Origin of the sequence: Rheinheimera sp. (assembly GCF_030824435.1) — a bacterium.
GTDB lineage: Bacteria > Pseudomonadota > Gammaproteobacteria > Enterobacterales > Alteromonadaceae > Pararheinheimera.
Window position 1 is genome coordinate 1 of record NZ_JAVBXS010000016.1, and the last position, 115,343, is coordinate 115,343.

Sequence of the window (115,343 nt, forward strand, 5' to 3'; positions counted from 1 at the left end):
TTTTCTTTACGATCAGTTCTTTTTCCGCCTGAAGTTTTTTTGCCTCTTGCCGTTTTATTTCCGGATCTTCTTTTGGCTGTTCTTTTTCAGGTTCAGGTTCTTTTTTGGGTGGCTCTTTTTTCGGCTCAGGTTTCTTTTTGGTTGCTTTGTCCGCTTCTTTTAACTTCGGATTATCAACCACACTGGCTTGCAAAGGTGCATTACTTGCCGAATACAGTGGCACTACAATCACTTCATTTTTATTAAAAAAATTAAAATTGATAAACAGCGCCAGAAACATCAGCAGATGCACACCTGCTGATATCTGCAGCGCCTTCTTAAACGACGGATCCATGTTATTTGGACTCCACGTCTTCTGTCATCAATCCTACCGCCGGCGCTCCGGCTTCTTTTAACAGGTTTAATAAATGAATCACCGAACTATATGTTACCCGGCCATCACCTTTAATGATCACTTGAGTACCAGGTTCAATGCTCAGACTGTCGGTTACTTCGGCCTGCAATTGTTCAGCATTCATCGGCCCTTTATTCACACCATCTTTTTCAAAATAATACAAACCGGCTTCATCAACAGTGGCCACTATCGGTGTTTTGCCATCTTTCATCTGCTCAATAGGTTCAGCTTTTGATTTAGGCAATTCCACTTTGACACCCTGAGTGATGATAGGTGTGGTTACCATAAAGATGATCAGCAGTACCAACATGACGTCGATATAAGGTACTACGTTGATCTCAGCCACCATGCGGCGTTTTTTGCGCACGTACATTATTGACCGTCTCCACCGCTGACAGCCTGACGATGCAGGATATTGGCAAATTCTTCGACAAAGTTTGCGTAGGAGTTTTCCAGTTGTTCAACACGATGGGAAAATCTGTTGTAGGCAATAACAGCAGGAATAGCCGCAAATAAACCTATGGCAGTAGCAATCAGCGCTTCGGCAATACCAGGTGCTACCATCGCCAGCGTTGCCTGCTGCACTGCACCTAATGCAATAAAGGAGTTCATAATACCCCAGACAGTACCGAACAGACCGATATAAGGACTGATAGAACCAACAGTTGCTAAGAACGGCAAATGCATTTCCAGTCGTTCAACTTCGCGTGATAAACCAACACGCATAGCACGCTGGGTTCCTTCCATCACAGCGCTTGGCTGACGGGCATTGGTTTTATGCAAACGGGCAAACTCTTTAAAACCAGCTTTAAATAAAGATTCCATACCACTGACATTAGCCCTGGCACTTACTTCATTGTAAAGTTTGGATAAATCGATACCAGACCAAAAACGGTCTTCAAATTTACGGGTGTCTTCGATGGCGGAATTTAACGCTTTATTACGTTGAATAATCATCGCCCAGGACACAATTGAGGCGGTTAACAGAATAGCCATCACACATTGCACTATAAAACTTGCATGAAGGATCAGATCGAGAATTGAAAGTTGACCGGCCACCAGAAATTACCTCTAAAAAACACTAAAACAAAGTCACAAATTTGGGCGCTATGATAGGTGACACAGCGTGCTAACTCAACAGCGCAGCCCCCGCTATCTCGAAAAATAATTCGCATTCACCACAGACGGTACCACTTTGCCGTTCAGTTGAGACAAATGTCGGGTAAAAGTTCATTTTTTACGTTGAATTGAGCAATTTCAGCGATAGAACAGCAAAAAGCGATAGCAATGTCGACAATCGATGAAAAAAGTAATCTTAAGTATTCATTTCGGGTTCAGCTTTAGAATGTCAAATACAGACAATATAAGCCTTCCGCAACAATAGCGACCATTATTCAGTATTTCTGAATTTCTATTCGCATTATTTTTTCTAATGTAAAATGGCAATTTTTCTCGTTTGAAGTAAATATTCTAAATCTTTAAGATACGCAGGTGTTCTGAGCTAGCGCAACGGTGTAATACGAGGGTGTTTCACTGTAGTTGAGATCACAGAGTGGTTGGATTGATCGCAAGATAAATCGGATCGCTCAGCATGTTCCCTGGATTTTTGAAGTTCTACTTCAACTTGTTGCATTCGCCCGCTGTTTAGCGGGCTTTTTTTTGCCTGAAAATCAAAGCATTGCTGATACATCACCTGCCATTTTGCATCTGCAACTCATCCATAACCCAAATCCCAATCATTCAGGCTGGCTGGCGTTATTCCTGATCTGAGCCTGGCAAATCAAAACCAAAATGTTTATAAGCGTGCGGTGATGCAATACGGCCACGGGGTGTGCGCTGAATAAAACCCTGCTGAATTAAAAAAGGCTCTATCACATCTTCAATAGTGTCTTTTTCTTCACCTATAGCTGCCGCCAGATTATCAAGACCTACAGGACCGCCCATAAATTTTTCTATGATGGCCAGCAACAACTTACGATCCATATAATCAAAACCCTGAGCGTCAACGTCCACCATCAACAGCGCCTGATTGGCAATATCCATGCTCACTTCACCATTGGATTTTACCTGAGCAAAATCCCGCACCCTTCTGAGCAACCTGTTCGCGATACGAGGTGTACCGCGCGAACGACGGGCAATTTCTGTGGCGGCTGGCAAATCGAGTTGTAAATTCAGAAAATGGGCCGAACGCAAAATAATCTGCGCCAGCTCTTCGACTTTATAAAACTCCAAACGCTGCACTATGCCAAAACGGTCACGCAAAGGCGAGGTTAAAGCACCGGCTCTGGTGGTAGCGCCAACCAGGGTAAAAGGTGGTAAATCGAGTTTAATAGAGCGGGCTGCAGGACCTTCACCAATCATAATGTCGAGCTGATAGTCTTCCATTGCCGGATATAAAATTTCTTCAACAACCGGGCTTAACCGATGAATTTCATCAATAAAAAGCACATCATTTGGTTCAAGATTGGTTAACAGCGCAGCTAAATCACCGGCTTTTTCCAGTACCGGGCCTGAGGTTTGTTTAATATTCACGCCCATTTCATTGGCAACTATCATCGCCAACGTCGTTTTACCTAAGCCTGGTGGGCCAAAAATCAATAAGTGATCCAGTGGCTCTCCCCTGCCTCGTGCAGCTTCAATAAAAATAGCCATTTGCTGACGTACATGCGTCTGACCAGTGTAATCGGCCAACGTCTTAGGTCTAATCGCCCTGTCTATCACTTCATCTTCGCGGGTCGCTGAAGGTGCTATTAAACGATCTGCTTCTATCATGGCTTTACTCAGTGGCACTCTGTGGTTGCCCAACAGAAAACCTTGTTAAATCACTATTAAATCATTGATTTTAACGCAGCCTTGATCAGCTGTTCGCTGCTAAAATCTGCCTTAAATACTTTTTTCACGGCCAATGCCGCCTGTGCCTGACTATAACCCAGTGAAATTAACGCACTGATGGCGTCTGCTTCCGGGCTTTCTTTCAGTTCAAAGTTTTGCACTTCGTCATCACCTAACACCAGATGATCAGTGACAGGGGTTGCGATAGACAAACCCCAATCTTTGAGTTTATCGCGCATTTCCACCAATAATCGTTCGGCGGTTTTTTTACCAACGCCGGGCAATTTCACTAAGGTGCTGATGTCGTCATGTTGTACACAACGCACAAACTGACTGGCGGTTAAACCCGATAAAATAGTCAGCGCCATTTTAGGGCCTATGCCGTTGGCTTTAATTAACTGGCGGAACAAACTGCGTTCTGTGGGATTGGCAAAACCATATAACAGCTGGGCATCTTCGCGCACAACAAAATGGGTATAAATAACGGCTTCCTGGCCAACAGCAGGCAAAGTGTAAAAACTGGTCAGCGGTAACTGCACTTCATAACCCACACCACCCACCTCAATCAGTAAGTCCGGCGCTTGTTTTTCGGCAATAATGCCCCTTAATCGGCCAATCATAAAAAATCCTGCTGCATAAAAATGCGAATTATTGTTATCTGTGCACTGACATGCCGCGGCTGCACGCGTTTTATCTTAAGCGGCCACGTACTGTTTTACTGGCTTGCCCTGCCATGCTAATCAGGCTTTGCTGGGTATGTCCATGACAAAGTGCAACGGCTAAAGCATCAGCGGCATCAGCCTGTGGGCTGGCCGGCAACTTCAGCAAAGTTTTTACCATATGCTGCACCTGGGTTTTATCGGCAGCACCAGTGCCCACCACAGATTGTTTCACCTGACGGGCCGAATATTCAAACACTTGTAGCCCTGCCACTTTGGCCGCCACTATAGCAGCACCACGGGCTTGCCCCAGTTTTAACGCAGAATCAGGGTTGCGCGCCATAAACACCTGTTCTATTGCAAAAACAGTCGGCTGGGTTTGTTCGATGATTTGGCTGACGCCATCAAAAATTTGTTTTAGCCGGTCCGGCATTTCGCCAAGCGTCATCCGGATACAACCGCTGGCAATATATTCAAATTTGGAACCTTGCTGGCGAATGACGCCATAACCCGTTAACCGGCTGCCTGGGTCAATGCCTAAAATAATATTCAAAGGTTATTCAACCAAAGCTAAAACATCATCCGCTATGTCTGCATTATGATAAACGTTTTGCACGTCATCAAAATCTTCTAACATATCAATGAGTTTAAAGAATTTCACCACAGTATCAGCGTCAATTTCCGCTTTAGTGGCCGGCACTAAACTGATATCAGCATGTTCTGCGTGCAAGCCTACGCGCTCTAAAGCTTCTTTTACATCAACAAAAAGCTCAGGGGTCGTGACCACTTCAAAAGAACCGTCATCGTGGGCAACTACATCATCAGCACCGGCTTCCAGCGCTTGTTCCATCAGTTGGTCTTCGTTGACACCAGCGGCAAAACTTAATAAACCCTGACGCGAGAACAAATAAGAAACAGAACCGTTAGTACCCAGGTTGCCACCGTATTTGGTAAAAGCACTGCGCACATCCTGCACTGTACGTTTATGGTTGTCAGTCAGGGTTTCGACAATAATAGCGACGCCGTTCGGGCCATAACCTTCGTACACCAGCTCTTCAAAATTCTCGCCGCCGTTTTCACCTGCGCCGCGTTTTACCGCCCGCTCTATCACGTCACGCGACAAATTGTTTAAAAGTGCTTTAGCAATAGCGGTTCTTAACCTTGGGTTACCATCCGGATCCGGTCCTTGTTTAGCGGACACTGTCAGCTCGCGGATCAGTTTGGTAAATATTTTTACCTTTTTGGCATCCTGACGCGCCTTGCGGTGCTTCATATTGGCCCATTTACTATGACCTGCCATTTTTATACTCCATCAAGATATGCGCTTTGGCTTGATATGCTCAATCAACACAGATAAAAACGGCGACTATCTGTCGCCGCCTCAATTTATTTTATTGTGCTCTTCACAATAAAGCTGAACCAATAAAACACGGCCTTATTTGGCAACTTCTGCTTTGGCAACTACAGCAATACCTAAATCGGCTAACTGTTGCGGATTGGCAAAACCAGGAGCATCTGTCAGCGGACAAGCGGCAGTGGCTGTTTTTGGGAACGCCATTACATCACGGATTGAAGTTGCCCCCGTCATCAGCATCACTAACCGGTCCAGACCAAAAGCCAAACCTGCATGTGGTGGCGCACCATAACGTAAGGCTTCTAACAGGAAACCAAATTTTTCAGCGGCTTCTTCATCGCTGATACCCAATAACTGGAACACTTTCGCCTGCACTTCAGGTGTGTGGATACGCACAGAACCACCACCTAACTCAGTGCCGTTCAGCACCATGTCGTAGGCGTTGGATAATAAAGTGCCAAGCTCCAGCTTGTCGGTGTCGGTTGACAGGAAAGCTGCAGTGTCCAAAGGTGAGGTAAAAGGATGGTGTACGGCGGAATAACTGCCGTCATCATTTTCTTCAAACATTGGGAAATCAACAACCCAGAGTGGTTTCCAGCCAGGTTGGGTAATACCCAAATCTTCACCCAGTTTTAAGCGCAAAGCGCCCATGGCTTCACAGACGACTTTGGCACGGTCCGCACCAAAGAAGATCAAGTCGCCGTTTTGTGCAGCTGTGCGTGCTAAAATTTCAGCAACAATATCTGCCGTTAAAAACTTGGCAACAGGTGACTGAATACCTTCCAGGCTCTGAGTCAAATCGTTAACTTTTAACCAGGCCAAACCTTTGGCACCATAAATACCAACAAAAGCGGTGTAAGTGTCGATGTCTTTGCGTGATACTTTTTCAGCAGCGCCTGGTACTTTTAATGCAACCACACGGCCTTTCGGGTCATTGGCCGGACCTGAGAACACTTTAAAATCAACGTCTTTGAGTAAATCAGCCACGTCAACAAACTGCATCGGATTGCGTAAATCCGGTTTGTCTGAACCATATAAACGCATGGCTTCAAAATAGGTCATCTGTGGCAATTTGCCTAAATCCACATCCAGCATCGATTTAAACATCGACACCACCATTTCTTCGGTCACAGCCATCACTTGTTCGGCTGTCATAAAGCTGGTTTCGATATCAATCTGGGTGAATTCCGGCTGACGGTCAGCACGTAAGTCTTCGTCACGGAAACATTTGACGATCTGATAATACCTGTCCATACCGCCCATCATCAGCAGCTGTTTAAACAGCTGTGGTGATTGTGGTAACGCAAAAAACTGGCCTTTATGAGTGCGGCTTGGTACTAAATAATCGCGGGCACCTTCAGGTGTTGCTTTGGTCAGAATGGGCGTTTCAATATCTAAAAAGCCGTTACTGTCCATAAAGTTACGGACAAAGCTTGTGACCTTGGCGCGAAATTTTAATCTGTCGCTCATCAAAGGGCGGCGGATATCTAAATAACGGTATTTTAAGCGCTGCTCTTCGCTGTTGTTCTGGTTAAAGTCCAGTGGCAGCGCCGGTGCTTTATTCAGAATGGTTAAGGCTGAAGCGTAAACTTCCACTTCACCTGTTGCCATGTCTTTATTCACTTGTGAGTCAGGACGAGCGCGCACTGTGCCGGTAATTTGCACACAGAATTCGTTACGAAGCTCAGCAGCCTGAGCAAACATTTGTGTTAAATCCGGATCAAAAAACACCTGCACCAGACCTTCACGGTCACGCAGATCGACAAAAATCAGACCACCGAGGTCACGACGACGGTTGATCCAACCGCACAGAGAAACTTGTTGCCCGACATGTTGTGCGTTCAACAGACCGCAATAATGACTACGCATGCACTGATCCTTTCTACCGGTACTTAAGCTTTACGCTGAAAAATGAGCGCCAATTATATAGAAAAGAAAGCCAAAGTCACTGCCCTTGATGACTAAAACGATAACAGCCTTTACCACTCTGTTTAGCACGGTACATCAGGCCATCGGCGGCCTTCAGCATCTGCTGGCTGTCAATGCCGTTATCGGGGTATAAAGCAATGCCAATACTGGCCCCCACTCTGGCGGCACAGGCCGACAATTGCAGCGGGTTGGATAAATGCAGCAGAATTTTTTCCGCCACTATGGCGGCATCATCTTTGTCCAGTAATCCAGTCAGCAGAATGACAAACTCATCACCGCCAAAACGGGCAACAGTGTCACTTTTACGTACACAATGTTGCAGTACTTCCGCCACTTTCACCAAGAGTTCATCCCCAACATGGTGGCCATGTTGGTCGTTCACTTCTTTAAAACCATCTAAATCCAGAAACAACAATGCCAGTTTTTCATGATGACGGGCATGTTGCATCAAAGCTTGGTTCAGCCGCTCTTCCAGCAGATTGCGGTTGGCCAGTTTGGTTAAGTCGTCATGGGTGGCCATAAAACGCATTTTTTCTTCCATCTCGCGGCGCAGGCCTATTTCGCGGCGCAGGGAAATATTCCAGAAAAACACCACCACCAAAAGTACAACACCGATACCGACAATTTGCAGCACCAGCGTTATCACACGATCTTCGTCAAAACCCTGATGAATTTCGACCGAAAACCAACGATCGAGAATTTCCCTTCTGTCGGTTTCGTTCAACGTTTTTAAGCCTTTATCCAGAATTTGTAACAACTCAGGCCAGTCTTTGCGCACTGCAAATAATGAAGGGTAAGTGGGCATATCCACCGGCAGGTGCATACGCAGATTGCTGTTTTCACCCTGACGCAAGGCCCGGCCTGACGAAATGACAGTGTCGACCACAAATTCAACTTCGCCACTTTGCAGCATGGCCAAACCCTGTGCCAAATCTTTGGTAAAACTCAACTGAATATCAGGGTAATTGGCCTGAAAAAACTTCACTATCTGGTAGTCCTCTAACACAGCCACTTTTTTATTGTTGAGCTGACTAAGTGCCGTCACTTCCATCACGGCGTTATGACTGATTAAAGTCCACTGAAAAGGCCAGAAATTATGGCTAAAAGATGCAAACTTACGCCTATGTGGCAGATCTGACATATTGGCCACCACATCCAGTTTGCCGGCGGCAAAATCAGCTTCTAACTCAGACCAATGCTGATAAGGCACTGCGCTAAAACTGGTGCCCAGACGCTGATTCAGTTTTTGCAGAATATCCTGTGTCACTCCGCTGAACTGACCATTCTGGTCAACAAACTCCATTGGCGCCCAATCGGCCATCACGCCCACTTTGAGCACCCTGTGTTCAGCCAGCCAATCCTGTTCATGCTGCCCAAGCGGAACCTGCTGCCGGAAACGGGCAAAATAGGCCAGCTCGGGGGAAGCAATCCAGCGTTGTTCAATTTGTTCCAGCTGATCCTGAGTCAGGGCTTCAAAACCCAAACGGATTTTGTCGGCCAGCACGCTGTTTCCTTCCCGCACCAGCACCTGCAGACTGGTCTGGTATTTGGGATAGTCCAGTACCCGGTAAGCATCTGTTTGTTGCAACATCAGACGTTGTTGCATAATAAGATCAGCGCCAAAAAATCCGGCTATTTCTTTACGTTCCAGCGCTTGTTGCATTTCTTCCAGTTTGTCAAAAGCCACCAGCTGCAGCGTCGGATAATCCTGACGCAACTCTTTTAAATAAGCAGCAGATAAAAACACCCCAACCGGGCTTTTTAACTCGTTCAGATTGCTGATGTTTTGGTTTTTTGGATAATAAAATGAGGAACTCAGATTATAAATGGGGTAAGCATTTTGCACACCGCTGCCAAGGCCCGGATGGTAGGGGTAACCCATATGCACATCAACCCGCCCCTGGCTTAAACTTTTTAACCCCGAAGGTGTGGTATCCGGCACTATCGCCACTGGAATTGCCGTGGTTTCAGACCAGAGCCGCCACAAATCAACCAGCAGCCCTTGTGGCTGACCATTGTTGGCCACACTCATCAGCGGCTGATTGCCTACAGACAATGACAACACTATGGTGTCGTCGCTGCTGATACCACTGAGCCAGCGCCGTTGCAGCTTGTCTGGCACAGCAGCAGGCAACTTAGACGCCAATACCGCTATTTCTTGCGCCAATACAGTCGATGTTTTTGGAAAAGCATAAGTTAACTGCATCTTTTCCAGAGGGATTTTTTTAAACAACGGATAAAGTTCACTTAGCAACTGAATTCTGGCATAACGGGGTGTTAACCGGTCCAGACTAATAAAAGCTTTGATCCGTCCTTCAATAGCGGCATCAAACATCGCACTGGTGTGATCAAATTGCTGTAAAACCAAATCGGGTTGTTTTTGCTGAATGGTTGCCAGATGGCCTGAATTACGCACAACCCCAACCAGATGAGGTAACAAAGCCGGCAGGTTATTCACCAGATTTAAGTCCCGGTGGATAAACACATTACTGTGCACTTCTGCCACAGGTTCACCTAACAGGTAGTTGGCGGCACGTTCAGGCGTCACAGCCAGGCCACCAATCACATCCGCTTTGCCATCATGAAGGGTTTGATAAATATCGGTCCAGTCGACAGCCACAAATTCGATGGCTCTGCCATCAATGGCCGCAACAGCGCGCCACCAGTCCACCACCAAACCACCAGGTTGATCCTGACTGTCCAGATACATATAAGGAAAACTATCATTGCTGATAGCAATACGCAGCGGTTTTGGCGGCTCAACAGCCTGTACATCAGGCGCAGCAAACAGGCCACACCACAGAATCAACAACACAAGGCATAACTTCATTATGTTACTCTTCTATGATTCACAGTGCCGGCGCATGCCCGACCGGCATCGCGCTTTTACAGGTGAGAGCTATGTATTATTTGGGTTGCCCGGTTTGGGCTCACGCACCATGGCAAGGCAGCCTCTATGCCAAAGATAGCCGATCAGCAGATTTTTTAGCGCAATATTGTCGTTTTTTCAATGCTGTAGAAGGCAACACCACTTTTTATGCCAACCCTGCTGTTGATACCATAACACGCTGGCTGGAGCAGAGCACAAGCGATTTCCGCTTTAACCTGAAGGTACCCAAAGCCATCAGCCACCAGCAAGGTGGTCCGCAATTATTGGCACAATGGCTTTTGCTGATAAGCCCGCTACGTGAACGTATTGGTTTTATTCATCTGCAATTGCCAGAGCGTTTTGGCCCCTGGCAACTTGCTGAATTGGCACCCTTGCTGGAGCTTATCCGGGCACAACATGCCTGCGCTGTTGAAATCCGTCACCCTGGTTTTTTTGACAAAGCCGACAACGAAAAGGCTTTGCATCAGCTGTTACGTTTTTATCAGTGTGAACGCCTGAGTTTTGACAGCCGCAGTTTATTTTCAGTACCGGCTGATACGCCGGCGCTACAAGATGCTCAGCGCAAAAAACCACATTTGCCCGTGCATGCGGTGGCGTTAACAGCTGCACCGGTGTTTCGTTTTGTCGGTCAGGACAACATTGCCGCTAACAGGCCTTTTTACCAACCCTGGCTGAAAAAAATGTTGTTGTGGCTGAGCGACGGCAAAACGCCTTATGCGTTTTTTCACACCCCAGACAACACACAAGCCCCTGCCCTTGCGCGGCAATTTGCCGCTGACTTACAACAATTGGGTGGCCCGGCCCATGCCATTTTACAACCCTGGCCGGGTGAGCTTGCCAAAGAAGCAGAAAGCCAGCTGGCACTCTTTAGTGAATAGCTTCATCACAGAGCCGCGTTTTTCTACCGTCGGCAACTTACGGTGGCAGCGGCAAATCGGGTAAACTAATGGCATTTGGCTTTGTCAGCTGTGGATTTGTATGCAAAAAGATTTTATTTACGCCGAGCCGCTGGCTCAGATTCAGGACTTCTGTTTTGACGCAACAGTCGCTGAAGTTTTCCCAGATATGATCCAGCGATCTGTGCCTGGTTATCAGACCATTATTCAGACCATTGGCAAATTAACGGCTAAGTATCAACAAGATAACAGCAATTATTACGACCTTGGCTGCTCTTTGGGCGCAGCCAGTTTAGCGATGCGCCGTCAGCTTCAAGATAACCAAAGCAAAATTATTGCCATCGACAACAGCCCGGCCATGGTAGAACGTTGCCAGCGTCATTTGTTGTCGTTTCGCTCTGATGTACCTGTTGAAGTGTTATTGGCCGATATCCGTGATGTCGCCATCGATAATGCCGCCATAGTTGTCAGCAATTTTACTTTGCAGTTTTTACCCAAACAGCACAGAGACGAGCTGGTACAACGTATTTATCAGGGTTTAAAACCAGGTGGTATTTTTATTCTGTCGGAAAAGTTTGTACAGGATGACCCACACACCCATGAGCTGCTCATTGACCTGCACCACGACTTTAAAAGAGCCAATGGTTACAGTGAGTTAGAAATCAGCCAAAAACGTACAGCACTTGAGAACGTGATGCGCCCTGACACTATTGCAGAGCACCAACAGCGTTTTGCCAACGCAGGTTTTAGCAGCAGCACTGTCTGGTTCCAGTGTTTTAATTTCTGCTCTATGGTTGCTATTAAAACTCCGGTTGCTACCAACACTGAGGCTGCTGATGCTTAATTTTAATGCTTTTTATGCCGCCATAGCGCAAAACAAATTGTCAGCCTGGCTGGAAGTATTACCGGCGCAACTTGCCGCCTGGCAAAAAGAAGCTTTGCATGGTGACTTTAAACAGTGGCAAAAAGTGTTGGCCAATTTACCGGCCAGCCAAAGCGCCGTTAAAAACATCAGCACTGAAGTGAGTTTTGGCGCGCCGGATGAACTGAGTGAAGGCGCTAAACAACGGCTTGAAGTGCTGCTGAAACAACTGATGCCATGGCGCAAAGGGCCTTTTACCTTACATGGTTTGCATATCGACACTGAATGGCGTTCCGACTGGAAATGGGACAGAGTGCTGCCACATCTGGCGCCGCTTAATCACAGAACAGTGCTGGATGTGGGTTGTGGCAGCGGTTATCACTTATGGCGTATGCGTGGCGCCGGTGCAGAATTTGTGGTGGGCATAGACCCAAGCCAGCTATTTTACAGCCAGTTTTCTGCCATTAAACATTTTAACCCGGACCCCAATGTGCATCTGCTGCCAATTGGCATTGACGATATGCCAAAACTGCAGGCTTTTGACACTGTGTTTTCAATGGGCGTGTTGTATCACCGCAAATCACCAATAGATTTTTTGCAGCAGCTGAAAAACCAGTTGCGCCCTGGTGGTCAGCTGGTGTTGGAAACTTTAGTAGTGGAAGGTGATGCAACCACAGTACTGGTGCCTGGAGAGCGTTACGCCAAAATGCGTAATGTCTGGTTTATTCCAAGCACAGCGGCGCTGCTTGGCTGGCTGGCGCGGGTGGGTTTTCAGGACGCCAAAGTGGTGGATTTAAATCTGACGTCGCTGGACGAACAACGCAAAACCGCCTGGATGGAAAACGAAAGTCTGGTTGATTTTCTGGATGCGAATGATCATAGTAAAACCATTGAAGGATATCCGGCACCACTACGTGCTGTAGTTATTGCAACAGCCTGATTGGCAATAGGAAAATTATGCCGTACCGCCCCAAGTCAACCCTGGAACAATGGCGCATTCTGCAAGCCGTGGTTGACGCCGGCGGTTATGCCCAGGCGGCGGATTTACTGAATAAAAGCCAGTCCAGCCTCAATCATGCGGTGGCCAAATTACAGTCCCAGCTGGGTGTTGAGCTATTACAAGTAATTGGCCGCAAAGCATTTTTAACTGAAGCCGGCGAAGTAATGCTGCGCCGCTCCCGCATTCTGACAGCGCAAATTGAAGATTTGGAATTATTGGCCGCCAGCATTGATATGGGCTGGGAGCCGGAAATTCGTATTGCCGTTGAGCTGGTTTACCCCAAAAAGTATTTGTATCAGGCCTTAGCCCAGTTTCACCCACACAGCCGTGGCACCCGCATTCAGATCATCGACACTGTGATCACCGGCACCACAGAAGTGATCCTCGAAGGCAAAGCCGATTTAGTGATAGCCGCCAGTGGTGTGATCCCTAAAGGTTATCTTGGCGAACCTATTTGTGTTGCCCATATGATCCCTGTGGTTGGCAGCGAACATCCGCTGGCCGGGCATCAAAAACTGGATTTGGATGAACTTAGCCAGCATTTGCAAATTGTCATTCGCGACACGGCCAGCAAACCTATGGACACTATTGGCGGCTGGCTTAAAGCTGAACAACGCTGGACCGTCAGTAACTTCTACGAAGCCATTGAAATTCTGAAAAGTGGCATTGGCTTTTGCTGGTTGCCGGATCATTTAGTGCAACATTTAATAGACTCTGGCGTGCTGAAAAGACTGCCGCTGAGTCAAAGTTCAGAGCGGCTGGCACCTATGTCACTGCTGACTCCCAAAGAAGAAAAACTCGGGCCAGGCAGCCGACAACTCCGTCAGTTGCTGTTGGCAGTGCATGGCAAAAGCGGAACATCACAATGATCAACAAAAATGACCTGCAACAACTGATGACAGAAAGCGCCAGCGAAGCTGTGCAATATGCGGCAGAACATCATCAGCAGAACCTTGATTTCAGCAAAAAGAGTGTTCCTCATCTGGATACTTTGCTGGTGAAATTGCACCTGCAACACAAACGTCAGGCCATCAGCAAAGAACATTTATTTACGTTAAGCCATTTGTTTGGTGCTTATCTGGGTCAGATCTTCCAACAAACAGTGGGCGGCGAATGGACTCAGCTCCAGCTGGGTGACGACAATCCGGTAATTTGTTTGTGCCACAATGGCAAGGAATTTCCTTTTGCTTCGGTGTGTTACAACAAAATTGTCAATGATGTTGCGATCAGCGTCGACGCCTATCTGACTCAGGCGTTAAACAACGCCACACAATAACAACACAAAGGAAAAGTCGGCTGTCATTGCCATAATCCTTTTGTCTGAACGCAGAACAGGGTAAAATGCGCCGGATTTTTTACCCTGACTTTATTTCAGCCATCGAGGATTACCGTGAGCGAGCAAAAAACTTCATTAAGTTACAAAGACGCAGGCGTAGACATTGATGCCGGTGAGGCTTTGGTCGATAGGATCAAAGGCGCCGTCAAACGCACGACCCGCAAAGAAGTGATTGGTGGTCTCGGTGGTTTTGGTGCCATGTGCCAAATCCCGGCTGGTTATAAAGAGCCGGTGTTGGTATCGGGCACTGATGGTGTAGGCACTAAATTGCGCCTGGCGATAGATTTAAACCGCCACGACAGCGTGGGTATTGATTTAGTGGCCATGTGTGTGAACGACATCGTGGTACAAGGTGCTGAGCCGCTGTTTTTCCTCGATTATTATGCTACCGGCAAACTGGACGTTGATGTAGCTGCAAGCGTGGTGAACGGTATTGCCAACGGTTGTGAGCTGTCAGGTTGTGCGCTGGTGGGTGGTGAAACCGCTGAAATGCCAGGCATGTACCACGCCGGCGACTATGACATCGCAGGTTTTTGTGTAGGTGTAGTGGAAAAAGCCGACATTATTGACGGTTCTAAAGTAAAAGCCGGTGATCAAATTATCGCCCTCGCCTCTTCTGGCCCACACTCCAATGGTTTTTCGTTGATCCGCAAAATTATTGAAGTCAGCGGTCAAACGCCGGATACGCTGCTGGAAGGCAAAACATTGGCCGACCATTTAATGGCACCAACCCGTATTTATGTGAAAAACCTGCTGAGCCTGATTAAAACTGTGCCGGTACATGCTTTGTGCCATATCACCGGCGGTGGTTTTTGGGAAAATATTCCGCGGGTGCTGCCAGCCAACACTAAAGCTATCTGTAACGAACAAAGTTACCAGTGGCCAGCGGTATTTGACTGGTTACAACAACAAGGCAATGTCACCCGTCACGAAATGTACCGCACCTTTAACTGTGGTGTCGGCATGATAGTAGTGGTCAGCCCGGACAACCTGAATGCTGCACTGAAATTCCTGCAAGACGCCGGCGAAACAGCCTGGCACTTAGGTGAAATTCAAACGGCAGCCGAAGGTGAAGCTCAGGTGATTATCCCTGGTGTGAACGCTTAAGCCTTATGAAATCAATTGTTGTCTTGATTTCCGGCAGCGGCTCTAACCTGCAAGCCATTTTAGATGCCTGCGAGACCGGCTTTATTGCCGGTCGTGTCAGCGCCGTTATTTCCAATAAAGCCGGGGTCTATGGTCTGGAACGTGCCGCTTTGGCCGGTGTAAAAGCTTTAGTGCTTGACCATAAAGCTTATGCCGACAGAGCCAGTTATGACCAGGCACTGATGGCAACCATTGACGCCCACAAAGCGGATTTGGTGGTGCTGGCCGGTTTTATGCGGATTTTAACGCCTGAATTTGTCAGTCATTATCAGGGGCGTCTGCTGAATATTCACCCTTCGTTATTGCCCAAATATCAGGGCCTGAATACCCATCAGCGTGCTATTGAAGCTGGCGATACCGAACATGGCTGCAGTGTGCATTTTGTCACAGCTGAACTGGACGGCGGCCCTGTGGTTTTACAGGCCAAGGTACCGGTATTTGCAGATGATGACGCTGCTGTTGTTGCTGCGCGTGTACATGAACAGGAACACCGGATTTATCCGTTGGTGGTGCGTTGGTTCTGTCAGGAGCGTTTACAACACCTTGCAGATAAGGCATTGTTAGACGGCCAGATTTTATCAGCTCACGGATATGCCGACGATGATGATGACAATGAATAAAAAATGGCGCCTGTGGGCGTCTTTTTTTTGCCTGACCACTGTTAGCCTGAGTACTTTTTGCAGTTCAGGCTTAGCTGCGGCTATGGAAGAACAAGTGGCGCCGGCCGCTCAGGCTGCGGTACTGCAGCCTTTTGAGGCCAAATATTTAATTTATCGTTCCGGCAAAAAACACGGGGAAGCCAGTCGCTACCTGAAAAGCGAGGGTAGCAGTTATGAGCTGGGTTATCACAGTAAAATCAGTTGGCTGATTTTCAGCGATGAACGCAATGAACGGTCCCGTTTTTATCTGCAGGACGGCCGTATTAAACCCACCCAATACCTGATGCAACGTTCAGGCACAGGGCCAAGCCGCCATTACGAACTGAACCTCGATTGGGCAGATAAAAGCCTGAAAGTGGATAAAAGCAAAAAACTGAAAAAAGTAGCCTGGAACGACAACTGGCTGGACTTACTTAGTTTTCATAGTCAGATTGTGCTGGATTTACAGGCTGGCAAAACAGATTTTGTTTATGACGTATTAAACCGTCATGGTGAAAGCCGCAACTACAAATATAAAGTAGCAACCGAAGAGTGGTTGTCGTTGCCTTTTGGCAAAATTAAAGCCATCCGCATCGAACGTTATGGCCAAAGCCCGGATAAACAGGTGTATGCCTGGGTGGCACCAGAACTGGGTTATTTGCTGGTGCGGCTGTGGCAATCTGAAGACAATGTTGAGCAGTTTGATGTACAGCTGGAAAGTTACCAGCCGCAATAATCAGCCAGAATCTTTAGGCTATTCACCAGAGATTTCAACCAGAATAATCATCGGCCATTTGCGTCAATCTCTGATGCAAATGGCAAATTTTGCGCTGTCCTGTCATCAGAGCTTAAAACACAACCTGCTCTCCCGCTTTAAATAAACAAGCCTGCCCTGCTGCCATCGCCTGCCAGCTTTCATTGGATGTTAGCGGCAAAGTCGCCACTATGGTCACCACATCATTAGGGGTGGTTTCACGGCTGAAATCAATATCCACATCAACATCAGATAAACAGGCTTTACCAAAAGGTGCACGCCGGGTGATCCAGTGCAATTTAGTGCTGCAATAACAAAACAGATAATCGCCGTCAGACAACAACAGGTTAAAGACTCCCAGCTTACGCAGGCCATGACTTAATTTCAGCAGATAACGAAACAGCTGCTTTTTGCTGGCAGGACCATTAGGGTATTTGTCGGCAAGGGCGGAAAGCAGATAACAAAAAGCCTGTTCACTGTCGGTGGTGCCTACAGGTTTAAAGCGGCCAAGTGGCAGTGTTTTATAGTCTTTGAGCTGGCCATTGTGGGCATAAGTCCAATACCGTCCCCATAATTCGCGGCTAAAAGGATGGGTGTTTTCCAGTGCCACCCGGCCACGGTTGGCCTGACGCACATGACCCACCACTACATTACTTTTTATCGGGTAATCGCTGACCAGCCTCGCCACTTCGGATTGATGACTTGCCTGCGCGTCTTTAAAAGTCGACACGCCTTTGCCCTGATAAAAAGCAATGCCCCAACCGTCTTTATGCGGTCCGGTATTACCACCTCGTTCTTTTAAGCCTTTAAAACTAAAACAAATATCTGTTGGCACATTGGCCGACATTCCAAGCAGTTCACACATATATTCAATTGATTGGTATAGAAGCTTTGTTATAGCCCGAGGTTAGCAGCAGTAAGGCCGAATAAACAGCGCAAAATGGCACAAAACAACGCTGTCGCAGCTATGCATGGTGCTATCCGCATAAGTTGACAGCAGATCGACTAGACTGACAAAGGAATCACTTGCATCTTAAGCCGAACCACTTTACCCTAAGCCAGTTAGTGGTCAGACCTCTTATCTGGAGACAAATATGGATTTATTACTCTTTATCATCGGCTTGCTGTTAGCAATCGGTGTACTGGCTTATCACAGAGCCAGCTTAACTCTGTTTACGGCAGCTATTGCGGTTATTCTGGCTATAGGCACTGTCAGCAATACTGTGGGCTTGATCAGCTGGGTTATTTTTGTAGCCATAGCGCTGCCACTGAATATCGCAGGCATTCGTCAGCAACATATCACCAAACCTTTGCTGAAACTGTATCGCAAAATTATGCCTGAAATGTCGACAACGGAAAAAGAAGCCATTGATGCCGGTACTACCTGGTGGGAAGGCGATTTATTCCGTGGCAACCCGGATTGGCACAAACTGCATAACTTCCCAAAACCACGGTTAAGTGCGGAAGAGCAGGCGTTTTTAGATGGTCCTGTTGAAACCGTATTACGGATGGTTGACGACTGGCACACCACCCACGAGCGTGCAGATTTATCACCGGAAGTGTACCAATATTTAAAAGATCACGGCTTTTTTGCCATGATCATCAAAAAACAATATGGTGGTTTAGAGTTTTCTGCTTTTGCCCAGTCTTGTGTACTGCAAAAATTAACCAGTAAAAGCATGGTGTTATCCAGCATCGTGGGTGTACCTAACTCGTTAGGCCCTGGCGAATTGTTGCAGCACTATGGCACCAAAGAGCAGCAGGATCATTATCTGCCGCGCCTGGCCAAAGGTCTGGAAGTGCCTTGTTTTGCGTTAACTTCACCGGAAGCTGGCTCAGACGCCGGCGCTATTCCGGATTTTGGTATTGTCTGTAAAGGCGAGTGGGAAGGCAAAGAAGTACTGGGTATGCGTTTAACCTGGGACAAACGTTATATCACGCTGGCCCCTATCGCCACTGTACTTGGCCTTGCCTTTAAGTTGCAGGATCCGGACAAACTGCTGGGTGACAAAGAAGATTTAGGCATTACCTGTGCTTTGATCCCAACAGACACCCCAGGGGTAAAAATTGGCCGTCGCCACTTCCCGCTGAACGTACCATTCCAGAATGGTCCAACGCAGGGCAAAGACATTTTTGTGCCGCTTGATTTTATTATCGGTGGTCCAAAAATGGCAGGTCAGGGCTGGCGTATGCTGGTTGAATGTCTGTCGGTAGGCCGTGCTATTACCCTGCCTTCAAACAGCACCGGTGGTATTAAAGCTGTTGCCATGGCAACAGGTGCTTATGCCCGTATTCGCCGTCAGTTCAAACTGCCTATCGGTAAAATGGAAGGTGTGGAAGAAGCAATGGCGCGTATTGGCGGTTATGCCTATATGGCCGATGCATCGACCACTATGTCGGTAGGTTCTATCGACCTCGGTGAAAAACCTTCGGTTATTTCTGCTATTACCAAATACCATATGACTGAACGTATGCGTCAGGCCATTATCGATGCCATGGATATTCATGGTGGTAAAGGCATCTGTATGGGCCCGAACAACTATTTAGCCCGTGGTTATCAGGGTGCTCCTGTTGCTATTACCGTAGAAGGCGCCAATATTCTGACCCGCAATATGATTATTTACGGTCAGGGTGCTATTCGTTGTCATCCTTATGTGCTGGCTGAATTACAGGCGGCGCAACTGGACGACGAACGTGCAGCAGTGACTGCTTTTGATCGTGCCCTCTTTGGCCATATTGGTTTTAGTATCAGTAACTTCTTCCGTACTTTCTGGTTGTCTTTAACCAACGCTGCGTTCTCACATGCACCGGTAAAAGATGAAACAGCCCGTTATTACCGTCAGATGAACCGCTTCAGCGCTTCACTGGCACTGATGTCTGATATTGCGATGGCAACCCTGGGTGGTGATTTAAAACGTCGTGAACGTATTTCTGCCCGTTTAGGCGACATTCTGTCGATGCTTTATATCACTTCCACAATTTTGAAAAAATACAATGACGAAGGTCGTCAGGTGCAGGATTTACCGCTGGTGCAATGGGGTTGTGAAGACAACCTGGCCAAAGCCCAACTGGCACTGGATGAGTTATTTGATAACTTCCCAAGCCGCGCAGTTGCGGTGGTGTTAAAGCGAGTGGTATTCCCATGGGGCCGTACTTTACGCCGCCCAAGTGATACGCTGGATCACAAAGTTGCCCGCATTATGCAAACACCTTGTGAAGCCCGCTCACGCCTTGGCAGCCACTTGTATCTGACACAAGAGCCAAACAATCAGTTAGGTCTGATTGAAAAAGCACTGACCGATATTCTGGCTGCTGAGCCGCTGTTTGATAAAGTAGTGCATGCCGCCAACAAACGTCTGCCATTCTACCGTTTAGGTGAAGTGGCTGATTTAGGTCTGGAGCTGGGTGTGTTAAGTCAGGCCGAAGCAGAAAAACTGCGGGTTGCTGAAGCCGGTCGTTTGCATGTAATTAATGTGGATGACTTTGATCCACTGGATCTGGCTGCTGATAAGTCGCTGTTTAATACCAAAACGGCGAAACCAGAGCAGGCTGCTTAAACGAAAAGTCAAAGGTGAAAGTTCTTAGAATTTTGGACTGAACCAAACGCGTGAAAAACAAAATAAACAACGCCGGCCACTGTGCCGGCGTTGTTGTTTTTAGTGCCGGCAAACAAGCTGTTTTGCTCTGCTGCCAAATCAATCTCCACCACCAGCCTGAAACCTTGCGAGCGGCTTGCCCTGCCCTGTAATCGCCATCTATGCTGTAACTTCTATGCGGTTAAAGCAAAGTCACGACAAGGAGCGTCCTGTTATGTGGTTTTCATGGCTGAAAAAAACACCTGTGTACCAAATGCACCTTAACGGCATTAACATTCCGGTAAGCGAAGGGCAAAGCCTGTTGCAGGCTGCCCTTGAGCACAATGTCGACATCCAGTCCGGCTGCAAGGTCGGCAACTGTGGTTTGTGCAAATGCCGGCTGATTGCAGGCAATGTGCAGCCTCTACCAAACGCAGACAATGCCGCACTGGATGCAACAGAGCTGCACTCAAGCATGATTCTGGCCTGCCAGAACACGGCACAAAGTAACTTATGGTTAGAAGTTGCGGAAACAAAAAGACAAAAACGAAACAGAGACCAGCAGCTGGCTTAGTGAAAAAACAGATAAAGTTGAGTTAACAGCTAAATAATTTGTTGAACTGGTGTTTTTGACAAAATTCAGAAAAAAACTGAGGTATAACAGAAGAAAAACAGGGAGTTGGGAAATGGTCGGTGATGCAAGATTCGAACTTGCGACCCCTTGGACCCAAACCAAGTGCGCTACCAAGCTGCGCTAATCACCGACGACAGTTCCGATATTTACACAACTTGCTTCTGAACTGATTGGGGTGGCTGATGGGGCTCGAACCCACGACAACCGGAATCACAATCCGGGGCTCTACCAACTGAGCTACAGCCACCACGGTATCAATTCACAACACAAGTCTTTAAGCGAGTGGCGCGTCCGATAGGACTCGAACCTATGACCCACGGCTTAGAAGGCCGTTGCTCTATCCAGCTGAGCTACGGACGCATCAAGTGCAGTCACAGAGCGCATACCGCTTAAAGATGGTCGGTGATGCAAGATTCGAACTTGCGACCCCTTGGACCCAAACCAAGTGCGCTACCAAGCTGCGCTAATCACCGACAACGTTACACTAGTGCAACGGGGCGCAATATTACAACCCGACCCCGTATGCGTCAAACGTTTTTTTTGCCAATAAATTCGTTTGCTTATATTTTGAACCTTTCGTGACTTTTTTGCTGATAAAGCCAGCAATTTCACTGATTTCACGCAAATAACCGACAAAAAAATCTTTGCGCTTGGCGCATCTGACGCTGCTGTGAGAAAATACGGCAACTTTTAAAATCTGGATCAGAGGCGCGTAATGGCAGCACAAATTATTGATGGCAAAGCCGTCGCTCAGGCGACACGGGGACAAGTAGCAATCCGGGTACAACAACGGTTGGCGGCAGGTAAACGTGCACCAGGTTTGGCCGTGGTATTAGTGGGTGCTGATCCGGCTTCTCAGGTGTATGTGGGCAGTAAACGTAAAGCCTGTGAAGAAGTAGGTTTTGTGTCTTTTTCTTATGACTTGCCTGCCGACACTAAACAACAACAATTAATGGACCTGATTGACCAGCTGAATGCCGACACCGCAGTAGACGGTATTCTGGTGCAGCTGCCTCTGCCTGCCGGTTTAGATTCTTCCGCCATTCTGGAACGCATTAATCCACTGAAAGACGTCGATGGCTTTCATCCTTACAATATCGGCCGTTTAGCGCAGCGTATGCCTGCCCTTCGCCCTTGCACCCCTAAAGGCATTATTAAGCTGCTGCAAAGCACTGGCGTGCAAATTCGGGGCATGGACGCTGTAGTGGTTGGCGCTTCCAATATTGTTGGCCGCCCAATGGCGCTGGAACTGCTGCTGGCTGGCTGCACCACCACAGTTTGTCATAAGTTCACCAAAAACCTGGAGCAACAGGTGCGCCGTGCTGATTTATTGGTAGTTGCTGTTGGTAAACCTGAGTTTATTCCGGGCGACTGGGTAAAACCTGGTGCGCTGGTAATAGACGTGGGCATTAACCGTCTGGATTCAGGCAAGCTGGTGGGCGACGTTGAATTTGCCAAAGCGGCAGAACATGCCCGTTTTATTACCCCAGTGCCTGGTGGTGTTGGCCCTATGACAGTGGCCTGTTTAATTGAAAACACCCTGGAAGCTTGTGAGCAGTTCCACGATTTAGTTTAAGGGTTGACACTGAAGGTTCGGACAACAGCTGAGCAGCGGATTTGCTGCTGTCCGAGTTTCTGGTTTCTGGTTTCTGGTTTCTGGTTTCTGGTTTCTGGAAAACAATAATTAAATCAAAGATCAAGATTCTCCCAGCACATAAAAAACGCGACCTTAGTCGCGTTTTTTATTATTCAGAACCTTCGGTTTTAGCGGCGCTGTTTAACCACGGCGCCAGCTGGTCACACCGTTTTTATCTTCAACAATAATACCTTTGGCCGTTAAAGCTGCCCGCGCTTCATCAGCGGCGGCCCAGTCTTTATTGGCACGGGCTTCATTACGTTTGGCAATCAGCGCTTCAATTTCAGCCACATCATCATCAGAGCCGCCGGCCTGCAGGAAAGCTTCAGCATCCCCTTGCAAAATGCCGAGCACTTCACCCAATTTCACCAGCACAGCAGCAAGCTCTGCGGCACGCTGTGGGTTCTGCTCTTTTTCTTTGTTAATGTCACGCGCCAGTTCAAATAACACCGGCAGCGCCAGCGCTGTATTAAAGTCGTCATCCATCGCCTGATTAAACTGCAACACATAACTGTTATCCAGTGACACTGCTGTCGCTGGCGTGACACCCCGCAGCGCCGTATATAAACGACCCAAAGCAGCATGCGCCTGTTGCAGGTTTTCTGCTGAATAGTTCAGCTGACTGCGGTAATGGCTGGAGATCAGGAAATAACGCACTGACTCACGGTTGTATTCGTTTAACACGTCTTTTACCGTGAAAAAGTTGCCAAGAGATTTGGACATTTTTTCTTTATCAACCTGCACCATACCGGTGTGGATCCAGGTATTAACGTATTGAGTGCCGTGCGCGCAGCACGACTGGGCAATTTCGTTTTCATGGTGTGGGAACTGTAAATCTGAACCACCACCATGAATATCAAAATGATTGCCCAGATGCTTAGCGCTCATCGCTGAACATTCAATATGCCAGCCCGGACGACCTTCGCCCCATGGTGACTGCCAGCTTGGCTCACCTGGTTTGGCCATTTTCCAGAGTACAAAATCCAGTGGATCGTCTTTGGCCTGGTCAATTTCTACCCTTGCACCGGCTTGCAGCATGTCAAGATTCTGTTGGCTGAGCTGGCCATATTGTGGGTAAGTGCTGACATCAAACAACACATCGCCGTCAGCCGCTATATAAGCGTGTTTTTTCGCCAGCAAAGTCTGAATTAATTCAATAATTTCCGCCATGTGTGTTGTCACACGGGGCTCAATATCAGCTGGCAACAGGTTTAAGGCTTTAAAATCTGCATGCATAGCTTCAGTGTAACGAGCCGTAAGCGCGTCACAACTTTCGCCATTTTCATTGGCACGTCTGATAATTTTGTCGTCAACATCGGTGATATTGCGGACATAAGTGACGTCATAACCGGAAAAACGTAAATAACGGTTCATCACGTCAAAGGCAACATAAGTACGGGCATGACCCACGTGACAGAAATCATAAATGGTAATACCGCAGACATAGAGGCCGACTTTGCCTGGTTGCATTGGCACAAAAGTCTCTTTTTGACGGCTCAGGGTATTATAAATCTGTAACATGGTGTCCTCTGATAAAAACGCTTGCGGCGAAAAGGCGATAGTGTAACACCGGTTCCACAGCTCGGCTATGGCATGCAAGGCCGATAACACCGCCTTTGGCTTTGTGTTCAGCCACTTCTGCGCTAAACTAGCGCCACTTTTTACTCTCTTGATTCAGAGGACATCCCATGGTCAGCTTACACACCAATTACGGCGTGATTAAATTACAGTTATTTGCCGACAAAGCACCTGCTACCGTTGAAAACTTTAAAAGTTATGTCAGCGAAGGTTTTTACGATGGCACTATTTTTCACCGTGTGATCAATGACTTTATGATCCAGGGTGGTGGTTTTACTGCCGATATGGAACAAAAAGAAACCAAAGACCAGATCAAAAACGAAGCAAACAACAAAGTGCCAAACAAAAAAGGCACTATTGCCATGGCCCGTACCAACGATCCACATTCAGCAACTTGCCAGTTTTTTATTAACGTGGCCGACAACAGCTTCCTGAATTTCAGCTCAGAAACTTCTTCTGGCTGGGGTTATTGTGTATTTGGTGAAGTGGTTGAAGGTATGGACGTCATCGACAAAATTAAAGCTGTGGCAACAGGCCGCAAATTTGGTCATGCCGACGTGCCGGTAGAGTCAGTCATTATCGAAAAAGCAGAGCTGCATGGCTAAGGGTTTAACCCTCGTTATTGCAGATTTGCATTTAAGCCAGGAACGCCCGGATATTACCGCGGCGTTTTTGCTTTTTTTACAGCAAAAAGCCGTTCATGCCGATGCACTTTATATTCTTGGTGACTTGTTTGAAGTCTGGATTGGCGACGATAACCCCTCGCCTTTGCTCACTCAGGTGGCGAATGCACTTCAACTGTTAGCTGCTCAAGGTGTGCAGTTATATTTTTGCCACGGCAACCGCGACTTTTTACTTGGCAAGCGTTTTGCCAAAAGAGCTGGTTTTCAGTTGTTACCCCCTGCCACTGTGGTGGATTTATACGGCACCAAAACCCTGCTGATGCACGGTGACAGCCTCTGTACCCTTGATTTGCAATATCAAAAGTTTCGCAGTTGGTGGGACCAACCCTGGTGGCAATGGCTGATTTTGTCGACGCCACTTTGGTATCGCCAGCATCTGGCGCGAAAAGCACGGCGCATCAGCAAAGCCGATAAATCTGTCAAAACCGCCATGATTATGGATGTCACACCGGATGAAGTGCCCAGGGTGATGGCTTTGCATCAGGTGCAGCATTTAATTCACGGCCACACCCACAGGCCTGCGGTGCATAAGCTGGATTTGCCAGACGGCAGCACGGCTTATCGTTATGTGGTTGGTGACTGGTATCAGCAAAGTTCTTATCTGGAAATTACCAAAACGCACTGGCAGCTGCATTTTGCTGCTTTGCCTGAGGTCATTGCTAAGCCTGAAGCTGAAGTCAGGGTGTGATGGGGTTGGAACAACAAAGCTGACAGCACTTTTAAAAATTTAAAGGAGCTATACTCAGCTCCTTTTTTATTATTGACCTGCCTTGAATAAAGTTACTAAGCCATTTACAACAAAGAAAAATTTATTGTTGTCAGACTGGCACACCACTATGGAAACGAAACTCGGTGTCTGGCGAGAGAATTAAATCCCGCTCCACTTGCGCAAAAAAAGCCACCCGCTCTTCGATAGGTTTTTTGCTGTAACTTTGCGCCAGCTCCAGATAATCGCTGTAGTGCCGCGCTTCAGAGCGTAACAACGAAATATAAAATTTCGCCAGTTCATCATCAAGCAAAGGTGCCAGTGCAGCAAAACGCTCGCAGGAACGCGCTTCAATAAAAGCACCAATAATCAGCTTGTCTATTAAAGCTTCAGGTTCGTAAGTACGCACATGAGTCAGCATAGCTTTGGCATAACGCCCCGCTGGCATTGGTGTATAAGGAATGTCGCGGCTTTTCATCAGTTCAATCACCTGTTCAAAATGGTGAATTTCTTCCCTTGCCAGCCGTGCCATTTTCGCCAGAATATCGTCGTTCTGTGTGATATCGCTGATAGAGTTCAAAGCTGCTGTTAAAGCGCGTTTTTCCAGAAAATCCTGTTCGTGTAAACCGCCCTCTTCCACATCAATACACTGATAAAAATCCAGATTCGGGATCAGTTGTTTTTTGCCTTTGGGCAAACAATAACGGCGGATCATGCTGTGTGCCGTCATGGCAGCCTTTACTTCGCAGTTAGCGTGGTCAATTAACAAAGCACTGAGCTGTTCTGGTTCAGCCGCTTTTTGCAGCCAGGCATCCGGCGTACGGCAAGCCAAAAAACCGGTAACAGGCGCCACCAATAATGCAATTTCTTCAGAAAGGACCACTGCCACTACTTATACCCCACAAAAAAGAGCCATCATTATAACGACAGCCCAAGGTGTCACCAAGTTGGATTTGCGGCAAAAATTGGCTTTTAACTGCTAAATGTTCAGCTTAATCCGGGCAAACTTGACGGGATCCAGTCTGTTAGCCATAACTTAACTATGAGTGTTGGCTAGTCACTCAGATACCATTAGTTCAGCAGTCGACAAGGATAACAAAAAATGATTCTAAACCACTTATGGGGGCTGTATGCCCACCCGAAAGAAGAATGGCATACTATAGACGCTCGTCACGAGAGTCTGCGTTACAGTTTGATCCATATTTTACTCGTTGCGTTGATCCCATCGGTTTGTGCTTATTTTTCAGCAGTGCATATTGGCTGGAGTATCGGCGTTGGTGAGCCCATTAGCTTAACGTCAGAAAGTGCGTTGATGCTGGCTGTTGCTATGTATATCGCTCTTATTCTCGGTGTGTTTGCGCTGGCGTATCTGGCCCATTGGATGGCGCATACCTTTGGCTCAGAGCCAACCTATACCCAAACGCTTGAGCTTGCCTCTTACACTTCCACCCCACTTTTTATGGTAGGTATTGCTGCACTTTATCCTGAACTCTGGTTTGTGATGCTGGTGGGGCTGGCAGGTTTATCTTATTCGGTTTATCTGCTTTATGTTGGTGTGCCTATTCTGATGCACATCCCGGAAGAACGTGGGTTTATTTATGCAAGTTCGGTTGTGACCTGCGGCCTGGTATTGCTGGTTTGTGTATTAACGGCAACGGCCATTTTATGGAGTTCGGGTTTCCAGCCGGTGTTTACCCATTAGCGAGGTTAAATTCAGCATAAAACACAAAGGGAGCTTAAGCTCCCTTTGTTATTTCTCAAACTCTTGCTGAAAAGGCATCAGCGAAACAGTAACAACAAGTCATCTGCCAGGCTATGGTCAACAAGTGCGATCAGTTGCCTTCGTTATAAGTTTCCAGATTGCCGGCCATTAACGCTGCTTTACCACCTTTTTGGGCATCACTACGGGCAGCATCTAATTTATTCAGATATTCCTGTGTAATGTCATTGGTGACGTACACACCATCAAAAACCGAAGTTTCAAACTTTTTGATATCCGGGTTCTGGCTGCGAACTGCTTCTACCAAATCAGGCAAAGACTGGAAAATAAGGCCGTCGGCACCAATGATTTTACAGACACTTTCAGCGTCATGACCATGGGCAATCAGCTCGTTGGCCGAAGGCATATCAATACCATACACATTCGGAAAACGGATTTCCGGCGCAGCTGAGGCAAAATACACTTTGTTGGCACCGGCTTCACGTGCCATATCAATGATTTGCTCTGAAGTGGTGCCACGCACAATAGAGTCATCCACCAGCAAGACGTTTTTGCCTTTAAACTCCTGCCAGATGGCATTCAGTTTACGTTTCACTGACTTTTTACGCTGGCCCTGGCCTGGCATAATAAAAGTACGGCCGATATAACGGTTTTTCACAAAACCCTGACGGTAAGGTAAACCAAGTTCGGTGGCAATTTGCAAAGCCGCATCGTTACTCGTTTCCGGAATGGGAATAACCACATCAATATCCAGATGCGCCCACTCTTTTTTGATTTTTTCGCCGAGCTTTTTACCCATAGCAACACGGGACGCATACACAGAAACATTGTCGATGGTAGAGTCCGGACGGGCGAAATACACATATTCAAAAATACAGGGGGTATAGGTTGGGTTTTCAGCACATTGCTGGCTGTAAAGTTGACCATCTTCAGTGATATATACAGCTTCACCCGGCGACACGTCACGCAATACGGTAAAACCATCGGCATCCAGCGCTACACTCTCAGAAGCCACCATATATTCGGTGCCCTTGTCGGTTTCACGTTTGCCCATGACCAGCGGACGAATGCCGTGCGGGTCGCGAAACGCCACTAAACCATGACCGATAATCAAAGCCACCACAGCATAACCACCGCGCACTTTACGGTGCAGATTAGCAACAGCACGGAAAATAGCTTCCGGCATCAGTTGCATGGCACCATCGCCCTGCAGCTCATGAGCCAGAGCATTCAGCAGTACCTCAGAATCCGAGCTGGTGTTGACGTGACGACGTGCCACTTTAAACAGCTCGTTTTTTACTTCTTCAGCGTTGGTCAGATTGCCATTGTGTGCCAAGGCTAATCCAAAAGGACTGTTGACATAAAAAGGTTGGGCTTCTGCTGTGCTGGAAGACCCGGCGGTAGGGTAACGCACATGACCAATACCGATATTACCGGCAAGACGTTCCATATGACGCTCTTCAAAAACGTCTTTGACCAGACCATTGGCTTTGCGTAAACGCAGTCTGCTTTGATCAACAGTGACAATACCGGCAGCATCCTGACCACGATGTTGTAACACAGTTAAGCCGTCGTATAAGGCCTGATTGACCGGATATTTACCTACGATACCAACAATACCACACATGGAACCTTACCTCGTCAGCGCTGATGTCTGTTGCATAAAACTGGAATTGTCTTTCAGATAACTGAAAAACCATTCAATAATAAAATCAAATTCTGGGATCAGGACTGAGGCTTTCCACCAGTCGGATCCGGCTGAAGGCGTAAAAGCATCCAGAAAAAACAACAGCGCACTGACCACCAGCACACCACGCAGAGCACCGAATAACAGGCCAAGCAAACGATCGGTACCACTCAGCCCGGTCGAATGTACCAATTTACCAACAAGGTAGTTCAATAGGCCGCCCAGCAACAGACAACAGATAAACAACACGGCAATAGCCACTGCGTTGCGGATCAACAAATTGTCGATGTTGGAGAAAAAAGGCGATAGATAAGGATAATAATGACTGGCGACAAAAAATGCCGCGATCCAGACGATCAGAGAAATGGCTTCTTTTACAAAACCGCGGATCAGACTGATAACAGTCGATAATCCGATAATTGCCAGAATGGCATAATCAACCCAGACCATGTGCTTCCAAAGGCTGCTCGATGACGGCGCGCATTCTACCAAAAGGCGCGCCGCTTAGGCTAATTATTTTCAACGGGCTGGAAGGGAACCACCTTCAGTTTTGGTACATCGGCCAGACTTTGCAGTTGTGTCAGACTGTTTTCCAGTTTTTCTTTTTTTAAATCAGGACCAACCAACACACTGACCATGGTTTGACCCTGCGCATTCACCACTTTACGGCTAAAAGTGGCAAAACCAGCGGCACGCAGTTTAGTGATCAAGGCATTGGCATTGGCTTCTTTACCAAAAGACCCTACCCGTACTACCCAGGCCGCTTTACTAAGTGTTTGAGAAGTTTCGGTATTTTGAGTAACAACTTTTTCGGTTTTGTTGTTATCGGACACTGCTGGTACTGCATCTGCCGTCATGGGCGCTGGTTCAGTTTTGACGCTTTCCACAGTTGCTGCTTTTGGGGTATTAGTTTCAGCTGGTTTGAGCTCTGTTGGCGTGGCAGCTGTACTGTCGGTGCTCACTGAGGCATAAGTTTGATCAGGCAGGGTTTCGCCCTTTTGCTCTGCACCGGCATCACCAGGTTGTGGATCAGTGCCATCCGCCTGCTCTGTTGGCAATGCCATGGCTTCTGCCCTGCTGGCATCATGCTGATCCTGTGCAAACACTTGTTGCTGCGCAACTGAAGCAAATTCCGGACGCTCCGGAATAGCTTTAAAGTCGTCTTTATTCACTTGCTTCTGACCGTCGAGTAAATCAGGCAAAAATACAATGGCAGCAACAATTAAAATGGCACTGCCAATCAGACGGTTTCTAAATACAGCTGTCATACATTTCCCTGCGGCCAGAGTGTCAGAAACTGTGACACTGTGATAAATGAACCAAAAATCAAGACTAAATCGTCAGCAGCCAAAGTTGGCGCAAGTGCTGACCACGCATTTTGCATATTTTCATAACATTGTGAAACTGCAATTGCAGGCAATTGCTGCGAAAGCTGCTCTGCACTGGCGCCACGGGGGCCTGGCAAAGTCACCAGATGCCAATGTTGCACTAAAGGCACAAAATCACCAAGGCTCTGGCGCATATCTTTGTCCTTAAGCATGCCAACCAGCGCATGCACACAACGATAACGCGGCGCAAGCTTTGAGAGCTGCGCTGCCAGATAAGCCGCCGATTGTGGATTATGTGCTACATCAAGAATAACCGCCGGGCTTTTACTGAGCCACTGCATACGCCCTGCCAAAGTTAAAGCTTCCAGCACAGCAACAATCTTGTTTAAAGGTGGCAATAAAGAAAGGGCTTCAAGGCACGCCAGACAGGTTGCCATATTCTGTACCGGCAATGCCGGCACCGGCAAAGCGTTAAACTCCTGGCTTTTGCCCTGAAATGACCAGCTGTTGCCATCCGGGGCCAGCTGATAACGGTAATCTTGATTCACCAGATGCAGTTGAACATCAAGCTCGCTGGCCTTGTCCAGTACCGATTGCGGCACCGCTAAATCACCAACCACAGCAATTTTACCGGCGCGGAAAATACCGGCTTTTTCCCGGCCTATCGTTTCTCTGTCGTTACCCAGCCAATCCTGATGGTCCAAATCTATAGTGGTCAGAATACTGGCATCGGGTGCAATAATATTGGTGGCATCCAGCCGGCCGCCTAAACCTACTTCAATAATACAAACATCAACATTGGCCTCTTTTAACAAGGCAAAAGCAGCCAGAGTAGTAAATTCAAAATAAGTTAACGCGGTTTCGCCCCTGAGTTCATTGACTTTTGCCAGGGCTTCTGCCCAGCTCTGATCGCTGGCATCGATATTATTGATACGTAAACGTTCATTAAATTTCAGCAAATGTGGCGAAGTATAAACACCCACCGAATAACCCTGCGCCAGCAGCAGTTGTTCCAGGCAACGGGCACTGCTGCCTTTACCATTGGTGCCGCCAAGCAAAATTTTAATACCGGGAAGTTGTTGCAGCTGACCACGTTCTGCCACCTGCAGCACACGCTCCAGGCCCAGCTCAATACGATCAATAGGATGGCTTTGTTCAATAAATGAAAGCCAATCGGCCAGAGTCTGGCACGATTGGCTGGAAGATACCGCTTGAGAGTTCATAACGCCTTAGGCGACGCGATTCTCCGATACCGGAGCTGGCAGCCGCATGAATTTTGCTACTAATCGCGCAATTGTATCGCGCATTTGGCGGCGGTCAACAATCATATCGATAGCACCATGATCCAGCAGGAACTCACTGCGCTGGAAACCTTCAGGTAATTTTTCCCGCACTGTCTGTTCAATAACCCTTGGGCCGGCAAAACCAATCAGCGCTTTTGGCTCACCAATATTCACATCACCGAGCATGGCTAAACTGGCAGACACACCACCCATAGTCGGGTCTGTTAATACTGAAATATAAGGCAAACCTGCTTCACTAAGCTTGGCAAGAGCGGCCGAGGTTTTGGCCATTTGCATCAGCGAGAACAAAGCTTCTTGCATCCGCGCACCACCTGAAGCGGAAAAACAAACAAATGGCACTTTATGCTCAAGGGCAAATTCAACACCTTTCACAAACTTGGCACCGACCACAGAGGCCATAGAACCGCCCATAAAGCTAAATTCAAAGCTGGCAACCACTACAGGCATGCCCTTGAGCGAACCACGCATCACCACCATGGCATCTTTTTCGCCGGTTTCTTTTTGCGCTGCAACTATACGGTCTTTGTATCTTTTGGAATCTTTAAACTTCAGCACATCTTGTGGCTCTAACTCGGCCGCCATTTCCACACCAGTGTTGGTGTCTAAAAAACTGGCCAGGCGCTCGCGGGCGCCAATACGCATGTGGTTGTCACATTTAGGGCAAACGCCCAGCTGGCGATCCAGATCGGCCTTATACAACACTGCGTCACAAGCGGTACATTTGGTCCACACCCCTTCCGGAATGTTGCGACGTGCCGACGACGAGGTTCTGGGCAGGATTTTTTCTAACCAACTCATAAATATTCCTTTGTTCTCACTGTGCGATTTTCGCGCACAGATTTAGTGAATTTATGCAAAATTCAGCGAAAATACGGCAAACGGCGGTTATTAAAACACAAAGGTTGAAGAAGCAACATAAAAAACTGGTCGTAGCTGTCAGGCGCCAACAGGTCTGTCCAGATTGGCTGCAGTGCCTGTTAGCTCTGTGTTTTTGTGTTTTGCTACCAAAAAGGTTTGCTGTTTCTCTGACGCTTAATCCGGTAAAAACAGCGGACCCAATGCGCCTTGTGGAATGTCAAACTCTGCCGGGTAATCCACAGCCACCAGATACAAACCTTCGGCCTTGGCCGTTGCTGCTGCCAAAGTGCGGTCTTTCGCCGCCAGCAACTCTGCAATCCACTCTGGTGGTCGTTTTTTCATGCCCACTTCCAGTAAACTGCCGGTGATATTACGCACCATATGATGTAAAAAGGCATTTGCTTTGATATCAATGACAATAAAGTCCTGATAGCGTTCAATATTCAGATGCATGATGTTACGAAATGGCGTATTGGACTGGCATTGAATAGCGCGGAATGACGAAAAATCCTGCTCACCAAGTAAAGCCGGCGCCGCCTGTTGCATCAGACTCACGTCTAAATCCTGATGATAATGACTCAGCCCCTGCCCTAAAATAGCCGGACGGTATTTGCGGTTGTAAATGACATAACGATAACGCCGGGCTGTTGCCGAAAAACGTGCGTGAAAATCGTCAGAAACTGGTTTTGCCCAGCGCACTGCAATACCCACAGGTAAATTGGAATTCACGCCCATGATCCAGCCACGCATATCTCTATTGGCGGAACTGTCAAAATGAATCACCTGACCTGTGCCATGCACACCAGCGTCGGTGCGGCCGGCGCAGAAAATCTCAATGGGTTCATTGGCAACCTGACTGAGCGCGCGCTCCAGCTCACCCTGAATACTTTTTACTTCGCGTTGACGTTGCCAGCCAAAATAACCGGTGCCGTCATATTCAATACCCATTGCAATGCGCATGCACACTCCTTTTTTATCCGGCGCGAGTATAACAAAGCACAACACAATTCCCAATGCGGCTTCAACCGCATTAAAAACAAAACCCGGCATAGTCTGACACCAGGCCGGGTTTTATTGATTGGTTAGCTGCCGGCTAAATCCGGCCGTCAGCGCTTTGCAACTTCAGGGCTAAGTTTCAGCCCTTCAGCTATTTTGCAGGTGAATTGCCTCTTGTTTGACATGCGCAGGCGCATCAGACGCCAGAATTTCTTTGATCAGCTGTTGTGCGCTGTCACTGTCGCCAATTTCATTATAAGCCCGGATCAAATCCAGCTGACCGGCAAAACCAGCGTCAGCCTGATCCACATCACCCATTTCATCGGCCGCTATTAAATCTTCAAAATCGGCCAGACCAACGTCAATATTCAAACCTGGCGCCATTTCAGCCTCGATATCTTCTTCAGTGGCCGCCAACAATTTATCAATATGAACATAATCAGGCAGATCATGTTCCGCCATAGCGACAACCTGAGTCTCAGGCGCCACATCAGACCGAACGGGAGCTATTTCTGATGCTATAGCTTCAGCAGCAAAAACATCAGGCTCAAGCGCATCCAGCGCTGATAACATTTCGTCAAAGTTGGTGTCTTCGAGCTCAGACAACTCTGTCACTATTGGATCTTCGGCAACCAGCTCATCTGGTAACAGCGGATTTGTGGTGTTTGCCAACAATGTGTCATCCGGGAAAATCAGATCATCAGCTGCAAATTCTTCCGTCAGTTCCAGCTCAGGATATTCGTCCAGCACTTTACTGGGTCTTTCAACCGACGAGATAGACTCGTACAACCTGCTGACGGAATCATCATCCAGTTCTTCCAGATCCGGCATAGTTGCAGCAGCCTCTGAAGCTTCACTTTGATTCAAATCAGTGAACGTTGTATCCGTCAGGTTCAGCGCAGAAAATTCATCATCATCGAGCAAAATATCATCGGCATCAAAAGCGCTTTCTGCCGCTATCTGGGCTTCGTCGTTTGCATCAACTGTATTCAGATGATGCAAATCCGGCTCCTGCAACATCTGACTCACATCAGCAGGCGATAATTCGGCTTCGGCAAAATCCTGTTCTGCTTCTGTCACTGCAGACTGCGGTAAGTCAAGCGCTGTTAAACTGGCCGCCTGTTGGCTTTGCGCCCTGATTTCCGCCACTTCCGACAAAATATCGTCAAGTTCGCTATAAAGTTCACTTTCATCAGCTTCAAGCAGCTCGGTAATAGGTTCCTCGTCGACTCTTACCAACTCAGAATTCAGATTCTCTTGGGCGCTTTGTGGTGTCATGGCAGGCAAACGCTCTTCTGCCAGCGATTCAGCAAAGGCATCCAGCTCAGAACTGTCAAAATGCGGCACTTCAGCTTCGGCTGCTGTGGTCACAGCAGCCACAGTGCTGTTGGCGCTAAGCAGCGAGTCGATATCAAAATCATCTGTGTCTGAGACATCCGCAGTAACAGCTTTAGCGGGCTCTGGCATAGAAGGCGCCACTTGTTGTTGTGATTGTTGTGACGAAGCGACCAGCGCGTCGATATCAAAATCATCACCCAAATCAAAACTGTCATCATTGCTTTCTTTGTCAGCTGGAATATCAAGCTCAATTTCTTCCAGCAGTTCATCAAACTCGTCCGCCTGAGCTGCAGCGCTTTGCAAGGCCCCGGCCGACAGCGGTGTATCAGGTAACAAATCGTCATCAGTGAAGTTATCAGATGCCGTAACCTGCTGTGCTGCCATCGCATTGGCAAAAATAGCGTCTGGATCTTCGTCGGCACTTTCTGCGGCAGTGCTATCAAACAACGAACTTAACTCGTTATTGGATAAGATGTTATTTGGATCAAATTCGGTTTTGCCGGCAAAAGCCGGTTCGTCTTCGGCACTGGCAAATAACGACGATAAGTCGTCGCCTGACAAAATATTATTTGGATCAAATTCTGTTTTTGCCGGTGTTTTGCCTGGTGTATCAAAAGGCTCATCAAGCAAGTCATCCAAATCAAAGTCTGAACTGCGGCCAGCCGTTGGCGTTGGGGCAAAATCATCCAATAAATCGTCGTCGGTAAAGCTTTGTGCTGCTTTATTGTTTGATCTGCCAAAATTGTCTTCATCCAGTCGGATGCCCGATTGCACACGCTGATTCAACAAAGAATCATCGAGGTTGATCAGACTGTTTTCATCAAAATCCAGACTGTCATCTAACGGAGGTAAAGGTGAGCGGTAATTTGGATCCACAGCAGGCGCAGCAGTAGCAGCACTCACTACAGCAGCAGCCTTTTGACCACGACGGCGGATCACCGACACTATCACCAGCAGCAAAATCACCGCAGGTAAAGATCCCATAATGGCCCAGCCGACCGGACTACCGGCAAATTTTTGCCAGAACACGGCAAAATTAAACCCTTCTTCAGCCTTGCGGATTTGTTCACGTTGTTGTTCTAACAGTTCAGTTTGCTGTTGTAGCAATTGTTGTAACTGGGTCTGAATTTCACTGTCTTTATCCAGCTGGCTTTTGACCACTGTCAGCTCTTTCACCACAGTATTCAGCTGATTTTTCAGCTGGGTATTTTCCTGCACTATGGTTTCAACATTGGTCATCGAAGCACCAAGCCGTTCACGTAAATCTGACAACCTTTCGGTTTGCTCGGCTTCAACTCTGCTCAGTTCATCAGTAATCTCGCGGGTCGCTTTGGCCAAATCATCGGCCTTGGCGGTTTTATCTTCAGGTTTTGCCTGAGCTGCCAGCCGGATTTTTTCCGCCCAGAGTCTGTCGTCATTTTCAGATTTGCGTTGTGCTTCAGTGGCATTGACCGCCAGAATTTCACGTAAAGTGGGAATTTCCAGATAAGCGCCTGGTTTTAAATGATTAAAGTTGTCATCTAAAAAGGCGTCGGGGTTTTTCTGATAAATGGCATACATCACCTGATACATGTTCAGACGTTGATCAGGTCTGGCTTGCTCCGCCAGCCGCCATAACGTATCACGGGATGATAAAGGACCAAGCCGCGTCACTGCCGGCGCGTCAAATTCTTTGGGCCCACGCAGTTTTGCTGTGGTGTCCGCCCAGGCGACCGTCATAAAATTGACAATCAGCAACAGGATCAATAATCGCAGATGATGCATTCCAATATCCTTTACCGCTGAAGTGGCAGTTGAGCCCACTGAAAGATGCGGTGTCATCGCCTCAGCTTTTGATAATAAACTTTCCTGCAAGCATTGTTCCACATTCGCTGGCAGGCAAAAACAGCCGATCCTAAACCAGTTTGGCGCACAATGCGATCTGCGCTTTGCTGCAGTGATGCAATTTTATCTGCCGATCCGACTGAAACTTAACTTCAAGCGGGAATTAATTTAAAAGCAACTGCATCGCTGCGTGCGTTGTTGTTGCAATAACGCCTTATCCTACATCCATAAAAAAAGCTCCCGGTTGGGAGCTTTAACTGGCAAAGATGCTGCTTTACAGATAATCGCGAATAAGATGTTCGGCAATCTGAATACTGTTGGTGGCGGCGCCTTTGCGGATATTGTCAGCAACTATCCACAAATTCAGCCCGTTTTCGTAAGAAATGTCTTTGCGGATACGACCAACAAAAACATCATCCTGACCCTGAGCATTGCCCACCTGCGTCGGGAAATCGGCATTGTCTTCCAGCAGCGTGACACCTGGTGCATTAGCAAGCAAAGCTTTTACCTGTTCCACACTGATTGGATGACGGGTTTCCAGATGCACAGCTTCGGCATGGCCATAAAACACCGGCACCCGCACAGCTGTTGCATTCACTGCAATATGGTCATCACCCATGATTTTTTGGGTTTCCCAATGCATTTTCATTTCTTCTTTGGTGTAACCGTTATCCAGGAACACATCAATTTGCGGAATGACGTTAAACGCAATCTGACGGCTGAATTTACCTGTACTTTCAATAGGACGGCCGTTTAACAGCTGCGCTGTCTCCTGCGCCAGCGCTTCCACACCTTGTTGCCCAGCACCACTGACCGACTGATAAGTAGCCACATTAATACGGCTGATACCAACAGCGTCATGAATAGGTTTTAATGCAACCAGCATCTGAATAGTGGAGCAGTTTGGGTTGGCGATGATATTGCGGTTGCGATAATCGGCAATGGCATGGGCATTCACTTCAGGCACCACCAGCGGAATATCGGCTTCGTAACGGTAATGTGAGGTGTTATCGATCACCACACAACCGGCATCAGCAGCACGTGGTGCATAAACGGCAGACACGCTGCCACCTGCTGAAAACAAACCAATTTGTGCTTCTGACCAGTCAAAAGTTTCAGCGTCCAGCACTTCAATTTGTTTACCCTTAAAGGTGACGAAACCGCCAGCAGAACGACTACTCGCTAAAGGGATCAACCGTTTCACCGGAAAATCGCGTTGTTCAAGAATTTCAATCAGATGCTGACCGACTAAACCGGTTGCGCCTAATACTGCGACGTCGAATTGCTGCGCCATATCGTCTTTCCTCTTTTACTGGCTGCTAAAACCTAACTGCGTTAAATATTCTGGAATTGCGCCTTTTGGCGCTGTTAACCGCAACGAACTGAATTCACGTCGCGGTGGATAATGTTTTCTGAGCCAGTCAAACCCATTGCCATTCAGATGATATCTGAATAAAGCATCATCACGGCGCACATCATATAACATACGGCACAAACTTTGGACATCTGAAAGTCTAAAATTTGCAGAAATTTGCAGCATTTCCATCACAGGCTTAGGGCAAAAATCATAGAGCTGATGTTGTGGTTGAATTTTTAATAACTGACAAAGCGCCTGATACAACATTTCGGTACCGCGGGCTTTGCCTTCAATACTATGACCGGCGATGTGAGCCGTCGCGATACGGCAATAAGGCACCAACGCTTTGAGCACTGAAGGTTCGTTGTCCCAGACATCCAGCACCAGTGGCCTTTGCGTGCCAGCTGTTTCAGAGCTCTGAGCACGGCCTTGTGCTTCCAACAGCAATGCCTGATTGCAGGTTACTTCACCACGGGATGCATTAATAATGGCGACATCAGGGGGTAATTCTGACAAATTGTTGCTGTTTAACAGCTGAAAGGTTGGGTGTTCACCGGTTTTCACTAAAGGCACATGAAAACTCAAGCCATCCACTTGTTGCATTAAATCCGCAAAAGGCACATGGGGAAAATCCGGCTCTTTTGCTTTGCGCAGCGGGTCGCACTGTAACACTTTCACTTGCAGCGCTTGTAACGCTTTCACCAGTCTTGCACCAATCTGCCCTACGCCAACCACACCAATGGTCCATTGCTGCAGTGGTTTTTGTTGTTGTTCGCTCAATAAAAATAAACTGCTGAGCACATACTCCACCACCGACTGGGCATTGCAACCTGGCGCGCTGGTAAAAGTGACACCGCGGTTTTGCAGATAAGTTTTATCAATATGATCAACACCAATAGTGGCGGTACCAACAAACTTTAACCTATTGTTTTGTGATAATAATTCAGCATTCACTTTGGTCACGGAACGCACCAGCAATACATCGGCGTCAGCCACCTGCGCTGGCGTCAGATTGCGGCCATCTACCAACTGTACCTGCCCAAAGCCTGCAAAAAACTGCTGCACATAAGGCATATTTTCATCAGCGTAAATTTTTAACATCAGCGATCCTGCAAGAGATTTTATGGGCGAGCTGTGGTCACAAGGAATACAAGGTCAGGCCGGCATTCTAAAACGCAGCCAAAAACAAAGCCACCTATTGGTGGCTTTGTGGTTGCGCTTTGCAGCCTGAGCTGCAGAAACACGCCATTAACCGCGATATTTTTGCATCACTAAAGTGGCATTGGTGCCGCCAAAACCGAAGCTGTTTGACATCACAGTGTTCAGCTGTGCCGGACGGGCTTCTGTGACAATATTTAAGCCTTTGGCTGCTTCATCCAGCTCACCGATATTGATAGATGGGGCAATAAAACCGTGCTCCATCATTAATAACGAATAAATGGCTTCATGCACACCGGCAGCGCCTAAAGCGTGGCCTGTCATAGCTTTGGTAGCGCTGATAGCAGGTGATTTACCGGCAAATACTTCCTGAATAGCACCCAGCTCTTTCACATCACCAACAGGTGTACTGGTACCGTGGGTGTTGACGTAGTCAATAGGTGCATCCACAGCCTGCATCGCCATTTGCATACAACGCACAGCACCTTCACCACTTGGCGCTACCATGTCGTAACCATCTGAAGTAGCGCCATAACCCACGACTTCACCATAAATTTTTGCGCCGCGGGCCAGTGCATGTTCCAACTCTTCAATCACCAGAATACCGCCACCGCCACTGATCACAAAACCATCGCGGTTAGCATCATAAGTGCGTGAAGCAATTTCCGGCGTTTCATTATATTTGCTGGACAAAGCGCCCATAGCGTCAAATTCCATCGCCAAAGTCCAATGCACTTCTTCACCACCACCGGCAAAAATAATGTCTTGTTTACCCAGCTGGATCAGCTCTACCGCATGGCCAATACAATGGGCACTGGTAGCACAGGCCGAACTGATGGAATAGTTCACGCCTTTAATTTTAAATGGCGTGGCTAAACAGGCAGAACAGGTGCTGGACATGGTTTTTGGCACCACATAAGGCCCAACTCTTTTTACGCCTTTTTCACGCAGAATGTCGGCAGCTTCCACCTGAGTTTTTGACGAAGCACCACCAGAGCCAACCACTAAACCTGTGCGCGGGTGTGACACCTGCTCTTCGGTTAAACCTGCGTCTTCAATGGCTTGCTGCATGGAGATATAAGCAAAAGCGGCAGCATCGGCCATAAAACGTAAGGCTTTGCGGTCAATCAGCTCGCTGGTGTCGAGTTTGATATTTCCCCAGACTTGCGAACGCAGGCCCAAATCGGCAAATTCCTGTGAATAGGTGATCCCTGAGCGGCCGGCTTTTAATGACGCCAATACTTCCGCCTGATTGTTACCGATACTGGAAACTATGCCCAAACCGGTGATCACTGCTCTTTTCATTCTGACTCCTGAAGCTGGTCTCTGACCGAAAAACTGTGGATAAAAAATTAACGAAAAACATTGTACGGACTTTTATTGCTGAACTGGTCCAATTTCAGCGCACAGTTGTACACTATTATCCAAACAAATGACAATCAGGTTAAACTGTGGCGTTTTTTTTCGAGAGTCCGTGATGCAGCCTATTCAAAGCGCCAGTATTTATTACAACGAGCAAGGCACACCGATGTCAACGCTGTTTGACGATGTGTATTTTTCCAACGAAAGTGGCCTGGAAGAAACCCAATATGTGTTTTTGCACAAAAACGGCTTACCCCAACGTTTTTTAAATCACGAACGTAGTTATTTTCATATTATCGAAACTGGCTTTGGCACCGGATTAAATTTTTTGCTGGCCTGGCAAAATTTTCGTCTGGCACAAAAACAAGCACCTGCCGCTTGTTGTGAACGACTGTATTTCAGCACTTTTGAAAAATATCCGATTTGCCATGCCGATTTGCAAAAAGCCCTGTTGCACTGGCCTATGCTGGCAGAACTTGCCGCTTTATTGCTGGCGCAATACCCCAAGCCTCTGCCGGGTTGCCACAGATTAAAATTTGACGATGGCCGCGTGATTTTGGATTTATGGCTGGGTGATGTGCACGACTCTATGCCGCAGCTCAGCAACCAAAACAGCGCGGACGCCTGGTTTCTCGATGGTTTTGCGCCCAGTAAAAACCCACAAATGTGGCAACCTGAGTTGTTTGCCCAAATGGCGCGGTTAAGCCGGGTTGGCAGCACAGTGGCCACTTTTACCTGCGCCGGTCTGGTGCGTCGTGGTTTGGCTGAGGTTGGTTTTAGCGTGAAAAAAACCAAAGGTTATGGCCGCAAAAGAGAAATGTGTATTGGTATTTTTCAAAGCCCGTTCCCACAGCCGGAAGAATCAGGCGCCAATACCAGCACTTTAGCTTCAGACACAACCAAGTTAGCCACAGCTGGCGCTGATTTGTGCAGCCTGCCTCTTGCTGTAAATACGGCAGATTTAACCCCATCAACAGCGCATCACCACACAGACCACAAGCCTGTGACTATTGTCGGTGGTGGTCTGGCCGCTATTTGTCTTGCATTAAATCTGATCAAGCGTGGCCGGAAGGTCCTGTTGCTCTGTGCCGATAAGGATGTGGCGCAACAAGCCTCGCATAACAGACAAGGCGCTTTATACCCACAACTTCAAGCCAGCTGGACGCCGGTTTCTATGTTGCATGCTTTGGCTTTTGGTTTTGCCGGGCGTTTCTACCGTGAACTTCAACAACAGTTTGAATTTCCGGTCGATTTTTGTGGTGTGTTAACTTTGGCCTGCAACAACACACTTAGCACCCGCCAGCAAAAAATGGCGGCAGAGCCTGCTTATGGCGCTGCTTTATTTACCGCTTTGAACGCCGTTGAAGCCTCAGAAGTTGCAGGTGTGGCTTTGCCTTTTGGCGGTTTGTATTACCCCGCCGGTGGCTGGATAGCACCGCAGCAGTTTTGTCAGGCAGCTTTGGCTTATCTGCAACAACACAGCACTTTTGAAGTGTGTTTTAACAGCAAAGTGAACAACTTAGCATGGCAGGCTGAAACCGGGCAATGGCAACTTAATGGCGAAAATAGCCTCAGCCAACAACCTCAACAATGGTTAACAGACACGCTGGTGCTGGCTTGTGGCAGCCACATTCACCGTTTTGCGCAAAGCAATTTTTTACCGCTGAATCTGGTGCGTGGTCAGGTTAGTCACTTTCGGTCAGAAAAAATGGCGGCTGTTAAAACAGTCATTTGCCATCAGGGTTACATCACACCAGCGCTCGACAATGTGCATTGTGTTGGCGCTACCTTTGACCGCAGTCTTGCAGAGCCGCTGGAGCTTGAAACTGACAATATTGCCAATCAGGCGCTGGTGAATCAGGTATTACAGCAGCCGTTGTGGTTTGATGATGTGAAGCTAGATTCTGCCAAAGCCGGTGTTCGCACTACAGTGCCGGATCATCTGCCGGTGGCTGGTGCTATAGCGCCTGAACTTTATCTATTGGGCGGCCTGGGTGCGCGGGGTTTGTTATTTGCCCCTTTATTGGCCGAACAACTGGCGGCGCAATTATGTCAGGAGCCTGAGCCTTTAAGCGACGCGCTGGCGCATCTGGTGACTCCGATGCGGTTTGCCAATATGAGGTTTACCAAATAAACAAAGGCGCCCCAGAGCGCCTTTGTTTTGATGATTCAGCTGTGGTCACACCGCCTGAAATTACAAATGAGCCAGCTGAATAACGGCCCTGCGGTTAACACCACGGCCACGCGGCGTGTCGTTAGGCGCAACATGGCGTTTTTCACCCAAACCTTCAGTATCTATCAGACTTTCATCAACACCGGCTTCAACAAAAAAGGTTTTTAAAGTTTGTGCTCTTTTGCGTGACAACTCTTCGTTGATCCAACGACCACCATAACTGTCGGTATAAGTGTCAATGCGCACTGATGCGATGTTTTTATCATGTTTCAGATACTCAGCAATTTGTTTCAGCCGTGCCGCTGATTCACGTGTCAGCTCATCGCTGTTGGATTGATAATTCAACACTGTCATCGCTATATCTTCAAAACTATAACGTAACAGGCTCGCCATACACTGGTTAAATTTCTGATAAGGCCCGTCAAAATGCACCGGACTAACAGCTGCTGCAATTTGATCAAAAGGGCTGTGCCAGTCGGCAAAATAAAAAGTTGGGCTAAAACCTTGCTCAAGTTCAGTCAATAAAGTCCAGGCTTCTTTTTTGGCTAAATCACCATCAAATTGTTTTAACAGTGCAAAATCAGCAATAGCTTTGGCTTGTTCACCGGCACGCCAGGCCGGCGGCACCGACAATACTTTAGCTAAACCATAATCATCCGGCAGCCGGGTCATTTTCAGCGCAAATAACAAATTTAATTCTTTGCCAGACTGACTGACAAAACTCACTTCACCAAAGTTTGGAATACTGTGACTCAGCTCACACTGCAAAGCGTTGGAAGTTTTTAACGCCCAGTTGGCCTGTTCAATAGAGGCAACATATTGCCGCACGTTCTGCCGCTCTGCCTGCAACTGTGATTGTTCACTGTTTGCGAAGACCATTGCTGAAAACAGGCCCAGACACAGATAAACACAGAATTTCATTGGACCTCCGGCATCAAAATGCTACACACCACCATGGGTATCCTCAGCTTAGGTTCGATTATAAGATTTTTCCTGCAAAGCCTGTGCCGCAACAAGACGACTTGCATTTTTTTTGGCATACTGCGCGTCCGATAGTCAGGCTGGTTTGGATATGACACAAGCGACAACATTACTCTCTCAACGATTTCGTGGATATTACCCTGTAGTTATCGACGTCGAAACCGCAGGCTTTAATGCGCAAACCGACGCTTTATTGGAAATAGCCGCAACTTTGCTGACGATGAACGACAATGGTGAACTTTGTATCGCCCAAACTTTGCATTTTCATGTGGAACCTTTTGAAGGTGCAGTGCTGAACCCAAGTTCATTGGCATTTAATGGCATCGACCCCTTCAACCCGCTACGTGGTGCGGTTTCTGAACGTGAAGCCCTGACCGAAATTTTTAAAGCAGTGCGCAAAGCACAAAAAGATGCCGGTTGTCAGCGTGCTGTGATGGTGGCGCATAACTCGGCTTTTGATCAGGGCTTTTTAAATGCTGCAGTTGAGCGTAACAACATTAAACGCTCGCCTTTTCATGCTTTTGTGTCTTTTGATACCACAACTTTGGCGGCTTTGGCTTTAGGGCAGACCGTATTGGCAAAAGCCTGCAAAGCTGCCGGCATTGCTTTTGATAATAAAGAAGCTCACAGCGCTTTGTACGACACTGAGCGAACTGCTGAGCTATTTTGTTACATCATTAACCGTTGGCATTCGCTTGGCGGCTGGCCGCCACCTGTATTTGTTGATGACAGTGTTGATGACGAAACAACAGACCAAAGCTCGGATTCAAACGACGCAGCCTGAGCATTTCGCAATAAAAAAGCAGCCACAGCTGCTTTTTTATTGCTGCTGACGCCTATTCACACAACAGGCGCACAGCGGATATGGTTATTCTGCGTCTGGCGTTTTGTATTTAGCCGCAGTTTCTTTAATCAGCGGCTGTAATTCACCACGCTGAAACATTTCCAGCATAATGTCACAACCACCAACTAACTCACCTTCTACCCACAATTGTGGGAAAGTCGGCCAATTGGCAAATTTTGGTAATTCAGCGCGGATATCCGGGTTTTGCAGAATGTCGACATAGGCAAATTGTTCACCACAAGCAATCAGCGCCTGAGAGGCCTGAGCGGAAAAACCGCAGCTTGGGAATTTTGGCGAACCTTTCATAAACAGAATAATTGGGTTGTCGGCCAGTTGTTGTTTGATTTTGTCGATAGTTTCCATGAAAGCCTCTGCTTTACAGCACAAAAAAGTTAAACGATTTTACCAGAGGAATTGTGGTCGGCCACTTGAGTTTTCAAGTTTCGCCCCAAAAATTAATGCCAGCAGAAAGACAGCATCAACAGGCAATCAAGCCGCCAAAAGCTCAGGTTAAACTTGAGTATTTTAGTCAGGTTTTGTAGTCTACGCGATGCAGAAACCATAAACAACGTCAGTGGAGAATTAGAATGGCCTTTGAATTACCAGCATTACCTTACGCAAAAGATGCGTTATTACCGCACATCTCCCCGGAAACTCTGGACTACCACCATGGTAAACACCACAACGCTTATGTGGTTAAACTGAACTCTCTGATTGAAGGCACTGCATTTGCCGGTAAATCTTTGGAAGACATTATTAAAACGTCAGAAGGCCCGGTATTTAACAACGCCGCGCAGATCTGGAACCACACTTTTTACTGGCACTGCCTGGCTCCAAATGCCGGTGGCGAACCAACAGGCGCTTTAGCTGCTGCTATTAATGCCAAATGGGGTTCTTTTGCCGCTTTCCAAACTGCGTTTAACGACAAAGCAGTGAACAACTTCGGTTCAAGCTGGACCTGGTTGGTGAAAAAGGCGGACGGCACTCTGGACATCGTCAATACCAGCAACGCCGGTACACCACTGACTGACGCCAGCCTGACGCCAGTATTAACCGTTGACCTGTGGGAACACGCTTATTACATCGATTTTCGTAATGCTCGCCCAACTTACCTGAATGCATTCTGGGCTCTGGTTAACTGGAAATTTGCCGCAGAAAACTTCGCTAAGTAAGTTCTTACTCTGGCGTAACATCTGGTTGCCAATCATTAAAAACCCGGTTTTTGCCGGGTTTTTTTATTCTGCTCAACACCTTCCCACTTCAACTACGCTTGTTGCCAATCGGGCTGAACTTGCAAAACGCTTTGTCGAAAATTGCATAAAATTCTGTGAATTAGCCAAGCAAAGCGCAGTTTTAATGTCTAACCTTGAATAACAGCATCAGTTCAGTCTCAAGTTTCTTTGACAAGGTTGCGGAGGTGCATATGGGCATTTTTGAGCACTATAAGTCTCGTTACGAAGCGGCAAAAGAAGAGGAATACAGCATTTCTGAATTCCTGACTTTGTGCAAAAACGATAAAAGCTGTTATGCCAGCGCCGCTGAGCGCTTATTAATGGCCATAGGTCAGCCTGAGTTTATTGATACTGCTCAGGATCCCAAATTAAGCCGGCTTTTTTCCAACAGGGTGATTGCCCGTTATCCGGCTTTCTCCGAGTTTTATGGTATGGAAGATGCGATAGAGCAAATAGTTTCATATCTGAAACATTCGGCTCAGGGACTGGAAGAGCGCAAACAAATTTTATATCTGCTGGGGCCTGTTGGAGGTGGTAAATCTTCATTGGCAGAAAAACTAAAATCTCTGATGCAACAGGTTCCGGTGTATTACCTGCAAGGTTCACCGGTTTATGATCATCCGCTTTGCCTGTTTGATGGCCTGGAAGATGGCAATATTCTGGAACAGGAATACGGCATTCCAAAACGTTATTTAAAAACCATTATGTCGCCATGGGCCAGTAAAAGGTTGCATGAGTTTAACGGCGATATCAGTCAGTTCCGCGTGGTGAAAAAATATCCGTCCATTCTGGATCAAATCGCTATCGCCAAAACCGAGCCCGGTGATGAAAATAATCAGGATATTGCGTCTTTAGTGGGTAAAGTAGATATCCGCCAGCTGGAACATTTTGCCCAGAATGACCCTGATGCTTATAGCTATTCCGGTGCTTTATGCCGCGCCAATCAGGGTATTATGGAATTTGTTGAGATGTTTAAAGCACCGATTAAAGTGCTGCATCCGCTGCTCACCGCTACTCAGGAAGGCAATTACAACGGTACTGAAGGTTTAGCTGCCCTTCCCTTTGAAGGCATTATTCTGGCGCACAGCAACGAATCTGAATGGCAAACCTTTCGCAATAACAAAAACAACGAGGCTTTTTTAGACCGGGTTTATATCGTTAAAGTGCCTTATTGCCTGAGAGTATCGGAAGAAGTCAAAATTTACGAAAAATTACTGGAACATAGTGAGCTCAAAGTAGCGCCTTGTGCACCAGGCACCCTGACATCTCTGGCACAGTTTGCAGTGTTATCGCGGTTAAAAATGCCTGAGAACTCAAGTCTTTATTCAAAAATGCGTGTCTATGACGGTGAAAGTTTAAAAGACACTGATCCGAAGGCAAAGTCTTATCAGGAATACCGTGATTATGCTGGTGTTGATGAAGGTATGACCGGGCTTTCTACCCGCTTTGCTTTTAAAATTTTATCCAGAGTATTTAACTTTGACAGTACTGAAGTGGCTGCAAACCCGGTGCATTTATTTTATGTGCTGGAGCAACAGATTGAACGGGAGCAATTCCCTGCGGATGTTGCAGAACGCTACCTTGAGCATCTGAAAGGTTATCTGATCCCCAAATATGTTGAATTTATTGGTAAAGAAATTCAGACCGCTTACCTGGAATCTTATTCAGAATATGGACAGAATATTTTCGACAGATATGTGATTTATGCTGATTTTTGGATCCAGGATCAGGAATACCGCGATCCGGAAACAGGTCAGTTGTTTGACCGCTCTGCACTTAATGCTGAGTTGGAAAAAATTGAAAAACCAGCAGGCATCAGCAATCCAAAAGATTTCCGCAATGAAATTGTTAATTTTGTGCTGAGGGCTAAAGCGAAAAATAACGGCAAAAATCCAACCTGGACCAGCTATGAAAAACTGCGCACAGTGATTGAGAAAAAAATGTTCTCCAGCACCGAAGAACTACTGCCTGTTATTTCGTTTAATGCCAAAACCTCGACTGATGATCAGAAAAAACATGATGATTTTGTCGATCGAATGATGGAAAAAGGCTACACCCGCAAACAGGTGCGACTGCTGTCAGAATGGTATCTGCGCGTTCGCAAGTCTCAATGATGCAAGGGTTTAGCCGGAGGTTTTATGGCGCATTTTATCGATCGACGCCTGAACGGCAAAAACAAGAGTGCGGTGAACCGGCAACGGTTCATCCGCCGCTATAAACAACAAATTAAACAAGCAGTTTCTGATGCTATCAGTAAACGCAGCGTCACTGACATCGACAGTGGCGAGTCTGTGTCTATTCCGGGTCGCGATATTACGGAACCTTTTTTTCATCAGGGCAAAGGCGGCCACAGGGAAATGATCCATCCGGGCAATGATCAGTTCAGCCCGGGAGATCGCATCAAAAGACCCTTGGGTGGCCAGGGGGGCGGCTCAGGCCAGGGCGAAGCCAGCCAGGATGGAGAAGGTGAAGACGAATTTGTGTTTTCTATTTCCAAAGACGAATATCTGGATCTGCTGTTTGAAGACCTGGAACTACCAAACCTAAAGAAAAATCAATTAGATAAGCTCGTTCAATATAAAAGCGTGCGTGCCGGTTACCGTTCAGAAGGCGTGCCAAGCAATATTGATATTGTACGTTCGTTGCAGGGTTCACTTGCCAGACGTATTGCCATGAGCGCTGGCAAGAAAAAAGAATTAAAAGAGTTGGAACTGCAAATTGCCAAAATTGAACAGGATCCAGTGCCGGATCAACGTCAACTGCAGCTGCTCAGAGCCGAAGTTGAAGAACTGAAAAAGCGCATTGCTGCCGTCCCTTTTATCGACAGCTTCGATTTGCGTTTTCGCAATTTTGCCAAAAGGCCGGAGCCAACCAGCAGAGCTGTGATGTTTTGCCTGATGGATGTATCGGGTTCTATGGATCAGGCCACCAAAGATATGGCGAAGCGGTTTTACATCTTGCTGTATATGTTCTTAAGCCGCAGCTACAAGAATGTTGATGTGGTCTATATCCGTCACCACACTCAGGCAAAAGAAGTTGATGAGCAGGAGTTTTTTTATTCGCAGGAGACAGGCGGCACCATAGTGTCCAGTGCGTTAAAGCTGATGGCGGAGATTGTCAAAGAACGATACGACCCAACCCAATGGAATATTTATGCGGCTCAGGCTTCTGATGGCGACAACTGGGCCGACGATAGCCCGCAATGTGCGACTTTGTTGGCCGAAGAGCTGCTGCCCTGGGTACGGTATTATGCTTATATCGAAATTACACAGAGACCCCATCAAAGCCTGTGGCAGGAATACGAAAGGCTTATGCATAGTTTTGATAATTTTGCCATTCAGCCGATCCGTCAGGTCAGCGATATTTACCCGGTATTTCGCGAATTGTTTCGCAAAAGTGTCAACAGGCAATCGGCCTGAGATGGTGCAAGCTTTTGAGAATGCAGGCGGCCGCTGGCTGCTAAGGAGTGCGCTATGACTGCCAAACGAAAAACAACAACAGCTGCTATGCAGCCGTTGTCAGATGGCCCGGACTGGACTTTTGAATTGTTAACCCAATACCAGGCCGAAATTGAGCGTGTTGCCAAATTTTATCAGCTTGATTATTACCCAAACCAAATTGAAATTATCACTGCCGAACAAATGATGGATGCATATTCCAGCGTCGGGATGCCAATTGGTTATAACCACTGGTCCTACGGCAAAAAATTTATTCAAACCGAACAAAACTATAAACGTGGTCATATGGGGCTGGCTTACGAAATTGTCATCAACTCCAACCCCTGCATCGCTTATCTGATGGAAGAAAATACCATCACTATGCAGGCGCTGGTCATGGCACACGCTTGTTATGGCCACAACTCTTTTTTTAAAAACAATTATTTATTCAAAACCTGGACAGACGCTTCTTCTATTATCGACTACCTGGTATTTGCCAAAAAATATATCAGCAATTGTGAAGAAAAATATGGTTTGAGTGAAGTTGAAGATATTCTCGATTCTTGTCATGCCCTGATGAATTATGGTGTCGACCGTTACAAAAGGCCGCAAAAAATTTCGATGGATGAAGAACAACGCCGGCAAAAAGATCGTGAAAGTTATTTGCAATCTCAGGTGAATCAACTGTGGAAAACCATTCCAAATAAAGAACAACAGGCTGTAATGCAGGAGCGCCATTTCCCCGCCGAGCCACAGGAAAACATTCTGTATTTTATCGAAAAAAATGCACCATTACTGAAACCATGGCAACGGGAAATAGTGCGCATAGTCCGTAAAATATCGCAGTATTTTTACCCACAAAAACAAACTCAGGTGATGAATGAAGGTTGGGCGACTTTCTGGCACTACACCATATTGCAACATTTGTATGGTGAAGGCCTGGTCACCGACAAATTTATGCTGGAAGTACTGCACAACCACACCAATGTGGTGTTTCAGCCCTCCTATAATTCAAAATATTATTCGGGTATTAATCCGTATGCGCTGGGTTTTGCCATGTTCACAGATATCAGACGGATCTGCGAACAGCCAACCGCAGAAGACAAACAATGGTTTCCGGATATTGCAGGTTCTGACTGGGTACAAACTTTACATTTTGCAATGCAAAACTTTAAGGATGAAAGTTTTATCAGCCAATATTTATCACCAAAAATAATCCGTGATTTTCACCTGTTTGCCATTGTTGACGATGACAAAGAAAACTCGCTGGAAGTTGCTGCTATTCACAACAACGAGGGTTATCAGAAAATCCGCCAGATGTTATCGGCCCAATACAACCTGAGCAATATAGAACCCAATATTCAGGTGTGGAATGTTGATGTCAGCGGCGACCGTTCTTTGACATTACGTTTTATTCCAAATAACAGGGTGCCTTTAGCTGATAGTTATCAGCCTGTGTTAAAACATCTGCACCGGCTTTGGGGTTTCACTGTGCGGCTGGAACAACTGAATGAAGACAATTCAATTACCCAACTGATGATGGTGCCTGTCTGAGGGCAGATTCAGTGCTGTTGTTCAGCGCTGTCACTGCATCTTTGACCTGATAAAAAAACACCGCTGAAGCGGTGTTTTTTTATCCATTTATCATTGCTACCTGTTACGGCAATGTGGCGAGTTGACCACTACAAAGAGTCACCTGATTACGTCCATTAGCTTTTGAGGTATACAGCGCTTTGTCGGCGGCCTCCAGCCATTGCCGGTGCTCCAGCATAGGCGCACTGTATTCAGCAATACCAACACTGACTGTCACTTTCAGCAGCTGCTGATTGTATTCAATCGCCAGATTCTCTACCGTTTTTCTGAGTCGTTCGGCAAAAAACATGGCCTGATCTTCAGTGGTGTCTACCAACAACACCGAAAACTCCTCGCCACCATAACGACCAGCGACATCGGTTTCACGCAGATTCTTTTTCACGGCCTGAGCCACGGCTTTAATCACGGCATCTCCTGCCGCATGACCAAAGGTATCATTAACTCTTTTAAAGTGATCAATGTCACACATTAATAAACTGCTGCGATGACCACTGCGTTTCAAACGTTTAAACTCGTGCATCAAAGCATCTTCCCAGTGCCCTCTGTTGTTCAACTCTGTTAAAAAGTCAGTTTTTGACAACTGTTTGAGCTGACCATTCATCGACTCCAGTTCAAGTCTGCTGATAGCGACGTCAGTCACGTCGTAAATAATCATACAAAGGTGAGTAACAACACCACGCACGTCGGTAATAGGGAAAATAGTGCTGTTTTGATACATATAATCCGCAGCCCCGGTAATAGGACGGTAATTGCGGAACTTAAAAATATAAGGCCTTTGCTCCCAAATGGTAAAAGCACGGTTTTTGAGCAGGATCACCGGATCACACTTGCGTTTTAACCAACCTTCATCAATTTCAGAGAATAAATCAAAGAGATAACGATCCCTGACCTGACGCGGTGTCAAACCGCTATGGTTTTCCATAAAACCATTCCAGACCTGAATTTTATAGTCGACAGTCAAAACCACCAGACCGACATCAACGGTCTGGAACATATCTAATAACCAGTGAACTTCAGCAACATCAGAGTTTATTTGTGACATAACTACTCTTCTAACAAAAATTCGACTTTATAATTCAGCGTTTTAATGCTGTCTTCCGTGAAAAGCAGCAGCAGATCACAATTAATATTGTAGTTTTCAATGCCATAGCTGATCTCAATGGCAAGTGTTCTTTTCCAGCGTTTGGCATTGGCTTTAATCATCTCGCTGACAGGTGCATGTTGCCCCAGCACCACGGGGTGCCCCTGACTAAACGACATATCAATTTGCTCCGCCAGCCCTTTTAACACTGCGCCAATCAGAATGTTGCCAATATCCATTAACAATTCAAGTTCTGCTTTGGTATTGAGTTTGCCTTCGTAATTCATCAATTTGGCAATATCAACAAAACTCGAATCATTGAGGATCAACAGTGCTTCTCCGGACACACCGCCGCCAATAAAACCCTGACACACAGCAGATGTGGTTTCTTTTTGCTCAACGGATGCAATGGCCATATGCAGCTCGCTGACTTCAATCACATTGACATTAGGAATGGGTAATTTGACAAACACTTTTAACAGACGCGCCAGCAGATCGCCAGCCTGCCCCATGGCCACATTTGTCAGTTCCTGAAATACGTCACGCAACACAGGATCAAGTACAAAGGTATTTGAGGTCTGATTGAGCTGGATGGCTCTATCCTGCACCTTTTTGCTATCGGCCACTGAGTGTTGGGTTTCAAACTGCACCAATACTTCAGTTAATTTATCTGCTGCAACAGGTTTACGGATAAAATCCAGAGCACCAAAGGCCATAACCCTTTCCCGGGCTTCAGGCTGAATATCCCCCGACACCACCACCACTTTTACCGGGATTTTCTGTTCACGAATCGCTTGCAGCACTTCATAACCATCAAGGATAGGCATATTTAAATCAAGAAATAATAAATCTATGGGTTGACGCTTCAGCACCTCCAACGCTTCCTGACCATGACCGGCAAAATAAATTTTATCCTGCCACTGGGCAGGCAGACTCCGGGCCATTTGTTTGCGCGCCAGATTGGAATCATCACAGATCAATACCGCTGCTACCATTAGACACCTGATTCACGTATTGTTAAAACCAGTGTAGCGCTGAACCTTTGAATGTGCGAATTAAAACAACGGCTTTCTGGTCCAGAATCATTGATATAAGCGATTGTATTTAAATTATTTTCAGCAACAACAGGAACAATAAATGATAAAACTGAGTTGTTTATTCAATTACAGCCTGCTACTGGCAGCAGTGATCAATACTGCAACAGCAGCAGATTTAACCGCCAAGTTGCCGGTTCGTTTATCTGAAGTAAAGGCAGGCGAACGTCCGCTGGAATTACAAGGCACTCCGGCGCAGTTACAGCAACAGGCGCCAGAATTTAAAGTCGCTGATCAAAGCTTTAAAGCGGTGAAACTCAGTGATTTTGCCGGTAAAACTGTGTTGCTCAGTGTAGTCCCCAGCATCGACACTGGTGTTTGTTCTATTCAGACTAAAAAGTTTAATCAGCAAGTGGCAACTTTGCCAAAAGATGTGGTGATCCTGACAATTTCTACTGATTTACCTTTTGCACAAAAACGTTTTTGTCAAAAAGAACAGGTCGATAAACTGCAGGTATTATCTGATGCAGTCTGGGGGGATTTTGGCAGCAACTATGGCCTAAGAATTAAAGACATGGGCATTCTGACCCGGGCCATTTTAATCATCGACAACAAAGGCACCCTGGTTTATCAACAGCTTGTGCCTTTATTGTCACAAGAGCCGGATTACACTGCGGCAATGAACAAACTGAAAGAACTCAGCAAAATTTGACAAAAAACGCAGGCAGAAGTCAGTTTTTGCCTGCTGCAAAAATTTTTAATCTTCCCCCTCTTGAAAGCAAATTTAACGACCTTATTTTATTTAGCAGGACGCCTGATAAGGGTCCGCTCCGGCAGGTTTCATGCGAAAACTTCCATGTAAACAGTTACTTAACTAATTTGCTTCAAAAGAGGAATTGGACATGACTACTTTAGATTTTTCTCCTTTTTACCGTTCTTTTATCGGTTTTGATCACCTGGCATCATTGATGGATGCTGCCGCCCGTAATGAAAAACAACCGGCCTACCCACCCTACAATATTGAAGTCACAGGTGAAGACCAATATCGTATTACCATGGCGGTGGCAGGTTTTGAACAACATGAATTATCGCTGGAAACTGAACACAATACCCTGCTGGTGAAAGGGCAAAAAGCCGACAAAACTGAAGGTCGCCGTTTTGTGCATCAGGGCATTGCCGAGCGCAACTTTGAACGTAAATTCCAGCTGTCGGATTATATCCGCGTGACAGGCGCCAATGTGCACAATGGTTTGTTGCATATTGAACTGGTGCGGGAAATTCCGGAAGCACTGAAGCCCCGCAAAATAGCGATTGGTCAGGCGCAACCCACCAGCTTGCTGAACCAACAACAAGCCGCCAACTCTGAACCAGCTGTGCTTACCGTCGCAAGCAATAGCTGACCGCAGTTAAAAGCCGGGTTCAGCCTGGTGCGGCAGCCCGGCTAAAAACGCCACAATATGCTGATTGACTAAATCTACGGCTGTCACCGGACCCATATGTCCTGTTGGCAGCCTTGTTATTTGGGCACGAGGCCAGCTGTTGGCTAAAAGTTCTGACACCCTTAATGCCGATTGACGACTTTCGCTGCCACACAACAACAACACCGGCATTTTTAGCGCGGCGTAATCTGTGGTTGTGGCGGGTTCGTTTATCAAAGCAGAAAAATCCTGTGGTACTTTCCATACCTGCGCCGCCATTTGTTGTTGCATTCGTGCTGGCAAGTGCCGGAAATAATCCGCCTGCTGCCAATAATCAACAAATAACTGCGCAGCCTCTGTGGCATTCAAAGCCGGCATTTGTTCAGACAAATCCCGCACTTCTGCGGTTAAAGCCACAGCCTGCACATCAGACTCTGCTGCAAGTAAATGAAAAGCAACAGGTTCAAATAACAGCAGCGCTTTGACCTTTAATTTGCCAGTGCGCGCCAGATGTAACGCCAAGGCAGCACCAAAAGAATGCGCAATGATAATAAGCGGGGTATTTTTTTGCTCTGGTGTCAAAGTAGCAAGCAGCGCTTCGGCTTCATCGGCCAATGACCAGACGGGGTTTTGTGAAAAAACAACCGCGCTGTTGCGACCATACCCCTGTAAATCAGCTAACCACAAGCTGTAACGCTCAGACAATAAAGCCGCCAGCGGCAGCCATTGTTTATGGCTACTGAGTGAACTGTGCAGCAGCAATATAGCTTCGCCCTGCCCCGTGACTTTGAGCCGCTGTTCAGGCTCTTTTGCCAAAGCGGACTTATCTGTTCTCATCATCAAGCCACTAAAAATACAGCAGATGCCAATAAAGCAACAAAGGTGGATACCATGCCAATAAACCTGGGTGCTGAAGTGCCCTGGGTTTTGTTCAGGCCAATGGCATGCAAAATACGACCAACCAATGTCAGGCCACCAATTAAATGGAGCTGCCACAAAGGCGCCTGCTGAATTTCCAGCAATAACAGCAGCACCAGCAACAAAGGTACATATTCAGCAAAGTTGCCGTGCACCCTGATAGCAGTCACCAGGCCTGGTTTTTGCCCATCACCTAAACCCACCCGGTTTTTAAAACGTTGCCGGATCACCAGCACCGCCAGCAATACATAAAAAACCGCCAAGGCAGCGGCATAATAAGGCGTAATAATAAGTGTCATGTTACCAACCCTGTAATTGTTGTAATACCAGCTGCTTAAACAGCTGAATATGGCAAGGCGAATCGTTTAACGCCTTGATGTATTGATAATCTTCACCACCAGCATGCAGAAAAACCTCGCAGTTTTCTACCGCTATTTCTTCCAAAGTTTCCAGACAATCGGCCGAAAATGCCGGGCATAACACCTGGAGTTTTTTAATACCTTTACCCGGCAACTGCTCCAGCAGCTGGTCGGTATAAGGTTGCAACCATTTTTCTTTGCCAACTCTGGATTGAAAACTGACCAGCACCTGATCTGTTGCTAAACCTAAATCGGCCGCCAGATTGCTGGCAGTTTCGCGGCAATGACGCTCATAAGGGTCACCTAAACGCACAAAACGCTCCGGAATACCGTGAAAGGACAACAATAACGCATCGGCCTGGCCATGTTGCTGCCAGTGGGCCCGCACTGAACCTGCTAAAGCCTGACGGTAGCTCAGTTCATGGTGATAATGTTTTATTAAACGGATTTCTGGGATCTCGCGTTGTTTCATCAAATACAGCGCCAACTGATCTGAAATCGCAGCAGTGGTGGTGGCAGAATATTGTGGATACAGCGGCAATATCACAAAACGTTCCACCCCTTGCGCGCGCAGTTCATCCAGCACAGAGCTGATGGACGGGTTGCCGTACGTCATGGCATAACACACTTTGACCGGCATACCCGCCATCATCAAACGGGAAGCAAGGGCAGCAGTCTGACGCTCAGTGATCACCCGAAGCGGAGAACCGTCCTGCCACCAGATGGATTGGTACAGTTTGGCCACCCGCCTGCCGCGAAAAGGCAAAATAATACCCCGCAAAATAAACTGCCACAGCACGGCAGGATAATCGACCACTCTTTTGTCCGACAAAAACTGTTTTAAATAACGCTGAATAGCAGGCACTGTAGGTTCATCCGGCGTGCCCAGATTCACCAGTACCACTGCGTATTGCTGCAACGGCAAACTCAGTTGTGTCGACGTCATAAAATGGCAATTCCCTAGAAATCAAATTGTTGCGAAGTTTAGCACTATGTGAAGTGCAAGCGTTGGCAAAAAACAAACTGGATGACGCTGTTTTCAGCGATAAAAAAACCCACCTGAAGGTGGGTTTTGCCGTGCAAAGCTGAATTAACCCAGCAATGCGGCTAACTGGTTGCTGACAGCTTCTACCTGCGCTGTACCATCCAGATGGTGGTATTTGGTCAGACCCTCGTCGGCTTGTTTACGGTAATAACCAACCAGCGGTTCAGTTTGCTCATGATAAATAGCCAGACGCTTACGGACTGTTGCTTCTTTATCATCTTCACGGATCACCAGCTCTTCGCCAGTCAGGTCGTCTTTACCTGCCACTTTTGGCGGGTTATAGCTGATGTGGTACACACGGCCAGAAGCAGGATGCACACGGCGGCCGCTCATACGTTCAACAATCACGTCGTCCGGCACGTCAAATTCAATCACATGGTCAACCACAACACCATTGTCTTTCATGGCATCGGCTTGTGGAATAGTGCGTGGGAAACCGTCCAGCAGGAAACCATTGGCGCAATCTGCTTTGGCAATACGCTCTTTGACCAGGCCGATGATCAGATCATCAGACACCAGCTGACCGGCGTCCATCACTTGTTTTGCCGCCAGACCCAAAGCTGTGCCTTCTTTAATCGCAGCACGCAGCATATCACCGGTCGAAATTTGTGGAATGCCAAACTTATTCATCAGAAACTGTGCCTGAGTTCCCTTACCGGCACCTGGGGCACCCAACAAAATAATACGCATACAAAAAACCTCGAATAGCTGCGGTTTGATCCAATAGTCCTAAGCTTCGGATCTTTACACAATGTCCGTCATCAGACAAGAAATTTGTCGCCCTGAAGCTGCTCATCAGATAAGTCAAGCCAACTTTAGTCTTAACCTTATGAATAAAGGGTTTAGCATTGATTATGCTGGAAACTAACTGTTTTTCATTATTTAAGTGCTGATCCAGATCATCTTATTCGACCAAAGTACAGACTTTCTGTGCCTTCATAAGCAGAAGCAAAATAACTGATTTAAACCAGATTGTAGCGATGTTTAATTTGCAACCAGACCAAAAATTGAAAAACATTCAGATAAAACAAGTAAAATCAAACGATTACAGTAAATCTTATTCAAAAATCTGACAAGACATTACAAATATTTGTAAAAATACCCTGTTTAGTTAAAAAAAAGGATGAGTGCTATGACTCATCCTTTTTGCTCGAACAACAACAGGCGTTATTTTGCCAGGCTTAACAACAAACTGTTTAAGCGGCTGACAAAACCAGCCGGGTTTTTCAGGCTGCCACGTTCTGCCAATAAGGCTTGATCAAGCAACACTTCGGCCCACTGTTTAAAGCGGCTTTCGTCTTGTTCATCGGCAATATGTTTCACCAGCTGATGTTCAGGGTTCAGTTCAAAAATAGGTTTCACTTCAGGCACTTTCTGGCCAACAGACTCCATCAGTTTGATCATCTGAGTGCTCATATCAAACTCGTCTGTCACCACACAAGCCGGGCTGTCAGTTAAACGGTGGCTGACTTTGACATCTTTCACCTGCTCCGCCAAAGCGGCTTTAAACCGAACAGCTACCGAGGCAAACTGCTGTTCAGCTTCAGCCTGGGCTTTTTTGGTTTCTTCATCATCCAATTTGGATAAATCCAGACCACCTTTGGCAACAGAACGCAGTTTTTTACCATCAAATTCAGTCAGATGCTGCATCAGCCATTCGTCAATACGCTCTGACAATAACAGCACTTCAATGCCTTTTTTACGCAACACTTCCAGGTGCGGACTGTGTTTAGCCGCTTCATAACTATCGGCCACCAGGAAATAAATCTCGTCCTGACCTTCTTTCATCCGGCTGATATAAGCTTCGAGCCCGACTTTTTGTTCACTGCTGTCTTCATGGGTTGACGCAAAACGCAGCAGTTTGGCAATGGTTTCTTTATTGGCAGCGTCTTCCGCCGGGCCTTCTTTGATCACCTGACCAAACTCATTCCAGAAGCTCTGGTATTCGCTTTGATCTTCGGCTTTGGCCATTTTTTCCAGCATTTTCAGCACACGCGAAGTGCAGCCTTTACGCAGGCTTTGCGTCACTTTGGTGTCTTGTAAAATTTCACGCGATACGTTCAATGGCAGGTCGCTTGAATCCAGTACACCTTTGATAAAACGCAGGTAACTTGGCATAAACTGTTCAGCGTCGTCCATGATAAACACACGCTGCACATAGAGTTTCAGGCCATGACGGGCTTCACGGTTCCATAAATCAAAAGGCGCTTTTTTCGGCACATATAACAAACTGGTGTAGTTGCTGTTGCCTTCCACTTTGTTGTGGCTCCAGCTCAGCGGCTCTGTCCAGTCGTGCGAAATATGTTTATAAAATTCCTGATATTCGTTGTCTGACACTTCAGATTTGTCGCGCATCCAAAGGGCAGTGGCTTTGTTCACTGCTTTCCAATAGCCTTCGGTTGCCGGAATTTTTTCGCCGTCTTCGCCATCACGCTCTGGCGTGCCCTCTTCCCACATTTGCACCGGAATAGAAATATGGTCGGAGTATTTAGTAACAATACTTTCCACTTTCCAGCTGGTTAAAAATTCGGTTTCGCCTTCGCGTAAATGCAGAATAATGTCGGTACCACGGCTGTCTTTGACAATAGGGCTGATACTGTATTCGCCTTCACCTGCCGATTCCCATTCCACCGCGCTGTCTGCTGCTGCACCTGCTTTGCGGGTACGGACTGTGACTTTGTCGGCGACAATAAAAGCCGAATAAAAACCAACACCAAACTGACCAATCAGCTGGGAATCTTTGCTGGCTTCGCCGGATAACTGCGAGAAAAATTCTTTAGTGCCAGATTTGGCAATAGTGCCTAAGTGACTGATCACTTCATCCCGCGTCATACCAATGCCGTTGTCGCTGATGGTGATGGTTTTGGCGCTTTCATCCAGGCTGATACGAACCCGCAGTTCGCCGTCATTGTTATATAAGCTGCTGTCAGATAAAGCTAAAAAGCGTAATTTATCGGCGGCATCAGAGGCGTTGGACACCAGTTCACGCAGGAAAATTTCTTTATTTGAATACAACGAATGGATCATTAACTGCAGCAGTTGTTTTACTTCAGCCTGAAAGCCATGCGTTTGTTTTTGTGTTGTTTCAGTCATGTACCGCTCCTGTTTAACATTGTTGTGCCAAAGTGCACGACAAAATCCGGATCATCAGAATTAAAAAGCAAAGATATAAAACCGCTGTTGCTGATTGTTGTCATTCAACAGCTAAAGGTTTTGGGCTGACTGCTATATGGGGGAGCGATAAAAAAGTTTCAAGGGGAAACCCTGTTTTTAGCAGGGATAAAGCCATGGCCAGAAGCTATGGCTTAATATTATAAAATTAAAGATTCAACAACTGCTTAAACGTGTTTTCAGAAAGGTTTACGGCCACTAAAAGCGTAAGACAAAGTGCTGCCGTCAACATACTCTAACTCACCACCAACCGGCATACCCTGCGCCAGGCGCGACACCTGAATTTGATGTTTTTTACAAAGGTCCGCAATGTAAAAAGCAGTGGCATCGCCTTCAATAGTCGGGTTAGTCGCCAGAATGACTTCCTGCACCGAACCTGCTGCAAGCTGTTGTGCCAATAAATCCAGGCCAAGCTCCATCGGACCTATACCATCAAGCGGTGACAACTGGCCACGCAACACAAAATAACGGCCGGAAAAAAGGCCTGTCTGTTCAATGGCATATAAATCGGCGGCGCTGGCAACCACACAAAGTAGCGGACTTTGGCCGCGCACCGGGTGACGGCACAAATCACAAATGTCGCTTTCAGAAAAAGTACGGCACTGTGTGCAATGCCCTACTTTTTCCATGGCCTGACCCAGCACTTTGGCCAGCATCACCCCACCTTCGCGGTTACGTTCCAGCAGCTGATAAGCCATCCGCTGGGCCGATTTAGGCCCAACAGAAGGTAAAACCCGCAGCGCATCAATAAGTTGCTGCACCAAGGGTGTATGTTTTGCCATACCGGAACGTCCTTCTGAAACAATAAACTGAATTAAAACGGCATCTTAAAGCCTGGTGGTAATTGCATACCGCCGGCAACGCCAGCCATTTTTTCTTTGCTGGTTTCTTCGACACGGCGCACAGCGTCGTTAATAGCTGCCGCAATTAAGTCTTCCAGCATGTCTTTGTCATCCTGCATCAGGCTGTCGTCAATGCTGACACGACGTACATTGTGATTGCCAAGCATAGTGACTTTGACCATACCGGCGCCGGCTTCACCCGTGACTTCCAGCTTGGCGATTTCGTCTTGTGCACGCTGCATTTTTTCCTGCATAGCCTGCGCCTGTTTCATGATGTTACCCATGCCACCTTTAAACATAATTGTGCTCTCTTTTGTTGGTTCAGCCTGCTTGCTGCTGTTTTGTCTGTTTGCAGCTACCGCTAAGGCAGTGCAGTGGACTGCGGGGCAACCAGTGCCCAGCCGTTGTCATAGTGGCGACACGATAATCAGAATGCACTGAAAATACAAGAGAGGCTGGGTTAAGCGTTGTGTTTTACGGCAATCTGCCGGCTTAGCCAAACAGAGCGCACTATGCAGCTGCAACCTCAAGCTACAGTCCCGGCCACAGCGCTTAACCAACTGTCAGCGTGTCAGGCAATAATTCAGCGCCAAACTGCTGCTGCATCGCCTGCACCAATGGATCTTGTGACAATACTGCGCTGACGTAGCGCCTGCGCGCTTCATCAATCCGCTGCTGAATAGCCAGCGGGCAATCTGGTACCACATCAACAAATTCAACAGTTAAGCTAAGTTCCACACCAAAAGACGCCGACAACACCTGCGCCAGCGTCTGGCGGTTTTTGTCGTTATCCAGATGGCGCTGACTGCTGCTGACTTTCAGCAACAGCTGGTGATCCTGTAGCTGCGGGCTGGCGTGCAGCAGGAATAACCGCATCAAACCACCGATAGCAAGCTGATCGATACGGGCCGCCCAGCTATCGACCTGACTGGCAAAACGCACGGCAAAATTATGGGCGCCAATCACACCATCAAACTCCATCACCTGCCCAAGGGCTTCGGCCGATAATTCAGGTTGTTCAATGGCCTCAGCAGAAAAATCAGTATTTTCTTCAATTACTTGCAAGCTATCTAACAAAGCATGACGGATAGGAGCAGCAGTGCCACCTGTCGCTGCGTCTGACGTTGGTTCTGTCGATGCTGGCTCTTCTGCCGCCTGATATTGTTGCCAGGCCCAGTCACCACCAGCACTGTCTGCGACTGGATCAGGTTCGTCGTCTGAATCATCCTGATGAACCACCGGAGCCAAAGCAGAATGTGACCTGATCTGAGCTTCTTCATCAGCACCTTCTTCTTCTAACGCAGCTTGGGTATGCCATTCATCCAGCGGCACATTTTGGCACTCTGCAGACGCTGTGCTAAGGCTTGCCATCAATAGCGGTGTTTCTATAACCTGTTGCGGCTCTTGTGAAAGTGCGGGCTGGCTCTGCACGGACGGCGCAGTTATTGTACCTTTTACCTCTGTGACACTTTGCCCTTCGCTGGCTGTCGCTGCTGCATGACTATGTTGCTGCTGAGCTAACGGCGCTGCTGTTCTGTGGTTTTGAACAGCTTGTGCTGGCGCCAGCTGGCGCTCAGACTTTTTTCCACCATCAGCTCCAGAGTCGGCTGCGGTAATTGTCGCGGCGCCAGTGGGCGGCAGCGCTGAAGACATACCACGGCGCGCCAGAATACTTGCTGTAACAGGGTCCACCGCCGGGCTGTTGCTGCTTGTATTTGTCGTTATTGTGCTTGTTGTGGCAGCCTGTGACGTTGCTGTATTGACCACAACATTGTGTGCAGCGGCATCAATCACCGCAGTGGCATGATGTTCTGATGCAGGTGCCAAAGTCTGAGCTGTTGCAGCTGAAAGTTGTGCAACTGCACCATGTATAGAGCCATCTTCGACCGCCTGCGCTGTGACATGGCCGGCAGAATCCGCCGTTAAAGGTGTTGCCGCTGGCGCAGCAACAACAGCATGTTGTGGTTTTAATTCGACAGCCACTGTTGTTGTCATGGCCGGAATACCTGCGGCACTGAGCGCTGCGGCTCTGCCACTTTGCTGTTGTTCCTGCGGTAATTCATGACCAGTCGCTGGCACAAAAGCAATAGCGCGTAATAACGCCATCTCAAGGCCAATACGTTGATCCGGCGCATAAGCTAAATCTTTTTTGCCACTGAGTAACAGCTGGTAATACAGCTGAATGCTTTCAGCTGAATGGGTTTTGGCAACTGCCCTGACAAAAGCAGATTCGGTCAGAGCCAGTTCGGCAGCATTCAGCTGGAACTGGCACAAAGCCGCCAGATGTAACAGCGCCAGCATATCGTCCAATACCGACTGATATTGGCTATGCTGCGCTATCAGTTGCATCAGATGTTGTTGCATCATAGCCAGGTCGCGGTTCAGCACGTCCTGCAACAGCAGTTCTGCCCAGGATTGCTCCAGCAAACCCAGCATTTCCCGCACCGGCCCAAGTGCAATCTGACCATTGGTTTGGGCTATCGCCTGATCGGTTAAACTCAGCGAATCGCGCAAACTGCCTTTGGCAGCACGTGCCAGCAAAGCCAAAGCTTCATCTTCAGCCTGAATATGTTCTTGCCCCAGGATATAGGCCAAATGTTGTTTGATCTGGCTTTGGCTTAAGGCTTTTAAACTAAATTGCAAACAACGCGATAACACCGTAATAGGCAATTTTTGTGGATCTGTGGTCGCCAGTAAAAACTTCACATGTGGTGGCGGTTCTTCCAGCGTTTTCAGCAGTGCATTAAAACTGTGTTTCGACAGCATATGCACTTCATCTATCAGATAAACCTTATAACGACCGCGGCTTGGCGCGTATTGCACATTGTCGAGTAAATCACGGGTGTCTTCTACTTTGGTGCGGGACGCTGCGTCAATTTCCAGTAAATCAACAAAATAACCTTTGTCGATTTCAGTACATGCACTACAGACACCACAAGGCGTGGCAGTGACACCTTTTTCGCAGTTTAAACTTTTAGCAAAAATGCGGGCTATGGTGGTTTTACCAACACCGCGGGTACCGGTAAAAAGATAAGCATGATGCAGGCGGTTTTGGTTTAGCGCGTTAATTAAGGCAGCTTTGACATGATCCTGCCCCACCAGCTGGGCAAAATTCTGCGGCCGCCATTTACGCGCTAACACCTGATAACTCATCTGCCTTCCTTTATTGCCTGAATGACATTAAGGCGCATAAAGCGCCACGTCAAAACCGCTTAATGACCGGCAAAATCAATCAGGGCGTAAACCTTTAAATGTAATGCCGCCAGACGTTTGTCACCGCCAAGGTCGGGCAAATTCACGACAAAAGCCGCATCCGCCACTTCACCACCTAAACGGCGCACCAACTGTGTTGTGGCATCAATAGTACCACCAGTTGCCAATAAATCGTCAACTAACAATACTTTATCACCGGGAACTATAGCGTCGGTATGAATTTCCAGCGTGTCTTCACCGTACTCCAACTGATAACTCTGAGCAATACGTTCACGGGGCAATTTACCCGGTTTGCGTACCGGCACAAAAGCAACACCCAGCGCATAAGCCAGCGGCGCACCAAAAATAAAACCGCGGGATTCGGTACCAATAATTTTGGTAAAACCCTGATTGGCATAATGTTGTTTAAAATTATCGATGACTGCAGCAAAAGCCTGAGGATCTTGCATCAGGCTGGTGACATCACGGAACAAAATGCCTGGTTTTGGATAATCCGGCACTGCTTTAATGACTTTTTCCAGCATCCGGGTAAATTCTGTAGGCTTATTCATCAAACCATCACTCTCATTATTCAATTGTCATAAGGTCAAAAGTTGTACTGACAAAAAAACCGCCTAACGGCGGTTTTGCTGACTCAGGGTTCACTTAACCGAGAATTTGCAGCCAGCGTAAAATTGGCACCAGACACAACAGGCCCACAAACACTGCGATAAAACCTAAAAATTGAGCCACACCAAAAGACTCTTTAAAATTCTCGTCTGCCATTGTGTTTTCCCACTGCAAAAGGGCTAAAAGAAAGGCCGATATGGTAATGAATTTTAGTCCGCTTGGAAAGCTCGGATCACGCCTTTTCGCGCAAATCCGCTGAATAATTCAGCGACTCCGGCCATAAGCTCTGTAGCAACTGCATCCGGCATTAATTGTTGCAAGCCGGACACCACAGAGCGCAGTGTTAAACCTGCTGAATTTGCCAGTATTTGCATGGCACTGGCACTGAGTTGATTCAGGCTGACAAATTTCACTTCATCCTCAAGATTACGGTACATCAGTAAATAATAAGGACCTTCTGCCTTGGTTGGCTGAAATTCGCTGCTGATCTGCATCACCGGATATTGATAACAAAGCAGCAGCGCTAATGCAGAAAATTGCAGTGGTGTATCTGCTGTTATTTCTGCACAACAGGGTGTGCTTTCTGCTGTTGTGCTGGTGGCAAGGTAAAGCTCCAGCCATTCATAATGGGCCAGTTCTATGGCAAAAGCCGGATCTGTTGCAGTTAAAGCTTCTGTGCTGAACCATTGAAAAAAACCGGCTGCGATGTCGAGAAAATAAGGGCTTTCCAACTGACTGTTGGCAAAAAACCGCCGTAGTTTTTGTTGCCACTGCGCTGCCGGATATAACGACTGCAATACCGGAAAAGCACTGTTAACAAAATTCTGTACATTATTAAAAAACAACTCCTGATACACCGCCATTCTTGCTGCGTTCACTCCGGCAGGCGCAGTTTGCGCCGGATCCCGGATGGCGGCAGCAAACTGGTGTTGCAGCTGCTGAAATTCCTGTGTGGGTTTTGTCATGCCATCACCCTTTGCTGACAAGCTTTAATTTGCCAAAGCTCGGCCTCCAGCACCTGCATCGGCGGCAGATGAAAATCACGTTCCAGCAAAGTCGGAAATACACCATGACACTGGTATGCATGCGCCAGCAACTGCCAGACAGCTTTGCACACAGCGGCGCCGTGGGTGTCTATCAATAAAGATTCATCCTGCTGGTAATGACCGGCAATATGACCATACACAATACGTTTCGACGGCAAAGCGGCAATAAAATCACCGGCGTTATACCCGTGATTGATGCTGTTGACATACACATTGTTCACATCAAGCAACAAGGCGCAATCGGCTTGCTGCAGCACTTCGAGGGTAAATTCCAGCTCCGACATTTCCTGGCCTGGCGCCGCATAATAAGACACGTTTTCCACCACCAGTTGCCGGCCTAAAATATCCTGCACTTGCCTGATACGCTCTGCGGTATAACGGGCAGCTGCCAGAGTAAAAGGAATAGGCATTAAATCGTACAGGTGACCGCCTGCCGAACAATAACTTAAATGTTCGCTATAAAGTTTAATTTGATGTTGTTGCAAAAAGGCTTTCACAGCTTTGATAAAATCCAGATCCAGCGGATCCGGACTACCAAGCGACAAACTCAGGCCATGGCAGGCAAAACTATAACGTTCGGTCAGGGCGCGAAACTGCTTCGCGAGCGCCCCGCCGAAAGGTAACCAGTTTTCCGGTGCAACTTCAAAAAAATCAATCACCTCTGCTTTTGCTGTTGTGACAGAGCCCAGCATTTCCCGCCTAAGCCCTAAACCAACACCGGAAACTGTGTTCATCTCAGTTCATACCACCACATTTACCTTCACCACACTTACCTTCACCACATTTACCTTCTTTGGCTTTATCTGTGGTGGCTGCTTTGTCTGTGGCTTTGTCGGCCATTTTATCGCCACCACATTTGCCTTCACCACATTTGCCTTCTTTCGCTTTATCCGCTGTGGCAGCTTTGTCAGCGCCACATTTGGCTTCTTTGCTTTTATCGTCTGTTTTGGCCTTGTCGGCACCACAGGCTGCTTCAGCTGCACTTAACTGATAACCTGCTGCCAGTTCAGTGGCCTGAAAAGTAGTGGCACTGACCGCTGTTGTGATAGAACCCAATACTAAAACGCCTACTGCAGAAACAACTTTTTTATTAAAAGTGCTCATGATGAAATTCCTTATTGCCTGTTGGTTAAACAAAGGGTGGAAGTGTCAACCTGCAAGGTCAGCCACTGCAATGATAAAGACCCGGCAGTCTTCGTAAAAATTTCACTGCATAACAAGAAATATTTTATCTGCCATCTGGCAGGCCTGACACCAGATCCTTGCCGTTATTATTGTGCTTTTTCAGTAAGTTTTGATCTGTATCAGAGCATAGTGTAACGCCAAAGCTCAGAATGCAACGATGATACATGCACCTGACAGAGGTTTGTTATGCCACAGTCTTTGACACCCAGGCTCAGAGCCCAGCTACTGGAAGAAGTTCAGCAACAAAGAGCAGCTATATACCAATATCTGCAACATGGGCCACAGGCACAATACAGCGACTTATTGCTGAAACTGGAAAGTCATCCGCTCAGTCACTGGCCGGAACTACTAAGTCAATGGCTGACACCTGAGCTGGAAGCAAAAACCAGGCGGCTTGAAGCCATTCAGGCAGCATTGAGCCAAATGGATATGGGACTTTATGGGTTGTGTTGCGACTGCGATAGCAGAATTGAGCGCCATTTGTTAGTGCAGGACCCGGCGCGCCAGCGTTGCGCTCATTGTGAACAGAGTTATCAGGACAAAGAACATCACCGCAACAGGCTGAACTGACAGCAAGCAGATTTAATGGTAATTTGAGCTCTTTCTCGACGTTTTACGATGAGTGGTGTTATGTCGTATCAGATCCAGTTGCAACAAGCCTTTGCCGCTTTGCAAAACGGCCAGCTGGCACAAGCTTTTCAAACAGCCCAGCTGGTGTTGCAAAACCAGCCGGAACAGCCGGATGCACTGCATTTGCTGGCCCTGGTGGCCAGACAACAACAAAATCATGCAGCGGCGCTGATGTTCTTTAAGCGCAGCCTTCAAGCACAACCTAAACAAGCGGTGGTCTGGAGTAACTACGCCAACTTATTGCTGCTGATGCAACATCTGGACGAAGCGGAACAGGCGTATCAGCAGGCGTTAACACTTGCAGCCGATTTTGCCGATTGCTGGGCCAACGCTGCCGCTTTGGCATTGCGTCAACACAACATTGTGCTGGCGCTGGAGCGCATTTCCACAGCATTAAAATTACAGCCAGCATCGGTGCGCTTCCTCAGTATTAAAGCCGACATTCTGAAAGCTTCAGCTCAGCTGCAACAAGCACTTGCTGTTTATGACGAAGCTCTGGCGATAGCACCGGATAATTTTTATTGCTGGCATAACAAAGGGGCGTTATTGCGCCAGCTTGATAAGCCGGCAGAAGCGTTAGCCTGTTTTGCCAACATAGTGACACAAGGTCAGCATAGTCCTGAATATCATTTTAACCGCGCTTGTGCAGCGGCAGATTGTGGCGATTACTGCCTGGCAGAGTCCGAATGGCTGGCCGCACTGGCGTTAAAACCCGACTATATTGATGCCCATTTATCATTAAATAACTTTTATTGGGAGCATCAAAAAACTGCACAGTTTTTACAATCTTTCCAGAAAAGTCTGCAACAACAGCCCGATTCCGCCCCTTTGGTTTACCACTACGCCAGCCGGCTGATTAACTCGCAACAACAGGAAGCTGCAGAACAAGTGTTACGCGAAGGTCTTCAGCGCCTGGGGCCTCATCCTGAGCTGCTACACGCCTTGGGTGCACAGTACAGCAAAAAAGGTTTATTGGATCAGGCACAACAATTAACCCGTCAGGCCCTGGCACAACGGCCTGACCACAGCAGGTTCCGTATTGATCTGGCCAATTATCTGATGCAACAAGGTGACTATCAGCAAGCCTTAACAGAACTTGCCAAAGCCCAGCAGACAGAAGCGGATAATCAGGAGATCTGGGCTTATCAGGGCACGTGCTGGCGTCTGCTGGAGGACCCAAGGCATCATTGGCTTAATGATTACCAGCGTTTGGTACAGTCTTTTTTATTACCAGCTCCCCAGGGTTATGATAACCGCGAGCATTTTTTATCTGAACTGAATACTGCTGTACGGGCACTGCATACCAGCAGGCAACAACCTTTGGATCAGAGTGTGCGCGGCGGGACTCAAACCATAGGCCGCTTATTGGCGGAACCGGCACGCGCCATTCAGGATTTCCGCCTGCTGCTGGAGCAACAGATCAGGCAGTACCTGATGACACTGCCCAAAGATAACACTCACCCACTGTTGCGGCGTAATCAACAACAATTTCAAATTGTTGGCAGCTGGTCGGTGCGACTGCAACAAGCTGGGTATCACAGCAATCATGTACATCCGCAAGGTTGGTTATCAGCCTGTACCTATCTTGAAGTTCCCCCGGCTATCACGGCAAAAGATGAACAACGTCAGGGCTGGTTAAAACTGGGTGAAACCTGCCTGGGCCTGGGTGCCAGAGAGCAGGTTGCCAGAGCTATCTGCCCGGAACCCGGACTTGTGGTGTTATTTCCAAGTTACACCTGGCACGGTACTTATCCTTTTAGTGGCGATGGCAGCAGAATGACAGCACCTTGTGATATTTCACCAGGCTAAACAACAGGGCGGACTGTAATCACTGCCCCGCCCTGTGGCCGCTTTTTATGTCGTGTTGGGTCAAACAACAGCACAGGATGTGCAGTCCGGTTTATCCGGCAACTCCGGCTGAAAGAACTTTGAAGCCAAATTTTAATTTATCCTGTCGTCGCATTTAAATCGCCGCTATCGCTACCTCTGCTGACTCAGCGCTTTGTAACAACAAACATAAAAGTACCTTGAGCAACGGCCATTATTGCAGCTTTGCTAAACACAACCCGGTTGCAGCTGGTGGCGCTGGTCTATTGTTTGTTCTGTCTGGCGACTTGTCAGATCAGCCAAGGTACAAAGCTTCGGCAAATAACAAGCAAAAAAAAAACCAAACGCAAGCGTTTGGTTTTTTGTCGGGCCCGTGTCAAACAGGCCCTTATTGTCAGCGTAAATTAGAACTTCACAGTTACGCTGGCGTGTAAGTAACGACCTAAGGTGTCGTAGAAACCAGCAACGGCGTTAGCGTTGCTAGACAGCGTCAGACCAACCATTGGAGGTTCTTTGTCCAGTACGTTGTTTACACCGGCCAGTACAGCTACGTTGTCAGTTAAGTCAAACGAGCCTACTAAGTCCAGGTAGCTTTGTGAAGAGATACCGTCAGCAACTAACTTATCTACTTTCACTTTGCTGGTGTAATCAACAGCACCGAAGTAACGCCATTTAGCAGTAGCTGTCCACCAGTCACCAGTGGTGTAGCTTACTGATGCAGTGTGACGCCATTTTGGCTGAGCAAAACAGTCAGTGCTTACGTTGCCTGAACACTCGTAGTTTGCTCCAGCATCACCAGGTAACGGCGTGTAGTATTTCTTCATGCTACGGCTACCGATTAATTTGGTGGTTAATTTACCGCCAAATACTTCAGTTTCGTAGTTCATGCTTAAGTCAACACCACGCCAGTGACGGTTTGCTAAGTTGATGTTAGTTGCCTGAACAAAACCAGACTCACCAATCCACAGCGAACCACCGTTACCACGTTTTACGTTGTCACAGAATACAGCAGCACCAGTTTCAGCACATTTTTGCAGTGTTAAAGAAGCTGCAATGTTACCGATAACGTCTTCTAACTCGATGTTCCAGTAGTCAACAGAGAAGTTGAAACCTTCAAACGGGTTAGCAACCAAACCTACTGAATAAGTGTCAGCGATTTCTGGAGTCAGCTCTGGGTTACCACCAGCTAACTGGTTGTATTGACCGGCTGGGCTTGCTGCGATAGCACCGTATTGAGCAGCAGTTACACCAGTGTTAGCACACTGAGCAGCGCTTAATGCAGGAGCTGCACCAGCACATGGGTCGATACCGCCCCACAGACCGATGTTTTGTTCTGCGAACAGTTCACCTACGTTTGGTGCACGTACAGCACGGTTGTAGCTGGCGCGGATTTTCCAATCTTCGATTGGGGTCCAGTCCAGTTCAACTTTGTAAGTAGGCTCGCTACCTGAAGTTGAATAATCTGAATAACGACCACCCAGACCTACAGTGATGTCTTTGGCAATAGCAGCATCTTCAACCAGAGGAATGCTTAATTCACCGAACACTTCTTTAACAGTGTAACCACCGTTCAGGCTCTTGGTTGGGCCACCTTGACCTAACAGAGAACCTTGAGAGAATACTTCGTCCGCTGTACGGCCGAAACGCTCTTGACGGTGTTCTAAACCTAATACAGCAGCTACTGGTAAAGAATGAGAAGGCAGGTTGAAGCCCAGGTCACCACTTACGAAGCCGTTTAATACTGTTTGTGAAGTAACACCACGTAAAATTGCAGTGCCTTTTAACGCATCAGCAGCTTCAGCAGTTACACCACCAAACTGGAACACATTGTATGGCAGGTCGCTGGTAACAGTGTTAGGTACACCGTCGATAGCTACAGCACCAATCGCCGGGCCGATACGTGGACCGAAGAAGTCGTTTAAGTATGCAGCGCTAGAAGAAGTTACACCGTGCAGGAAAGAAGCGTCATAGCTCCAGCTGTCGTTGATGATACCTTCGATACCAGTCACGATACGGAAAGACGTGAACTCGAGGTCTGATGCACGAGCACCACCTTCAGTGTTACGTTTACCGATCAGCATGTTGACTTGTTGTGTATCAGCACCGTACAGACTGCGGAACTGAGCACGTTGGGCATCAGAGAACAGTGGGTTATTGATATCCATTGTGTATTCTTCACCGAAGAAAGTACCTGACTCAGCGATCTGAGCGTTAGTACGGTCGTTCATGAAGCTTGTTTCTACATATGGACGCGCATATTCGTTGATTTCGTAGTTAGCGAAAGCACCAAATGTATAACGCTCATCCGGACGCATAAAGTGGTTAACTGGTGCATAGTTGTATGCATTATCAACGCTAGGAATAAACTGGCTACCGCTGTTTAAAGTCCAGAATTTGGTGTAATCGATACCATCGCCACCATCTGATTCAGCACGGCCAATATAGAAGTTAGGGTTAGGAGCTGTACCTGAACCACCACAAGCTGTGCCTGGATCGTTTAATGCACAAGAAGAATAATCGCGTGTACCTTGACGCATTTCGTCAACATTACGCCATGTAGCATAAGCAGTGATATGACCTTTAGTACCAATATCACCACCAACTGTCAGGTCGATGTTGTTGGTTTTGCCGTCAAAACCGCTGTCGCCTTTTGGATAGCTGAATTTACGTTTATCCATCAGGTCCTGAATGTATTTGTTGTCGTTGTTGTGCTGGTAACCAGACACACCAGACGTCAGCTCAATACCTTCGAAATCTTTTTTCATCACGAAGTTAACGACACCGGCAACAGCGTCAGCACCGTAAGTTGCTGAACCACCACCAGTTAATACTTCAACACGCTCAACCAGCGCAGATGGGATTTGGTTAACGTCTGGCGCACCAGCGTTATATACACCACCGGCCTGCAGACGACGACCGTTCACCAGTACCAGAGTACGTTGTGAACCCATACCACGTAAGTCGAGTGTCGCGTTACCAGATGCGCCGTTGGCCTGGAAAGAAGTTTCAGAAGCTTCGATTTGTGGCAAGCTGTTCATCAGATCTTCAATGCGGGTGAAGCCTGACAGTTTAATTTCTTCTGAAGAGGTAATTTGTACCGGGCTTGCAGTCTCAACATCAACACGTTTGATCCGTGAGCCTGTAATTTCAATACGTTCAACTTTTTTCGCAGCATCTTCTTCTTCCGCAGCAAAGGCGTTAGAAGCAGAGAACATCGCGGTAGATGCAGCGCCAAATGCGAGGGCAATGCGCACAGCTTTTGCAGTTTTATGGTTATTAAACATTCTTATCTCCCTGGATCACTTAATCGTGATTTTGTTGTGTAGTAAGTCACTTTCGCAGCCTGCTGCTGACGACTCCGGTTTGATCCCGGAGGTGGACTGCCCGATAATAAGGTGATTTTTTTGCGAGGGTCAATCGCTTTTACATAAATTCGTACAAAAAAAATGTTGATGGATTGAACTTTTTCCGACAACCCCGCACCAAGCAGCTCGTTTTTTCAGCAGCAATGTAAACAACGGGCCACTCTGTCTGCCACTGCCAATGCAAAAACTGTTTTCCTGATGTTCAAACATCCGGAATAAATATAAACAAAAACAATTAAAAACAATAACATAAAATCAGGCACCAACAAAAAATTGCTGGTCCGTATAAAAAAGCGTACATAAATTCCTGTTCTGTTAGCTGACACTCATCAGACCTGTGCCAAGTCATCAGAAAATCCCGTTTGCCTGTGCCGGCATCGCTTTGTACAATGCGGCAACTGTAAATTTATACAGAGTATTTATGCTCAGCAGCGCCAGCAAAAATCAAATCAAAGCTATTCATCAGAAGATCAAAGCCGCTTTACCCGGTTATCAGCCGCGGCCTTCGCAGAACAAGTTGGTGGCAGAAATGGCCAATATAGTGGCGGGCAGTTACCACAGTTATGACAAAATTGGCTTAATTGAAGCTGGTACCGGCACCGGAAAATCGCTGGCTTATCTGATGGCGGCCCTACCTTTGGCGCTGGAAAAGAAAAAAACGCTGGTCATTGCCACTGCAACAGTGGCGTTGCAAGAGCAGCTGGTGAACAAAGATTTACCTTTTTTTCAGCGTTATTCAGAACTGCCATTTGAATTTACTTTGATCAAAGGCCGCCAGCGTTATGCCTGTATCGAAAGGTTAAATCAGCAAATTCAGCAGCCTGAGTTGTTACCGCAGTGGCTGGATAAAGCCAGCCCTGCCGATTTAGCCAAACTTGCTGCCGCCTGGCAAGAAAGGCGCTGGCTTGGCGACAGAGACAGTTTGCCATTTGCGGTAGCGGACAGCCTCTGGCACAGCATTCAGGCTGACAGCTACCATTGCCACAAACAACACAAAGCACATCGTCACTGCCCTTTTCATCTGGCGCGCGCAGAAATAGAAAACAGTCAGGTGCTGGTGGTGAACCATGCTTTATTGCTGGCTGATTTAGCTTCTGGTGGCAGTATTTTGCCAAAACCGGAAGATTGCATTTATGTGATTGATGAAGCGCACCACCTGGCTGACAGCGGCCGTGATTTTTTTTCCGGCAATGCACCGCTGAATGCAGATACAGCATTGTGGCAGGAACAGACGGAAAAATTGTATCAGCAACTGCAAAGCCAGTTGCCACAACACAGCGCCATTAAAGAAACGCTAAAGTTAGTCGATTTATCCCAGGATTTTATTGGCAGCTTAAAACCACTACAACAGCAGCTGAAAAAGTCCGCCAATGACTGGTTTGGCAAAGAACCTCATCATCGTTTTATCGACGCCGTTTTACCCGATTTATTTCAGCGCCAGGCAGAACAACTGGCAGAACAAAGCGGCAAATTGCTGTCTTGTATCGAAAAACTGTTTCAACATTTGTTGGATGCACAAAGCGACGGCAAACTAAAAAGTAAACAGTTATTACCTCTGCAGCATGAACTACAGGCGTTGGAGCAAAAATACTCAGCGCAAAATCAACTATGGCAATTGTGGTCGGTGCCGCAAACAAAGCATGTCAATCAGGCGCGCTGGATAAGCCGTTTTGAACAACAAATCCGCGGCCATGCCTGCCCTTTGTCGGTCAGTTTTCAGCTGGATGATTTGTTATTCAGTAAAGCCCACGCCGTATTGCTCTGTTCAGCAACACTCACTTCGCTGAATTCTTTTGATTATGCCAAAAGGGAGCTTGGCTTAATGGATCATCCGGGGGTGCAGACATTGCAGGTGAATTCGCCTTTTGCTTATGCCGAACGGGGGGTGATTCATATTCCGAAATTACGCACCGAACCCACCTCAGATTTGTTTACTGATGAACTGATTGAAGTGTTGCCCAAATACCTCGACACCACTCAGGGTAATCTGGTGCTTTTTGCTTCTTATTGGCAGATGGAACAAGTGGCGGCAGCACTACGTAAACAACAGTGGACCTTATTGGTGCAAGGTGAAGCCAGCCGGCAGTCGCTGCTGGATTTACATAAAATGAAAATTGAAGGTGGTGCTGGCAGTATTTTATTTGGCACGCAAAGTTTCTCTGAAGGCCTTGATTTACCTGGTAAACTTCTTACCAACCTGATTATCACCAAACTGCCTTTTGCGGTGCCGACCAGCCCATTTGAAGAAGCAATGGCAGAAGCCGTCAGCAAAAGAGGCGGCAATCCGTTTTTACAATTAACGGTGCCGGCGGCGGCGAAGAAACTGGTGCAGTCCTGTGGTAGACTGCTGCGCCAGGAGCAGGATCAGGGCCGCATTGTGATCCTCGACCGGCGTCTTGTCACCAAATCGTACGGCAGCGCCATGCTGAAAGCCCTGCCTCCTTTTCGCCAACAAATTGACGGATAACCATGGAATTTGCGCTTGATCCAACAGTCATGCTGCTGTTGTGCAGTGTGGCTTTTATTGCCGGTTTTATTGATGCTATTGCCGGTGGTGGTGGTTTATTAACTGTCCCAGCCTTATTAACCGCCGGTTTACCACCTCATCTGGTGCTTGGCACCAACAAACTGGCCGCTACCTTTGGTTCATTAACAGCTTCAGTCACTTATTACCGTAAAAGGTTGTTTGACCCTTATTATTGGCGCCATGCGCTTATCGCAACTGCAGTGGGCGCTTGTATTGGTGTGTTGGTGGTGGACCAAATCAGCAAAAGCACGCTGGAAAAGGTGCTGCCGGTGCTGATTTTAATAGCCGCAATTTATAGTTTATTTGCCAAGGTGCAGGCTGACGACCAGCTGCAACTGCCTTCTGACACCTCCAAAAACCGCTGGAGCCAGAGATTACAAGGGCTTGGCCTTGGTTTTTACGATGGCATTGCCGGGCCTGGCACAGGCTCGTTCTGGATGGTGTCGACTATGGCGCTTTATAAAATTAATTTATTGCTAACCAGTGGTGTCGCCCGTTCGATGAATTTTGTCTCCAACGGTTTTGCGCTGGTGACTTTTGCCGTACTTGGCCATATTCATTACCAGTTGGGTATTGCGATGGGGCTTTGCCTGATGGTTGGCTCTTATTTTGGTGCTCATACCGCCATCCGTTTTGGCAGCAAGCTGATTAAACCTTTGTTTATGCTGATGGTGATGGCGATTGCTTTGCGTCTTATCTGGCAAACCTGGTTTAGCCAATGAACAATCAACAACAACTGGCGGCGCTGGAGCAGCAACTCTTAAAACTGGCAAGTCAGGCCAGCCGTATTGACGAAGCAGCGCCTTCCTGGCAACGCCGCGACTGGTTTGACTCTGAACTCTTTCAGTGTCATTCACCGCAATTGCTTGATTATGTGCAGGAAGCCATGCAGTTGCTGAAACGTTTACAAACGCCGCTGCGTGGCCACTCTGAATATCAGTTGTTCCAACAACAAAATCAGCAGCGCCTTGCCATCAAACTGGCGGCGCAACTGGAAGCATTAAGCCGGGCTTTTAGTTGCCTGGAAGTACGGCAACGCGAAAACGGCAAATGGCGTAAAGCCAAAGTGGCCAAAACCGAAGCCACTGCACCAGAGCGGCACAGAGCTGGTCAGTTATTGGCTGAACTCGGTGGTTCACATCAAGCTTTGTATCAGAAGCTAAGCGAAACCCATGAATTTGAACGCCGTTTACAGCAAATGATCCACGAAGCGGCGCAACAGCAACAACAGCCTGAACTACAACTGGCGTTACATGCCCGCCTTGGCCGTTGCCGCAAAGCCATTAGTCAGCTTGAAGCCGAAATTCAGTGGCTGGAACAAAAAAGAGAACGCTGATGCACTGGCCTGCCCTGCTTTATCATCCCTGTTACAGTGAACTGCAACTACCGGATAAACATCGTTACCCCATAGGCAAGTACCAGGCTTTATATCAGGCGTTATTAGCTGCAGGTGTGCCGGAGCATTGTTTTGTAGAGTCCGAAGCAGCAACAGCAGCAGAGCTTTTGTTAGTGCATCAACCTGGTTATCTACAAAGCCTCAAAACCGGCAGCATTGATGCCAAAGCCATGCGCCGTATTGGTTTTCCCTGGTCACAACAGCTGTATCAGCGCAGCCTGATTTCAGTGGGCGGTACCATTAAAACGGCACAGCTTGCGCTGACTCAAGGCCTGGCGTTGCATTTAAGTGGTGGTTATCACCATGCTTTTGCCAATGAAGGCAGTGGTTTTTGTTTATTTAACGATTTAGCCATTGCAGCCCGGACGCTTCAGCAACAAGGCGTGGATAAAATTCTGATTTTTGATTGTGACGTGCATCAGGGCGATGGCACAGCGCTGATTTTCCAAAATGACCCGCAGATCATCACAGCGTCTTTGCATGGGGATAAAAATTTTCCGGCGCGCAAACAACAATCCGACTGGGATCTGGCGCTGGCCAATGCCACAGACGATGGCGCTTATCTTGAAGCTGTGCAGCAAAGCCTGGATTATCTGCTGGATTTACATCAACCTGATTTAGTGTTGTACGACGCCGGAGTTGATATTCATCAGAATGACGATTTAGGGCTGCTGCATATCAGCACCGCAGGGGTACTGGCGCGCGATAGTTATGTGATCAACAGCTGCCGCGACCGCAACATTGCACTGGCTGCGGTGATTGGCGGTGGTTATCAACGCGATTTAACTGCACTGACGGCTGTACACCTGCAACTTTTTAAAGCCGCTTTTAATAGCAGAAATTTACCCCATCAAATTCCCTGAAGCCCCTAAACTCTGGCTCGGGTAATGCTGCTGTTGACTGCACAGACAAAAAAGCCAGTCACCTCAAATTACAACAGAGGACTGGCTTTTTATTGCAGCAAGCTAAAACAACTTTAACCGCGTTCAGCACCTGCAAAATAAAAACCAAGCTGACGTTTTACCTGGGATGGCAATAGCGGCAGGCTGGCTTTGGGCACTAAAAAAGTCGCCATATTAAATAAGTCAGTGAAAATACGGTTTTTTTCTGTGGTGCGTTTTAGATAATCGTGACCTGAAGATCCGCCGGTGCCAATTTTGGTGCCGAGCATGCGCTGCACCATCATGGCGTGTTTGTAACGCCAGATGGTGAAGTTTTCGTCAATTTCGGTCAGACAAGTCAGCACCTGGAATGGCAGATTAAACACCGGCTCTTCCTGATACAAACTGATAAAAAGTGCCGCCAGCATAGCGCGCTGACTCAGTCTGAAAGTGCCATCCTGTTGTAATTGCTGATATTTGTCGTTATCCAGCAAAGCGGTAAATTTGGCGCGGGTTTTGTCAATTTCATCCAGCTGCATTTGTCTTTCATGTTCGGCAATCTGAATAATAGAACGTACTGTCAGCTCATCTTCATTCAGCATCTGCGCTGTGGTTTGCTGATACATCTGCCAGAAGCTGAAATCACCAAACTCCAGAAATGGCATACGCTCCAGCCACTTTTCCACTTGTTCAAATAAACTGGGTTGTTGCTCTAAACTTTCCAGAAACAAACGGTCTTTTTCATTGAGGCGGCTGTAAAAAGAATTTTTATCAAAGTCGATGCGATAACCACTTTTTAAACCCAGGCCAATCTCCAGCATTTTAAACTGCACACTCTGAAAACCTGAAGCCGGCACCAGATAATCACGAAACGACATAAAATCCTGTGGTGTCATGGTTTCCATCACACCAATCTGCTGATTCATCAGCTGCTGAATAGTGATGATCCTTTTCAGTTTATGCACCACACCAGTCAGTTGTTCATCTTTCACCACATCAGCGGCAAAAACGCCAAGCACTGCTTTTAATTCATGTAGCACTTGTTTAAACCAGAGCTCGTACACCTGATGCACAATAATAAACAAAGTTTCATCGTGGGCTTCAGCACCATATTTGGCACTTTCAGTGGCCTGCGCCGTCAGAATTTTATCCAGCTGCAGATAATCACCGTAATAACAGGGCGTGGTATTTTTTTGCATAACAATAGGTTCCGGCCCAAGGCCTTAATTTCGACTGCGCATTGTAGCAGCGGTTTTCATCAATTGTCAGCAAGACCGGGCTGTGGCATTTTGCCTTATTAGTGTTTATGCTTAGCCGAACAAAAAAACCAGTCAGGTCAAATGCTTTGACCCGGGAGCAGTGAATGAAACTACATGATGATATCCACAACTATTATGAAAAACTGATGCTGGACCACCTGATTGAACTGGGGCTGGATGAAGAGCATGACAATGAATATCTGGCCGATTTATGTTGTATTGTGTTGAACCAGCTGCCTTGTAAATATATTCGTTATGAAGTTGATATGGCGTTTTACCTGCCACAAACAGAACGTTTTGAGATGGTGACCCGCGTGAAAGACGCTGTGGCCAAAGCCCGCAGTTTTTTAGACAGTCCGGATAATAAAAAAATGCCGGAAGCACCGCAAGCGACTGACATTGAAGCCTGAAGAATCCCAAAAATCTGAAAAAAACAGCAAGCCTGTGCCGTTGGCGCAGGCTCCCACCGAAGTGCAACTGGCCGTTGATTTGATTATGTTATTGGAACAACAACAGCTGCCGCCTGCGACAGTACTTGCTGCACTTGCCATAGTCGAAAAAGATTTCCGCCGTCAGCTCATGCTGGGCAACAAAGAGAATAAAACAGAAAAATAATGACTGCCGGGCCGACGATTCAAGCCATGTTTTACAGGGGTTTCAGAGGATTCGAGAGATTTGGGTGGTAGCCTTACCAGCCACATCCCGGCACATACGTCATACGCTGCGGCTGCTTCCTTCCGGACCTGACCGGGTTCACGTACTAGTATTGCGGGAGGACCAATAAGGCCACCATAGTGTCGTCAGGCAGCGCTATACGGCTGGCTGACAATGCGGGCGCATTATGCTTAAAACTTGCCGCCTGTGCAAGGCATTATGCAAATTCCGGATTTTTTGCCTGCATTTGCTGAAAAAACAACCGCATCTGGGCGCAGTCTTGCTCAAAACTTTCACCCGGTAGCAGCACAGGCCCAAACACCAGTTGTTGTGTTGCAAAGTTAAGACCAAGCAACTGAATAGGCACCTGCGCCTGTTTGGCTATCTGCCAGAAACCGGAGCGGTATTGGCTGACTTTGCGCCTTGTGCCTTCAGGAGCAACTCCTAAAATCAGCTGCGGTTGCTGTTGAAACTCCGCCACTATTTGCCCGACCACACCATGGGCGCTGTCACGGCGCACCGGAATACCACCCCACCGCAATAACCAATTACGCAGCGGCCAGACAAAAATACTGTGTTTGCCTAAAAAAGATATTTTCACACCCAATGCCAGACTGGCCGCCATCGCAATCACAAAATCCCAGTTGGAAGTATGAGGCGCAACAGCCACGACAAATTTGGGCACTGCCGGCAGCTGCCCCTGAATACTCCAGCCTAGTTTTGTTAATAACCAACGACCAAATTGTTGTGCTTTGGCACTATGGTGACGTGGTGCTGTCAGCGGTAATTCCGGCCAATGTTGCATCAAATGACCTTAACCTTTTGCCAATAACGGCTGATAAGCCGCCAGCAACAGTTTTAAACGTTGTTGATTTTTCTGACCAAGCCGGATCATTTGTTTCGGTGCCAGACCAAGCTGTTCAAGCTCGGCATCAGCAAAAGAATATTGCACTGAATCAAGCACTAACATTGGGCCATCCGCCACTTCAGGCGCCGCCAGCAACACTTTAATGGCTTGTTGTACTCTGTCGCGGAACTGCTGATCCGGATAACCTAATTCCTGATACGCCGCCTGCATCAGCGGGTACAGTTGATTAAACAAAGCGGCAACCTGCGCTTTAGGTGCACTTTCCAGTAAATCCAGATACAGGTTGTAACGGGCGTAGTTGGTGCTATCCAGCTGATACTGAGCGCCATTTTTTACTACTTTAAAATCCTGTTTCAGGCCTTTAAAAATGCCTTGTTGGGGCACCAGCTGGCCCTGGGCAATATTGTCAATTTGCACCACAAAACGACGGATCATTTCTTCGTTGACAAAAAGTGCCGCCAAACCCGGTTTCCAGTTCAGCTTTAATAATTCCTGTTGTACCAGAGCGTCAGATTCATCAAGCGTTGGTAATTGTGGCAGTGCTGCCACTTCCTGCTCTGCCGGCAGAGTTTGCCCGTCCACACCGGCATCAGCCGCCTGAGCACTGATTTCATCGGCAGGTTCTGCAGTAGCAGTCAGCACATCGTCCGGCTCTTTGGCAACTTCAGGGGTTTTAACCACTTCAGCCGGTGCCTGTACCACAGGCGCAGGTGTCAGTTCTGGCATTGGTTTTAAAAAATACCAGGCAGCACCTGCAATAATGGCCAGCACCACCACAGGTGCCAGCCAGTTTTGTGTGGTTGTTTTGCTTTCGCTTTGTTGCTCGCTCATAAGATCCCCTTTGAAATACAATGAAAATTCGCGGCCATCAGTGTTACTTTACCCGAAGCAGCCTGCCCTTACCACGGCGGACTTTGGCGAAGTGGCTGGTTGTGGTAAAAAAGCAGACAAAACAACAAACTCAGGCTTAACGACTGCCGTTGCTTTGTCCGGCAAAGTCAGTAATAGTTAACAGATAACTCTGCCGCCGTCAGGCCATTTTGTACAGCTGTATGACTGAATCAACCACAAACAAAAAAGTTGCGTTATTACTGACCGGTGGTGGCGCCAGAGCGGCCTATCAGGTTGGTGTGCTCAAAGCCATAGCCCAACAATTCCCGCGTAACAGTAAAGTACCCTTCCAGATCATTTGTGGCACCTCGGCTGGCGCCATTAATGGCACCGCCGTTGCGTGTTACGCCAGTTGTTTTCATTTGGGGGTGCGAAAACTGGAATGGGTGTGGAAAAACTTTCATACCAGTCATGTGTATTATTCCGATTATCTGCGCGCCACTTACCATTTGGCTCGCGGCTTTTTAAGTGCTTTTCAGGCAGATTATGCCAATCATAAACCCGTGTCTTTACTCGATAACAAACCGCTGAAAATTTTGTTAAACGAGCTGCTGGATTTAAAACGGCTTGACCGCAACATTATGGGTGGTTATCTCGACAGTGTGTCAGTCACAGCCAGCTGTTATAACAGCGGTGATTCCATTACGTTTTTCCAGTCCAGAAATGCCGATGAATGGCAACGTTCACGCCGTTGTGGTCAGCGCACCTTGCTGGGCATTCATCATCTGATGGCTTCTGCCGCCATTCCGCTGGTGATGCCGTCAGTGCGGATTAACCAACATTATTACGGTGATGGTTCAGTGAATCAGTTGTCGCCGCTGAGCGCCCCTATTCACCTCGGCGCCGATAAAATTCTGATCATCGGCCTGGAACAACCCCGTAAATATGACGGCATGCAACAATTGCCACACCACCCGAACCTGTCCACTATTGCCGGTCATCTGTTGGACAGTATTTTTTCTGACACCCTGACAGCCGATCTGGAGCGTATGGAAAGGGTGAATAAAACCATCAATACCCTAAACGAACACCAGATAAAAAGTGAACTCAAACCTATCCAGAGTTTATTAATTAATCCGTCTACTAACTTCAACCAATTGGCCAGCGAACATTTTCTGGCTTTGCCGATGGCAGTGCGGTCTTTATTGCGGACCATCGGCATTAAACAGCACTCTGACTCCAGCCTTGCCAGTTATTTGCTGTTTGAAAAGTCTTTTACCCGCCGGCTGATTGAGCTGGGTTATGAAGATGGCATCAGGCAAATTGACCAAATCATGGCGTTATTAACAGCAACGCCTGCAGATAACAAAAACGACAAACAAAACGGGCAGTAAATTGCCGTCAAAAAGCCGTCTGTTGTGAAGCCTTTCCCAAGCGAAAGTGCTAACTACCTGTATTTGATAGCCATTACAGAGTGGCACAAAACCTGCTTTGTTCAGATATCATTCTGATCACAGGAGCAAGCTGATGGATTTGTTCAGCTTCAGCGACATGTCGTTAGACCATGTCCCAAGTTATGCCGGCATTACCTCCAAGCCCGTCTGGTCCCAGTTGACCAGCACTGTAGGCCCTGGTTTGGTTGAGCAACTGCAAACCAGCCTGGATCTGGCACAACAACTACAGATTTTTTCGATGGCCGCCGGCAAAATTCTGCCTATTGCAGCTTTAGAAATGCATACAGCCGTAGGCGTTTTTCTGGCACCGGGGTCTTTTACCGCCAGCCATGAATACCGCAGCATGCTGGTTTTAAACGAACAATGTCTGGCCGAGCTGGTGTATCAAAGCGACAGCGCTTTTAGCCCATTAATACAAAGACGTTTACTGGAGCTGGAAACCCAGTGGTTATTTCCACTTCGAAACGCTTTAGTGGTGACCAGGCTGCAACAACTGGCTTTAAAAGACACTTTAACTGGTCTGGGTAACCGTCGTTTTTTTGACGATTCCTTTAGCAAAACCGTATTGTTGGCCGAGCGTAAACAACAACCCTGCGCTTTGATTTTACTGGATTTAGATAATTTTAAACCGGTGAATGACAATCACGGCCACCATGCCGGTGATGAAGTGTTATTGGCTGTTGCCGATGCCATGCGAAGCACTTTGCGTATCAGCGACAATCTGTTCCGTTTTGGCGGTGATGAATTTGCCGTGTTGTTAACAGCCGAAGACGCTTACAGTGCTGAGCTGGTGGCACACCGGCTGGTGAAAGCCATTTCCCAACACCATATTTGTGAAAAGTTTGGCGTGTCAGCCAGCGCCGGTTTAGCCCAACTTCATTTGAACGAAGATAGTAAGTCGTTGTTTACACGAACAGATCAGGCGTTATATCAGGCCAAACAAAGTGGCAAAAACGCAGTGCGCCAGGCGCCGTTACAACATGTAGCCAACCCGATGGCAGAGCAGATCAAAGCCTGATGGCGCTTGCTGAGCGCAGGCATAACCAACTTTGGGCCTGGTCTTGTGCACAACAACCGGCATAACCTGCCACCACCATTATTTGCTGCCCGGCAATGATTAACGGCACGGAGCCACGTTGCCAGGGCGGCACCTTCCACAGCTGCAACCATTGTTTAAGCGGTTTACTTACCGCAGAGCCAGCCGGCTTAAATTTATGGGAAAAACCGACTAAAGCAGCAAAATCAAGGGTTAACTTTGCAGTCACAGGCAAAGCTAAAGGCCACTGACAAAAACCGGGCTGATGTGCAAAAGCTTGTGTTTGCCAGAGCAACACCCTGCCATCCGGTAAAGTGAACTCTGTATCAGCTTTCAGTTGCTGCGCTGTTGTTTGCTGCAGCTTGTGTTGCAGCTCTGCTTCCGCTTGCAGCTCTGCTGGTGTCAGCAGATACAAGGTGTTGGCAAAACGCCGTAACTGATAATCGCCAAGACAAAGCTGAGGTTGTGCATCCGCTTTGGCTGCTATCAGATTTTCAAATAATTCGCCAAGCTGCATTGTCGACGGATTCAGCGCAAACTGCTGCAAAAAAGCCCGTACCAATAACTGCTGCACCGGTAATGGATGTTGTTGCAGTTTGGCTAAATCAAGTTGCTGCGCACTTTGCATAGCGCTAAGCAAAGGCGCTAACAGATAATCATTGGCTTGCTGCAAAGCGCCCAGCTGCTGCATAGAGCGGCTGCTGGTTTTGGCAATCGCAGGAAAACGCTGCGCCAGAGTAGGCAGCACTTCCAGCCGTAAAAAGTTGCGGTCAAAGGCAGCGTTGGCATTACTTTCATCGATAATAAAAGCTATTGCGCTGGCTTTGGCAACAGCTTCCAGTTCACTGCGGTTAACATCCAGCAGTGGCCGCACTAACCAGCCTTTGGCAAAAGCTTTAGCCGCTGCTATACCGGCCAGGCCAGCAGCACCACTGCCGCGTTTCAGCGCCAGCAACAAGGTTTCTAACTGATCATCGGCATGATGCGCCGTACAAAGTGCGGTATCGCTGCTGCTGATGGCTGTAGCAAGCACCTGATAGCGCGCTTCACGTGCTTTGGCTTCGAGATTGTTGCTACCTGCAAGCTGCACCTTTTCCATCACAAAAGGCACTTGTAACAAAGCACATTGAGCGGCACAAAATTCGCCCCAGGCGTCTGCATTAGGGCTTAAGCCATGATGCACATAAATAGCGCTCAAGTGTCTTTCTTGCTGTTGCTGTTGCCACTGCTTAAGCAGATGCAATAACACCATAGAATCGAGGCCACCACTGAGTGCCAGCACCACTTTATTGCAGCCAACAGACGACAACTGTGTAGTCACAGCATTCAGCATTGAAGTGGCAACAGGCGGAAGTGGCACAGTCAGGAGTACTCTAAGGTAAAAAAGCCGCTTTACGCGGCTTTTATTTAGCAAAATTTATCAGCAATAACCGAAGGACATCAAACGTTTATAACGTCTGTCCAGCAGTTCAGGCACTGACAATTTGTCGAGTTTGGCTAAATCACGCAGCAATGCCTGTTTTAAACTGGCTGCCATTTGTTCGTGGGCCCGGTGGGCACCGCCTAATGGCTCGGCAATCACTTCGTCAATTAAACCCAGCTCTTTTAAGCGTGGTGCTGTAATGCCCATAGCATCGGCTGCCAAAGGTGCTTTTTCGGCGCTTTTCCACAAAATAGAAGCACAACCTTCAGGTGAAATCACCGAATAAGTGCTGTATTGCAGCATGTTGACCTGATCGCCTACACCAATGGCCAAAGCACCACCAGAACCACCTTCACCAATGACTGTACAAAGCACCGGCACTTTTAAACCTGCCATTACTTTTAAGTTGCGGGCAATAGCTTCACTCTGACCCCGTTCTTCAGCACCTATGCCAGGGTAAGCACCCGGTGTGTCGATAAAAGTAATAATTGGCATATTAAAACGCTCAGCCATTTCAAACATTCTGAGTGCTTTACGGTAACCTTCAGGACGTGGCATACCAAAGTTACGTTTGATTTTTTCGTGAGTGTCACGGCCTTTCTGGTGACCAATCACCATCACGGTACGTTCACCTAAACGGGCAGTGCCACAGACAATAGCGGCGTCATTGGCAAAAGCACGGTCACCGGCCAGTTCGTCAAAATCAGTAAAAATATGCTTAATATAATCCAGCGTATAAGGACGCATTGGGTGGCGGGCTAACTGAGCGACCTGCCAGGCGCCTAATTCGGCAAAAATCTTTTTGGTCAGTGTCAGACTCTTTTCTTTGAGCTTGTTCACTTCTTCTTCTAAACCGAGATCAAAATCTCCGTTACGGCTGACTTTGCGCAGTTCTTCTATTTTTGCTTCAAGTTCCGCAATCGGTTGCTCAAACTCTAAATAATTCAGCATCATCGACTGTCACTACCTACTTAATTAAATTCAAGTTGTATTGTTGCTAATTGTTTTAACTGATGCAACAAAGCGTCTGTGGGGGTCACCCACCATTCTGTGCCCAGTGCCATAGTTACCGCCCCTTCCTGGCGCTGATAACGCAACTGCACTGGTACTGTGCCGGCTTTAAATTCTGCCAGCACTTTTTGTAATCTGGGTAAATAATCCGGCCCTGTCTGCGCCGCATCCACGGTAATAAACAGCGACTTCAGGCATTTTTCCCGGGCCTGGGTGATCTCAACCACCTCGCGGCCGGTCATTGTAAGGCCACCGCTGAAATCATCAAAGCTGACCTGTCCTGAAACCACCAAAACCTTGTCTTTTTGCAGCAGATGCTCGAAGTTCTCGAACTGTTCGGGGAAAAAACGTACATCTAAGCGCGCTGATTTATCGTCAAGCTGCACTAAAGCCCAGCGCCGGCCTTTTTTATTAATCAAAACCCGCACCGACACCACTAAACCACAAGCATGCACTGTTTGGTCGCGCCGGCCCGGTTGCATTTCCACTAAACGGCAACTGGCGTAATGTGGCAATTCTGCCAGATAACGGTTAATAGGGTGACCTGTTAAATACAAACCGAGCGTTTCACGCTCCCCTTCCAGCCAGACTTCATCCGGCCAAATCGGCACCTGCTTAAAAGCTTTGGCAGACATTTGTGGTTCAGGCGACAATAAACCAAATAAGTCACTTTGCCCAACAGCTTCGGCTTTGGCGTGCTGCTCCGCTGCTTTCATCGCTTCTTCCAGACTTGCCATGGTAGAAGCACGGTGTGGCCCCAGTTTGTCCATGGCACCTGATAAAATCAGCTTTTCAATAACACGGCGATTGAGTTTTTTTAAGTCAACCTTGGCGCAAAAATCGAATAAATCAACAAAAGCACCTTTTTGGGTGCGGGCTTCAATAATGGCTTCTATCGGGCCTTCACCCACGCCTTTTATCGCGCCAATGCCATAGACAATATGGCCTTGTTCATTGACGGTGAACTTATATAAACCTTCGTTGACATCAGGCGGAATAAGCTTGAGCTTCATATGCTCACACTCATCCACCAAAGTGACGATTTTATCGGTGTTGTCCATATCGGCCGACATCACCGCCGCCATAAACTCGGCAGGGAAATGGGCTTTCATCCATAAGGTTTGGTAAGACACCAAGGCATAAGCGGCAGAGTGCGATTTGTTAAAACCATAACCTGCGAACTTTTCTACCAAATCGAAGATTTTCATCGCAAGTTCGGGGTCAACCCCATTGGCTGCCGCGCCGTTCTGGAAGGTATCGCGCTGTTTGGCCATTTCTTCGGGTTTTTTCTTACCCATAGCACGGCGTAATAAGTCAGCGCCGCCCAGTGAATAGCCAGACAACACCTGAGCAATTTGCATCACCTGCTCTTGATACAGAATAATGCCGTAAGTGGGTTCCAGAATGGGTTTGAGTGATTCGTGTTGCCAGGTGGCATCCGGATAAGAAATGGCTTCACGGCCGCGTTTACGGTCGATAAAGTTATCTACCATGCCCGATTGCAGCGGGCCAGGCCGGAACAGCGCCACCAGAGCTATCATGTCTTCAAAACAGTCGGGCTGCAGGCGGCGGATCAGGTCTTTCATACCACGGGATTCAAGCTGGAACACTGCCGTGGTTTCCGCTTTCATCAACATGTCGTAACTGCGTTTATCCACCAGCGGAATTTGGGTGATATCAACAGGCGGCTTGCCTTCTTTTTGGTGACGTTCGTTCACCATATTCACCGCCCACTGCAAAATAGTGAGGGTTCGAAGGCCTAAAAAGTCGAATTTGACGAGACCTGCGTATTCAACGTCGTTTTTATCAAACTGGGTGACAGGGTTATTGCCTTCGCTGTCACAATAAACAGGCGCAAAGTCGGTAATTTTAGTTGGCGCTATCACCACACCACCGGCGTGTTTACCGGCGTTACGGGTGACACCTTCGAGCCGGCGCGCCATATCAATCAGATCTTTCACTTCACTGTCGGCAGCATAAAGCTCGGGCAAACGTGGCTCTTCAATAAAAGCCTGCTCCAGTGTCATACCTGGGGTGGGTGGAATAAGTTTGGAGATACGGTCAACAAAACCATAAGGATGCCCCAGCACCCGACCCACGTCACGAATAACAGCTTTGGCAGCCATGGTGCCAAAGGTAATAATTTGCGACACCGCTTCGCGGCCGTACATGTCGGAGACGTGTTCTATCACTTCGTCGCGCCTGTCCATACAGAAGTCGACGTCAAAGTCGGGCATCGATACCCGCTCCGGGTTTAAAAAGCGCTCAAAGAGTAAGTCAAATTCAAGCGGATCCAGGTCGGTGATTTTCAACGCATAAGCCACCAGAGAACCAGCGCCCGAGCCCCGGCCTGGCCCCACCGGAATATCGTTATCTTTCGACCACTGAATAAACTCCATCACCACCAGGAAGTAACCAGGGAATCCCATCTGGTTAATCACGTCGAGCTCAATTTGCAAACGCTCGTCATATTCAACACGTTTTTCCGCCCGCACTTTTTCGTCCGGAAACAGAATTTGTAAGCGGTCTTCCAAACCTTCGCGGGATTTTAATACCAGAAAATCTCCGTCTGTCATGCCGCCCGTCGGAAATGCCGGCAGGAAATATTCGCCTAAACGAATGGTAACATTACAACGTTTGGCAATTTCAACGGAGTTGGCAAGGGCTTCGGGAATATCGGCAAACAGCGTCTGCATTTCTTCGGCAGAACGTAAGTACTGCTGTTCACTGTAGTTTTTTGGCCGGCGTTTATCTTCCAGCGTATAACCATCGTGAATAGCCACGCGGATTTCATGAGCGGAAAAATCGTCCGGTGTTAAAAACACCACTTCGTTAGTGGCCACCACCGGCAGGCCGGTTTCTTCAGCCAGGGTCACTGCCTGCTGAATATAAATCTCTTCATCAACCCGGCCGGTGCGGATAAGCTCTAAAAAAAAGCGCTCTGGAAAATGCTGCTGATAAAAGGCGACCAACTGCTCTGTGCTGCTTTTATTGCCTTTGATCAAAGCTTTACCAAGCGGGCCATCTTTACCACCCGACAATAAAATTAAACCGGCGCTGTGTTCCACCAGCCAGTCGTGGTCAATCTGAGGTTTATCAGCCACATGGCCGCGCAAATAAGCTTTAGAAAGCAACATCGTCAGGTTCTGATAACCTTCGTTGTCTGCGGCAAGCACCAGCAAACGGCAAGCTTCACCGGGGAACAGCGGGTGTTGCACAAATAAATCGGCGCCAATAATGGGTTTAATGCCGGCGTCATGGGCAGTGCTGTAAAAACGCACCAGACCACACATGTTCATCTGATCGGTCAAAGCCAAAGCGGGCATCAACTGCTTTTTGGCAGCGCCTACTATAGGTTTGATTTTACTTAAGCCGTCCAGCATCGAAAAATCGCTGTGAACGCGCAGATGAACAAATCCCGGTTCCATCAAACTACCTTTTTAAAAAGTTGTTATTGCACAAGCGGTCGAGCATCCATTTATGCTTCAGCGTCCGGCTGGCGCTCTATAGCGTCGCGCACCGGCTTATAACTGCGCCGATGTTCCGCCAGAATACCGTGTTTGGCAATAGCAGCCAGATGTTCGGCCGTTGGGTAACCTTTATGGCCGGCAAAATTATATTCAGGATATAACTGATGCAATTCTGTCATTTCGGCATCACGCGCCACTTTGGCCAGAATAGAAGCCGCACTGATCTCCGGCACTAAACTGTCGCCTTTCACCACGGCACTGCCTTTATGTTTTAAGCCGTCCGGTACTCTGTTACCGTCAATCAGCACCCATTGAGGCTGAATATGCAGACCATCCACCGCCCTTTGCATAGCCAGCATAGTGGCATGCAAAATATTAATGTCGTCAATTTCTTCAACTTCAGCCCGGCCCAGGCTCCAGCTTAAGGCTTTTTCGCGGATTTCAGCCGCTAATAACAGCCGCTTTTTTTCACTGAGTTTTTTCGAATCAGTTAAACCCAAAATAGGTTTGTTTGGATCAAGGATCACAGCTGCTGTCACCACAGCACCCACCAGCGGACCACGCCCTACTTCATCAACACCGGCCAACAGTGCCACATCTGGTCTTTGGTACTCAGACGGCGATTTAGTTACATTCAGTTCAGACATCTAACAGCTCCAGCACGGCAGCGGCCGCTTTGGCGCTGGCATTACAACTAATTTGTTGATGAATAACACTAAATTCAGCGCGGGTGGCGTCCGCTTGTTGGCTGAGCAGCGGTGTCATAGCGTCAATAAGTGCAGCTTCTGTCACTTGATGCTGCAAAAATTCCGGCACCAGAGCTTTTTTGGCCAATAAATTGGGCAGGCTGAAATAATCCACTTTCACCAGTCGACTGGCAATTTGATAGGTCAGCCAGTTGGTTTTATAAGCCACCACCATCGGCGTTTTAGCAAGCATCGCCTCCAAAGTCGCAGTGCCTGAGGCGATAAACACCGCATCTGCTGCTGTTAAGGTTTGCCGTGCTTTGCCAATCAACAAGCTGATTTTAAGCTTCGGTGTTTGCTCTGCCAAAATAGCGTTAAAAATGTCGGCTTTGGCCTGGGTCACCATATTACAGACCAGCTGCAAGCTGGGGTTTTGTTGTTGCAACTTTGCCGCTGCACGCAAAAAATCCGGGGCTAACAATTTGATTTCATTGCTTCTGCTGCCAGGCATAATGGCCAGCAAGGGTTTATCGGCAGTAAAACCCAAAGCCACTTTTTCGGCAGTTTTATCAGGCGACAACGGCATTTGGTCGGCCAGTGTATGGCCGACAAAGGTACAAGGCACCTGATGCTGGTCATAAAAAGCTTTTTCAAAAGGCAATAACGCCAGCACCATGTTGGTAGCAGCGGCAATCTTAAAAATACGTTTTTGCCGCCAGGCCCAGACCGAAGGGCTGACATAATGCACTGTTTTAATACCGGCAGCTTTGAGTTTTAACTCCACCGGCAGGTTAAAATCGGGGGCATCAATGCCAATAAAAACATCAGGTTGATGCTTGTTAAAATGCGCCAGAATATCGCGGCGTACTTGTAATAAGCGCGGCAACCGGCCAAGCACTTCCACTATGCCCATCACCGCCAGCTCTTCCATATCAAACACCGCCTGAAAACCTTCAGCGCGCATGCGTTCACCACCAATACCGTAAAATTCGGCATTGGGTAGTTGCAGTTTGAGCGCCCGGATAAGATCTGCGCCCAGAATGTCACCCGAATGTTCACCTGCGATCATCGCAATGCGGACCGGCTTTGTTGTTTGCATCAAAATTACACCAGAATTGACGACGGCTTTATGGCAAACGTCTGAAAAAATGAACAGGATATTACCCTTCTTTGTGGACAAAGGGCAAAAGATTCAATGGTTTTGCCATCCATTAACACAGCTGAACAAAACGGCGTCAAAAGACGCCGTGTTGATACAAAGATGACTGTCAGTGCAGACGTTTAACGGATAATGCCACGCGGTGACTGCACAATAAAATCAGTAAATACTTTAATTTCAGGTATTTGCTCCGCTTTATCGGCCAAAGCTGCTACGGCGTCATTCACCATCAGACCCTGACGGTACAACACTTTATAAGCCCGTTTAATTTCAGTAATGGCTTCACTGCTAAAACCACGACGTTTAAGTCCTTCGCTGTTAATACCATGCGGCACTGCGTGTGAACCATGCGCCATTACATAAGGCGGCACGTCTTTCACCACAATAGAACCACCGCCGATAAAGCTATGGGAACCAATATGGCAGAATTGATGTACACCACTCATACCACCAATAATCACCCAATCGCCCACATGCACATGGCCTGCAGTTGAAGCGTTATTGGCAAAAATTACATTGCTGCCAATGACACAATCGTGCGCCACATGGGTGTAATTCATAAAGAGGTTATTGCTGCCAATAATGGTCACGCCTTTGTCCTGAATGGTGCCACGGTGGACTGTGCAACCTTCACGGAAAATATTGTTGTCACCAATCTGCAGTTCTGTCGGCTCGTTTTTGTACTTTTTATCCTGGCAGGCTTCACCAATACTGGTGAACTGAAAAAAGTGGTTACCACGACCAATGATGGATGGCCCTTTGATCACCACATGAGACTCAAGCACACAATCGTCGCCAAGGGTCACGCCGGCGCCAATATAACAAAAAGGGCCAATGCGGACGTTGTTGCCAATACGGGCACCAGCTTCAATAACGGCGGATGAATGGATCATAATCAGAGTTCTCTTCTGGCACACATCAGTTCGGCCGTGCAAACCACCTGGCCATCGACTTTTGCTTCACAATAAAACTTCCACATATTGCGACGTTCTTTTAAAAACTTCACTTCAAGCACCAGCTGATCGCCTGGCACTACCGGTTTTTTAAAGCGGGCTTCATCAATACCAGCAAACAAATACAGTTCGTTTTCAGCACGTTCAGAAACGGTTTTAAAACCCAGAATACCAGTGGCTTGTGCCATAGCTTCCAGAATTAATACCCCAGGGAAAATAGGTAAACCAGGGAAATGACCGGTAAAAATAGGTTCATTAATAGTGACGTTTTTAATGGCGGTCAGGGTTTCACCTGGCGTGTAATCCAATACCCTGTCTATTAATAAAAACGGGTAACGGTGTGGCAACAACGCCATAATTTCCTGAACTTCTAAGCTATTTAATGAATTCGTCAAAATGAACCCTCTGACTATTTAAAGCTGAAAAACACGAACACCAGCGGCAAAGTTATTCTGCAGCCGGCGCTTTCAGTTGGGCCAGCTGTTGCTCAAGATCCCGCAGACGCTGGTACATCTGATCAAGCTGGCGATAACGGGCGTTATTTTTGCGCCATTCCAGATTCGGACTGGCAGGCACGCCGGATGAATAAATACCTTTTTCGGTAATACCTTTAGTAATCATCGACATACCGGTAATTTGCACACCATCGCAAATTTCAACATGGCCTGTGATAGCGCAAGCGCCACCAATAATACAATAACGGCCAATTTTGGTACTACCAGCCACCACAGTACAACCGGCAATGGCCGTGTGGTCGCCAATCTGCACGTTGTGGGCTATTTGTACCTGGTTATCAATAATGACATTGTAGCCAATGATGGTATCAGCCATGGCGCCGCGGTCTATGGTGGTATTGGCACCAATTTCACAGTCATTGCCAATCACCACGCCGCCAACCTGTGGAATTTTCAGCCACTGGCCACGTTCGTTGGCAAAACCAAAACCGTCGGCACCAATCACAGCACCACTGTGCACAATACAACGTTCGCCAATAGTGACACCATGGTACACCGTCACCTTTGGCCAAATCTTGGTGTTAGCACCAATTTTTGCGCCTTCACCAATAAAACAACCGGCGCCTATTTGCACATTGTCAGCAATGACAACATCTTTTGAAATCACCGCATAAGGACCGATATGGGCACTGGCGGCAATTTTGGCTGAGGGGTCTATCAGTGCAGTGGTATGTACGGCACTTGCAGCTGCTGGCGTGGTATCTAGTAACTGGGCAACTCTGGCAAATGCGACATAAGGGTCATTCACGACTAAAGCATTGACCGGACAATATTCCAGATCTTCAGCTTTAATCAGCACCGCTGTTGCTGTGCTTTGCTGCAGGAACTTGCGGTATTTGCTGTTGGCAAGAAAACTGATGTGACCAGCACTGGCTTCTTCAAGTGTGGCAACGGCGCTGATGATTGCAGCGCCGTCTCCATGTAGCTGAGCGCCAAGCTGCTCAGCTAACTCTGTCAAATTGTACTTTGACATTATTTCGCTTTACTAACCTGAGCAACCACAGCAGAAGAAATATCGTACTCTGGTTTGGCATACACAGCGGCTTCAGCATTCAGGATCACGTCGTATTGCTCTTTGGCAGCAATAGCGTCGATAGCGGTTTTAACCAGACCCATCAGCTTGTTGTTTTCTTCACCCTGACGCTGACGGTACGATTCTTCTAAAGAACGTGCCATTGGTTCATACTGCTGCTGTTGTTTTTCAATAGCTGCTTGTAATTCTTTTTTCTGTGCTTCGCTCATGGTAGAACCATCACGTTTATATTTTTCAATATTAAACTTCAGGTCACTTTCCAGTTTTTGCATTTCAGCAAATTTGGCACCAAATTCAGTTTTCAGGCTTTCCTGAACTTTTGTCGCTTGTGGCAGCTGAGAAAACACAGCACGTACATTGACAAAACCGACTTTCATTTCTTTTGCAGACACAGCACCAGCCATCAGAACGCTGGCCAGTAATACTGCTGTTTTGGTAAAGCTTGGCTTAAACATAATGTCCTTTTACCTCAAAATAATTCTTAAAAAGTTGTGCCGATATTAAAGCTGAAGTTTTCCTGCTCGTCGCCATCATATTTTTTGATAATTTTGGCAAGGCTGAAAGTCAGTGGGCCCATAGGCGAAATCCACTGCACTGTTACGCCCGCAGAGACCCGAATCATACCCGCATCCGAATAATCCAGCAAACCTGTTTGCAGATAATTTGGATCCTGATATTGCGTTAATTTGGCATACCTGTCGATGTCAAATTCAGTATCCCAAACGTTACCCGCATCCACAAACAAACTGGTACGGATAGAGTTGGCATAATCTTCTTTCACCAGCGGTGTTGGTGTAATCAGCTCAAGAGTCGCAATAGCCTGAGCGTTACCACCAAATGAACGTTGTGAAATACTGTAACTGTCAAAGTCTGGTGAAGTTGGTAAAGCAACACCTGAACCTGCACCATAAGGATCTGGTAAACCCGGAATGCTGTTTACAAAACGATAAACGGCGCGCGGGCCTATCACGCGGTTTTCAAAACCACGGAAGTTCTGGCCACCGGCATAAAAGTTGTCGTTAAATGGCAGTGTATGGTCATAACCACCTTTACTACCATAACCATTACCATAACCCAACTCCAGCTTGCTTAAGAACGACCAGCTGTGGTCGTTACTGAGCGCTATATAATTTGCCGCTTCAAAATTGGTTTTGAAATACTGCAAATCTGAGTTCGGCGTGGTGATTTTACCACTCAGTGACAATCTCAGACCATCTGTCGGGAAGGTGCCCCGGTTTAAGGTGCTGCGTACCCAGCCGATGGCCAAGTCATAGTTAGTAAACTCGTATGAACTGTCAGGTTTAGCCGGATCGAGCAACATAGCGCGGAAATGGCGCAGTTGATCAAATTCCTGAATATAACTGATGTCATTAACACTGACGTTGGCGCCAAAATTTAATCTGCTGTATTCGTTAATAGGGTAACCAAAATTAACCCCAGCGCCATAACTACGCTGATTGTAAGCTTCCAGACCGGCTTTACTGCCATCAAAGTCAGAGAAGAATACAGAGCCGCCGAGGCTGATGCCATCGAGCGTAAAATACGGATCTGTATAATTCAGATTGATTGATTTCTGGTATTTGTTGGTATTAAAACTAATACCGGCAGAGTTACCTGAACCGAGGAAACTTTGTTGTTCCACACCCAGCTGGAACGCCAGCCCCTGATAACTACCAAAAGAAACACCGGCATTAAAGCTGCCCGATGGCCGTTCTTTGATAGTGAAGTCGATATCTACTTTATCTTCGACGCCAGGCACTTCTTTGGTTTCAAATTCTACTTTTTCGATATAAGGCAGACGCTGCACCCACAGTTTGGATTTTTCCAGGGTGTCATTCGACAACCAGGCACCTTCCATCTGACGGATTTCACGGCGAATCACTTCGTCTTTGGTTGAAGCATTGCCCTTCACTGAAATACGGTTGACATACACCCGCTTGCCTGGCTCAACACTGATGGTTAAAGCCACTTCTTTGGTGTCGTCATTAATATTGGTGCTGGTACGGACTTTAGAATTGGCATAACCAAAACTTGCCAGAAACTTAGCGATACTTTCTTCGGTATAAGTCACCAGAGCGCCGTTATATAACTGACCACTTTTCAGCGGCAGCATGGCATTAATAAACTCTTCCTGACCAATCAGATCACCAACAAAATCAACGCCGGTAATGGTGTATTGTTCACCTTCTTTCACCTGCAAAGTGACATAAACCGACTCTTTATCCGGGCTGACAGCCACAGTATTGGCTTCAATATCAAAACGCAGGTAACCCCGGTCGAGATAATAACTGCGGATTTTTTCCAAATCGCCTTTTAAGGTTTCTTTCTGGTAACGATCTGACGACATAAAGCGCCACCAGGGCAAATCCACCAGCGACTCAGTGTCTTTTAAGATGTCTTTATCGGAAAATAATTCGTTGCCGACGATGTTGATCTGACGAACAGAAGCAGCATCCCCTTCTTTAAATTCCAGTTTCAGGTTGACACGGTTACGTGGCAGATAAGTCAGCTTAATGTCTACTTTGGCGTTGTATTTACCCACACCGTGATAAAACTCAGTTAAACCGTTTTCAATTTCACGGATAATGGTTTTATCCAGCTGCTCACCCACAATGATTTTCTGGTTGGTGAGGCTTTCATTCAGCTGTTCTTCTTTGATGTCTTTGTTACCATCAAACTCAATAGCATTGATGGTTGGACGTTCTTTTACCCGATAAACCACAGTCTGACCGTCACGGTATACTGCAATTTCATCAAAATGGCCGGCGGCATATAAAGACTTCACGCCTTTAGACAAAGAATACTCTGTCACTGTATCGCCGATATTAAATGGCAGGTTATTCAGGGCCGCGCCTAATGCCACGCGTTGTAAGCCTTCTACCTGAATGTCTTTTACCGTAAATGATTGTTCAGCGAGCACCGAGTTGCTGGCAGAGGCCAGCAACATCGCAGCTACTAATCGTTTAATTGTCATTGTTTTGGACTACTTATGATTAGTTTATTACAAACGAGAAATATCGTTGAGCAGCGCAATTCCCATTAACATCAGCAGAACGAAGGCTCCGATTTTAAAACCTGTCTCCTGCGCTTTCTCAGAGACCGGCCTGCCGGTGAGAAGTTCCACCACAAGATACATTAAATGGCCGCCATCCAAAATAGGCAGCGGCAGTAAATTTACCACCCCAAGGTTCACACTGATAAGTGCCAGGAAGGATAAAAATGCAATCAGCCCCAGGCCAGCACTGTCACCGGCCCCTTGAGCTATCGAAATAGGGCCACTTAAATGTTTGACCGATACATCCCCAAAGATCAGTTTTTCGACCATAGAAAAACTCAGCCGCACCAGTTGCCAGGTGCGAACCACACCTTGCCACATAGCTTCTACCGGGCCATAACGTTGGTCAAAAAACATTGAATCATCAAGAGGTTGCACCTTAGGCGCCACCCCTAAGAAGCCCTGATGAAAACCATCGCTGGTTACACGACTTTCTGGGGTAACATCAAGCTCAAGTGTTGCGCCATTGCGCTCAATCAACATAGGTACAGCTTTACCCGGGTTATTCTGGATAATACCGACCAGGTCGTTCCAGTGTTTTAAACTGACGCCGGCAGCAGCAATAAATTTATCACCCTGTTGCAGCCCGGCTTTGGCGGCGGCGGAATTTTCACTTAAGTTGCCGACTTCTAACAGCGGCAAAGCTTGTTTTGGTATAAAACCCAGGCTCTGAAAAATTGAGTCTTTATCCGGATCAAAACGCCAGTCTGTTAAATCAAGCTGATAATCAGTAACAGCGTCGCTTTCAAGCGGTTTAACACTGACAATCACACTATCACGGCCAATCTGGCCTATCAGCATCAAACTGACCGCCTGCCAGTCACGAACTTCTTCACCATTCACTGCAACAACCTGATGATTGGCGGGTAATTGTGCCGTTGCGGCAATAGAGTTAGGCAACACATCAGCCACCACAGGTCTTAAAGTGGGTACACCAATGATGTACATCAGCGCCAGCACAAAAATGGCAAAAATAAAATTCGCCATTGGGCCTGCCACTATCACCGCCATACGTTGCAATACGCTTTTATTGTTAAAAGCCAAATCGGAAAATTCCGGCAGCACAGGGTCAATACGCTCGTCCAGCATGCGCACATAACCACCCAGCGGTATCGCAGCAATGACAAATTCAGTGCCTTGTTTATCACGCCAGCTGTATAAAGTTTTACCAAAACCAATCGAAAATCTTTTCACCAGAATGCCGTTTTTACGCGCCACCCAAAAGTGACCAAATTCGTGCACCGTCACCAACAAACCCAGCGCCAGCACAAAAGACAATAAATTCCAGACAAAAGCACTCACGATAAACTCCCAAGCTCAGTCTCTGCATAAAGACGGCTTTCTTGATCAAGCGCCAGAATATCATCCAGCGTTTTTGCACTGTGACTGGCAAACCGGCTCAGTGCCCGTGCATTAAGCCTTGCTATATCGGTAAAACGGATTTGTCCGTTTAAAAAGGCTTCCACCGCAATTTCATTGGCGGCGTTCAGCGCTGTTGTTGCGCCCTGACCATGCCGGCAAGCGTCGATGGCAAGCTGTAAACAGGGGTAACGATCAGCATCTGGTTTGCTGAAAGTAAAATCGGCCACTTCAAAAAAATTCAGCGCTTTGACATTGCTGGCAATACGATCCGGGAATGCCAGAGCGTGCGCTATTGGCGTGCGCATATCCGGGTTACCCAACTGCGCCAGCACTGAGCCGTCGCTGTATTGCACCATAGAGTGGATAATACTTTGCGGGTGGATCACCACCTGAATATCATCGGCTGTGCAGTTAAATAACCAGCGAGCTTCGATAAACTCCAGGCCTTTATTCATCATAGTGGCGCTGTCGACCGAAATTTTCCGGCCCATGCTCCAGTTTGGATGGGCTACCGCCTGCGCTGGCGTAATGGCGTCAAATTCAGCCAACGGGGTTTGCCGGAAAGGCCCGCCGCTGCCGGTCAGCAGAATTTTGGCAATACCGGCTTTTTGTAAATCACTTTGATAACAACCGCCTTGCAAGGCAGCCGGCAAACACTGAAAAATAGCATTATGTTCGCTGTCGATGGGCAACAAAGTGGCCTGATGTTGTTTTACTGCATTGATAAAAAGTTCACCACTCATCACCAAAGCTTCTTTGTTGGCCAGCAGTACAGTTTTACCTTGTTGCACAGCGGCCAAGGTTGGCAATAAACCAGCAGCACCCACTATCGCGGCCATCACGATGTCGGTATTTGGATGGGCAGCTAAATCGGCAAAGGCCTGGGCGCCATACAACACCTGAGTGGCAGAACCTGCGTCACGCAGTTTTTGTTGCAGTAACTGAGCGTCATTGGCTTCCAGCACAGCAGCATAAAGTGGCTTGGCTTGCAGGCACTGGGCAAAGAGTTTGTCAATTTGCCGGCCGGCAGTCAGTGCAAACACGCTAAAACGCTGTGGATGCTGTGCCAGCACATCCAGAGTGCTGCAGCCAATAGAGCCGGTCGAGCCTAAAATAACTACCTGACGTTGCATCAGAACCGACCAAATAACGCAATAAAAAGCGCAAATAAAGGCGCAGTTGCGGTCAGGCTGTCGATTCTGTCCAGAATGCCACCATGCCCAGGGAAGATGTTGCCACTGTCTTTCAGGCCAGCCACCCGTTTAAACATACTTTCTGATAAATCACCAAACACCGACAACAAGGTCAGTAACAAAGCCGCCAGATACCAATAAACCACACCTTCAGGCCATTGCATAGTGGCGGCAACAGCTGTGACAAACAACATCACAAAAGCGAGACCACCCAGCATGCCTTCCAGCGTTTTACCCGGGCTTACATCCGGCAATAATTTGTGTTTGCCAAAAGGTTTACCAATCACATAACCACCCACATCAGCGGCCCAGACCAAACCCAAAAGCGAAAAAATCAGCCAGGCACCGGTAAAGCTGGATTGTTCATAATTGACGTTACGCAGCAGCAACAAAGCGGCAAAACTAGGCACTAAAGTGAACCAGCCCATCAGCGCTTTCAGTAATTTATTGTGTTGCCACAAATGTTTACTACGGCTAAAACTCAGCACCAATAACACCGCCAGCAACCACCAGCCAATGCCGGACCACAGTGCTAAATGTGTGGCCTGATTACTCTGAATGGGCCAGTGCAGATTCAGCGGCAAAGCCTGATAACAAATCAGGTACCAGAGTGCCGAGCCCAGCACAAAGCTGATGCGGTGCACCAGGCTGCTCCAGCCACAAAAAGCGGCCCATTCCCAGGCGGCAATGACAAAAGCAGCGCCTAAAAACAAAGCAAAACCAAGAGGTGGCAAATAAAACACCGCCGCCAACGCCAAAGGCGCCAGAACAAGAGCAGTGATCAGTCGTTGTTTAAACAAACTTATTGTCCTTCTGTGGAGCCTGCCGCCAGCTCACGGATTTGTGCGCCGGTGCAACCATAACGGCGCTCACGGCTGACAAAACTGGCAATAGCATCGGCAAACACCTGGTCGTCAAAATCCGGCCACAAGGTGTCAAGAAAACATAATTCGGCATAAGCGGCCTGCCACAGCAAAAAGTTGCTGATGCGGATATCACCACCGGTGCGGATCATTAAATCAAGTTCTGGCTGTTCATGCATCTGAATATGCTGACTCAGCATTTGTTCTGTAATGTCAGTAGGTTGCAATTGGCCACTGGCTACTTGCGCCGCCAGCTGTTGGGCTGCATTGGCAATATCCCAGCGCCCGCCATAATTGGCCGCCACATTCAGCGTTAAACCTGTGTTGCCGGCGGTCAGCGCCTGAGCTTTGGCAATACTTTCCTGCAACTTAGGGCTAAAACGGGACAAATCACCAATAATGTTCAGCCGCACCTGATTTTTGTGCAGAACCTTCACTTCCTGTTGCAGCACAAATAAAAACAGCTGCATCAGACTGGAGACTTCATCTTCAGGCCGGCGCCAGTTTTCACTGGAGAACGCAAATAACGTCAGCGATGGAATGCCTAATTTACGGCAAAAACTCACGGCTTTACGCACAGCGTCGACGCCTTTTTTGTGGCCCCAAACCCGTGGTTTTCCCTGGCGTTCGGCCCAGCGGCCGTTACCATCCATAATAATTCCGACATGTTGTGGCAAAGCGCTGTTAAACGCTTGTGTCTCTTCTGTCATCAATGCCTGCCTGCAAATATGGTGTCACACAAAAAACTTACCCGAACAAAAAAGCGCCGCGAAGTGGAGCTGCACGGCGCTTTGTTTACAAAGCAATGGCTGGAATTAAACTTCCATTAATTCTTTTTCTTTGGCTGCCAGTACTTCGTCGACTTTTTTCACCCAAGCGTCAGTGATTTTCTGAATTTCGTCAGCTGCACGACGTTCGTCATCTTCACTGATTTCTTTGTCTTTTAACAGTGCTTTAAAATCGGCATTGGCGTCACGGCGGATGTTACGCACCGCAACACGGGCGCCTTCCGCTTCACCACGCACTACTTTGACTAAATCACGGCGACGCTCTTCAGTTAAAGCTGGCAAAGGCACCCGAATAGAAGTACCGGCACCAATTGGGTTTAAACCTAAATCAGATTGCATAATGGCTTTTTCTACCGCCTGGATCATCGAGCGGTCAAACACTGTGATCATCAGGGTGCGGGCGTCTTCTGACGACACGTTAGCAACCTGACGCAGCGGGGTGTCAGAGCCATAATAAGAAACCTGAATGCCATCAAGCAGGCTTGGGTGGGCGCGTCCGGTACGGATTTTTGATAACTGATTTTTCAGTGCATCAAGGCTTTTTTCCATCCGGGTTTTACTGTCTTGCAGAATATCGTTAATCACCTGATTCTTCCTTTGTGTTGTATAAGGCACAGCATGCTGTGCCCGGGCAGGATGGCGGCTAGTTTACTGTAAATTTTCGGCGTGGTCGATTACCGTGCCTTCGGTCTCGCCCATAATGACGCGTTTTAATGCGCCCGGCTTGTTCATATTAAACACCCGGATTTGCATATTGTGATCACGCGCCAGGGTAAATGCCGCTAAATCCATCACTTTCAGTTCTTTATCCAGCACTTCAGCATAAGTCAGCTGGTTGTATAAAGTGGCAGCAGGGTCTTTCACCGGATCTGCTGAATAAACACCGTCTACTTTGGTGGCTTTTAAAACACAATCAGCTTCAATTTCAATACCGCGTAAACAAGCGGCTGAATCTGTTGTGAAAAATGGGTTACCAGTGCCAGCGGAGAAAATAACCACCCGGCCTGATTTTAATAAGCTGATGGCTTCTGCCCAGCTGTAGTTGTCACAAACGCCGTTCAGCGGGAAAGCGCTCATCAGACGGGCGTTCACAAAAGCACGGTGCAGCGCGTCGCGCATGGCTAAACCGTTCATTACAGTGGCCAGCATGCCCATATGGTCGCCTACCACACGGTTCATACCGGCTTTGGCCAAACCTTCACCGCGGAAAATATTACCACCACCAATAACGATACCAACCTGCACACCCAGCTCAACCAGTTCTTTAATTTCCTGTGCCATCCGGTCTAATACTTTGGGATCAATACCAAAGCCTTCATCACCCATCAGGGCTTCACCGCTCAGTTTTAATAAAATTCTTCTGTAGGTTGGTTTTGGACTTGTGCTCATGAGATCCCCATCAGGCCGGATTGAATGTTCATCTGTATACATAGTTGCGGTGTCCTTATTGGCAGGCACGCCGTGTCTGGCACTGCCGCTGCAGTCCGCACTGCATCAGCGATAGCTGTTGTTGCTCACTGTTGCTTCACAGCAGCTCAACAGCCTCAGGCAACCGGTACCGGCATATAAAGCTGGAACCGGTTGTTTAAATTTTGACGAAACCGATAGTTTCGCAACTTTCATATATAAAAAAACCGCGACTGGCAAAGCCAAAGTCGCGGTTATTTTAGCGGGTTTTAGCCATTAGCTAAAGCTCGCATTATTTTTTAGCAGCAGCAATTTGTGCAGCTACTTCAGCAGCAAAGTCTGTTTCTGCTTTTTCGATGCCTTCGCCTACTTCTAAACGAATGTAGCTAACAGCTTTAGCGCCGTTTTGCTTCAGGAAGTCACCTGTAGTGATGCTTGGGTCTTTTACGAACATCTGGCCAGTTAAAGAAACTTCGCCAGTGAACTTCGTCATACGACCTGCAACCATCTTCTCAGCAATTTCTTTTGGCTTGCCGCTGTTGATAGCGATTTCGATCTGAATTTCCTGCTCTTTAGCAACAACTTCAGCAGGTACTGACTCAGGAGTCAGGAATGAAGGGTTGTTTGCAGCAACGTGCATAGCAACGTCTTTTGCAATCTCTTCGTTACCGCCTTCCAGTACCACTAACACACCGATACGGCCTGAGTGCGTGTACTGACCAATCACGTCACCCTGAGCTACAGAGATACGACGGATATTGATGTTTTCACCAATTTTGGTAACCAGTGCAGCACGGGCTTCTTCAACAGTAGTGTCACCCAGCTTGGCAGCTGACAGTTCTTCAACAGTAAACAGTTTGTTGGCGTGAGCCAAATCAGAAGCTGCATTAGCAAATGCCAGGAAGCTGGCGTCACGGCCTACGAAGTCAGTTTCGCAGTTAAATTCGATAGCAACAGCATAACCGTTACCAACGCGAGTGATCACAGTACCTTCAGCAGCGATACGGCCAGCTTTCTTGGCAGCTTTAGCCTGACCGTTTTTGCGCATTAATTCAATTGCGCCTTCGATGTCGCCTGCAGTTTCTTCTAAAGCTTTTTTGCAGTCCATCATGCCAGCGCCAGTGCGCTCGCGTAATTCTTTAACCATACCGGCAGTTACAGCCATGGGAAATTCCTCGTTTCAATCAGGTTGAACAAACAGGGGCCGTAGCCCCTGTCCAGATTAAAAGGTGAATGCAGACGGTTTATGACAGTCTGCACACAGCTGTATTACTCAGCTGCAACGAAGTTGTCGGCTTCAGCCTGAACTTCGATGTTTTTATCACGGCCTTCAGCAATAGCTGCATTTACGGCGCTCAGGTATAACTGAATGGCGCGGATAGCGTCATCGTTACCTGGGATAACAAAGTCAACACCTTTAGGATCAGAGTTGGTATCAACGATAGAAACAACTGGGATACCCAGGTTGTTTGCTTCTTTGATAGCGATGTGTTCGTGGTCAGCGTCGATCACAAACAGAGCATCAGGCAAGCCGCCCATGTCTTTGATACCGCCTAAGCTCTTCTCCAGCTTTTCCATCTCGCGGGTACGGTCTAAAGCTTCTTTTTTAGTCAGCTTTTCGAAAGTACCGTCCTGGCTTTGTGATTCCAGGTCTTTCAGGCGCTTGATAGACTGACGCACTGTTTTCCAGTTAGTCAGCATGCCACCTAACCAACGGTGGTTTACATAGTACTGATCAGATTGCAGAGCTGCTTCTTTGATTGCTTCGCCGGCAGCGCGTTTGGTACCAACAAACAGGATTTTGCCTTTTTTAGCGGCAACTGACTGAATGAAAGTCAGAGCGTCGTTCATCATTGGAACAGTTTTTTCCAGGTTGATGATATGAACGCGGTTACGGGCGCCGAAAATGAATGGCTTCATTTTTGGGTTCCAGTAACGGGTTTGGTGACCGAAATGTACGCCCGCCTGGAGCATATCGCGCATAGAAACTTTTGCCATCAGAGTATTTCCTTTAATGGGGGTTAGGCCTCCATACATCCCATAAATCCGACCAATTTTAATTGGCACCCCGGCTTATGTGACGATGTATGTGTGTTATTTAATTAAGGTTGATTTGCAAATCCGGTGTTTTGACTGGCAGTATTTTCGAAAAAAACCACAAGCTATTTGCCAAATTGCGGCGCGCTTTATACCATAGGCGCCCCACAAACACAATGTATTGTGTAGTTTTGCAGCAGAGAGAGATGGCATGGCGGCGAACATTAAGACCCAGGAACAGATTGAAAAAATGCGTGTTGCAGGCCGTTTGGCAGCTGAAGTGCTTGAAATGATTGAGCCTCATGTCAAAGCGGGTGTCAGCACCGGCGAACTGGACCGGATTTGCCATGACTATATTGTCAATGTGCAACAGGCTATCCCTGCCCCGCTGAATTACCACGGTTTCCCTAAATCTATTTGTACCTCAGTAAACCATGTGATTTGCCATGGCATTCCGGCTGACGACAAGCTATTGAAAGACGGCGACATTATTAATATTGATATCACTGTGATTAAAGATGGTTATCACGGTGATACCTCTAAAATGTTTGTGATTGGCAAACCGAGCATTTTGTCGGAGCGGCTGATTCGCGTCACCCAGGAAGCTTTATATCTGGGTCTGAAAAAAGTGAAAAACGGTTGCCGGTTAGGTGATATAGGCCATGCCATTCAGGTGCATGCGGAAAAACACAATTATTCGATAGTACGTGAATATTGCGGCCACGGCATTGGTGCAGTGTTTCACGAAGATCCGCAGGTGTTGCATTATGGCCGCCCCGGTACCGGCGAAGTGCTCAAAACCGGCATGTGTTTAACCATAGAGCCAATGATTAATGCCGGTGAACGCCATAGCAAATTGTTAAAAGACGGCTGGACGGTTGTAACGAAAGATCGTAGTTTATCAGCACAGTTTGAACACACTATTGTGGTCACTGACACTGGTTGTGAAATCCTGACCTTACGCAAGGATGACACCATAGACAGAGTTCTGACGGCCGAATAACAAGCTGGCTGCACTCAAAGCGCACTGCGGCCACCAGGCTCAAAAGCCCGGCCGCAGCTATCAGCAAGGGTAATAAGTTATGAGCACGGCGCTCGCTTTTGATAAGACTATTCCGGGCCAGTTTACCCTCGACAGCTATAAAAAATACTTCAGCGACTTTCTGGAATGGCTGAAAGTTGCCGCCGACAGCCACACTGTTGCCAGTCTGGTTCGCTCCCGCGCCCATTTTATTGATGAAGTGTTGCAAGCTTTATGGCAACACTTTGATTTAGCGTCTCAAAAGCAACTTACTCTGATAGCGGTTGGCGGTTATGGCCGTGGCGAACTGCACCCTTTTTCTGACGTTGATTTGCTGATTTTAACAGGCGCTAAATTAAGCCCGCTGCAGCAGGAACAGATTGGTAAATTTATCACCATGTTGTGGGATTTACGCCTTGAAGTCGGCCACAGCGTGCGTACCATCAAAGAATCTTTAAGCCTCGGCCGCGACGACATTACCATTGCCACCAATCTGATGGAAATGCGTTACCTTTGTGGCAACTCCACTTTATTTAACGAACTGCAGCTTGAAGTCAGCAAAGATAACTTCTGGCCCAGCAAAGATTTTTTCCAGGCCAAACGCCACGAGCAACAAGGTCGCCACGCCCAGTATCACGGCACCGCCTACAACCTTGAACCTAATTTAAAAGCCAACCCGGGTGGTTTACGTGATATTCAGACCATTGGCTGGGTAGCAAAAAAACACTTCCGTACCCGCACCATGCACGAGCTGGTGGCACATCAGTATCTGACTGAAGATGAATATCAGGAACTGATGGAATGTGAAGCTTATTTATGGCAAATGCGTTTTGCCTTGCATTTAGAAGCGGGTCGCAACGAAAACCGCATTTTGTTTGATTATCAGCCCTCCGTTGCCCGTCGCCTGGGTTTTGGTGATGACGGCAAAGCATCGGTTGAGCGCATGATGAAAAGGTTTTTCCTGACTGTACAAAGGGTCAGTGAACTAAACGACATGCTGCTGCAACACTTTGAAGGCAGCATTTTAAAAAGCCACAGCAAGTTTAAGGTGCAACCGCTTGATGACTCTTTTGAGATTCAGGGCCATTTAATTTCGGCCACCGACAAAGCGGTGTTTGCCCGGCGCGAAAATATTCTGAAGTTATTCTGGCATATTGCCAATCACAGCCAGATTGACGGCATTCACTCAGAAACCATCCGCTTACTGCGCCAGGTGCGGCGCCGTTTAATGGGTGATTTGCAGGATTATGCCGGTTGCCGCCAGCTGTTTATGGCTATTATGCGTCACCCCAGAGGCATGGACAGAGCCATTACCCTGATGCACCGCCACGGTATTCTGGCGGCTTATTTACCGCAGTGGCGCAATATTGTGGGCCAGATGCAGTTTGATTTATTCCACGCTTACACTGTGGATGAACATACCCACAGGGTGCTGAAAAACCTGCACAGGTACAGCGAGCCCGAGTTTGCCGGCGAATTTCCGCTTTGCACCGACATCGTCAAACGGCTGGAAAAACCAGAGCTGTTGTATTTAGCAGGTATTTTCCACGATATTGCCAAAGGCAGGGGCGGCGATCACTCAGACTTGGGCGCTATGGACGCGCGCGAATTTGGCAAACTGCATAAACTCAGCGAGTTTGATACCAAACTCATTGTCTGGCTGGTCGAACAACATTTGCTCATGTCGGTGACAGCGCAGCGCCGTGATATTCACGACCCTTCGGTGATTGCTGAATTTGCCGAAAAAGTGCGCGACGAAACCAGGCTCAATTATCTGTATTGTTTAACTTTGGCTGATATCCGTGCCACCAACGATAACCTTTGGAACGACTGGAAGGGCTCGTTGCTGCGGGAATTGTATTTAGGCACCCAAAAAGCCTTTCGCAGAGGTTTGGAAAAACCGATGGATTTACGCGACCAAATTCGCGAACACCAGACGGAAGCTTTGCGTTTATTGGCCGAAATGGGCATCGATGGCGAAAAAATCAGCCCTTTGTGGAGCAAATTTAAAGCCGATTATTTTGCCCGTTATAACCCAAGACTGATTGCCTGGCACACAGAAAACCTGCTGCAACATACTGATTTTACAAAGCCTATGGTGCTGATAAGCCCCACGGCTTTGCGCGGCGGCACCCAGATATTTGTTTACACCGCCGACCAACCGAACTTGTTCGCCCGCATGGTAGCAGCGCTTGATAGTAAAAAAGTCAGTATTTATGATGCGCAAATCATGACCAATAAAGATGGTTATGCCATGGATACCTTTGTGGTACTGGAGCAAAATGGCGCCGCAGTAACTGCAAGCTCCCGCATCAACAGTATCAAAACAGCGCTGGAAACTTATATCAGTAACCAGCTGCCACCAGAGCGCAATAAAGCCAGACCGAACAAACAACTGAAAGCTTTTCATGTGCCGCCTAAAGTGGTGTTTTTGCCTGGCAAAAACAAACAACGCACCATGCTGGAACTGGCCGCTTTGGACACGCCGGGTTTATTGGCCGATATTGGCCAGGTATTTTCCCAGTGCGAAATAAATATTCACGCCGCCAAAATCACCACTATTGGCGAGCGTGCTGAAGACTTTTTTATGATTTCCACCCGCCAGGACGAGGCACTCAGCAGCGAACAACAAAGTCAGCTGCGCCGTGTTCTGGTAGACCAACTTACCCATGCAACAGAGGGCTGACGCATTATCATGGCTGATTTAAAAAGCATTATCGAAACCGCATTTGAAGACCGGATGAATATCACACCCACAACGGTCAGCAGTGATGTAAAAGCAGCAGTTGAAGCTGCTATTGCGCTGCTGGACAGCGGTCAGGCGCGGGTAGCCGAAAAGATTGCCGGTGAATGGGTCACGCACCAGTGGTTAAAAAAGGCTGTGTTATTGTCGTTTCGTATTAACGACAATCAGGTGATGAATGGTGCTGAAAATACCTTTTTTGACAAAGTGCCGATGAAATTTGCCGGTTACACGCACGAGCGTTTTGTGGCTGAAGGTATGCGTGTGGTGCCGCCAGCCGCAGTACGTAAAGGCAGCTTTATTGGCAAAAACGTGGTGCTGATGCCAAGTTACGTCAATATTGGCGCTTATGTTGGCGACGGCACTATGGTCGACACCTGGGCAACAGTGGGTTCTTGTGCGCAAATTGGTAAAAACGTACATCTGTCCGGCGGCGTAGGTATTGGTGGTGTACTAGAACCACTGCAAGCCAACCCAACCATTATTGAAGACAACTGCTTTATCGGCGCCCGCTCTGAAGTGGTGGAAGGCGTGATTATTGAAGAAGGCGCTGTGCTTTCGATGGGCGTTTATATCAGCCAGTCGACCCGCATTTATGACCGCGAAACCGGTGAAATCACCTACGGCCGTATTCCGGCAGGTGCTGTCGTGGTACCGGGTTCTATCCCAAGCAAAGACGGTTCACACAGCCTTTATGCCGCCATTATCGTAAAACGGGTTGATGCCCAAACCCGCGCTAAAGTAGGTATTAATGCGTTGCTGCGTAGTGTGGAATAACACTTAACAGCACTTGCTCCATATCTGACCAATATGCATTTTGTGTGGTCAGCGCATAAAAAAACCCGGCTTGCGCCGGGTTTTGCTTATAGGGAGATTAGCTTGCAGGCTTAGAAACGGCCGTCCAGGCCTAAACGAACATAACGTGGCGTCTGCCATGTGTAGTCAGCACCATACCATGGGTTGTAGGTACCTGCTGAACGACGGGCTTCATAGTGCTCGTTAGATGAAGTACTTTCCTGGATATTCAGGACGTTGAAGACGTTCACACTCACGCCCATTTCAACACCTGAAATTTCGAAGTTGTACCGTGCTGACAAGTCAACATTGAAGTTCCATGGTGTACGGCCAGCTGTGCCACGAGGCACCTTGCGGAACTGACGCTCAGCTGTCTCACACTTGCCGTTAGCGTTGGTGTCAGGACAACCAGTCACCAGATAGAAGGTATCGCCATAGCTGCCATAAAGCTTGGAGTCAGTGCTTGGGTAACCCTGACCAAACATGCTTAACGGACGACCGCTAGACAAGGTTGAGTTCACACCAACCACCAAATCTTCAGTCACATCGTAACTACCAAAGAATTTGAATACATGGCGACGATCGTTTGCCTGATAACCATCAGCACCGTCCATCAGCGCAGGGAAATCGAAGTCCTGTGTGATACCGGCATCCGCCTGGTTAATGTCAGACTTCACAGCACCTTCAAAGTTACCAGTGCTGCGTGACCAGGTGTAAATCAAGTCCCAACGCAGGGCTTCACCACGGAAACCGACCTGGCTCTGTAAGGCAACATATTCGTTTTCTGCCTCAGGTAAAGCCATATCTTCCGGGCTATAGGTTGTTAATGAACCTGGATCAGGGATGTTGTCTTCATCATCATCACTGTACCAGCTACCTGGTTTACCCGGGTTCACCAGAGTACAGAAGTGCTGGTTGGCTACCGGACCACAGAAGTCATCCAATGCCGCGCCAACAAAACGGTAAGTACCACGTACCGAACCGTAATACTCTTCGGTAAATTGCATTTCATAACCAAGTACCCATTCTTCTTTGTAGAAAGGATCAGCTTCCTGCGCCTGGAACAGTGCAACACTTGGCATTGCCGAAGAAGTAGAGTTCACCACCTGAGAGTTAGCAACAGAGCCGTTTACCGGAGTTGCACCAGTTGGAGCGCCGGTTTTTGGATCAAAGCCAGTGAAATAATAATAAGTTGTCGCGTCGTCAACACCAGATGCCGCACGGTAGTTGGTGTTGTTAGGCACCGGCAGGTAATAACGGCCCCAGGTACCAAACAACTTGGACTCGCCAGCACCTGTAGGGTCATAGCTAAAACCAAGGCGTGGTGCCACATCAGTTTTTAAGTCCACAAAATCAACACCGGTCGCACCAGTGTTAACAAACTTATCCTGACGCACACCGATATTCAGTGTTAACTGTTCAGTTGGTTGATATTGATCTTCAATATACCAGGCTGTCAGATCGCTACCAAAAGAACCACCACCGATGAAAATACGGTCTTCAACCAGATCAACAGGTTTGCCGGTGTTGTTTGTCCACAGCGTACCGTTATTGCCCTGAATGATATCGCCAGCTTGTTTGGTTGAGTAAGTGTAACTATGGCCACCAACCGGTGCAGTAGTTTTACGCGATTGACGGTCTTGCTGATCGTAACCAAACTTCAGTAAGTGGTTACCGTGGAACTCACCCAAAGCCCATTCAAAATCAAGACGGGTTTGTTTGTTGTCGTCGTAGTCTTCACCGATAGTACCGCCGGCACCACAACCTGTGATAGGGGTAGTAACAGCACGGCCATCAGCCACAAAAGGACAGTCAACAACAGAAGGTGTAGTACCATATTGAGTTTTGATATTGCCGTGCATCAGACTGACAGTAAAATCGTCTGTAATATTGCCGACATAACTCAGACTGGCTGCTTCGCCGCCCCTTTCATTCAGGAAATCACCTTGTTTGTTACCAATCACACCTGAATTAGGGTTATAGGCATAACGGGTTTCTTCAGAGTCGGTACGATCTGAATAAGCAAATAAACTTAAACGATGACCATCTGCAATATCCCAGTCAATTTTGGTACCCCAGAACAGGTTATCGCCACCTGAGGATTCGTTTATACGATAGCGGTTGTCAGCGTCATAGGGTAAACGACCACTGGTATCTGCCCATTTTGAGCTTTTATCACGCGGGTTCACAATGGCATAAATAAACAGTTTGTCTTCGATCAGCGCGCCGCTGGCAGAAAAACTGACATCTGATTCACTGAATTCATCTGCTGTTGTATCTTTAAACACCTGGCCTAAACGTACACCGGTGCCATAAGATTTTTTACCTTCAGAGCGTAATGAAGAAGGTTGTGTATTCGCTGTAAAAGCAAATTCCCACTCATTGCTACCTGATTTGGTTACAGCATTTAACACACCACCAGTGGTGCGGCCGTACATGGCAGAATAACCACCAGTTTTTACCTGGAATTCTTTGTAAAATTCAAATGGTACTGAACCACAACCTAAACCCTGACGGGTGTTGGTTACTTCCAGACCGTTGATATAACATGAGTTTTCAGAGATAGAAGAACCGCCAAATGAAGCAAAGCCAGCACCACCGGAAGCGCCGAACTTAGAGTCACCCAGTACTACACCAGGCGCCAATAAAGAAACGGCAGTGATGTTACGGGCGATAGGCATTTTGTCGAATTCAACTTCACCAAGTACCAGACCTGAGTCAGTACTGGTAACGTCAATAGCGCGAATACGGGCGCCTGTGACCTGAATCACTTCAGTATCACTGGATGCCTGCGTTAATTCAAACTGAGCTACAGCATTTGAACCTAAAGACAAACGAACTTCATCTTTAGCAACAACTTTGCCGCCATTGACGACTTCAACCACATAAGCACCGATAGGTAACTGGCTCAGACGGAAGTTACCTGAAGCATCAACTGCAACTTCACGCTTAAATCCGGTTTTTGGATCTGTCACCTGAACTTTGTAGCCTGCTGCGGACTGAACCCCTGAAATTTTACCGATAATATTTGAACTGTCTGCAGCATAAACAGACGCGGATAAACCGAGTACTGATGACACTGCAAGAGCGGCGAGGGACCGCTTAAAACGTGATGTTCCGAACGTAGATATCATTCTTATTCTCCAAATTGTTGTTTTGGACAGCTTTTTTTGTGCTGACTCAAAACCACTATAAACGCAGCGTGGATATTTTGTATACACCCATTGTGGCGAGTGGAGGAAAATTCGTGACAGGTCGGTGCAGCAGGAAATTATCTGAATAAGGGTTGATAAGGCTTGAAGGAATAATGATTTATTCGGCCAAAAAGCGTCTTTTGCGCGTAACGTCGGCAAATTTCAGTAAAAGCTGGAATTTTTATAAAGTCAGATGTTGATAATGTTGATGTAACCAGGCAAGTGACGGCTGTTCGGGTAACAAGGTTTCTGTTGCATCAATACACAACATCTCAGCAATCTCATTGCCATTGAGTTGTAATAACAACTCACGCCATTGCCTGCCTGCACCACAAAAAGTATCACCATAACTGCTGTCGCCAAGAGCAACAATGCCCCAGCTTTTGCCTGTGAGCAGTGGAAACTCGTTATTTACCTGCAGGAAAAAAGGTAACAAATCATCGGGGATATCACCCTGCCCTGTGGTTGATGTGACAATCAGCCAGTGATCAGCATCAAACTGCCGCACTTCATTGAGCTTTGCCGGATAAAATAACTGGGCCTGATGGCCAAGCCCAACCAGACGTTGTTGTAACTGACTGGCAACTTCTAATGCACTGCCGTATACAGTGCCTGTCATCAGAGCTATTTTTGCCATGTTATCTCCTTAGTCTGCGGCAGCATCAAACCGCACAGGCAACTCAGCAGCATTTAAACCGGCCCAAAGCTGCTGATAATAATGCTCTGCCACAGGCCAGCCAAAACCATTAAACAATGGTTTTATATCATCTATACCAGCATCAAAATGCAACCACAGGCCTGTCACCGGGTGCTGAATAGTGAGTCTTTTGGCAACAAGCAATAAACGATGACAGGCAAAATGCCCGGCAAACAATCGGTTATGTTTACCGTCACCATGAGTGGTGTCCCCCACTATTGGATGAAATAAATGAGACAGATGCCGTCTGAGCTGATGTTTACGCCCGGTTTGGGGTTGTAATGCCACCAGACTATACCGCGCTGCCGGATAACGACCCACAGCTATAGGTAATTCAATTTGCGCCAAAGGCCAAATGGCGGTGCGTGCCTGTTGCGGCACTTTATCTTGTCTGGCTTTTTTATCTGCAACTTTGTCCAGTTGCTCTTGAAGCGCATAATCCAGCAACAACGGCTCTTTGACATAACCACGCACCACAGCCAGATAAAACTTGCACCAGCTTTCCTGCTGATGTTGTTCTGTGAGTAACCTTGCGATTTCAGACGACAACGCAAACAACAACACACCGGAAGTGGGCCTGTCGAGACGATGCACCGGAAACACATGTTGCCCAATCTGGTTACGTAAGGTTTGCATCACAAACAACGTTTCGTGTTTATCCAGAAATGAACGATGTACCAACATACCGGCCGGTTTATCCACCGCCACCAGATATTCGTCCTGATACAAAATGCGCAGCACTGGCGTGTTATCAGGTGCACTCGCAGTCGCCACCAACAATTCAGTCTCTTGCACTTTGTTGTACTCTTTGGCCACTGAGCAATTCGTCCAGATCAGCAATACGGTTAATTAAAGCCAGTTTGTCTGTTGTGATGGGTGCAAAAGCTTCTTCGGCCATAGGACAAACGGCAATAGCAGCTGGCAAAGGTAATCCACCTTCAACCAGCGCCATCATTCTGGGAATAAACACAAATTGCAGCCATTGCTGCAGCGGCATAAGATCACAACAAAATGGCGCCGAACTTTCAAATGCCGTTGCAGCGGGCGGTTGAACACTCCACAAATCCAGAATTTTCAGTTCAGTTTCAATGTGCTTTAACAACAAAGCGACTTGCTGGTGCATCAATGCCACCCCTCCGTTTTTTTCGGCGCTTATAGTAGCACGGCTTGCAAATCAGCACATTGAACCTCATCATCCTGTTGCTTAACGGAGAAAAATAATGAGTTCAGTAGCAGTTTTAATTTTATTGATGTTTATTGCTTATGTGTTTCTGATGCAACGTCGTCAGGACGAAAGAGCGACATTGCTGGCGAAACAACTGTGCCAGCAGCAACAAATTCAGTATCTGGATTGTGCCAGGGTGAGTCACAAACTGGTGAAAAAAGACGGGCACAGAGTGTTTCGTACTTTATATCAGGTGGAATTCAGCGGTGATGGTGAAAGCCGTTATCAGGCGCAGTTGTGGTTAAAAGGGTTAAGACTGGCAGCTTTTGAACTGCCGGCCTTTAAAACCTGAAGTCACTTAGTTTTTGGGTAACTGCGCCAGTTTATGGGCCAGTTGCCCGGTCAAAAAGTCTTTATACATCACCCAATCTGCCGCCAGACTGTACCAGGGGTATTGAAAAGTGGCGGGTTTATTGTGTTCAACAAAAAAATGCCCGACCCAGGCAAAACCATAACCTGCCAGCGGCAATAACCAGACAAACTGCCATAAACCACTTTGCACTAACCAGCCCAGAATAAGCAGCACCAGAGTGCTGCCACAATAATGCAAAACACGGCACAAAGGCTGTTGATGTTCAGACAGGTAATAAGGGTAAAACTGGGCAAAACTCTCAAATTTCTGCATAGAACTTCACTACTCTCCTTTTTGGCCTCTTGTCCGCTTTACTGCCAAGACAGTTATTTGTGCTGTTGCCTTGGCCGAAACAACAAGGTACCGCCCACAGTCTGGAAGTCAAGCCGGGCCACCTGATGGTATTCATGCTGTTGAAAAAGCGGTAAATATTTGTCCAGCGTGACAAAAACCCCAATGCCTTCTGAGCTTGTGTCTTCATCAACCCAATGATCAATGGCCTGTAAAAAAGTGCGCATGGCAGCAGGATGATGGTAACTGGGATTACGGGCCAGAAAAGCCAGCATGTGATAGCGTTTTGCCGGCATAGCCGCATGAATTTTTTGCTCTTTTTCCAACATTTGCCGCGTTGACAACAAACCTGCTGTTAATAACATTTTTAAGCGCCAATGCCAGAACCTGTCTCCGGATAAATCTGAAGCCGGGGTGGTAATACAGGCAACCCCCAATAACTGCTCACCTTGCAACAAACCCAAAATCGGCTGTCCGGCTTGCCAGAATGCCGCTAAATCTTCGCGGATAGCAGATCGCAGCCGTTTTTCATAATCAGTTTCAGTGGCGCGGAAAATTTGCATAAAAAGCGGATCGTCGTGGTACGCCATATACAAGATTGAAGCGGCCATTTTCAGTTGTTCGGCATTTAATACTTCAACTTTTAAGCTTTGATCAATACTGGTTTCGGGTGAAGAAATATCGCTCATCTTGCCTTTTCCTTTTTTATCATCAGTGGCTTATCCAC

102 protein-coding genes, 4 tRNA genes and 1 other RNA gene are annotated in these 115,343 nt (G+C 47.5%); 36 read left to right on the forward strand and 71 right to left on the reverse strand.

The window, feature by feature from the left end; translation table 11 throughout:
• The 9 genes from RCH83_RS02305 to RCH83_RS02345 form a co-directional block, all read right to left on the reverse strand.
• Nucleotides 1-280, reverse strand: a 280-nt coding sequence (locus tag RCH83_RS02305; protein WP_306518634.1) for a hypothetical protein, incomplete at its 3' end; no start/stop codon positions are given.
• Nucleotides 281-335: 55 nt separating this feature from the next.
• A complete protein-coding gene (tolR, locus tag RCH83_RS02310; protein ID WP_306518636.1) occupies nt 336-767 on the reverse strand; it encodes a protein TolR in 432 nt (143 codons plus the stop codon).
• The gene (gene tolQ, locus RCH83_RS02315; RefSeq protein WP_306518638.1) at nt 767-1,453 is read right to left on the reverse strand and encodes a protein TolQ; all 687 of its coding nucleotides are present in this window, start codon (nt 1,451-1,453) and stop codon (nt 767-769) included. Before tolQ ends, tolR begins: the two co-directional genes overlap by 1 nt.
• A 696-nt stretch (nt 1,454-2,149) precedes the next feature.
• The gene (gene ruvB / locus RCH83_RS02320; RefSeq protein ID WP_306518895.1) at nt 2,150-3,166 is read right to left on the reverse strand and encodes a Holliday junction branch migration DNA helicase RuvB; all 1,017 of its coding nucleotides are present in this window, start codon (nt 3,164-3,166) and stop codon (nt 2,150-2,152) included.
• Nucleotides 3,167-3,222: 56 nt separating this feature from the next.
• The gene (gene ruvA, locus RCH83_RS02325; protein ID WP_306518640.1) at nt 3,223-3,846 is read right to left on the reverse strand and encodes a Holliday junction branch migration protein RuvA; all 624 of its coding nucleotides are present in this window, start codon (nt 3,844-3,846) and stop codon (nt 3,223-3,225) included.
• A 70-nt stretch (nt 3,847-3,916) separates the two neighbouring features.
• Nucleotides 3,917-4,438, reverse strand: a complete 522-nt coding sequence (gene ruvC, locus RCH83_RS02330) for a crossover junction endodeoxyribonuclease RuvC (protein ID WP_306518642.1) — start codon at nt 4,436-4,438, stop codon at nt 3,917-3,919.
• Between the two features lie 3 nt (nt 4,439-4,441).
• Nucleotides 4,442-5,185 carry a YebC/PmpR family DNA-binding transcriptional regulator gene (locus tag RCH83_RS02335; RefSeq protein ID WP_306518644.1) on the reverse strand — a complete coding sequence of 248 codons (744 nt, stop codon included), beginning with the start codon at nt 5,183-5,185 and terminating at the stop codon, nt 4,442-4,444.
• 135 nt (nt 5,186-5,320) lie between these two features.
• Nucleotides 5,321-7,108, reverse strand: coding sequence for an aspartate--tRNA ligase (gene aspS / locus RCH83_RS02340; RefSeq protein WP_306518646.1), 1,788 nt, complete (start codon nt 7,106-7,108; stop codon nt 5,321-5,323).
• 76 nt (nt 7,109-7,184) lie between these two features.
• Entirely contained in the window at nt 7,185-9,998 is a 2,814-nt protein-coding gene (locus RCH83_RS02345) for a transporter substrate-binding domain-containing protein (RefSeq protein ID WP_306518648.1), read from the reverse strand.
• A 71-nt stretch (nt 9,999-10,069) separates the two neighbouring features.
• On the opposite strand from RCH83_RS02345, the gene RCH83_RS02350 reads away from it, so the two are divergent.
• From RCH83_RS02350 to RCH83_RS02385, 8 genes are all read left to right on the forward strand, one after another.
• Nucleotides 10,070-10,936 carry a DUF72 domain-containing protein gene (locus RCH83_RS02350; protein WP_306518650.1) on the forward strand — a complete coding sequence of 289 codons (867 nt, stop codon included), beginning with the start codon at nt 10,070-10,072 and terminating at the stop codon, nt 10,934-10,936.
• 100 nt (nt 10,937-11,036) lie between these two features.
• Nucleotides 11,037-11,798, forward strand: coding sequence for a carboxy-S-adenosyl-L-methionine synthase CmoA (cmoA, locus tag RCH83_RS02355; RefSeq protein ID WP_306518652.1), 762 nt, complete (start codon nt 11,037-11,039; stop codon nt 11,796-11,798).
• On the forward strand, nt 11,791-12,756 hold the full coding sequence (cmoB, locus tag RCH83_RS02360) for a tRNA 5-methoxyuridine(34)/uridine 5-oxyacetic acid(34) synthase CmoB (protein ID WP_306518654.1): 966 nt from the start codon (nt 11,791-11,793) through the stop codon (nt 12,754-12,756). Before cmoA ends, cmoB begins: the two co-directional genes overlap by 8 nt.
• Nucleotides 12,757-12,773: 17 nt before the next feature.
• Complete coding sequence (locus tag RCH83_RS02365; RefSeq protein ID WP_306518656.1) at nt 12,774-13,685, forward strand: LysR family transcriptional regulator; 912 nt, start codon at nt 12,774-12,776, stop codon at nt 13,683-13,685.
• A complete protein-coding gene (locus RCH83_RS02370) occupies nt 13,682-14,092 on the forward strand; it encodes a hypothetical protein (RefSeq protein ID WP_306518658.1) in 411 nt (136 codons plus the stop codon). Before RCH83_RS02365 ends, RCH83_RS02370 begins: the two co-directional genes overlap by 4 nt.
• 114 nt (nt 14,093-14,206) lie before the next feature.
• Complete coding sequence (gene purM / locus RCH83_RS02375) at nt 14,207-15,259, forward strand: phosphoribosylformylglycinamidine cyclo-ligase (protein ID WP_306518660.1); 1,053 nt, start codon at nt 14,207-14,209, stop codon at nt 15,257-15,259.
• A 5-nt stretch (nt 15,260-15,264) separates the two neighbouring features.
• On the forward strand, nt 15,265-15,918 hold the full coding sequence (purN, locus tag RCH83_RS02380) for a phosphoribosylglycinamide formyltransferase (protein ID WP_306518662.1): 654 nt from the start codon (nt 15,265-15,267) through the stop codon (nt 15,916-15,918).
• Nucleotides 15,899-16,672: a DUF3108 domain-containing protein gene (locus tag RCH83_RS02385; protein ID WP_306518664.1), complete on the forward strand. Its 774-nt coding sequence runs from the start codon at nt 15,899-15,901 to the stop codon at nt 16,670-16,672. The genes purN and RCH83_RS02385 overlap by 20 nt, the downstream gene beginning before the upstream one ends.
• Before the next feature lie 112 nt (nt 16,673-16,784).
• Here the strand turns inward: RCH83_RS02385 and RCH83_RS02390 are convergent, their stop codons facing one another.
• Nucleotides 16,785-17,555, reverse strand: a complete 771-nt coding sequence (locus tag RCH83_RS02390) for a class II glutamine amidotransferase (RefSeq protein ID WP_306518666.1) — start codon at nt 17,553-17,555, stop codon at nt 16,785-16,787.
• Nucleotides 17,556-17,784: 229 nt separating this feature from the next.
• On the opposite strand from RCH83_RS02390, the gene fadE reads away from it, so the two are divergent.
• Nucleotides 17,785-20,247, forward strand: a complete 2,463-nt coding sequence (gene fadE / locus RCH83_RS02395) for an acyl-CoA dehydrogenase FadE (protein WP_306518668.1) — start codon at nt 17,785-17,787, stop codon at nt 20,245-20,247.
• Between the two features lie 253 nt (nt 20,248-20,500).
• Nucleotides 20,501-20,839, forward strand: coding sequence for a 2Fe-2S iron-sulfur cluster binding domain-containing protein (locus RCH83_RS02400; RefSeq protein WP_306518670.1), 339 nt, complete (start codon nt 20,501-20,503; stop codon nt 20,837-20,839).
• A 113-nt stretch (nt 20,840-20,952) separates the two neighbouring features.
• Here the strand turns inward: RCH83_RS02400 and RCH83_RS02405 are convergent.
• The 4 genes from RCH83_RS02405 to RCH83_RS02420 form a co-directional block, all read right to left on the reverse strand.
• Nucleotides 20,953-21,029: transfer RNA gene (locus RCH83_RS02405), tRNA-Pro, on the reverse strand.
• A gap of 41 nt (nt 21,030-21,070) precedes the next feature.
• Nucleotides 21,071-21,146: transfer RNA gene (locus tag RCH83_RS02410), tRNA-His, on the reverse strand.
• A gap of 36 nt (nt 21,147-21,182) precedes the next feature.
• A tRNA-Arg gene (locus tag RCH83_RS02415) sits at nt 21,183-21,259 on the reverse strand.
• A 36-nt stretch (nt 21,260-21,295) separates the two neighbouring features.
• Nucleotides 21,296-21,372 (reverse strand) — tRNA-Pro (locus tag RCH83_RS02420).
• Between the two features lie 242 nt (nt 21,373-21,614).
• Between RCH83_RS02420 and folD the strand changes: the two genes are divergently transcribed.
• Nucleotides 21,615-22,475 carry a bifunctional methylenetetrahydrofolate dehydrogenase/methenyltetrahydrofolate cyclohydrolase FolD gene (folD, locus tag RCH83_RS02425; RefSeq protein WP_306518672.1) on the forward strand — a complete coding sequence of 287 codons (861 nt, stop codon included), beginning with the start codon at nt 21,615-21,617 and terminating at the stop codon, nt 22,473-22,475.
• 201 nt (nt 22,476-22,676) lie between these two features.
• Here folD and cysS read toward each other — a convergent pair whose 3' ends face one another.
• The gene (gene cysS, locus RCH83_RS02430) at nt 22,677-24,056 is read right to left on the reverse strand and encodes a cysteine--tRNA ligase (protein WP_306518674.1); all 1,380 of its coding nucleotides are present in this window, start codon (nt 24,054-24,056) and stop codon (nt 22,677-22,679) included.
• A 167-nt stretch (nt 24,057-24,223) separates the two neighbouring features.
• Here cysS and RCH83_RS02435 point away from each other — a divergent pair, with 167 nt between their 5' ends.
• Both RCH83_RS02435 and lpxH read left to right on the forward strand, forming a co-directional pair.
• Nucleotides 24,224-24,718 carry a peptidylprolyl isomerase gene (locus tag RCH83_RS02435; protein WP_306518676.1) on the forward strand — a complete coding sequence of 165 codons (495 nt, stop codon included), beginning with the start codon at nt 24,224-24,226 and terminating at the stop codon, nt 24,716-24,718.
• The gene (gene lpxH / locus RCH83_RS02440) at nt 24,711-25,484 is read left to right on the forward strand and encodes a UDP-2,3-diacylglucosamine diphosphatase (RefSeq protein WP_306518678.1); all 774 of its coding nucleotides are present in this window, start codon (nt 24,711-24,713) and stop codon (nt 25,482-25,484) included. The genes RCH83_RS02435 and lpxH overlap by 8 nt, the downstream gene beginning before the upstream one ends.
• 130 nt (nt 25,485-25,614) lie before the next feature.
• On the opposite strand, the gene RCH83_RS02445 is transcribed toward lpxH, so the two are convergent.
• A complete protein-coding gene (locus RCH83_RS02445) occupies nt 25,615-26,391 on the reverse strand; it encodes a tRNA-(ms[2]io[6]A)-hydroxylase (protein ID WP_306518680.1) in 777 nt (258 codons plus the stop codon).
• A gap of 213 nt (nt 26,392-26,604) precedes the next feature.
• Between RCH83_RS02445 and RCH83_RS02450 the strand changes: the two genes are divergently transcribed.
• Nucleotides 26,605-27,204 (forward strand): Yip1 family protein, encoded by a 600-nt coding sequence (locus tag RCH83_RS02450; protein ID WP_306518682.1) that lies wholly within the window; start codon nt 26,605-26,607, stop codon nt 27,202-27,204.
• Nucleotides 27,205-27,334: 130 nt separating this feature from the next.
• Here RCH83_RS02450 and purF read toward each other — a convergent pair whose 3' ends face one another.
• The 10 genes from purF to fabB form a co-directional block, all read right to left on the reverse strand.
• Entirely contained in the window at nt 27,335-28,849 is a 1,515-nt protein-coding gene (gene purF, locus RCH83_RS02455) for an amidophosphoribosyltransferase (RefSeq protein WP_306518683.1), read from the reverse strand.
• Nucleotides 28,850-28,855: 6 nt separating this feature from the next.
• Nucleotides 28,856-29,359, reverse strand: a complete 504-nt coding sequence (locus RCH83_RS02460) for a CvpA family protein (RefSeq protein WP_306518685.1) — start codon at nt 29,357-29,359, stop codon at nt 28,856-28,858.
• 59 nt (nt 29,360-29,418) lie between these two features.
• Complete coding sequence (locus tag RCH83_RS02465) at nt 29,419-30,177, reverse strand: SPOR domain-containing protein (RefSeq protein ID WP_306518687.1); 759 nt, start codon at nt 30,175-30,177, stop codon at nt 29,419-29,421.
• Nucleotides 30,174-31,460 carry a bifunctional tetrahydrofolate synthase/dihydrofolate synthase gene (gene folC, locus RCH83_RS02470; protein ID WP_306518689.1) on the reverse strand — a complete coding sequence of 429 codons (1,287 nt, stop codon included), beginning with the start codon at nt 31,458-31,460 and terminating at the stop codon, nt 30,174-30,176. The genes RCH83_RS02465 and folC overlap by 4 nt, the downstream gene beginning before the upstream one ends.
• Nucleotides 31,461-31,466: 6 nt before the next feature.
• Nucleotides 31,467-32,339, reverse strand: a complete 873-nt coding sequence (gene accD / locus RCH83_RS02475; RefSeq protein WP_306518691.1) for an acetyl-CoA carboxylase, carboxyltransferase subunit beta — start codon at nt 32,337-32,339, stop codon at nt 31,467-31,469.
• Between the two features lie 234 nt (nt 32,340-32,573).
• Nucleotides 32,574-33,359: a tRNA pseudouridine(38-40) synthase TruA gene (gene truA, locus RCH83_RS02480; RefSeq protein ID WP_306518693.1), complete on the reverse strand. Its 786-nt coding sequence runs from the start codon at nt 33,357-33,359 to the stop codon at nt 32,574-32,576.
• Between the two features lie 183 nt (nt 33,360-33,542).
• Entirely contained in the window at nt 33,543-36,497 is a 2,955-nt protein-coding gene (locus RCH83_RS02485; RefSeq protein ID WP_306518695.1) for a FimV/HubP family polar landmark protein, read from the reverse strand.
• A 334-nt stretch (nt 36,498-36,831) separates the two neighbouring features.
• Nucleotides 36,832-37,851: an aspartate-semialdehyde dehydrogenase gene (locus tag RCH83_RS02490; RefSeq protein ID WP_306518697.1), complete on the reverse strand. Its 1,020-nt coding sequence runs from the start codon at nt 37,849-37,851 to the stop codon at nt 36,832-36,834.
• Nucleotides 37,852-37,866: 15 nt separating this feature from the next.
• Nucleotides 37,867-39,015 (reverse strand): 4-phosphoerythronate dehydrogenase, encoded by a 1,149-nt coding sequence (locus tag RCH83_RS02495; RefSeq protein ID WP_306518699.1) that lies wholly within the window; start codon nt 39,013-39,015, stop codon nt 37,867-37,869.
• Between the two features lie 147 nt (nt 39,016-39,162).
• Nucleotides 39,163-40,377: a beta-ketoacyl-ACP synthase I gene (gene fabB, locus RCH83_RS02500; RefSeq protein ID WP_306518701.1), complete on the reverse strand. Its 1,215-nt coding sequence runs from the start codon at nt 40,375-40,377 to the stop codon at nt 39,163-39,165.
• Nucleotides 40,378-40,549: 172 nt separating this feature from the next.
• On the opposite strand from fabB, the gene mnmC reads away from it, so the two are divergent.
• Entirely contained in the window at nt 40,550-42,568 is a 2,019-nt protein-coding gene (gene mnmC, locus RCH83_RS02505; RefSeq protein WP_306518703.1) for a bifunctional tRNA (5-methylaminomethyl-2-thiouridine)(34)-methyltransferase MnmD/FAD-dependent 5-carboxymethylaminomethyl-2-thiouridine(34) oxidoreductase MnmC, read from the forward strand.
• A 60-nt stretch (nt 42,569-42,628) separates the two neighbouring features.
• On the opposite strand, the gene RCH83_RS02510 is transcribed toward mnmC, so the two are convergent.
• A complete protein-coding gene (locus tag RCH83_RS02510) occupies nt 42,629-43,486 on the reverse strand; it encodes an OmpA family protein (protein WP_306518705.1) in 858 nt (285 codons plus the stop codon).
• Between the two features lie 193 nt (nt 43,487-43,679).
• Between RCH83_RS02510 and rnt the strand changes: the two genes are divergently transcribed.
• Nucleotides 43,680-44,372, forward strand: a complete 693-nt coding sequence (gene rnt / locus RCH83_RS02515) for a ribonuclease T (protein WP_306518707.1) — start codon at nt 43,680-43,682, stop codon at nt 44,370-44,372.
• 84 nt (nt 44,373-44,456) lie between these two features.
• Here rnt and RCH83_RS02520 read toward each other — a convergent pair whose 3' ends face one another.
• Nucleotides 44,457-44,795, reverse strand: coding sequence for a Grx4 family monothiol glutaredoxin (locus tag RCH83_RS02520; protein ID WP_306518709.1), 339 nt, complete (start codon nt 44,793-44,795; stop codon nt 44,457-44,459).
• Between the two features lie 224 nt (nt 44,796-45,019).
• On the opposite strand from RCH83_RS02520, the gene RCH83_RS02525 reads away from it, so the two are divergent.
• From RCH83_RS02525 to RCH83_RS02540, 4 genes are all read left to right on the forward strand, one after another.
• A complete protein-coding gene (locus RCH83_RS02525; protein ID WP_306518711.1) occupies nt 45,020-45,604 on the forward strand; it encodes a Fe-Mn family superoxide dismutase in 585 nt (194 codons plus the stop codon).
• Between the two features lie 251 nt (nt 45,605-45,855).
• Nucleotides 45,856-47,778, forward strand: coding sequence for a PrkA family serine protein kinase (locus RCH83_RS02530; protein WP_306518713.1), 1,923 nt, complete (start codon nt 45,856-45,858; stop codon nt 47,776-47,778).
• Between the two features lie 24 nt (nt 47,779-47,802).
• Nucleotides 47,803-49,083, forward strand: coding sequence for a YeaH/YhbH family protein (locus RCH83_RS02535; protein ID WP_306518715.1), 1,281 nt, complete (start codon nt 47,803-47,805; stop codon nt 49,081-49,083).
• Between the two features lie 54 nt (nt 49,084-49,137).
• Entirely contained in the window at nt 49,138-50,655 is a 1,518-nt protein-coding gene (locus RCH83_RS02540; RefSeq protein ID WP_306518717.1) for a SpoVR family protein, read from the forward strand.
• 103 nt (nt 50,656-50,758) lie between these two features.
• Here the strand turns inward: RCH83_RS02540 and RCH83_RS02545 are convergent, their stop codons facing one another.
• On the reverse strand, nt 50,759-51,736 hold the full coding sequence (locus RCH83_RS02545; protein WP_306518719.1) for a diguanylate cyclase: 978 nt from the start codon (nt 51,734-51,736) through the stop codon (nt 50,759-50,761).
• Nucleotides 51,737-51,738: 2 nt separating this feature from the next.
• On the reverse strand, nt 51,739-52,770 hold the full coding sequence (locus RCH83_RS02550) for a response regulator (protein WP_306518721.1): 1,032 nt from the start codon (nt 52,768-52,770) through the stop codon (nt 51,739-51,741).
• A 142-nt stretch (nt 52,771-52,912) separates the two neighbouring features.
• Here RCH83_RS02550 and tpx point away from each other — a divergent pair, with 142 nt between their 5' ends.
• Together tpx and RCH83_RS02560 are read left to right on the forward strand one after the other, a co-directional pair.
• On the forward strand, nt 52,913-53,521 hold the full coding sequence (gene tpx, locus RCH83_RS02555; protein ID WP_306518723.1) for a thiol peroxidase: 609 nt from the start codon (nt 52,913-52,915) through the stop codon (nt 53,519-53,521).
• 190 nt (nt 53,522-53,711) lie between these two features.
• Nucleotides 53,712-54,209, forward strand: a complete 498-nt coding sequence (locus RCH83_RS02560) for an Hsp20 family protein (RefSeq protein ID WP_306518725.1) — start codon at nt 53,712-53,714, stop codon at nt 54,207-54,209.
• A 6-nt stretch (nt 54,210-54,215) separates the two neighbouring features.
• On the opposite strand, the gene RCH83_RS02565 is transcribed toward RCH83_RS02560, so the two are convergent.
• From RCH83_RS02565 to RCH83_RS02620, 12 genes are all read right to left on the reverse strand, one after another.
• The gene (locus RCH83_RS02565; protein WP_306518727.1) at nt 54,216-55,064 is read right to left on the reverse strand and encodes an alpha/beta fold hydrolase; all 849 of its coding nucleotides are present in this window, start codon (nt 55,062-55,064) and stop codon (nt 54,216-54,218) included.
• 2 nt (nt 55,065-55,066) lie between these two features.
• A complete protein-coding gene (locus RCH83_RS02570; protein ID WP_306518729.1) occupies nt 55,067-55,444 on the reverse strand; it encodes an MAPEG family protein in 378 nt (125 codons plus the stop codon).
• Nucleotide 55,445: 1 nt separating this feature from the next.
• The gene (gene hemH, locus RCH83_RS02575; protein ID WP_306518731.1) at nt 55,446-56,450 is read right to left on the reverse strand and encodes a ferrochelatase; all 1,005 of its coding nucleotides are present in this window, start codon (nt 56,448-56,450) and stop codon (nt 55,446-55,448) included.
• Between the two features lie 144 nt (nt 56,451-56,594).
• Nucleotides 56,595-57,239, reverse strand: coding sequence for an adenylate kinase (adk, locus tag RCH83_RS02580; RefSeq protein WP_306518733.1), 645 nt, complete (start codon nt 57,237-57,239; stop codon nt 56,595-56,597).
• Nucleotides 57,240-57,716: 477 nt separating this feature from the next.
• Nucleotides 57,717-59,642 carry a molecular chaperone HtpG gene (htpG, locus tag RCH83_RS02585; protein WP_306518735.1) on the reverse strand — a complete coding sequence of 642 codons (1,926 nt, stop codon included), beginning with the start codon at nt 59,640-59,642 and terminating at the stop codon, nt 57,717-57,719.
• A gap of 257 nt (nt 59,643-59,899) precedes the next feature.
• Nucleotides 59,900-60,502 carry a recombination mediator RecR gene (gene recR, locus RCH83_RS02590; protein ID WP_306518737.1) on the reverse strand — a complete coding sequence of 201 codons (603 nt, stop codon included), beginning with the start codon at nt 60,500-60,502 and terminating at the stop codon, nt 59,900-59,902.
• Between the two features lie 32 nt (nt 60,503-60,534).
• Nucleotides 60,535-60,861 (reverse strand): YbaB/EbfC family nucleoid-associated protein, encoded by a 327-nt coding sequence (locus tag RCH83_RS02595; protein ID WP_306518739.1) that lies wholly within the window; start codon nt 60,859-60,861, stop codon nt 60,535-60,537.
• A gap of 253 nt (nt 60,862-61,114) precedes the next feature.
• A complete protein-coding gene (gene dnaX, locus RCH83_RS02600; RefSeq protein ID WP_306518741.1) occupies nt 61,115-63,715 on the reverse strand; it encodes a DNA polymerase III subunit gamma/tau in 2,601 nt (866 codons plus the stop codon).
• Nucleotides 63,716-63,774: 59 nt separating this feature from the next.
• Nucleotides 63,775-64,326, reverse strand: a complete 552-nt coding sequence (gene apt, locus RCH83_RS02605) for an adenine phosphoribosyltransferase (RefSeq protein WP_306518743.1) — start codon at nt 64,324-64,326, stop codon at nt 63,775-63,777.
• 267 nt (nt 64,327-64,593) lie between these two features.
• Entirely contained in the window at nt 64,594-65,349 is a 756-nt protein-coding gene (locus RCH83_RS02610) for a DUF2063 domain-containing protein (protein WP_306518745.1), read from the reverse strand.
• Nucleotides 65,346-66,164, reverse strand: a complete 819-nt coding sequence (locus RCH83_RS02615) for a DUF692 domain-containing protein (RefSeq protein WP_306518747.1) — start codon at nt 66,162-66,164, stop codon at nt 65,346-65,348. The genes RCH83_RS02610 and RCH83_RS02615 overlap by 4 nt, the downstream gene beginning before the upstream one ends.
• A 1-nt stretch (nt 66,165) precedes the next feature.
• Entirely contained in the window at nt 66,166-66,534 is a 369-nt protein-coding gene (locus RCH83_RS02620) for a hypothetical protein (RefSeq protein WP_306518749.1), read from the reverse strand.
• Nucleotides 66,535-66,801: 267 nt separating this feature from the next.
• Between RCH83_RS02620 and RCH83_RS02625 the strand changes: the two genes are divergently transcribed.
• Together RCH83_RS02625 and RCH83_RS02630 are read left to right on the forward strand one after the other, a co-directional pair.
• Entirely contained in the window at nt 66,802-67,185 is a 384-nt protein-coding gene (locus RCH83_RS02625; protein ID WP_306518751.1) for a hypothetical protein, read from the forward strand.
• 60 nt (nt 67,186-67,245) lie between these two features.
• Nucleotides 67,246-69,054: a tetratricopeptide repeat protein gene (locus RCH83_RS02630; protein WP_306518753.1), complete on the forward strand. Its 1,809-nt coding sequence runs from the start codon at nt 67,246-67,248 to the stop codon at nt 69,052-69,054.
• Nucleotides 69,055-69,476: 422 nt separating this feature from the next.
• Here the strand turns inward: RCH83_RS02630 and RCH83_RS02635 are convergent, their stop codons facing one another.
• The gene (locus RCH83_RS02635; protein ID WP_306518755.1) at nt 69,477-72,356 is read right to left on the reverse strand and encodes a TonB-dependent receptor domain-containing protein; all 2,880 of its coding nucleotides are present in this window, start codon (nt 72,354-72,356) and stop codon (nt 69,477-69,479) included.
• Nucleotides 72,357-72,858: 502 nt separating this feature from the next.
• On the opposite strand from RCH83_RS02635, the gene dinG reads away from it, so the two are divergent.
• The 4 genes from dinG to RCH83_RS02655 are packed head-to-tail and all read left to right on the forward strand — an operon-like array spanning nt 72,859 to nt 77,223.
• On the forward strand, nt 72,859-74,904 hold the full coding sequence (gene dinG / locus RCH83_RS02640) for an ATP-dependent DNA helicase DinG (protein WP_306518757.1): 2,046 nt from the start codon (nt 72,859-72,861) through the stop codon (nt 74,902-74,904).
• 2 nt (nt 74,905-74,906) lie between these two features.
• Nucleotides 74,907-75,686 (forward strand): TSUP family transporter, encoded by a 780-nt coding sequence (locus RCH83_RS02645; RefSeq protein ID WP_306518759.1) that lies wholly within the window; start codon nt 74,907-74,909, stop codon nt 75,684-75,686.
• Nucleotides 75,683-76,300, forward strand: a complete 618-nt coding sequence (gene priC / locus RCH83_RS02650; RefSeq protein WP_306518761.1) for a primosomal replication protein PriC — start codon at nt 75,683-75,685, stop codon at nt 76,298-76,300. The genes RCH83_RS02645 and priC overlap by 4 nt, the downstream gene beginning before the upstream one ends.
• Nucleotides 76,300-77,223, forward strand: a complete 924-nt coding sequence (locus RCH83_RS02655; RefSeq protein WP_306518763.1) for a histone deacetylase — start codon at nt 76,300-76,302, stop codon at nt 77,221-77,223. Before priC ends, RCH83_RS02655 begins: the two co-directional genes overlap by 1 nt.
• A 113-nt stretch (nt 77,224-77,336) precedes the next feature.
• Here RCH83_RS02655 and RCH83_RS02660 read toward each other — a convergent pair whose 3' ends face one another.
• Nucleotides 77,337-78,440 carry a tryptophan 2,3-dioxygenase family protein gene (locus RCH83_RS02660; RefSeq protein WP_306518764.1) on the reverse strand — a complete coding sequence of 368 codons (1,104 nt, stop codon included), beginning with the start codon at nt 78,438-78,440 and terminating at the stop codon, nt 77,337-77,339.
• A gap of 164 nt (nt 78,441-78,604) precedes the next feature.
• On the opposite strand from RCH83_RS02660, the gene RCH83_RS02665 reads away from it, so the two are divergent.
• Both RCH83_RS02665 and RCH83_RS02670 read left to right on the forward strand, forming a co-directional pair.
• Nucleotides 78,605-78,910: a late competence development ComFB family protein gene (locus RCH83_RS02665; RefSeq protein ID WP_306518766.1), complete on the forward strand. Its 306-nt coding sequence runs from the start codon at nt 78,605-78,607 to the stop codon at nt 78,908-78,910.
• A 40-nt stretch (nt 78,911-78,950) separates the two neighbouring features.
• Complete coding sequence (locus RCH83_RS02670; protein WP_306518767.1) at nt 78,951-79,115, forward strand: DUF2496 domain-containing protein; 165 nt, start codon at nt 78,951-78,953, stop codon at nt 79,113-79,115.
• A gap of 71 nt (nt 79,116-79,186) precedes the next feature.
• Here RCH83_RS02670 and ffs read toward each other — a convergent pair.
• The 3 genes from ffs to RCH83_RS02685 form a co-directional block, all read right to left on the reverse strand.
• An RNA gene (gene ffs, locus RCH83_RS02675) (signal recognition particle sRNA small type) lies at nt 79,187-79,283 on the reverse strand.
• An 88-nt stretch (nt 79,284-79,371) separates the two neighbouring features.
• Nucleotides 79,372-79,959: a 1-acyl-sn-glycerol-3-phosphate acyltransferase gene (locus tag RCH83_RS02680; RefSeq protein ID WP_306518769.1), complete on the reverse strand. Its 588-nt coding sequence runs from the start codon at nt 79,957-79,959 to the stop codon at nt 79,372-79,374.
• Nucleotides 79,960-79,968: 9 nt separating this feature from the next.
• Nucleotides 79,969-80,853 carry a DUF3014 domain-containing protein gene (locus tag RCH83_RS02685; RefSeq protein WP_306518771.1) on the reverse strand — a complete coding sequence of 295 codons (885 nt, stop codon included), beginning with the start codon at nt 80,851-80,853 and terminating at the stop codon, nt 79,969-79,971.
• 221 nt (nt 80,854-81,074) lie between these two features.
• On the opposite strand from RCH83_RS02685, the gene RCH83_RS02690 reads away from it, so the two are divergent.
• Nucleotides 81,075-82,247 carry a patatin-like phospholipase family protein gene (locus tag RCH83_RS02690; RefSeq protein WP_306518773.1) on the forward strand — a complete coding sequence of 391 codons (1,173 nt, stop codon included), beginning with the start codon at nt 81,075-81,077 and terminating at the stop codon, nt 82,245-82,247.
• A gap of 133 nt (nt 82,248-82,380) precedes the next feature.
• Nucleotides 82,381-83,325 carry a GGDEF domain-containing protein gene (locus tag RCH83_RS02695; RefSeq protein ID WP_306518775.1) on the forward strand — a complete coding sequence of 315 codons (945 nt, stop codon included), beginning with the start codon at nt 82,381-82,383 and terminating at the stop codon, nt 83,323-83,325.
• Here the strand turns inward: RCH83_RS02695 and tilS are convergent.
• From tilS to rpsB, 18 genes are all read right to left on the reverse strand, one after another.
• Complete coding sequence (gene tilS, locus RCH83_RS02700; RefSeq protein WP_306518777.1) at nt 83,315-84,703, reverse strand: tRNA lysidine(34) synthetase TilS; 1,389 nt, start codon at nt 84,701-84,703, stop codon at nt 83,315-83,317. The genes RCH83_RS02695 and tilS overlap by 11 nt on opposite strands.
• A gap of 60 nt (nt 84,704-84,763) precedes the next feature.
• Nucleotides 84,764-85,720 carry an acetyl-CoA carboxylase carboxyl transferase subunit alpha gene (gene accA / locus RCH83_RS02705; RefSeq protein WP_306518779.1) on the reverse strand — a complete coding sequence of 319 codons (957 nt, stop codon included), beginning with the start codon at nt 85,718-85,720 and terminating at the stop codon, nt 84,764-84,766.
• A gap of 17 nt (nt 85,721-85,737) precedes the next feature.
• Nucleotides 85,738-89,205 (reverse strand): DNA polymerase III subunit alpha, encoded by a 3,468-nt coding sequence (dnaE, locus tag RCH83_RS02710; RefSeq protein ID WP_306518781.1) that lies wholly within the window; start codon nt 89,203-89,205, stop codon nt 85,738-85,740.
• Nucleotides 89,206-89,255: 50 nt separating this feature from the next.
• The gene (rnhB, locus tag RCH83_RS02715) at nt 89,256-89,894 is read right to left on the reverse strand and encodes a ribonuclease HII (RefSeq protein ID WP_306518782.1); all 639 of its coding nucleotides are present in this window, start codon (nt 89,892-89,894) and stop codon (nt 89,256-89,258) included.
• A complete protein-coding gene (gene lpxB, locus RCH83_RS02720) occupies nt 89,887-91,032 on the reverse strand; it encodes a lipid-A-disaccharide synthase (RefSeq protein WP_306518784.1) in 1,146 nt (381 codons plus the stop codon). The genes rnhB and lpxB overlap by 8 nt, the downstream gene beginning before the upstream one ends.
• 182 nt (nt 91,033-91,214) lie before the next feature.
• Complete coding sequence (lpxA, locus tag RCH83_RS02725) at nt 91,215-91,985, reverse strand: acyl-ACP--UDP-N-acetylglucosamine O-acyltransferase (RefSeq protein ID WP_306518786.1); 771 nt, start codon at nt 91,983-91,985, stop codon at nt 91,215-91,217.
• A 2-nt stretch (nt 91,986-91,987) separates the two neighbouring features.
• Nucleotides 91,988-92,440, reverse strand: coding sequence for a 3-hydroxyacyl-ACP dehydratase FabZ (gene fabZ, locus RCH83_RS02730; protein ID WP_306518788.1), 453 nt, complete (start codon nt 92,438-92,440; stop codon nt 91,988-91,990).
• A 52-nt stretch (nt 92,441-92,492) separates the two neighbouring features.
• Nucleotides 92,493-93,533: a UDP-3-O-(3-hydroxymyristoyl)glucosamine N-acyltransferase gene (lpxD, locus tag RCH83_RS02735; protein WP_306518789.1), complete on the reverse strand. Its 1,041-nt coding sequence runs from the start codon at nt 93,531-93,533 to the stop codon at nt 92,493-92,495.
• Nucleotides 93,533-94,048: an OmpH family outer membrane protein gene (locus RCH83_RS02740; RefSeq protein ID WP_306518791.1), complete on the reverse strand. Its 516-nt coding sequence runs from the start codon at nt 94,046-94,048 to the stop codon at nt 93,533-93,535. The genes lpxD and RCH83_RS02740 overlap by 1 nt, the downstream gene beginning before the upstream one ends.
• Before the next feature lie 26 nt (nt 94,049-94,074).
• Nucleotides 94,075-96,567, reverse strand: a complete 2,493-nt coding sequence (gene bamA / locus RCH83_RS02745) for an outer membrane protein assembly factor BamA (RefSeq protein ID WP_306518793.1) — start codon at nt 96,565-96,567, stop codon at nt 94,075-94,077.
• 27 nt (nt 96,568-96,594) lie between these two features.
• Complete coding sequence (rseP, locus tag RCH83_RS02750; protein WP_306518795.1) at nt 96,595-97,950, reverse strand: sigma E protease regulator RseP; 1,356 nt, start codon at nt 97,948-97,950, stop codon at nt 96,595-96,597.
• A complete protein-coding gene (gene ispC / locus RCH83_RS02755) occupies nt 97,947-99,146 on the reverse strand; it encodes a 1-deoxy-D-xylulose-5-phosphate reductoisomerase (RefSeq protein WP_306518897.1) in 1,200 nt (399 codons plus the stop codon). The genes rseP and ispC overlap by 4 nt, the downstream gene beginning before the upstream one ends.
• Nucleotides 99,143-100,003: a phosphatidate cytidylyltransferase gene (locus tag RCH83_RS02760; protein ID WP_306518797.1), complete on the reverse strand. Its 861-nt coding sequence runs from the start codon at nt 100,001-100,003 to the stop codon at nt 99,143-99,145. The genes ispC and RCH83_RS02760 overlap by 4 nt, the downstream gene beginning before the upstream one ends.
• Before the next feature lie 2 nt (nt 100,004-100,005).
• Nucleotides 100,006-100,776: a polyprenyl diphosphate synthase gene (gene uppS / locus RCH83_RS02765; RefSeq protein WP_306518799.1), complete on the reverse strand. Its 771-nt coding sequence runs from the start codon at nt 100,774-100,776 to the stop codon at nt 100,006-100,008.
• A 105-nt stretch (nt 100,777-100,881) separates the two neighbouring features.
• A complete protein-coding gene (frr, locus tag RCH83_RS02770) occupies nt 100,882-101,439 on the reverse strand; it encodes a ribosome recycling factor (RefSeq protein ID WP_306518801.1) in 558 nt (185 codons plus the stop codon).
• 63 nt (nt 101,440-101,502) lie between these two features.
• A complete protein-coding gene (gene pyrH / locus RCH83_RS02775) occupies nt 101,503-102,243 on the reverse strand; it encodes a UMP kinase (RefSeq protein WP_306518803.1) in 741 nt (246 codons plus the stop codon).
• Nucleotides 102,244-102,553: 310 nt separating this feature from the next.
• Complete coding sequence (gene tsf, locus RCH83_RS02780) at nt 102,554-103,426, reverse strand: translation elongation factor Ts (protein ID WP_306518805.1); 873 nt, start codon at nt 103,424-103,426, stop codon at nt 102,554-102,556.
• Nucleotides 103,427-103,530: 104 nt separating this feature from the next.
• Nucleotides 103,531-104,259, reverse strand: a complete 729-nt coding sequence (gene rpsB / locus RCH83_RS02785; protein WP_306518807.1) for a 30S ribosomal protein S2 — start codon at nt 104,257-104,259, stop codon at nt 103,531-103,533.
• A gap of 250 nt (nt 104,260-104,509) precedes the next feature.
• On the opposite strand from rpsB, the gene map reads away from it, so the two are divergent.
• The 3 genes from map (at nt 104,510) to dapD (ending at nt 108,839) form a co-directional block, all read left to right on the forward strand.
• Entirely contained in the window at nt 104,510-105,301 is a 792-nt protein-coding gene (gene map / locus RCH83_RS02790) for a type I methionyl aminopeptidase (protein ID WP_306518809.1), read from the forward strand.
• A 79-nt stretch (nt 105,302-105,380) separates the two neighbouring features.
• Nucleotides 105,381-108,005: a [protein-PII] uridylyltransferase gene (gene glnD / locus RCH83_RS02795; RefSeq protein ID WP_306518811.1), complete on the forward strand. Its 2,625-nt coding sequence runs from the start codon at nt 105,381-105,383 to the stop codon at nt 108,003-108,005.
• 9 nt (nt 108,006-108,014) lie between these two features.
• On the forward strand, nt 108,015-108,839 hold the full coding sequence (dapD, locus tag RCH83_RS02800; protein ID WP_306518813.1) for a 2,3,4,5-tetrahydropyridine-2,6-dicarboxylate N-succinyltransferase: 825 nt from the start codon (nt 108,015-108,017) through the stop codon (nt 108,837-108,839).
• Nucleotides 108,840-108,949: 110 nt separating this feature from the next.
• Here dapD and RCH83_RS02805 read toward each other — a convergent pair whose 3' ends face one another.
• From RCH83_RS02805 to RCH83_RS02820, 4 genes are all read right to left on the reverse strand, one after another.
• The gene (locus RCH83_RS02805) at nt 108,950-111,991 is read right to left on the reverse strand and encodes a carboxypeptidase regulatory-like domain-containing protein (protein ID WP_373689734.1); all 3,042 of its coding nucleotides are present in this window, start codon (nt 111,989-111,991) and stop codon (nt 108,950-108,952) included.
• Nucleotides 111,992-112,232: 241 nt separating this feature from the next.
• The gene (locus RCH83_RS02810) at nt 112,233-112,688 is read right to left on the reverse strand and encodes a flavodoxin (RefSeq protein WP_306518817.1); all 456 of its coding nucleotides are present in this window, start codon (nt 112,686-112,688) and stop codon (nt 112,233-112,235) included.
• A 9-nt stretch (nt 112,689-112,697) separates the two neighbouring features.
• The gene (truC, locus tag RCH83_RS02815; protein ID WP_306518819.1) at nt 112,698-113,543 is read right to left on the reverse strand and encodes a tRNA pseudouridine(65) synthase TruC; all 846 of its coding nucleotides are present in this window, start codon (nt 113,541-113,543) and stop codon (nt 112,698-112,700) included.
• Nucleotides 113,530-113,871, reverse strand: coding sequence for a YqcC family protein (locus RCH83_RS02820; protein WP_306518821.1), 342 nt, complete (start codon nt 113,869-113,871; stop codon nt 113,530-113,532). Before RCH83_RS02820 ends, truC begins: the two co-directional genes overlap by 14 nt.
• A gap of 97 nt (nt 113,872-113,968) precedes the next feature.
• Between RCH83_RS02820 and RCH83_RS02825 the strand changes: the two genes are divergently transcribed.
• The gene (locus RCH83_RS02825) at nt 113,969-114,265 is read left to right on the forward strand and encodes a DUF3301 domain-containing protein (RefSeq protein WP_306518823.1); all 297 of its coding nucleotides are present in this window, start codon (nt 113,969-113,971) and stop codon (nt 114,263-114,265) included.
• Between the two features lie 6 nt (nt 114,266-114,271).
• Here RCH83_RS02825 and RCH83_RS02830 read toward each other — a convergent pair whose 3' ends face one another.
• Nucleotides 114,272-114,598 (reverse strand): DUF962 domain-containing protein, encoded by a 327-nt coding sequence (locus tag RCH83_RS02830; protein WP_306518825.1) that lies wholly within the window; start codon nt 114,596-114,598, stop codon nt 114,272-114,274.
• A 53-nt stretch (nt 114,599-114,651) separates the two neighbouring features.
• Entirely contained in the window at nt 114,652-115,305 is a 654-nt protein-coding gene (locus RCH83_RS02835; RefSeq protein WP_306518827.1) for a GNAT family N-acetyltransferase, read from the reverse strand.
• Nucleotides 115,306-115,343 lie beyond the last annotated feature (38 nt).

Excerpts from the sequence above, each read along its gene's own strand:
- tolR (WP_306518636.1), bottom strand. The coding sequence starts at position 767 with ATGTACGTGCGCAAAAAACGCCGCATGGTGGCTGAGATCAACGTAGTA.
- ruvB (WP_306518895.1), bottom strand. The coding sequence starts at position 3,166 with ATGATAGAAGCAGATCGTTTAATAGCACCTTCAGCGACCCGCGAAGAT.
- ruvA (WP_306518640.1), bottom strand. The coding sequence starts at position 3,846 with ATGATTGGCCGATTAAGGGGCATTATTGCCGAAAAACAAGCGCCGGAC.
- RCH83_RS02335 (WP_306518644.1), bottom strand. The coding sequence starts at position 5,185 with ATGGCAGGTCATAGTAAATGGGCCAATATGAAGCACCGCAAGGCGCGT.
- aspS (WP_306518646.1), bottom strand. The coding sequence starts at position 7,108 with ATGCGTAGTCATTATTGCGGTCTGTTGAACGCACAACATGTCGGGCAA.
- RCH83_RS02345 (WP_306518648.1), bottom strand. The coding sequence starts at position 9,998 with ATGAAGTTATGCCTTGTGTTGTTGATTCTGTGGTGTGGCCTGTTTGCT.
- RCH83_RS02350 (WP_306518650.1), top strand. The coding sequence starts at position 10,070 with ATGTATTATTTGGGTTGCCCGGTTTGGGCTCACGCACCATGGCAAGGC.
- cmoA (WP_306518652.1), top strand. The coding sequence starts at position 11,037 with ATGCAAAAAGATTTTATTTACGCCGAGCCGCTGGCTCAGATTCAGGAC.
- cmoB (WP_306518654.1), top strand. The coding sequence starts at position 11,791 with ATGCTTAATTTTAATGCTTTTTATGCCGCCATAGCGCAAAACAAATTG.
- RCH83_RS02365 (WP_306518656.1), top strand. The coding sequence starts at position 12,774 with ATGCCGTACCGCCCCAAGTCAACCCTGGAACAATGGCGCATTCTGCAA.
- RCH83_RS02370 (WP_306518658.1), top strand. The coding sequence starts at position 13,682 with ATGATCAACAAAAATGACCTGCAACAACTGATGACAGAAAGCGCCAGC.
- purN (WP_306518662.1), top strand. The coding sequence starts at position 15,265 with ATGAAATCAATTGTTGTCTTGATTTCCGGCAGCGGCTCTAACCTGCAA.
- RCH83_RS02385 (WP_306518664.1), top strand. The coding sequence starts at position 15,899 with ATGATGATGACAATGAATAAAAAATGGCGCCTGTGGGCGTCTTTTTTT.
- RCH83_RS02390 (WP_306518666.1), bottom strand. The coding sequence starts at position 17,555 with ATGTGTGAACTGCTTGGAATGTCGGCCAATGTGCCAACAGATATTTGT.
- fadE (WP_306518668.1), top strand. The coding sequence starts at position 17,785 with ATGGATTTATTACTCTTTATCATCGGCTTGCTGTTAGCAATCGGTGTA.
- RCH83_RS02400 (WP_306518670.1), top strand. The coding sequence starts at position 20,501 with ATGTGGTTTTCATGGCTGAAAAAAACACCTGTGTACCAAATGCACCTT.
- folD (WP_306518672.1), top strand. The coding sequence starts at position 21,615 with ATGGCAGCACAAATTATTGATGGCAAAGCCGTCGCTCAGGCGACACGG.
- cysS (WP_306518674.1), bottom strand. The coding sequence starts at position 24,056 with ATGTTACAGATTTATAATACCCTGAGCCGTCAAAAAGAGACTTTTGTG.
- RCH83_RS02435 (WP_306518676.1), top strand. The coding sequence starts at position 24,224 with ATGGTCAGCTTACACACCAATTACGGCGTGATTAAATTACAGTTATTT.
- lpxH (WP_306518678.1), top strand. The coding sequence starts at position 24,711 with ATGGCTAAGGGTTTAACCCTCGTTATTGCAGATTTGCATTTAAGCCAG.
- RCH83_RS02450 (WP_306518682.1), top strand. The coding sequence starts at position 26,605 with ATGATTCTAAACCACTTATGGGGGCTGTATGCCCACCCGAAAGAAGAA.
- purF (WP_306518683.1), bottom strand. The coding sequence starts at position 28,849 with ATGTGTGGTATTGTTGGTATCGTAGGTAAATATCCGGTCAATCAGGCC.
- RCH83_RS02460 (WP_306518685.1), bottom strand. The coding sequence starts at position 29,359 with ATGGTCTGGGTTGATTATGCCATTCTGGCAATTATCGGATTATCGACT.
- RCH83_RS02465 (WP_306518687.1), bottom strand. The coding sequence starts at position 30,177 with ATGACAGCTGTATTTAGAAACCGTCTGATTGGCAGTGCCATTTTAATT.
- folC (WP_306518689.1), bottom strand. The coding sequence starts at position 31,460 with ATGAACTCTCAAGCGGTATCTTCCAGCCAATCGTGCCAGACTCTGGCC.
- accD (WP_306518691.1), bottom strand. The coding sequence starts at position 32,339 with ATGAGTTGGTTAGAAAAAATCCTGCCCAGAACCTCGTCGTCGGCACGT.
- truA (WP_306518693.1), bottom strand. The coding sequence starts at position 33,359 with ATGCGCATTGCAATGGGTATTGAATATGACGGCACCGGTTATTTTGGC.
- RCH83_RS02485 (WP_306518695.1), bottom strand. The coding sequence starts at position 36,497 with ATGCATCATCTGCGATTATTGATCCTGTTGCTGATTGTCAATTTTATG.
- RCH83_RS02490 (WP_306518697.1), bottom strand. The coding sequence starts at position 37,851 with ATGGCGCAGCAATTCGACGTCGCAGTATTAGGCGCAACCGGTTTAGTC.
- RCH83_RS02495 (WP_306518699.1), bottom strand. The coding sequence starts at position 39,015 with ATGTTAAAAATTTACGCTGATGAAAATATGCCTTATGTGCAGCAGTTT.
- fabB (WP_306518701.1), bottom strand. The coding sequence starts at position 40,377 with ATGAAAAGAGCAGTGATCACCGGTTTGGGCATAGTTTCCAGTATCGGT.
- mnmC (WP_306518703.1), top strand. The coding sequence starts at position 40,550 with ATGCAGCCTATTCAAAGCGCCAGTATTTATTACAACGAGCAAGGCACA.
- RCH83_RS02510 (WP_306518705.1), bottom strand. The coding sequence starts at position 43,486 with ATGGTCTTCGCAAACAGTGAACAATCACAGTTGCAGGCAGAGCGGCAG.
- rnt (WP_306518707.1), top strand. The coding sequence starts at position 43,680 with ATGACACAAGCGACAACATTACTCTCTCAACGATTTCGTGGATATTAC.
- RCH83_RS02520 (WP_306518709.1), bottom strand. The coding sequence starts at position 44,795 with ATGGAAACTATCGACAAAATCAAACAACAACTGGCCGACAACCCAATT.
- RCH83_RS02525 (WP_306518711.1), top strand. The coding sequence starts at position 45,020 with ATGGCCTTTGAATTACCAGCATTACCTTACGCAAAAGATGCGTTATTA.
- RCH83_RS02530 (WP_306518713.1), top strand. The coding sequence starts at position 45,856 with ATGGGCATTTTTGAGCACTATAAGTCTCGTTACGAAGCGGCAAAAGAA.
- RCH83_RS02535 (WP_306518715.1), top strand. The coding sequence starts at position 47,803 with ATGGCGCATTTTATCGATCGACGCCTGAACGGCAAAAACAAGAGTGCG.
- RCH83_RS02540 (WP_306518717.1), top strand. The coding sequence starts at position 49,138 with ATGACTGCCAAACGAAAAACAACAACAGCTGCTATGCAGCCGTTGTCA.
- RCH83_RS02545 (WP_306518719.1), bottom strand. The coding sequence starts at position 51,736 with ATGTCACAAATAAACTCTGATGTTGCTGAAGTTCACTGGTTATTAGAT.
- RCH83_RS02550 (WP_306518721.1), bottom strand. The coding sequence starts at position 52,770 with ATGGTAGCAGCGGTATTGATCTGTGATGATTCCAATCTGGCGCGCAAA.
- tpx (WP_306518723.1), top strand. The coding sequence starts at position 52,913 with ATGATAAAACTGAGTTGTTTATTCAATTACAGCCTGCTACTGGCAGCA.
- RCH83_RS02560 (WP_306518725.1), top strand. The coding sequence starts at position 53,712 with ATGACTACTTTAGATTTTTCTCCTTTTTACCGTTCTTTTATCGGTTTT.
- RCH83_RS02565 (WP_306518727.1), bottom strand. The coding sequence starts at position 55,064 with ATGAGAACAGATAAGTCCGCTTTGGCAAAAGAGCCTGAACAGCGGCTC.
- RCH83_RS02570 (WP_306518729.1), bottom strand. The coding sequence starts at position 55,444 with ATGACACTTATTATTACGCCTTATTATGCCGCTGCCTTGGCGGTTTTT.
- hemH (WP_306518731.1), bottom strand. The coding sequence starts at position 56,450 with ATGACGTCGACACAACTGAGTTTGCCGTTGCAGCAATACGCAGTGGTA.
- adk (WP_306518733.1), bottom strand. The coding sequence starts at position 57,239 with ATGCGTATTATTTTGTTGGGTGCCCCAGGTGCCGGTAAGGGAACTCAG.
- htpG (WP_306518735.1), bottom strand. The coding sequence starts at position 59,642 with ATGACTGAAACAACACAAAAACAAACGCATGGCTTTCAGGCTGAAGTA.
- recR (WP_306518737.1), bottom strand. The coding sequence starts at position 60,502 with ATGGCAAAACATACACCCTTGGTGCAGCAACTTATTGATGCGCTGCGG.
- RCH83_RS02595 (WP_306518739.1), bottom strand. The coding sequence starts at position 60,861 with ATGTTTAAAGGTGGCATGGGTAACATCATGAAACAGGCGCAGGCTATG.
- dnaX (WP_306518741.1), bottom strand. The coding sequence starts at position 63,715 with ATGAGTTATCAGGTGTTAGCGCGTAAATGGCGGCCGCAGAATTTTGCC.
- apt (WP_306518743.1), bottom strand. The coding sequence starts at position 64,326 with ATGAATAAGCCTACAGAATTTACCCGGATGCTGGAAAAAGTCATTAAA.
- RCH83_RS02610 (WP_306518745.1), bottom strand. The coding sequence starts at position 65,349 with ATGACAAAACCCACACAGGAATTTCAGCAGCTGCAACACCAGTTTGCT.
- RCH83_RS02615 (WP_306518747.1), bottom strand. The coding sequence starts at position 66,164 with ATGAACACAGTTTCCGGTGTTGGTTTAGGGCTTAGGCGGGAAATGCTG.
- RCH83_RS02620 (WP_306518749.1), bottom strand. The coding sequence starts at position 66,534 with ATGAGCACTTTTAATAAAAAAGTTGTTTCTGCAGTAGGCGTTTTAGTA.
- RCH83_RS02625 (WP_306518751.1), top strand. The coding sequence starts at position 66,802 with ATGCCACAGTCTTTGACACCCAGGCTCAGAGCCCAGCTACTGGAAGAA.
- RCH83_RS02630 (WP_306518753.1), top strand. The coding sequence starts at position 67,246 with ATGTCGTATCAGATCCAGTTGCAACAAGCCTTTGCCGCTTTGCAAAAC.
- RCH83_RS02635 (WP_306518755.1), bottom strand. The coding sequence starts at position 72,356 with ATGTTTAATAACCATAAAACTGCAAAAGCTGTGCGCATTGCCCTCGCA.
- dinG (WP_306518757.1), top strand. The coding sequence starts at position 72,859 with ATGCTCAGCAGCGCCAGCAAAAATCAAATCAAAGCTATTCATCAGAAG.
- RCH83_RS02645 (WP_306518759.1), top strand. The coding sequence starts at position 74,907 with ATGGAATTTGCGCTTGATCCAACAGTCATGCTGCTGTTGTGCAGTGTG.
- priC (WP_306518761.1), top strand. The coding sequence starts at position 75,683 with ATGAACAATCAACAACAACTGGCGGCGCTGGAGCAGCAACTCTTAAAA.
- RCH83_RS02655 (WP_306518763.1), top strand. The coding sequence starts at position 76,300 with ATGCACTGGCCTGCCCTGCTTTATCATCCCTGTTACAGTGAACTGCAA.
- RCH83_RS02660 (WP_306518764.1), bottom strand. The coding sequence starts at position 78,440 with ATGCAAAAAAATACCACGCCCTGTTATTACGGTGATTATCTGCAGCTG.
- RCH83_RS02665 (WP_306518766.1), top strand. The coding sequence starts at position 78,605 with ATGAAACTACATGATGATATCCACAACTATTATGAAAAACTGATGCTG.
- RCH83_RS02680 (WP_306518769.1), bottom strand. The coding sequence starts at position 79,959 with ATGCAACATTGGCCGGAATTACCGCTGACAGCACCACGTCACCATAGT.
- RCH83_RS02685 (WP_306518771.1), bottom strand. The coding sequence starts at position 80,853 with ATGAGCGAGCAACAAAGCGAAAGCAAAACAACCACACAAAACTGGCTG.
- RCH83_RS02690 (WP_306518773.1), top strand. The coding sequence starts at position 81,075 with ATGACTGAATCAACCACAAACAAAAAAGTTGCGTTATTACTGACCGGT.
- RCH83_RS02695 (WP_306518775.1), top strand. The coding sequence starts at position 82,381 with ATGGATTTGTTCAGCTTCAGCGACATGTCGTTAGACCATGTCCCAAGT.
- accA (WP_306518779.1), bottom strand. The coding sequence starts at position 85,720 with ATGATGCTGAATTATTTAGAGTTTGAGCAACCGATTGCGGAACTTGAA.
- dnaE (WP_306518781.1), bottom strand. The coding sequence starts at position 89,205 with ATGGAACCGGGATTTGTTCATCTGCGCGTTCACAGCGATTTTTCGATG.
- rnhB (WP_306518782.1), bottom strand. The coding sequence starts at position 89,894 with ATGTCTGAACTGAATGTAACTAAATCGCCGTCTGAGTACCAAAGACCA.
- lpxB (WP_306518784.1), bottom strand. The coding sequence starts at position 91,032 with ATGCAAACAACAAAGCCGGTCCGCATTGCGATGATCGCAGGTGAACAT.
- lpxA (WP_306518786.1), bottom strand. The coding sequence starts at position 91,985 with ATGATCCATTCATCCGCCGTTATTGAAGCTGGTGCCCGTATTGGCAAC.
- lpxD (WP_306518789.1), bottom strand. The coding sequence starts at position 93,533 with ATGTCAAAGTACAATTTGACAGAGTTAGCTGAGCAGCTTGGCGCTCAG.
- RCH83_RS02740 (WP_306518791.1), bottom strand. The coding sequence starts at position 94,048 with ATGTTTAAGCCAAGCTTTACCAAAACAGCAGTATTACTGGCCAGCGTT.
- bamA (WP_306518793.1), bottom strand. The coding sequence starts at position 96,567 with ATGACAATTAAACGATTAGTAGCTGCGATGTTGCTGGCCTCTGCCAGC.
- uppS (WP_306518799.1), bottom strand. The coding sequence starts at position 100,776 with ATGACAGAAGAGACACAAGCGTTTAACAGCGCTTTGCCACAACATGTC.
- pyrH (WP_306518803.1), bottom strand. The coding sequence starts at position 102,243 with ATGAGCACAAGTCCAAAACCAACCTACAGAAGAATTTTATTAAAACTG.
- tsf (WP_306518805.1), bottom strand. The coding sequence starts at position 103,426 with ATGGCTGTAACTGCCGGTATGGTTAAAGAATTACGCGAGCGCACTGGC.
- rpsB (WP_306518807.1), bottom strand. The coding sequence starts at position 104,259 with ATGGCAAAAGTTTCTATGCGCGATATGCTCCAGGCGGGCGTACATTTC.
- map (WP_306518809.1), top strand. The coding sequence starts at position 104,510 with ATGGCGGCGAACATTAAGACCCAGGAACAGATTGAAAAAATGCGTGTT.
- glnD (WP_306518811.1), top strand. The coding sequence starts at position 105,381 with ATGAGCACGGCGCTCGCTTTTGATAAGACTATTCCGGGCCAGTTTACC.
- dapD (WP_306518813.1), top strand. The coding sequence starts at position 108,015 with ATGGCTGATTTAAAAAGCATTATCGAAACCGCATTTGAAGACCGGATG.
- RCH83_RS02805 (WP_373689734.1), bottom strand. The coding sequence starts at position 111,991 with ATGATATCTACGTTCGGAACATCACGTTTTAAGCGGTCCCTCGCCGCT.
- RCH83_RS02810 (WP_306518817.1), bottom strand. The coding sequence starts at position 112,688 with ATGGCAAAAATAGCTCTGATGACAGGCACTGTATACGGCAGTGCATTA.
- RCH83_RS02820 (WP_306518821.1), bottom strand. The coding sequence starts at position 113,871 with ATGCACCAGCAAGTCGCTTTGTTGTTAAAGCACATTGAAACTGAACTG.
- RCH83_RS02825 (WP_306518823.1), top strand. The coding sequence starts at position 113,969 with ATGAGTTCAGTAGCAGTTTTAATTTTATTGATGTTTATTGCTTATGTG.
- RCH83_RS02830 (WP_306518825.1), bottom strand. The coding sequence starts at position 114,598 with ATGCAGAAATTTGAGAGTTTTGCCCAGTTTTACCCTTATTACCTGTCT.
- RCH83_RS02835 (WP_306518827.1), bottom strand. The coding sequence starts at position 115,305 with ATGAGCGATATTTCTTCACCCGAAACCAGTATTGATCAAAGCTTAAAA.